This window comes from Bordetella bronchiseptica (assembly GCF_900636925.1).
GTDB classification, from domain to species: Bacteria; Pseudomonadota; Gammaproteobacteria; order Burkholderiales; family Burkholderiaceae_B; genus Bordetella; species Bordetella pertussis.
Genome location: NZ_LR134326.1, coordinates 1 through 114,243, shown reverse-complemented (window position 1 = coordinate 114,243; position 114,243 = coordinate 1). Strand labels below are relative to the sequence as shown.

The 114,243-nt window shown below is 67.9% G+C and carries 104 protein-coding genes, 1 tRNA gene and 1 riboswitch (1 of these 106 only partly in view); of the genes, 69 read left to right on the top strand and 36 right to left on the bottom strand.

Annotation, left to right across the window (positions count from 1 at the left end; genetic code table 11):
* Window positions 1–185, bottom strand: partial view of a reductase gene (locus EL288_RS00520; protein ID WP_010927231.1) — the beginning only. 733 nt of this gene lie to the left of the window's left edge; 185 of the gene's 918 nt are visible here — the first part of the coding sequence; its start codon is at window positions 183–185; its stop codon lies off the left edge, out of view.
* 126 nt (window positions 186–311) lie between these two features.
* Window positions 312–449 carry a hypothetical protein gene (locus EL288_RS24325; RefSeq protein WP_157965007.1) on the bottom strand — a complete coding sequence of 46 codons (138 nt, stop codon included), beginning with the start codon at window positions 447–449 and terminating at the stop codon, window positions 312–314.
* On the opposite strand from EL288_RS24325, the gene EL288_RS00515 reads away from it, so the two are divergent.
* The 16 genes from EL288_RS00515 (at window position 442) to EL288_RS00440 (ending at window position 13,303) form a co-directional block, all read left to right on the top strand.
* Window positions 442–1,419: a Bug family tripartite tricarboxylate transporter substrate binding protein gene (locus tag EL288_RS00515; RefSeq protein WP_003815845.1), complete on the top strand. Its 978-nt coding sequence runs from the start codon at window positions 442–444 to the stop codon at window positions 1,417–1,419. The two genes, EL288_RS24325 and EL288_RS00515, sit on opposite strands and share 8 nt — an antisense overlap.
* A 266-nt stretch (window positions 1,420–1,685) precedes the next feature.
* Window positions 1,686–2,495: a pertussis toxin ADP-ribosyltransferase subunit S1 gene (gene ptxA / locus EL288_RS00510; RefSeq protein ID WP_003815848.1), complete on the top strand. Its 810-nt coding sequence runs from the start codon at window positions 1,686–1,688 to the stop codon at window positions 2,493–2,495.
* Window positions 2,496–2,534: 39 nt separating this feature from the next.
* Window positions 2,535–3,215 carry a pertussis toxin binding subunit S2 gene (gene ptxB / locus EL288_RS00505; RefSeq protein WP_010927233.1) on the top strand — a complete coding sequence of 227 codons (681 nt, stop codon included), beginning with the start codon at window positions 2,535–2,537 and terminating at the stop codon, window positions 3,213–3,215.
* Window positions 3,209–3,667, top strand: a complete 459-nt coding sequence (gene ptxD, locus EL288_RS00500; protein ID WP_010927234.1) for a pertussis toxin binding subunit S4 — start codon at window positions 3,209–3,211, stop codon at window positions 3,665–3,667. Before ptxB ends, ptxD begins: the two co-directional genes overlap by 7 nt.
* Before the next feature lie 11 nt (window positions 3,668–3,678).
* Window positions 3,679–4,041, top strand: a complete 363-nt coding sequence (ptxE, locus tag EL288_RS00495; protein WP_010927235.1) for a pertussis toxin binding subunit S5 — start codon at window positions 3,679–3,681, stop codon at window positions 4,039–4,041.
* Between the two features lie 82 nt (window positions 4,042–4,123).
* A complete protein-coding gene (gene ptxC, locus EL288_RS00490) occupies window positions 4,124–4,807 on the top strand; it encodes a pertussis toxin binding subunit S3 (RefSeq protein WP_003815856.1) in 684 nt (227 codons plus the stop codon).
* A 55-nt stretch (window positions 4,808–4,862) separates the two neighbouring features.
* Window positions 4,863–5,171, top strand: a complete 309-nt coding sequence (gene ptlA, locus EL288_RS00485; protein WP_003815857.1) for a type IV secretion system protein PtlA — start codon at window positions 4,863–4,865, stop codon at window positions 5,169–5,171.
* Window positions 5,172–5,189: 18 nt separating this feature from the next.
* Window positions 5,190–5,504, top strand: a complete 315-nt coding sequence (ptlB, locus tag EL288_RS00480; protein ID WP_003815858.1) for a type IV secretion system protein PtlB — start codon at window positions 5,190–5,192, stop codon at window positions 5,502–5,504.
* Window positions 5,501–7,975, top strand: a complete 2,475-nt coding sequence (gene ptlC / locus EL288_RS00475) for a type IV secretion system protein PtlC (protein ID WP_003815859.1) — start codon at window positions 5,501–5,503, stop codon at window positions 7,973–7,975. The genes ptlB and ptlC overlap by 4 nt, the downstream gene beginning before the upstream one ends.
* 7 nt (window positions 7,976–7,982) lie before the next feature.
* Complete coding sequence (ptlD, locus tag EL288_RS00470; RefSeq protein ID WP_033473258.1) at window positions 7,983–9,374, top strand: type IV secretion system protein PtlD; 1,392 nt, start codon at window positions 7,983–7,985, stop codon at window positions 9,372–9,374.
* Window positions 9,371–9,556: a type IV secretion system protein PtlI gene (ptlI, locus tag EL288_RS00465; RefSeq protein WP_003815861.1), complete on the top strand. Its 186-nt coding sequence runs from the start codon at window positions 9,371–9,373 to the stop codon at window positions 9,554–9,556. The genes ptlD and ptlI overlap by 4 nt, the downstream gene beginning before the upstream one ends.
* The gene (ptlE, locus tag EL288_RS00460; protein WP_010927236.1) at window positions 9,535–10,236 is read left to right on the top strand and encodes a type IV secretion system peptidoglycanase PtlE; all 702 of its coding nucleotides are present in this window, start codon (window positions 9,535–9,537) and stop codon (window positions 10,234–10,236) included. Before ptlI ends, ptlE begins: the two co-directional genes overlap by 22 nt.
* Complete coding sequence (ptlF, locus tag EL288_RS00455; RefSeq protein ID WP_003815863.1) at window positions 10,233–11,054, top strand: type IV secretion system protein PtlF; 822 nt, start codon at window positions 10,233–10,235, stop codon at window positions 11,052–11,054. The genes ptlE and ptlF overlap by 4 nt, the downstream gene beginning before the upstream one ends.
* The gene (ptlG, locus tag EL288_RS00450; protein WP_033461403.1) at window positions 11,035–12,159 is read left to right on the top strand and encodes a VirB10 family type IV secretion system protein PtlG; all 1,125 of its coding nucleotides are present in this window, start codon (window positions 11,035–11,037) and stop codon (window positions 12,157–12,159) included. The genes ptlF and ptlG overlap by 20 nt, the downstream gene beginning before the upstream one ends.
* The gene (ptlH, locus tag EL288_RS00445) at window positions 12,152–13,171 is read left to right on the top strand and encodes a type IV secretion system protein PtlH (protein ID WP_033461401.1); all 1,020 of its coding nucleotides are present in this window, start codon (window positions 12,152–12,154) and stop codon (window positions 13,169–13,171) included. Before ptlG ends, ptlH begins: the two co-directional genes overlap by 8 nt.
* Before the next feature lie 56 nt (window positions 13,172–13,227).
* Window positions 13,228–13,303 (top strand) — tRNA-Asn (locus EL288_RS00440).
* 73 nt (window positions 13,304–13,376) lie between these two features.
* Here the strand turns inward: EL288_RS00440 and EL288_RS00435 are convergent.
* Window positions 13,377–14,267: a DMT family transporter gene (locus EL288_RS00435; RefSeq protein WP_010931656.1), complete on the bottom strand. Its 891-nt coding sequence runs from the start codon at window positions 14,265–14,267 to the stop codon at window positions 13,377–13,379.
* Window positions 14,268–14,409: 142 nt separating this feature from the next.
* Between EL288_RS00435 and EL288_RS00430 the strand changes: the two genes are divergently transcribed.
* The 8 genes from EL288_RS00430 to EL288_RS00395 all read left to right on the top strand — a co-directional run bounded on the left by EL288_RS00430 (window position 14,410) and on the right by EL288_RS00395 (window position 24,176).
* A complete protein-coding gene (locus EL288_RS00430) occupies window positions 14,410–15,303 on the top strand; it encodes an AraC family transcriptional regulator (RefSeq protein WP_033452591.1) in 894 nt (297 codons plus the stop codon).
* 82 nt (window positions 15,304–15,385) lie between these two features.
* Complete coding sequence (locus EL288_RS00425; RefSeq protein WP_003815873.1) at window positions 15,386–15,760, top strand: YkvA family protein; 375 nt, start codon at window positions 15,386–15,388, stop codon at window positions 15,758–15,760.
* Entirely contained in the window at window positions 15,738–17,147 is a 1,410-nt protein-coding gene (locus EL288_RS00420; RefSeq protein WP_003815874.1) for a DUF2868 domain-containing protein, read from the top strand. Before EL288_RS00425 ends, EL288_RS00420 begins: the two co-directional genes overlap by 23 nt.
* Window positions 17,140–18,522, top strand: a complete 1,383-nt coding sequence (locus tag EL288_RS00415; protein WP_003815876.1) for a GTPase/DUF3482 domain-containing protein — start codon at window positions 17,140–17,142, stop codon at window positions 18,520–18,522. Before EL288_RS00420 ends, EL288_RS00415 begins: the two co-directional genes overlap by 8 nt.
* Window positions 18,523–18,856: 334 nt before the next feature.
* Window positions 18,857–20,461, top strand: a complete 1,605-nt coding sequence (locus tag EL288_RS00410) for an ABC transporter substrate-binding protein (protein ID WP_003815878.1) — start codon at window positions 18,857–18,859, stop codon at window positions 20,459–20,461.
* A 77-nt stretch (window positions 20,462–20,538) separates the two neighbouring features.
* Window positions 20,539–21,510, top strand: a complete 972-nt coding sequence (locus EL288_RS00405; RefSeq protein ID WP_014906119.1) for an ABC transporter permease — start codon at window positions 20,539–20,541, stop codon at window positions 21,508–21,510.
* A gap of 10 nt (window positions 21,511–21,520) precedes the next feature.
* Window positions 21,521–22,447 carry an ABC transporter permease gene (locus tag EL288_RS00400; protein WP_003815883.1) on the top strand — a complete coding sequence of 309 codons (927 nt, stop codon included), beginning with the start codon at window positions 21,521–21,523 and terminating at the stop codon, window positions 22,445–22,447.
* A 7-nt stretch (window positions 22,448–22,454) separates the two neighbouring features.
* Window positions 22,455–24,176, top strand: coding sequence for a dipeptide ABC transporter ATP-binding protein (locus EL288_RS00395; protein WP_126621879.1), 1,722 nt, complete (start codon window positions 22,455–22,457; stop codon window positions 24,174–24,176).
* A 6-nt stretch (window positions 24,177–24,182) separates the two neighbouring features.
* Here the strand turns inward: EL288_RS00395 and EL288_RS00390 are convergent, their stop codons facing one another.
* Together EL288_RS00390 and EL288_RS00385 are read right to left on the bottom strand one after the other, a co-directional pair.
* On the bottom strand, window positions 24,183–25,097 hold the full coding sequence (locus EL288_RS00390; protein ID WP_003815887.1) for a TPM domain-containing protein: 915 nt from the start codon (window positions 25,095–25,097) through the stop codon (window positions 24,183–24,185).
* Window positions 25,075–25,704, bottom strand: coding sequence for a LemA family protein (locus EL288_RS00385; RefSeq protein ID WP_003815889.1), 630 nt, complete (start codon window positions 25,702–25,704; stop codon window positions 25,075–25,077). The genes EL288_RS00390 and EL288_RS00385 overlap by 23 nt, the downstream gene beginning before the upstream one ends.
* 282 nt (window positions 25,705–25,986) lie before the next feature.
* On the opposite strand from EL288_RS00385, the gene EL288_RS00380 reads away from it, so the two are divergent.
* From EL288_RS00380 to EL288_RS00365, 4 genes are read left to right on the top strand one after another with little or no spacing between them, the layout of a single operon-like run.
* Window positions 25,987–27,480, top strand: coding sequence for a DEAD/DEAH box helicase (locus EL288_RS00380; RefSeq protein ID WP_033448947.1), 1,494 nt, complete (start codon window positions 25,987–25,989; stop codon window positions 27,478–27,480).
* Window positions 27,481–27,513: 33 nt separating this feature from the next.
* Window positions 27,514–28,143: a LysE family transporter gene (locus EL288_RS00375; protein ID WP_003815892.1), complete on the top strand. Its 630-nt coding sequence runs from the start codon at window positions 27,514–27,516 to the stop codon at window positions 28,141–28,143.
* 48 nt (window positions 28,144–28,191) lie between these two features.
* Window positions 28,192–29,799: a peptide chain release factor 3 gene (locus EL288_RS00370; RefSeq protein ID WP_003815895.1), complete on the top strand. Its 1,608-nt coding sequence runs from the start codon at window positions 28,192–28,194 to the stop codon at window positions 29,797–29,799.
* Window positions 29,800–29,823: 24 nt separating this feature from the next.
* The gene (locus tag EL288_RS00365; RefSeq protein WP_003815897.1) at window positions 29,824–30,507 is read left to right on the top strand and encodes a hypothetical protein; all 684 of its coding nucleotides are present in this window, start codon (window positions 29,824–29,826) and stop codon (window positions 30,505–30,507) included.
* Between the two features lie 81 nt (window positions 30,508–30,588).
* Here the strand turns inward: EL288_RS00365 and bfr are convergent, their stop codons facing one another.
* Entirely contained in the window at window positions 30,589–31,065 is a 477-nt protein-coding gene (bfr, locus tag EL288_RS00360; RefSeq protein WP_003815898.1) for a bacterioferritin, read from the bottom strand.
* A 338-nt stretch (window positions 31,066–31,403) separates the two neighbouring features.
* The gene (locus EL288_RS00355; protein WP_010927239.1) at window positions 31,404–32,333 is read right to left on the bottom strand and encodes a DMT family transporter; all 930 of its coding nucleotides are present in this window, start codon (window positions 32,331–32,333) and stop codon (window positions 31,404–31,406) included.
* A gap of 107 nt (window positions 32,334–32,440) precedes the next feature.
* On the opposite strand from EL288_RS00355, the gene EL288_RS00350 reads away from it, so the two are divergent.
* The gene (locus tag EL288_RS00350) at window positions 32,441–33,319 is read left to right on the top strand and encodes a LysR substrate-binding domain-containing protein (RefSeq protein ID WP_003815902.1); all 879 of its coding nucleotides are present in this window, start codon (window positions 32,441–32,443) and stop codon (window positions 33,317–33,319) included.
* A 27-nt stretch (window positions 33,320–33,346) separates the two neighbouring features.
* On the opposite strand, the gene EL288_RS00345 is transcribed toward EL288_RS00350, so the two are convergent.
* Entirely contained in the window at window positions 33,347–33,649 is a 303-nt protein-coding gene (locus EL288_RS00345) for a (2Fe-2S)-binding protein (protein WP_003815905.1), read from the bottom strand.
* A 92-nt stretch (window positions 33,650–33,741) separates the two neighbouring features.
* Entirely contained in the window at window positions 33,742–35,163 is a 1,422-nt protein-coding gene (gene rpoN / locus EL288_RS00340) for an RNA polymerase factor sigma-54 (protein WP_439329922.1), read from the bottom strand.
* Window positions 35,164–35,179: 16 nt separating this feature from the next.
* Between rpoN and EL288_RS00335 the strand changes: the two genes are divergently transcribed.
* Both EL288_RS00335 and leuA read left to right on the top strand, forming a co-directional pair.
* A complete protein-coding gene (locus tag EL288_RS00335; RefSeq protein WP_003815907.1) occupies window positions 35,180–35,827 on the top strand; it encodes a hypothetical protein in 648 nt (215 codons plus the stop codon).
* Between the two features lie 426 nt (window positions 35,828–36,253).
* Window positions 36,254–37,960 carry a 2-isopropylmalate synthase gene (gene leuA / locus EL288_RS00330; protein ID WP_003815908.1) on the top strand — a complete coding sequence of 569 codons (1,707 nt, stop codon included), beginning with the start codon at window positions 36,254–36,256 and terminating at the stop codon, window positions 37,958–37,960.
* A 140-nt stretch (window positions 37,961–38,100) separates the two neighbouring features.
* Here leuA and EL288_RS00325 read toward each other — a convergent pair whose 3' ends face one another.
* Complete coding sequence (locus tag EL288_RS00325) at window positions 38,101–39,384, bottom strand: amidase (RefSeq protein WP_080707662.1); 1,284 nt, start codon at window positions 39,382–39,384, stop codon at window positions 38,101–38,103.
* Between the two features lie 267 nt (window positions 39,385–39,651).
* Between EL288_RS00325 and EL288_RS00320 the strand changes: the two genes are divergently transcribed.
* The 10 genes from EL288_RS00320 to EL288_RS00275 all read left to right on the top strand — a co-directional run bounded on the left by EL288_RS00320 (window position 39,652) and on the right by EL288_RS00275 (window position 49,346).
* Entirely contained in the window at window positions 39,652–40,689 is a 1,038-nt protein-coding gene (locus tag EL288_RS00320; RefSeq protein WP_003815913.1) for a substrate-binding domain-containing protein, read from the top strand.
* Window positions 40,686–41,696: an ABC transporter substrate-binding protein gene (locus EL288_RS00315; RefSeq protein WP_003815914.1), complete on the top strand. Its 1,011-nt coding sequence runs from the start codon at window positions 40,686–40,688 to the stop codon at window positions 41,694–41,696. The genes EL288_RS00320 and EL288_RS00315 overlap by 4 nt, the downstream gene beginning before the upstream one ends.
* A gap of 1 nt (window position 41,697) precedes the next feature.
* Window positions 41,698–42,513, top strand: a complete 816-nt coding sequence (locus EL288_RS00310; protein WP_003815917.1) for an ABC transporter permease — start codon at window positions 41,698–41,700, stop codon at window positions 42,511–42,513.
* An 11-nt stretch (window positions 42,514–42,524) separates the two neighbouring features.
* Window positions 42,525–43,358, top strand: coding sequence for an ABC transporter permease (locus tag EL288_RS00305; protein WP_003815918.1), 834 nt, complete (start codon window positions 42,525–42,527; stop codon window positions 43,356–43,358).
* On the top strand, window positions 43,355–44,338 hold the full coding sequence (locus EL288_RS00300; protein WP_003815920.1) for an ABC transporter ATP-binding protein: 984 nt from the start codon (window positions 43,355–43,357) through the stop codon (window positions 44,336–44,338). Before EL288_RS00305 ends, EL288_RS00300 begins: the two co-directional genes overlap by 4 nt.
* Before the next feature lie 22 nt (window positions 44,339–44,360).
* Complete coding sequence (locus EL288_RS00295) at window positions 44,361–45,182, top strand: phosphodiesterase (RefSeq protein WP_003815921.1); 822 nt, start codon at window positions 44,361–44,363, stop codon at window positions 45,180–45,182.
* Between the two features lie 105 nt (window positions 45,183–45,287).
* Window positions 45,288–46,328 carry an ABC transporter ATP-binding protein gene (locus EL288_RS00290; RefSeq protein ID WP_010929634.1) on the top strand — a complete coding sequence of 347 codons (1,041 nt, stop codon included), beginning with the start codon at window positions 45,288–45,290 and terminating at the stop codon, window positions 46,326–46,328.
* Window positions 46,329–46,370: 42 nt separating this feature from the next.
* Window positions 46,371–47,663 (top strand): ABC transporter substrate-binding protein, encoded by a 1,293-nt coding sequence (locus tag EL288_RS00285; protein WP_003815926.1) that lies wholly within the window; start codon window positions 46,371–46,373, stop codon window positions 47,661–47,663.
* A gap of 10 nt (window positions 47,664–47,673) precedes the next feature.
* Window positions 47,674–48,549 (top strand): carbohydrate ABC transporter permease, encoded by an 876-nt coding sequence (locus tag EL288_RS00280; protein WP_003815927.1) that lies wholly within the window; start codon window positions 47,674–47,676, stop codon window positions 48,547–48,549.
* Complete coding sequence (locus tag EL288_RS00275) at window positions 48,546–49,346, top strand: carbohydrate ABC transporter permease (protein WP_003815929.1); 801 nt, start codon at window positions 48,546–48,548, stop codon at window positions 49,344–49,346. The genes EL288_RS00280 and EL288_RS00275 overlap by 4 nt, the downstream gene beginning before the upstream one ends.
* A gap of 117 nt (window positions 49,347–49,463) precedes the next feature.
* Here the strand turns inward: EL288_RS00275 and EL288_RS00270 are convergent, their stop codons facing one another.
* Both EL288_RS00270 and EL288_RS00265 read right to left on the bottom strand, forming a co-directional pair.
* Complete coding sequence (locus tag EL288_RS00270) at window positions 49,464–49,781, bottom strand: hypothetical protein (protein WP_003815930.1); 318 nt, start codon at window positions 49,779–49,781, stop codon at window positions 49,464–49,466.
* Window positions 49,782–49,871: 90 nt separating this feature from the next.
* Window positions 49,872–50,219 carry a DUF1840 domain-containing protein gene (locus tag EL288_RS00265; RefSeq protein WP_003815933.1) on the bottom strand — a complete coding sequence of 116 codons (348 nt, stop codon included), beginning with the start codon at window positions 50,217–50,219 and terminating at the stop codon, window positions 49,872–49,874.
* Window positions 50,220–50,506: 287 nt separating this feature from the next.
* Between EL288_RS00265 and argS the strand changes: the two genes are divergently transcribed.
* The 3 genes from argS to EL288_RS00250 all read left to right on the top strand — a co-directional run bounded on the left by argS (window position 50,507) and on the right by EL288_RS00250 (window position 53,576).
* Window positions 50,507–52,192 carry an arginine--tRNA ligase gene (argS, locus tag EL288_RS00260; protein WP_003815935.1) on the top strand — a complete coding sequence of 562 codons (1,686 nt, stop codon included), beginning with the start codon at window positions 50,507–50,509 and terminating at the stop codon, window positions 52,190–52,192.
* A 9-nt stretch (window positions 52,193–52,201) separates the two neighbouring features.
* Entirely contained in the window at window positions 52,202–52,885 is a 684-nt protein-coding gene (locus tag EL288_RS00255) for an SPOR domain-containing protein (RefSeq protein WP_010927242.1), read from the top strand.
* Window positions 52,886–52,946: 61 nt separating this feature from the next.
* A complete protein-coding gene (locus tag EL288_RS00250) occupies window positions 52,947–53,576 on the top strand; it encodes a thiol:disulfide interchange protein DsbA/DsbL (protein ID WP_003815939.1) in 630 nt (209 codons plus the stop codon).
* 81 nt (window positions 53,577–53,657) lie between these two features.
* Here EL288_RS00250 and metC read toward each other — a convergent pair whose 3' ends face one another.
* A complete protein-coding gene (metC, locus tag EL288_RS00245) occupies window positions 53,658–54,851 on the bottom strand; it encodes a cystathionine beta-lyase (protein ID WP_003815941.1) in 1,194 nt (397 codons plus the stop codon).
* A gap of 173 nt (window positions 54,852–55,024) precedes the next feature.
* Between metC and EL288_RS00240 the strand changes: the two genes are divergently transcribed.
* Window positions 55,025–55,651: a LysE family translocator gene (locus tag EL288_RS00240; protein ID WP_033448965.1), complete on the top strand. Its 627-nt coding sequence runs from the start codon at window positions 55,025–55,027 to the stop codon at window positions 55,649–55,651.
* Between the two features lie 23 nt (window positions 55,652–55,674).
* On the opposite strand, the gene EL288_RS00235 is transcribed toward EL288_RS00240, so the two are convergent.
* A complete protein-coding gene (locus tag EL288_RS00235; RefSeq protein ID WP_003815946.1) occupies window positions 55,675–56,733 on the bottom strand; it encodes an MBL fold metallo-hydrolase in 1,059 nt (352 codons plus the stop codon).
* Between the two features lie 74 nt (window positions 56,734–56,807).
* Here EL288_RS00235 and EL288_RS00230 point away from each other — a divergent pair, with 74 nt between their 5' ends.
* The 6 genes from EL288_RS00230 (at window position 56,808) to EL288_RS00205 (ending at window position 65,458) form a co-directional block, all read left to right on the top strand.
* Window positions 56,808–57,182: a MerR family transcriptional regulator gene (locus tag EL288_RS00230; protein ID WP_003815949.1), complete on the top strand. Its 375-nt coding sequence runs from the start codon at window positions 56,808–56,810 to the stop codon at window positions 57,180–57,182.
* Between the two features lie 207 nt (window positions 57,183–57,389).
* Entirely contained in the window at window positions 57,390–58,568 is a 1,179-nt protein-coding gene (locus tag EL288_RS00225) for an isovaleryl-CoA dehydrogenase (protein WP_003815950.1), read from the top strand.
* A 38-nt stretch (window positions 58,569–58,606) separates the two neighbouring features.
* Complete coding sequence (aceK, locus tag EL288_RS00220; protein ID WP_003815951.1) at window positions 58,607–60,466, top strand: bifunctional isocitrate dehydrogenase kinase/phosphatase; 1,860 nt, start codon at window positions 58,607–58,609, stop codon at window positions 60,464–60,466.
* A gap of 34 nt (window positions 60,467–60,500) precedes the next feature.
* Window positions 60,501–61,682: an acetyl-CoA C-acetyltransferase gene (locus tag EL288_RS00215; RefSeq protein ID WP_003815952.1), complete on the top strand. Its 1,182-nt coding sequence runs from the start codon at window positions 60,501–60,503 to the stop codon at window positions 61,680–61,682.
* Window positions 61,683–61,782: 100 nt separating this feature from the next.
* Entirely contained in the window at window positions 61,783–63,390 is a 1,608-nt protein-coding gene (locus EL288_RS00210; protein WP_003815953.1) for a carboxyl transferase domain-containing protein, read from the top strand.
* Window positions 63,391–63,436: 46 nt separating this feature from the next.
* Complete coding sequence (locus tag EL288_RS00205; protein WP_003815954.1) at window positions 63,437–65,458, top strand: acetyl/propionyl/methylcrotonyl-CoA carboxylase subunit alpha; 2,022 nt, start codon at window positions 63,437–63,439, stop codon at window positions 65,456–65,458.
* 28 nt (window positions 65,459–65,486) lie between these two features.
* On the opposite strand, the gene EL288_RS00200 is transcribed toward EL288_RS00205, so the two are convergent.
* The gene (locus tag EL288_RS00200; protein ID WP_003815955.1) at window positions 65,487–65,732 is read right to left on the bottom strand and encodes a DUF1653 domain-containing protein; all 246 of its coding nucleotides are present in this window, start codon (window positions 65,730–65,732) and stop codon (window positions 65,487–65,489) included.
* A 13-nt stretch (window positions 65,733–65,745) separates the two neighbouring features.
* The gene (locus tag EL288_RS00195; RefSeq protein WP_003815956.1) at window positions 65,746–66,936 is read right to left on the bottom strand and encodes an acetylornithine transaminase; all 1,191 of its coding nucleotides are present in this window, start codon (window positions 66,934–66,936) and stop codon (window positions 65,746–65,748) included.
* 195 nt (window positions 66,937–67,131) lie between these two features.
* Between EL288_RS00195 and EL288_RS00190 the strand changes: the two genes are divergently transcribed.
* Window positions 67,132–68,097, top strand: coding sequence for a Bug family tripartite tricarboxylate transporter substrate binding protein (locus EL288_RS00190; protein ID WP_010927246.1), 966 nt, complete (start codon window positions 67,132–67,134; stop codon window positions 68,095–68,097).
* A gap of 22 nt (window positions 68,098–68,119) precedes the next feature.
* Here the strand turns inward: EL288_RS00190 and EL288_RS00185 are convergent, their stop codons facing one another.
* Window positions 68,120–69,133: a DSD1 family PLP-dependent enzyme gene (locus tag EL288_RS00185; protein ID WP_003815958.1), complete on the bottom strand. Its 1,014-nt coding sequence runs from the start codon at window positions 69,131–69,133 to the stop codon at window positions 68,120–68,122.
* 331 nt (window positions 69,134–69,464) lie between these two features.
* On the opposite strand from EL288_RS00185, the gene EL288_RS00180 reads away from it, so the two are divergent.
* The 5 genes from EL288_RS00180 (at window position 69,465) to gluQRS (ending at window position 76,728) form a co-directional block, all read left to right on the top strand.
* On the top strand, window positions 69,465–70,427 hold the full coding sequence (locus EL288_RS00180) for a TAXI family TRAP transporter solute-binding subunit (RefSeq protein ID WP_003815960.1): 963 nt from the start codon (window positions 69,465–69,467) through the stop codon (window positions 70,425–70,427).
* 123 nt (window positions 70,428–70,550) lie between these two features.
* Window positions 70,551–72,575: a TRAP transporter permease gene (locus EL288_RS00175; RefSeq protein WP_003815961.1), complete on the top strand. Its 2,025-nt coding sequence runs from the start codon at window positions 70,551–70,553 to the stop codon at window positions 72,573–72,575.
* A gap of 196 nt (window positions 72,576–72,771) precedes the next feature.
* On the top strand, window positions 72,772–75,015 hold the full coding sequence (locus EL288_RS00170) for a TonB-dependent hemoglobin/transferrin/lactoferrin family receptor (protein WP_003815963.1): 2,244 nt from the start codon (window positions 72,772–72,774) through the stop codon (window positions 75,013–75,015).
* 278 nt (window positions 75,016–75,293) lie between these two features.
* Complete coding sequence (locus EL288_RS00165) at window positions 75,294–75,752, top strand: DUF494 family protein (RefSeq protein ID WP_003815964.1); 459 nt, start codon at window positions 75,294–75,296, stop codon at window positions 75,750–75,752.
* A 16-nt stretch (window positions 75,753–75,768) separates the two neighbouring features.
* On the top strand, window positions 75,769–76,728 hold the full coding sequence (gene gluQRS, locus EL288_RS00160; protein ID WP_033448974.1) for a tRNA glutamyl-Q(34) synthetase GluQRS: 960 nt from the start codon (window positions 75,769–75,771) through the stop codon (window positions 76,726–76,728).
* On the opposite strand, the gene EL288_RS00155 is transcribed toward gluQRS, so the two are convergent.
* Window positions 76,715–79,336, bottom strand: coding sequence for a GDYXXLXY domain-containing protein (locus tag EL288_RS00155; RefSeq protein ID WP_003815968.1), 2,622 nt, complete (start codon window positions 79,334–79,336; stop codon window positions 76,715–76,717). The two genes, gluQRS and EL288_RS00155, sit on opposite strands and share 14 nt — an antisense overlap.
* A 63-nt stretch (window positions 79,337–79,399) precedes the next feature.
* Here EL288_RS00155 and EL288_RS00150 point away from each other — a divergent pair, with 63 nt between their 5' ends.
* The 7 genes from EL288_RS00150 to EL288_RS00120 all read left to right on the top strand — a co-directional run bounded on the left by EL288_RS00150 (window position 79,400) and on the right by EL288_RS00120 (window position 87,963).
* A complete protein-coding gene (locus EL288_RS00150) occupies window positions 79,400–82,027 on the top strand; it encodes a DNA topoisomerase III (protein ID WP_003815970.1) in 2,628 nt (875 codons plus the stop codon).
* A gap of 150 nt (window positions 82,028–82,177) precedes the next feature.
* Complete coding sequence (locus tag EL288_RS00145) at window positions 82,178–83,242, top strand: ABC transporter substrate-binding protein (protein WP_003815974.1); 1,065 nt, start codon at window positions 82,178–82,180, stop codon at window positions 83,240–83,242.
* Window positions 83,242–84,012 (top strand): ABC transporter ATP-binding protein, encoded by a 771-nt coding sequence (locus tag EL288_RS00140; RefSeq protein WP_020699616.1) that lies wholly within the window; start codon window positions 83,242–83,244, stop codon window positions 84,010–84,012. Before EL288_RS00145 ends, EL288_RS00140 begins: the two co-directional genes overlap by 1 nt.
* An 8-nt stretch (window positions 84,013–84,020) precedes the next feature.
* Entirely contained in the window at window positions 84,021–84,878 is an 858-nt protein-coding gene (locus EL288_RS00135) for an ABC transporter permease (protein WP_003815977.1), read from the top strand.
* 12 nt (window positions 84,879–84,890) lie between these two features.
* On the top strand, window positions 84,891–85,670 hold the full coding sequence (locus EL288_RS00130) for an SDR family oxidoreductase (protein ID WP_003815979.1): 780 nt from the start codon (window positions 84,891–84,893) through the stop codon (window positions 85,668–85,670).
* 73 nt (window positions 85,671–85,743) lie between these two features.
* Window positions 85,744–87,177 (top strand): aldehyde dehydrogenase family protein, encoded by a 1,434-nt coding sequence (locus tag EL288_RS00125; protein ID WP_033448980.1) that lies wholly within the window; start codon window positions 85,744–85,746, stop codon window positions 87,175–87,177.
* Window positions 87,178–87,204: 27 nt separating this feature from the next.
* Complete coding sequence (locus EL288_RS00120) at window positions 87,205–87,963, top strand: SDR family oxidoreductase (protein WP_003815983.1); 759 nt, start codon at window positions 87,205–87,207, stop codon at window positions 87,961–87,963.
* Between the two features lie 142 nt (window positions 87,964–88,105).
* Here the strand turns inward: EL288_RS00120 and ilvB are convergent, their stop codons facing one another.
* The gene (ilvB, locus tag EL288_RS00115) at window positions 88,106–89,956 is read right to left on the bottom strand and encodes a biosynthetic-type acetolactate synthase large subunit (RefSeq protein WP_003815985.1); all 1,851 of its coding nucleotides are present in this window, start codon (window positions 89,954–89,956) and stop codon (window positions 88,106–88,108) included.
* A 93-nt stretch (window positions 89,957–90,049) separates the two neighbouring features.
* Between ilvB and EL288_RS00110 the strand changes: the two genes are divergently transcribed.
* Window positions 90,050–90,526, top strand: a complete 477-nt coding sequence (locus EL288_RS00110) for an Lrp/AsnC family transcriptional regulator (protein WP_003815987.1) — start codon at window positions 90,050–90,052, stop codon at window positions 90,524–90,526.
* 16 nt (window positions 90,527–90,542) lie between these two features.
* On the opposite strand, the gene EL288_RS00105 is transcribed toward EL288_RS00110, so the two are convergent.
* The gene (locus EL288_RS00105) at window positions 90,543–91,463 is read right to left on the bottom strand and encodes a bestrophin family protein (protein ID WP_003815989.1); all 921 of its coding nucleotides are present in this window, start codon (window positions 91,461–91,463) and stop codon (window positions 90,543–90,545) included.
* 106 nt (window positions 91,464–91,569) lie between these two features.
* On the opposite strand from EL288_RS00105, the gene EL288_RS00100 reads away from it, so the two are divergent.
* Together EL288_RS00100 and ribB are read left to right on the top strand one after the other, a co-directional pair.
* Window positions 91,570–92,070, top strand: a complete 501-nt coding sequence (locus EL288_RS00100; protein WP_003815991.1) for an SET domain-containing protein — start codon at window positions 91,570–91,572, stop codon at window positions 92,068–92,070.
* A 109-nt stretch (window positions 92,071–92,179) separates the two neighbouring features.
* Window positions 92,180–92,333, top strand: a riboswitch (FMN riboswitch).
* 110 nt (window positions 92,334–92,443) lie between these two features.
* Window positions 92,444–93,136: a 3,4-dihydroxy-2-butanone-4-phosphate synthase gene (ribB, locus tag EL288_RS00095; protein ID WP_003815993.1), complete on the top strand. Its 693-nt coding sequence runs from the start codon at window positions 92,444–92,446 to the stop codon at window positions 93,134–93,136.
* A 13-nt stretch (window positions 93,137–93,149) separates the two neighbouring features.
* On the opposite strand, the gene EL288_RS00090 is transcribed toward ribB, so the two are convergent.
* The 9 genes from EL288_RS00090 to EL288_RS00050 form a co-directional block, all read right to left on the bottom strand.
* A complete protein-coding gene (locus EL288_RS00090; protein ID WP_003815996.1) occupies window positions 93,150–93,665 on the bottom strand; it encodes a nucleoside 2-deoxyribosyltransferase in 516 nt (171 codons plus the stop codon).
* A gap of 57 nt (window positions 93,666–93,722) precedes the next feature.
* Window positions 93,723–94,247: a nuclear transport factor 2 family protein gene (locus EL288_RS00085; protein ID WP_003815998.1), complete on the bottom strand. Its 525-nt coding sequence runs from the start codon at window positions 94,245–94,247 to the stop codon at window positions 93,723–93,725.
* A gap of 16 nt (window positions 94,248–94,263) precedes the next feature.
* On the bottom strand, window positions 94,264–94,875 hold the full coding sequence (locus EL288_RS00080) for an NAD(P)-dependent oxidoreductase (protein ID WP_003816000.1): 612 nt from the start codon (window positions 94,873–94,875) through the stop codon (window positions 94,264–94,266).
* Window positions 94,876–94,988: 113 nt separating this feature from the next.
* Window positions 94,989–95,918: a 2-dehydropantoate 2-reductase gene (panE, locus tag EL288_RS00075; protein WP_003816003.1), complete on the bottom strand. Its 930-nt coding sequence runs from the start codon at window positions 95,916–95,918 to the stop codon at window positions 94,989–94,991.
* A 46-nt stretch (window positions 95,919–95,964) separates the two neighbouring features.
* Window positions 95,965–96,906: a DedA family protein/thiosulfate sulfurtransferase GlpE gene (locus EL288_RS00070; RefSeq protein WP_010929546.1), complete on the bottom strand. Its 942-nt coding sequence runs from the start codon at window positions 96,904–96,906 to the stop codon at window positions 95,965–95,967.
* 123 nt (window positions 96,907–97,029) lie between these two features.
* Window positions 97,030–97,467, bottom strand: a complete 438-nt coding sequence (locus EL288_RS00065; protein WP_003816007.1) for an acetyltransferase — start codon at window positions 97,465–97,467, stop codon at window positions 97,030–97,032.
* A 20-nt stretch (window positions 97,468–97,487) separates the two neighbouring features.
* The gene (locus EL288_RS00060; RefSeq protein ID WP_080703019.1) at window positions 97,488–99,287 is read right to left on the bottom strand and encodes a M14 family metallopeptidase; all 1,800 of its coding nucleotides are present in this window, start codon (window positions 99,285–99,287) and stop codon (window positions 97,488–97,490) included.
* Window positions 99,288–99,320: 33 nt separating this feature from the next.
* A complete protein-coding gene (locus tag EL288_RS00055; protein ID WP_003816010.1) occupies window positions 99,321–100,166 on the bottom strand; it encodes an AraC family transcriptional regulator in 846 nt (281 codons plus the stop codon).
* Between the two features lie 87 nt (window positions 100,167–100,253).
* A complete protein-coding gene (locus EL288_RS00050) occupies window positions 100,254–101,417 on the bottom strand; it encodes an alpha-hydroxy acid oxidase (protein WP_003816013.1) in 1,164 nt (387 codons plus the stop codon).
* Window positions 101,418–101,571: 154 nt separating this feature from the next.
* Between EL288_RS00050 and EL288_RS00045 the strand changes: the two genes are divergently transcribed.
* A complete protein-coding gene (locus EL288_RS00045) occupies window positions 101,572–101,856 on the top strand; it encodes an acylphosphatase (protein WP_003816015.1) in 285 nt (94 codons plus the stop codon).
* Between the two features lie 13 nt (window positions 101,857–101,869).
* Here EL288_RS00045 and EL288_RS00040 read toward each other — a convergent pair whose 3' ends face one another.
* Together EL288_RS00040 and EL288_RS00035 are read right to left on the bottom strand one after the other, a co-directional pair.
* Window positions 101,870–102,841, bottom strand: coding sequence for a Bug family tripartite tricarboxylate transporter substrate binding protein (locus EL288_RS00040; RefSeq protein WP_033451357.1), 972 nt, complete (start codon window positions 102,839–102,841; stop codon window positions 101,870–101,872).
* A 38-nt stretch (window positions 102,842–102,879) separates the two neighbouring features.
* Complete coding sequence (locus tag EL288_RS00035; RefSeq protein WP_003816018.1) at window positions 102,880–104,307, bottom strand: amidase; 1,428 nt, start codon at window positions 104,305–104,307, stop codon at window positions 102,880–102,882.
* Between the two features lie 119 nt (window positions 104,308–104,426).
* Here EL288_RS00035 and EL288_RS00030 point away from each other — a divergent pair, with 119 nt between their 5' ends.
* Entirely contained in the window at window positions 104,427–105,218 is a 792-nt protein-coding gene (locus tag EL288_RS00030; RefSeq protein WP_003816019.1) for an IclR family transcriptional regulator, read from the top strand.
* 15 nt (window positions 105,219–105,233) lie between these two features.
* Here EL288_RS00030 and EL288_RS00025 read toward each other — a convergent pair whose 3' ends face one another.
* From EL288_RS00025 to dnaA, 5 genes are all read right to left on the bottom strand, one after another.
* Window positions 105,234–107,642: a caspase family protein gene (locus tag EL288_RS00025; RefSeq protein WP_003816020.1), complete on the bottom strand. Its 2,409-nt coding sequence runs from the start codon at window positions 107,640–107,642 to the stop codon at window positions 105,234–105,236.
* Between the two features lie 47 nt (window positions 107,643–107,689).
* Window positions 107,690–108,922 (bottom strand): WD40 repeat domain-containing protein, encoded by a 1,233-nt coding sequence (locus tag EL288_RS00020; protein ID WP_033448989.1) that lies wholly within the window; start codon window positions 108,920–108,922, stop codon window positions 107,690–107,692.
* A gap of 224 nt (window positions 108,923–109,146) precedes the next feature.
* The gene (gene gyrB / locus EL288_RS00015) at window positions 109,147–111,600 is read right to left on the bottom strand and encodes a DNA topoisomerase (ATP-hydrolyzing) subunit B (protein ID WP_003816022.1); all 2,454 of its coding nucleotides are present in this window, start codon (window positions 111,598–111,600) and stop codon (window positions 109,147–109,149) included.
* Window positions 111,601–111,694: 94 nt separating this feature from the next.
* The gene (gene dnaN / locus EL288_RS00010) at window positions 111,695–112,804 is read right to left on the bottom strand and encodes a DNA polymerase III subunit beta (RefSeq protein WP_010929839.1); all 1,110 of its coding nucleotides are present in this window, start codon (window positions 112,802–112,804) and stop codon (window positions 111,695–111,697) included.
* A gap of 2 nt (window positions 112,805–112,806) precedes the next feature.
* Window positions 112,807–114,243 carry a chromosomal replication initiator protein DnaA gene (gene dnaA / locus EL288_RS00005; protein WP_003816024.1) on the bottom strand — a complete coding sequence of 479 codons (1,437 nt, stop codon included), beginning with the start codon at window positions 114,241–114,243 and terminating at the stop codon, window positions 112,807–112,809.

The following is a 114,243-nucleotide window of genomic DNA, read 5'->3' as shown; positions in this document are numbered from 1 at the left end:
GTCGAAATCAGCGTGACACGGCATTCGGACAGCGGCTTGCCCAGCGGGGTGAACGGCACGTCGTCGTACTGCGCCCACTGATATGGTTTTTCGTATCCCTGGGACAGGTAGTAATCGCGGGTCTTGTCGATATAGCGAACGGGCGTTCCCATGCATGGCTCCTGGCAGTGAGCAGCCATGTTCACGATTGCCGCCGGACGGTGTCAAGACAGCGCCCGGCTAGCGTTCGCATACCAAATCCTTGCCGGCGCCAAGATTTCAGTATGAGAAAGATAGACGCCTATCCGCTGCCCGCCGTTGCGGACGCACGGTCAATGCCAGATACTGATTTCGACCGGATGCAGGCGGTCGACGGCGCACAATGCGGCGCGGACCGGCACCGGACCACAAGGCTCATGGCCATATAAAAGTTCGCGCAGGCGACGACCCGAGGAGACTTCCATGAACATGACCAGGCTGCTCGCCGTGATCGGCATTTTCATCGCCACGGCGGGCATCGCGGCGCCTGTCTCGGCCGACACCTATCCCGCCCGGCCAATCCAGATGATCGTGCCGTTCCCGCCCGGCGGCAGCACCGACGTGATGGCGCGCGTGCTGGCCCGCACGCTGCAGGATTCGCTGGGCCAACCCGTCGTGGTGCAGAACCGTGCCGGCGCCGGCGGCGTGATCGGCACCGACGCCACGGCGAAGTCGGCCGCCGACGGGTACACCCTGTTGCTGTCGTCGTCGGCGCCGCTGGCGGTGGGCCTGAGCCTGATGCCCAGCATCCCGTACAAGGTGCTCGAGGACCTCGTGCCGGTGTCGATGGTGGGCGACGTGCCCCTGGTGCTGGTCACCAACCCCAAGCTCAAGCTGGACAGCCTGGACGCGCTCATCGCCCAATGCAAGGCCAGGCCGGGCGAGGTCGCGTTCGCGCTCAACGCGCTGGGATCGCAGGCGCACCTGCTGACCGAACTGTTCCAATTGCGTACCGGCGCCGCCATCAACATGATTCCCTACAAGGGATCGGGCCCCGCGGTGGTGGACCTGCTGGGAGGCGTCGTGGCGGCCGACATCGAGAACATGCCCGCGGTGCTGGAACATATCCGCTCCGGCAGCCTGCGCGCGCTGGCCATCCTGTCGTCGGATCGCTCGACGCATTTCCCGGCCGTACCCACCATGGCGGAGCTGGGATATCCCGAATTCGTCGCCTCGCCCTGGTTCGCCGTCATGGCCCCCAAGGGAACCGACCCCAAGATAATCGTCCTGCTCAACCGCCACATCAACGAGGCGCTGCAGTCCAAGGCGGTCGTCGAGGCCTTTGCCGCCCAAGGCGCCACGCCGGTCATCGCCACGCCGGATCAGACCCGCGGCTTCATCGCAGACGAGATCCAGCGCTGGGCCGGCGTCGTGCGCGAAACCGGCGCCAAGCTGAAGTAGCAGCGCAGCCCTCCAACGCGCCATCCCTGTCCGGCCGGCACCATCCCGCATACGTGTTGGCAACCGCCAACGCGTATGCGCGCGGATGCGTCGCACAAAGCCCTCGATTCTTCCGCACATCCCGCTACTGCAATCCAACACGGCGCGAACGCTCCTTCGGCGCAAAGTCGCACGATGGTACCGGTCACCGTCCAGACTGTGCCGACCCCCCTGCCATGGTGTGATCCGCAAAATAGGCGCCACCGAAACGCAGAGGGGAAGACGGGATGCGTTGCACTCGGGCAATTCGCCAAACCGCAAGAACAGGCTGGCTGACGTGGCTGGCGATTCTTGCCGTCACGGCGCCCGTGACTTCGCCGGCATGGGCCGACGATCCTCCCGCCACCGTATACCGCTATGACTCCCGCCCGCCGGAGGACGTTTTCCAGAACGGATTCACGGCGTGGGGAAACAACGACAATGTGCTCGAACATCTGACCGGACGTTCCTGCCAGGTCGGCAGCAGCAACAGCGCTTTCGTCTCCACCAGCAGCAGCCGGCGCTATACCGAGGTCTATCTCGAACATCGCATGCAGGAAGCGGTCGAGGCCGAACGCGCCGGCAGGGGCACCGGCCACTTCATCGGCTACATCTACGAAGTCCGCGCCGACAACAATTTCTACGGCGCCGCCAGCTCGTACTTCGAATACGTCGACACTTATGGCGACAATGCCGGCCGTATCCTCGCCGGCGCGCTGGCCACCTACCAGAGCGAATATCTGGCACACCGGCGCATTCCGCCCGAAAACATCCGCCGGGTAACGCGGGTCTATCACAACGGCATCACCGGCGAGACCACGACCACGGAGTATCCCAACGCTCGCTACGTCAGCCAGCAGACTCGCGCCAATCCCAACCCCTACACATCGCGAAGGTCCGTAGCGTCGATCGTCGGCACATTGGTGCGCATGGCGCCGGTGACGGGCGCTTGCATGGCGCGGCAGGCCGAAAGCCCCGAGGCCATGGCAGCCTGGTCCGAGCGCGCCGGCGAGGCGATGGTTCTCGTGTACTACGAAAGCATCGCGTATTCGTTCTAGACCTGGCCCAGCCCCGCCCAACTCCGGTAATTGAACAGCATGCCGATCGACCGCAAGACGCTCTGCCATCTCCTGTCCGTTCTGCCGTTGGCCCTCCTCGGATCTCACGTGGCGCGGGCCTCCACGCCAGGCATCGTCATTCCGCCGCAGGAACAGATTACCCAGCACGGCGGCCCCTATGGACGCTGCGCGAACAAGACCCGTGCCCTGACCGTGGCGGAATTGCGCGGCAGCGGCGATCTGCAGGAGTACCTGCGTCATGTGACGCGCGGCTGGTCAATATTTGCGCTCTACGATGGCACCTATCTCGGCGGCGAATATGGCGGCGTGATCAAGGACGGAACACCCGGCGGCGCATTCGACCTGAAAACGACGTTCTGCATCATGACCACGCGCAATACGGGTCAACCCGCAACGGATCACTTCTACAGCAACGTCACCGCCACTCGCCTGCTCTCCAGCACCAACAGCAGGCTATGCGCGGTCTTCGTCAGAAGCGGGCAACCGGTCATTGGCGCCTGCACCAGCCCGTATGACGGCAAGTACTGGAGCATGTACAGCCGGCTGCGGAAAATGCTTTACCTGATCTACGTGGCCGGCATCTCCGTACGCGTCCATGTCAGCAAGGAAGAACAGTATTACGACTACGAAGACGCAACGTTCGAGACTTACGCCCTTACCGGCATCTCCATCTGCAATCCGGGATCATCCTTATGCTGAGACGCTTCCTCACTCGAACCACCGCCCCGGGACAGGGCGGCGCCCGCCGGCCGCGCGTGCGCGCCCTGGCGTGGTTGCTGGCATCCGGCACGATGATGCATCTTCACCCCGCCCAGGCCGACGTGCCTTATGTGCTGGTGAAGACCAATATGGTGGTCACCAGCGTGGCCATGAAGCCGTATGAAGTCAACCCGACGCGCATGCTGGTCTGCGGCATCGCCGCCAAGCTGGGCGCCGCGGCCAGCAGCCCGGACGCGCACGTGCCTTTCTGCTTCGGCAAGGATCTCAAGCGCTCCGGCAGCAGTCCCATGGAAGTCATGTTGCGCGCCGTCTTCATGCAACAACGGCCGCTGCGCATGTTCCTGGGTCCCAAGCAACTCACTTTCGAAGGCAAGCCCGCGCTCGAACTGATCCGGATGGTCGAGTGCAGCGGCAAGCAGGATTGCCCCTGAAGGCGAACCCCATGCATACCATCGCATCCATCCTGTTGTCCGTGCTCGGCATATACAGCCCGGCCGACGTCGCCGGCCCGCCGACCCATCTGTACAAGAACTTCACGGTCCAGGAGCTAACCTTGAAACTGAAGGACAAGAATCAGGAGCTCTGCCTGACCGCCTTCATGCCAGGCAGAAGCCTGGTCCGGGCGTGCCTGTCCGACGCGGAACGCACGCGCGGCACGTGGTTCGACACCATGCTTGGCTTTGCCATATCCGCGTATGCGCTCAAGAGCCGGATCGCGCTGACGGTGGAAGACTCACCGTATCCGGGCACTCCCGGCGATCTGCTCGAACTGCAGATCTGCCCGCTCAACGGATATTGCGAATGAACCCCTCCCGACGTCTCGACATTTCCGTGCGATCCGCCTGAGATGATCTCCCGCCCTGGTTCCACTTCGGGAACACCGCAACATGCTGATCAACAACAAGAAGCTGCTCCATCACATTCTGCCCATCCTGCTGCTCGCCCTGCTGGGCATGCGCACGGCCCGGGCCGTTGCGCCAAGCATCGTCATCCCGCCGAAGGCCCTGCTCACCAAACAGGGCGGCGCCTATGGGCGCTGCCCGAACGGAACCCGCGCCTTGACCGCGGCGGAACTGCGCGGCAGCGCCGAATTGCAGACGTATTTGCGACAGATAACGCCCGGCTGGTCCATATACGGTCTGTATGACGGTACGTACCTGGGCCAGTCGTACGGCGGCATCATCAAGGACGCGCCGCCCGGCGGCGGGTTCATTTATCACGAAACTTTCTGCATCACGACCATCTACTACACCGGACAGCCGGATACAGATCACTACTACAGCAAGGTCACGGCCACGCGCCTGCTGGCCAGCACCAACAGCGGGCTGTGCGCGGTCTTCGCCAGGGATGGAAAACCGCTCATCGGCGCCTGCACCCGCCCGTATCAAAGCTCGTACGGAGACATGTACGACGTGCTGCGGCGCTTGCTGTACATGGTCTATATGTCCGGTCTTGCCGTACGCGTCCACGTCAGCAAGGAAGAACAGTATTACGACTATGAAGACGCCACGTTCGAGACCTATGCCCTCACCGGTATCTCCATCTGCAACCCGGCGGCATCCATATGCTGAGTCGCGTCCTCCGCTCTGTTCGCCCACCGACATTTCCACTTCACGAATACTCCAAATGAACCGCTTGAAAGACTTGGGAACGCCACGGCCGCGCCTGGCCTTCATGGCAGCCTGCATCCTGTTGCTGGCCACGCTGCCCGACTTCGCCCAGGCGAGCGGCGGCCTGCAACGCGTCAACAGCTTCATGGCGGGGATCGTCACCGTGCTGCGCGGCGCATCGGTGGCCACGGTCACCATCGCCATCATATGGGCCGGCTACAAGCTGCTGTTCCGGCACGCCGATGTGCTGGACGTGGTGCGAGTGGTGCTGGCGGGACTGCTGATCGGCGCATCGGCCGAAATCGCCCGTTATCTGCTGACCTGAATCCTGGACGTATCGAACATGCGTGATCCGCTTTTCAAGGGCTGCACCCGTCCCGCGATGCTGATGGGCGTACCCGCCACGCCGCTGGCCGTGTGCAGCGGCACCATTGCCCTGCTGGGCATCTGGTTCAGCATCGCCTTTCTGGCCTTGTTTCCCGTGGCATTGCTGGCGATGCGGATCATGATCCGGCGCGATGACCAGCAGTTCCGCCTGATCTGGCTTTACCTGCGCATGCGTTGGCTGAGCCGGGACCGCACGCATGCGTTCTGGCAAAGTACCGTCTATGCGCCGCTGCGTTACGCCGAGCGCCGCCAGCGCCTGCGCAAGCCATGAACCGGCGCGGCGGCCAGACCGCATTTGCGGCCATTGCGCGCAACGAGCGCGCCATCGCTGCGTTCATCCCCTACAGCAGCCACCTGACGGACACGACGCTGATCACCCATGGCGCGGACCTGGTCCGCACCTGGCGCGTACAGGGGATCGCCTTCGAAAGCGCCGAGCCAGAGCTGGTTTCGCAGCGCCATGAACAGCTCAACGGCCTGTGGCGCGCCATCTCGTGCGAGCAGGTCGCGCTTTGGATCCATTGCATCCGGCGCAAGACGCAGGCCGGGTTGGATGCGCGGTACGAAAATCCGTTCTGCCGCGCGCTCGACGCCTCGTACAACGCCCGGCTGAACGCGCGGCAGGCAATGACGAACGAGTTCTACCTCACCCTGGTATATCGGCCTGGCCACGCCGCGCTCGGCAAGCGTGCGCATCACGGCCAGGCCGAGGTCCGCCGGCAACTGCTGGCCCATGTACGACGCATGGACGAAATCGGATCCCTGATCGAAACGACGCTGCGCAGCCATGGCGAGGACCACGAGCAGGCCATCACCGTGCTGGGCTGCGAGACGGACAGCGCCGGCCGGCGATACTCCCGGACGCTGACCCTGCTCGAATTCCTGCTCACCGGCCACTGGCAGCCGGTACGTGTGCCGGCCGGGCCGCTGGACGCGTATCTCGGTTCGAGCCGGATCCTTGCCGGCGCCGAAATGATGGAGTTGCGTTCTCCGACCTGCCGCCGCTACGCGCAGTTCATCGATTTCAAGGAATACGGCACGCACACCGAACCAGGGATGCTGAATGCCTTGCTGTACGAGGATTACGAATATGTGATCACGCATTCGTTCAGCGCGGTCGGCAAGCGACAGGCGCTGGCCTACCTGCAGCGGCAGCGCGCCCAGCTGGCCAACGTGCAGGACGCCGCGTACTCGCAGATCGACGACCTCGCGCATGCCGAAGACGCCCTGGTCAATGGCGATTTCGTGATCGGCGAGTATCACTTCTCGATGATGATCCTCGGCGCCGACCCCCGGCAACTGCGGCGCGATGTCAGTTCGGCCATGACGCGCATCCAGGAGCGCGGCTTTCTCGCCACGCCGGTGACGTTGGCCCTGGATGCCGCCTTCTATGCGCAATTGCCTGCCAACTGGGCATACCGGCCGCGCAAGGCCATGTTGACCAGCAGAAACTTCGCCGGACTGTGCAGCTTTCATAATTTCTACGGCGGCAAGCGCGATGGCAACCCCTGGGGCCCGGCCCTGAGCCTGCTGTCCACGCCTTCCGGCCAACCGTTCTACTTCAATTTCCATCACTCCGGGCTCGACGAGGATTGCCGCGGCCAGATGATGCTGGGCAACACGCGCATCATCGGCCAGTCCGGCAGCGGCAAGACCGTGCTGCTCAATTTCCTGCTTTGCCAGCTGCAGAAATTCCGATCCGCGGATGCCGATGGCCTGACGACGATTTTCTTCGACAAGGACCGGGGCGCGGAAATCTGCATCCGCGCCCTCGATGGCCAGTACTTGCGGATACGCGACGGCGAACCGACCGGCTTCAACCCCTTGCAGCTGCCATGCACCGACCGCAATGTCATGTTCCTGGACTCGCTTCTGGCGATGCTCGCGCGCGCTCATGACTCGCCGCTGACGTCGGCGCAGCACGCGACGCTGGCCACCGCTGTGCGCACGGTGCTGCGCATGCCGGCGTCGCTGCGGCGAATGTCCACGCTGCTGCAAAACATCACCCAGGCCACGTCCGAGCAGCGGGAACTGGTCAGACGCCTGGGGCGCTGGTGCCGCGACGACGGCGCCGGTGGCACGGGAATGCTGTGGTGGGTCTTCGACAATCCGAATGATTGCCTCGATTTTTCGCGGCCGGGCAACTACGGCATCGACGGCACCGCGTTCCTGGACAATGCCGAGACGCGCACGCCGATCTCGATGTACCTGTTGCATCGGATGAACGAGGCCATGGATGGACGGCGCTTCGTCTATCTCATGGACGAAGCCTGGAAGTGGATCGACGACCCGGCCTTCGCCGAGTTCGCAGGCGACCAGCAGCTGACCATACGCAAGAAGAACGGGCTGGGCGTCTTCTCCACGCAAATGCCAAGCAGCCTGCTCGGCGCGAGGGTCGCCGCATCGCTGGTACAGCAATGCGCAACCGAGATCTATCTGCCCAACCCCAGGGCCGATCGCGCCGAATACCTGGATGGTTTCAAATGCACCGAAACCGAGTACCAGTTGATCCGCTCCATGGCGGAGGACAGCCATCTTTTTCTCGTCAAACAGGGCAGGCAGGCAGTCGTCGCACAACTCGACCTCTCCGGCATGGATGACGAATTGGCCATCCTGTCCGGCAACGCCAGGAACCTGCGCTGTTTCGAGCAAGCGCTGGCACTGACGCGGGAGCGCGACCCAAACGACTGGATCGCGGTATTCCATCGGCTTCGACGCGAAGCCAGCGCCGGCCTCAGGTGAAACCAGCATGGCCGGCCTGTCACGAATCCTGCTGTCCTGCACGCTTGCATGCCTGCTCGCCGGGCAGGCCGCCCAGGCCTCCGTGGACGACCCCACCCGGGCTGGCGGCGACAATCGGGTACGGGCGCTGCGCGCCGACCAGGCGCGACGAGACGTCCTGCTCACCGCCTGCCGCGACGACCCCGGCCACCGGCGCGGTGAGCCGGATTGCGTCAACGCCGAGCGCGCCCAGGCGCTGCAGCAGTGGCAGGCCGCCGCCATGACCAGCGTGGATGCCGCCTTCTCCGATTTGGCTGGTACGCTGCGCAATGCGGCGCCGCGGCGGATGGAGGCCGCGATCGTACGGCTGACGCGCCAGCTCCAGCCGCTGGTCTATTCCATGATGACGCTGCTGGTACTGTTGACTGGCTATGCACTGCTGGCGCGACGCGACCGCCCGTTCGAATGGCATATCCGGCACGCCCTGCTGGTTGCGGTCGTGACCTCGCTGGCACTGTCTCCCGACCGCTACCTGTCCACCGTGGTGGCAGGCGTCCAGGACGTCGCGGGCTGGCTGAGCGGGCCCTGGACAGCGCCGGACGGCGCGGCGGGGCGCGGCGGACTCGCGCAACTGGACCAGTTCGCCGCCCAGGCCCAGGCCTGGGTCGCGCAACTGGCCGGCCAGGCCGCCAACGACGCCAACCCGGGCAGCGCCGTCAACTGGCTGCTCTGCGCCATGATCGTGGCCGCCAGCGCGGGAGGCTGGCTTTGCCTGGCGGCGTCCCTGCTGATCGTGCCGGGCCTGATAGTCACGCTGCTGCTGTCGTTGGGGCCGCTCTTTCTCGTGCTGCTGCTGTTTCCCGCGCTGCAGCGCTGGACCAACGCCTGGCTCGGCGCGCTGGTCCGCGCGCTCGTCTTCATGGCGCTGGGCACGCCGGCCGTCGGCCTGCTGTCCGATGTACTGGCTGGCGCCTTGCCGGCCGGCCTGCCGCAGCGGTTTGCCACCGACCCGCTGCGCTCGACCATGCTGGCGGCAACGCTATGCGCCACGGCGACACTCATGCTGCTGACCCTGGTCCCGCTGGCCAGCAGCGTCAACGCGGGCCTGCGGCGCCGCCTGTGGCCTAACGCGGCCCATCCCGGGCTCGCGCAGGCTCATCGGCAAGCCGCCGCGCGCCAGTACGCCCCCCGTCCGGCCGCGGCGGCCGCCGCCGCGGGACCGCACCAGGCCGGTACGTACGCAGCCTCGGCCACGCCGGCGCCGGCGCCGGCCCGCCCGGCCCCATCCTTCCCGGCGCACGCCTATAGGCAGTACGCCCTGGGCGGCGCGAGAAGGCCGCCGCCCAGGGTGCGACGCGACGACCGGCCCGCGCCGGCGCCGGACCGACGGGTTCTTCCCCGCAAACCCAACCTGCCATGATCCACGCACATTCCAACGCCAGATTATTGCGATGGGCCATCCTGGCCATCGCCCCCGCCACGCTCGGCGCCTGCGCCCCGAACGGGCCGCCCGGCTTGCCGTATCCCGATGGCAAGCCCCTGATTCCCATCAACACCGCCGCCCCGGAGCAAGGATCGTCATGCCAGACCCGCGCCCCTTGACGCCTGACCAGACGCATGGCCGCGGGCATGCCGAGGCCGCGGTGGACTGGGAAGCGTCCCGCCTGTACCGGCTGGCGCAGTCGGAACGCCGTGCATGGACGGTGGCGTGGGCGGCGCTCGCCGTGACCGCGCTGTCATTGATCGCCATCGCGACGATGCTTCCGCTCAAGACCACCATTCCTTACCTGATCGAGGTCGAAAAGAGCAGCGGCGCGGCCTCGGTCGTCACGCAATTCGAGCCCCGAGATTTCACCCCGGACACCTTGATGAACCAGTACTGGCTGACGCGCTATGTCGCGGCGCGCGAGCGCTACGATTGGCACACGATCCAGCACGATTACGACTACGTGCGCCTGCTGTCCGCGCCCGCCGTCAGGCACGATTACGAAACCAGCTACGAGGCGCCCGATGCGCCGGACCGCAAGTACGGCGCTGGCACGACCCTGGCCGTGAAAATTCTCAGCGCCATCGACCATGGCAAGGGCGTCGGCACGGTGCGCTTTGTCCGGACACGGCGCGACGCGGACGGGCAGGGCGCCGCCGAATCCTCGATATGGGTAGCGACCGTGGCATTCGCCTACGATCGGCCGCGCGCGCTGACCCAGGCCCAGCGCTGGCTCAATCCGCTGGGCTTTGCCGTCACCAGCTATCGCGTCGACGCGGAGGCTGGACAGCCATGATGGCGGCACGGATGATGGCGGCCGGCCTGGCGGCCACGGCGCTTTCGGCGCATGCGTTCCGGATACCCACGCCAGGGGAACAGGACGCCCGCATACAGACCGTGCCGTACCACCCGGAGGAGGTGGTGCTGGTGCGCGCCTGGAACGGCTACGTCACCCGGATCGTATTCGACGAGCAGGAGAAGATCATCGACGTCGCCGCGGGGTTCGCCGACGGCTGGCAATTCAGCCCGGAAGGCAATGTGCTGTATATCAAGGCCAAATCCTTCCCCGCGCAGGGCTCGCCCGCGCAGGCGCCGGAGCCGGGATTGTGGAACACCAATCTGCTCGTCAAAACCGACCGCCGGCTCTACGACTTCGACCTGGTGCTGGCCAGCGCGGACGCGGCGACACCGCAGGCGTTGCAGCGTTCGCGCATGGCCTATCGCCTGCAATTCCGCTACCCGGCCGCGCCGCAGGCGGCATCCCGCGCCAGCCCCGTCGGCCCGGCTGTTCCCGCCGGCGCATTGAACCGGCGCTACGCCATGCAGGTGGGCAACGGGTCGGACGGCATCGCACCCATCGCTGCGTACGACGACGGCCGGCATACCTGGCTCACGTTCAGACCGGGCCAGCCGTTTCCGGCCGTATTCGCGGTAGCGCCGGACGGAACGGAAACCCTGGTCAATCTGCATATCGACAACCAATCACTGGTCATACACCGGGTAGCGCCGGTCCTGATGCTGCGGTCCGGCGCCAGCGTCATCCGGATCGTCAACCAGAACGGCGATGCGTCCGCGTCCCCAGCCTTCGAATGCCATGCTGAACCGGCCCTCTAGTCCCGATGGCGGCGAAGCGCACGCTTGGCCGCCGGACCCCGAAATCCCTGTTTTCGCCAATGCCGAGCATGCGCATCGGCGTCCGCTGCGCTGGATGTTCGCCCTTGTCGCCGTGGCCCTGTCATGCCTGCTGGCAACGGGAATATGGCGCAGCCGCGCCGCGCCGCCGCACGCCGCGACGCAGACCGTCGCGCCGGCGGGGCAAGCCCTGCCGCCGGGGCGCATATTCACGGTCCACCCACGCGAACCCGAACCGGCGCCGCTTCCGGACATGCCGGCGGCTCCCGACCCGATCCTGCCGCAGCCGCGGCCGGCGCCACCCGTCCCGCCCCCGCCAATCCGCGCGCCGTACGACTACGATGAACCGGCGCCCCGGCGCGACAGCGCGGCGCTCAAGTCCGGCCCGGCCATGATGGTCGCCACGGCCGCGCGCCTTGGACAAACCGAGCGGGCGGGCATGGCGGACGACGGCGTGTCCGCGGATGCGGCCACCCTCATCGGCAGGAACGTCAGCCACGCAACCCGCTCCGGGGACCGCGATTACCGGCTGCTGCCCGGCACGTTTATCGATTGCATCCTGCAGACCCGGATCGTCACCAACGTCCCGGGGCTGACGACCTGCATCGTATCGCGGGATGTCTACAGCGCCAGCGGCAAGCGCGTCCTGGTGCCGCGTGGCACGACAGTGGTGGGCGAATACCGCGCCGACCTGGCGCAGGGCTCGCAACGCATCTACGTCGCATGGAGCCGGCTTTTCATGCCGTCCGGGCTCACGATAGAGCTGGCATCGCCGGCCGTGGACGGAACCGGCGCCGCGGGGCTGCCCGGCGTGGTGGACGACAAATTCGCGCAGCGTTTCGGCGGCGCCCTGCTGCTGAGCGTATTGGGCGATGCCACCTCGTACATGCTGGCGCGCGCCACCGATGCGCGCCACGGCGTGAACGTGAACCTTACCGCCGCGGGAACGATGAATTCGCTGGCCGCCAGCGCCCTGAACAACACGATCAACATCCCGCCCACGCTCTACAAGAACCACGGCGACCAGATCGGCATCCTGGTCGCCCGTCCATTGGACTTCTCCATACTCAGGGGGACGAATGAATGATGCCGCGCCGGATCGACAGGCATCGGTCGACTTCCACCTCCAAGCGCTGCATCCGTGGCTGAGCCGGCAGGATATAGCGGAAATCTGCGTGAACCGTCCGGGGCAGCTCTGGTATGAAGACCGCAACGGCTGGAACCGCCAGGAGTCGGGCGCGCTCACGCTTGATCATCTGCACGCCCTGGCTACCGCGACGGCCCGGTTCTGCGACCGCGACATTTGCCCGGAGCGTCCCTTGCTGGCGGCGTCCCTGCCTGGCGGCGAACGGGTGCAGATCGTCGTCCCTCCAGCCTGCGAACCGGGCACGCTGTCGCTGACCATCCGCAAGCCCGCCCGGCGCATCTGGCCACTATCGGAACTGTTGCGCGATGCGCTCGACCTGCCAGGCGTCCCGGGCGCCAGCCAAGCGCGGCCAGACCCCTTGCTCGACCCGTGGAGGCGCGGCGCATGGGACGACTTCCTGCGGCTGGCCGTGCAGGCGGGCAAGGCCATACTCGTCGCCGGCCAGACCGGTTCGGGCAAGACCACGTTGATGAACGCGTTGAGCGGGGAGATTCCGCCCCGCGAACGCATCGTCACGATCGAGGACGTGCGCGAGTTGCGGCTGGATCCGGCAACCAATCACGTACACCTGTTGTACGGCACTCCGACGGAAGGCAGGACGGCCGCCGTATCGGCCACCGAGCTGTTGCGCGCGGCGCTGCGCATGGCGCCCACGCGCATCCTGCTGGCGGAGCTGCGCGGGGGAGAAGCCTTCGACTTCCTCCAGGCATGCGCGTCCGGACACAGCGGCGGCATCAGCACCTGCCATGCCGCCAGCGCCGATATGGCGCTGCAGCGGCTGACGCTGATGTGCATGCAACACCCGAATTGCCAGATGCTTCCCTATGCGACGCTACGCGCGCTGGTCGAATCCGTGATCGATATCGTCGTGGTGGTGGAGCGCCGAGCCGGGCAGGGGGCCCGGCGGCGGGTCGTCGACATCTGGTACCGGGATGGCCTCCCGGCGCCATGACGCCTGCCGCCTGCACGCATTGCGATTTTCGTGCATAATTGCGCCCCTCTACCTTTTCCCCGATAGCTCAGTCGGTAGAGCGACGGACTGTTAATCCGCAGGTCGCTGGTTCGAGCCCAGCTCGGGGAGCCAGATTCCAGAAAGCCCGGTTCATGCGAACTGGGCTTTTTGCTGCCTGCCCGGACGCCGGCGCCCGATGCCCTTGTCAGGCCGCCCTGGCAGTCCGGGCGCGCCAGCGCGCGAACACCAGCACGTTGCCCAGCATGACCAGCGCCAGGCCCGCCAGCGCCTGCGGCGTCCAGCGATAACCCTCGACGAACGTGGAAATGGTCAGCGCCACCACCGGAAACAGCACCGTGCAATAGGCCGCGCGCGCCGGCCCCATGCGCCCGACCAGGGTCAGGTACGCGGTGAAACCGACGATGGAGCCCGGCACGGCCAGGAACAGCAGGGCGCCCACATAGGTGGGCGAGGGGTCGAACGCGAACGGCACGCCGGCCGCCAGCGTGCCCGCCAGCAGGATCAGCGCGCCATAGGTCATGCTGTAGGCGTTGCCGGTCAGCGGCCGGATGCCGGCGCGCTGCTGGGCGGCCGACAGCATGTTGCCGGTGGAAAAGCACAGCGTGCCCAGCAGGGCCAGCCCCAGCCCCTTGAGCGTGCCGGCCTCGGCGGCGTGGCTGGCCAGTTCGGGCCAGAACAGCAGCAGCAGGCCGGCCAGGCCGCAGGCGCCGCCCAGCATGACGCGTGGCGCGATCGGCGTGCCGAACCACAGGCGCGCGTTCACCGCATTCCAGATCGTGGCCGCGGAGAACACCACCGAGACCAGGCCGCTGGGAATCCATTGCGTGGCCGCGTAAAAGCACAGGAAGTTCAGGCAGAACAGGAACAGTCCCTGGCCCAGGCACAGCAGGTGGCCGCGCAGGTCCAGCTTCTGCAATTTGCGCAGCAGCGCCAGCGCCGCCATCATGATCAGCGCGGCCAGCGCGAAGCGGTAGAAGATGGAAACGGGGATGGCCACCACGCCAAGCTGCAGCTTGATGGCGATCCAGGTCGTGCCCCAGATGAGCACGGTGAGCAGGTACAGGGTCAGGTTCACGATAGTGGGCAGGACAGGGCGCCGCCGAAGCGGACGGCGCCCGCAAGTATGCGCCAGGCGCGGCCGGCGCGATTGCCGGATCTTGCGCTTCTTTGCCCCGGAGCGCGCGCCGGCGCCCGGACAATGGCGTAGCATAGGGCGCATGAGTCTCGCCGCATCCGATCCGGCCGGATTTTCGGTCTTTCGCACCCTGGCAGGCGCCGGCACGGCGCGGCTGGAGCGCGCCGCCACGCTGGGCGACGGCGTGGCGGCGGCCCAATGGCGCCGTGCCGGCCACGAAGTCGTCGACTACGACCATCCCGGCCATCACACCTTGTCGCTCTACCTGCATGGCGGCGAAAAATCGTTCCGGGTCGGCAACGACGGCTATGGCGGCGCGGGCAAGTTCTGCGTCCTGCCATCCGAGCACCGCTCGCGCTGGAACATGAACGACACCGTGCGCTTCCTGCACCTGTACATCGCGCCGCAGCGGCTGGCGCGCGAAGCCGTCTGGCGGCTGGACTGCGAGCCGCGCGAGCTGGCATTGCGCGACCGCACCTATATCCAGGATCCGGCGCTGGGCCAGGCCTGCCGCATCCTGCTGGACGCCGATTGGACCGATCCGTCGCAACGTCTGGCCGCCAGCGCCGCCTCCGAGACCGTGCTGCACCATCTGCTGGTCCAGGGCACCGGGCGACGCCCCGGCATGCCCGCGCGCGGCGGGCTGGCGCCGGTGGTGCGGCGGCGGATGCGCGACTACATCGAGGCCCATCTGCACGAGCCGCTGACGCTGGAGCGGCTGGCCGCCCAGGCCGCCCTGTCCACCTACCATTTCGCCCGCATGTTCCATGTTTCGTTCGGGGTTCCGCCCCACCTCTGGGTGCAGGCCCGGCGGCTGGCGCGGGCCCAGGCCCTGCTGCGCGCGCCCGGCCAGGCGGGGCTGGACGCGGTGGCGCAGGCCAGCGGGTTCGGCAGCGCCAGCCACTTGAGCAGGGTGTTCCGCCAGGCCACGGCCGCTACGCCGGGCCAGTACCGGGCCGGCGCGCGGGCCCATTGAACCCCTCGCCCGCGGGGCAGTCTAAAATGCAGACATCGCCCGTAGGCGCGGCCCGCCGCGCCCACCCTGTCCGGGAGACGACATGCCTATTGCCACCTCTGCTTACGAACACGCCTATTCCGACCGGCGCTTCTGGCGCAAACTGCGCGGCCATGCCGCCGGCGCGGGCCGCCAGGCGCTCGAAAAGGCGCTGTGGCTGTACTTCGCCGTGCAAAACCCCGCCACCCCCAAGTGGGCGCGCCGCGTCATATACGGCGCGCTGGGCTACTTCGTGCTGCCGCTGGACGCCATCCCCGACCTGGCGCCGCTGGTGGGGTACACCGACGACCTCGGCGTCATGACCGCCGCGCTGGCCACGGTCGCCTTTGCCATCACCGACGATGTCAAGGCGCAGGCGCGCGGCAAACTCGATCAATGGCTGGGCCCCGCCGCCAATGATGCCGCCGGCAACGGGTAGCACGCACCGGTCGGCCGTCTGGCTGGCCGAGACCGTCCGCCTGCGCGAAGAACACTGGGGCCCCCTCGAAGACGCCGACGCCGTGCGCCAGGCGCGCCAGCTGGCGCCCGATTTCACGCTGCGCATCCTGGCGCGGGCCCAGGCGCTGGGCCGCCGCGAAGGCTTGCAGGACCTGCTGGTCCACTGGCGCCAGGGCGCCGCGCTGACGTTCGTGGTGCTGGCCGTCGCCGCCCTGCTGGCCGGCGTCGGCGCCGCGCTGGGCGCGCTGGGCTCGGGCGCGCGACCGGTCAACGTGCTGTGGGCGCTGGGTGCGCTGCTGGGCCTGCATGCGCTGACCTTCGTCCTGTGGCTGGCCAGCTTCGCGTTGCGCCCCCGCGCGGCGGGGCTGGGCGGCATCTGGCTGTGGGCCACGCGCAAGCTGGCGCGCGGTCCCGACGCGGCCCTGATCCCGCAGGCGCTGCTCGATCTGCTGGCGCGCGCCGGCGCCCTGCGCTGGCTGCTGGGCGCGGTCAGCCACATCCTGTGGCTGGCCGCCTTGTGCGCGGCGCTGGCCACCTTGCTGATCGTGCTCTCGACCGCCAGCTACCGCTTCGTGTGGGCCACCACCCTGCTGCAGCCCGAGACCTTCGTGACCCTGACCCAGGCGCTGGGCTGGCTGCCGGGCCAGTTGGGGTTCGCGCTGCCCGATGCCGCGCTGGTGCGCGCCAGCGACGGAGCGCAGGTCCTGCCCGCCACCGCGCAGGTGCAATGGTCGATCTGGCTGCTGGGCGCCCTGGTCTGCTATGGCATCGCGCCGCGCCTGCTCGCCGCGCTGTACTGCCTGGCCATGGCCGCGCGCGCCCTGCGCGGGCTGCGCCTGGACACCAGCCTGCCCGGCTATGCCGTCCTGCGCGACCGCCTGCTTCCGCCGGCCGCATCGACCGGCATCGACCGGCCGGCCGATCCCCTGCATGCACCGCGCATGGTCGCCGCGCAGGTGCTGCCCGACCTGGCCAACCGGCCGGTGCTGGCCGCCCTGGAGCTGGCGCCCGACCAGCCATGGCCGCCGGCCGGCCTGCCTGCCAACGTATTCGACGCCGGCAATCTGGACACCCGCGAACAGCGCAGCGCCTTGCTCGACGCGCTGGCGCGCAGCGCCGCCTCGCGCCTGCTGATCGCCTGCGACGCGCGCCAGACGCCGGACCGCGGCACACTGGCCCTGCTGGCCGAACTCTCCGACAAGGCGGCGCAGACACGCGTATGGCTGCTGCAGGCCGGCGCGGCCGGCGCCGGGCAGGGACGCGGTTCGTTGTGGCAGGCGCGCCTGCTCGACGCCGGCCTGCCCGAGGCGGCCATCCTGCGCGACGCCGACCATCCCTTGCGATGGCTGGAGGCCGCGCATGACTGAAGCCGCGCTGCGCATCGCCGTCGTCGGCCACACCAACACCGGCAAGACCTCGCTGTTGCGCACGCTGACGCGCAACCCCGATTTCGGCGAAGTGGCGGATCAGCCCGGTACGACACGCCACGTCGAAGGCGCGCGCCTGGCCATCGACAATGCGGCCGCGATCGAATGGTTCGACACGCCCGGCATGGAAGACAGCATCGCCTTGCTGGAATACCTGGAGCGTCTGCAGGCGCCCGGCGAGCGGCTCGACGGACCGGCGCGCGTACGCCGCTTTCTCGAATCGCCCGAAGCGCACCGGCGTTTCGAGCAGGAGGCGCGCGTGCTGCGCAAACTGCTCGAATGCGACGCCGGCCTGTATGTCATCGACGCGCGCGACCCGGTGCTGGGCAAGCATCGCGACGAGCTTGCCATCCTGGCATCGTGCGCGCGGCCGCTGTTGCCGGTGCTGAATTTCGTCAACGCGCCCGAACACCGCGCCGACCAGTGGCGCGAAGCCATGGCCCGCCTGGGCCTGCACGCGGTGCTGGAGTTCGACACGGTCGCGCCGCCGCTGGATGGCGAAGCGCAACTCTATGCGCGGCTGGCGGCGCTGCTGGACCGCCACGCGGCGATGCTGCAACGCCTGGCCCAGGCCCTGGCGCAGCAGCGCGAGCAACGCCGCCAGGCCGCCTGCGTCCTGGTCGCCGACCTGCTGGTCGACGTCGCGGCGCTGCACGTGTCCAGCCCGGGCGACGAGGCCGCGCTGCAGGAAGCGGCCGCCACGCTGCGCGAGCAGGTCCGGCGGCGCGAGCAGGCCTGCGTCGACGCCTTGCTGGCGCTGTACAACTTCCATCGCGACGATTACGACGGCGCCGAGCTGCCGCTGCAAGGCGAACGCTGGGGCATGGACCTGTTCCACCCGCAGGCGCTCAAGGACATGGGCGTTCAGCTTGGCGTAGGCATGGCCGCCGGCGCCATGGCCGGCGCCGCGGTCGATCTGCTCAGCGCCGGCCTGAGCCTGGGCACCGGCATGCTGATCGGCGCGGCCGCCGGCGGCCTGTGGCAGGGCGTGGAACGGCTGGGCAAGCGCGTGGCGGGCAAGCTGCGCGGCTATCGCGAACTCAGCGTCGACGATCCCATCGTGCGCCTGCTGGCGTTGCGCCAGCGCCAGCTGATCCATGCCCTGGAGCGGCGCGGACACGCGGCGCGCACGCCGGTGCAGCTGCAGCGGCCCGACGACCGCGCCTGGCAAAGCGGCCCGCTGCCCGACGGCCTGAAAGAAGCGCGCAGCCGGCCGGAATGGTCCGCGCTGGGCGATCGCTACCAGGAAGACGAACGCCGCAAGCGCGTCGTCGCGCAGCTCGCGCGGCAACTGGCGCAAGCCGGCGACGCCTGATCCCGCCCGCCGCGCCACGCCGGCGCGCTACCGGGTGATAACCCCAATCCAAAAAGATTGACGCTTAAACGATGGCGTCTATAAGATTCGACTACGCCGCGTAAGGCGGCCGCTGCATCGACACCCCCTGGGAGCTGGTCCATCGTGAAGCCGAAGTCCCGCATTCTGATGTGCCTGCTTGCTTTGCGCACCGGCGTCCATCGCGCCGCGCCGCAATCTTCCCACCGCCTTTCGCCTCACTAAGCAGTACGCCTTACCCCGGCCGCCTTATCCAACGACCGGGGCCCTGTCACTTCCGGCGCACACCGCGCGCCGCACACGGAGCACGAGGGCTATGCGTATTTCTCCATTCATCAAGCACACGGCACTGGCGCTGGCCATCGCCGCGGCCGGCCTGTCGGCCACGGCGAACGCCAAGACTTTCCGCTGGTCGTACCAGGGCGACGCGACGTCGATGGACCCGATGGCGCTGAACGAAACCTTCACGCTCGGCTTCCAGGGCAATATCTACGAGACGCTGGCCGGCTACGACGGCGAACTGAAGCTGGTGCCGCTGCTGGCCGAAAGCTGGGAGAACACCGAGCCGACCAAATGGGTGTTCAAGCTGCGCAAGGGCGTCAAGTTCCACGACGGCTCGCCGTTCACGGCCGACGATGTGATCTTCTCGTGGAAGCGCAGCCTGACGCCGGGCTCCGACATGAAGGGCTACGGCGCCAAGGCCTCCGAGATCCGCAAGATCGACGACCACACCATCGAAGTCATCACGGCCACGCCCAACCCCATCCTGCCGCGCGAATGGGTGTTCCTGTACATCATGAGCAAGTCGTGGTCGGAAAAGAACAAGACCACCGAGGCGACCAACGTCAAGGGCGACAACCAGGGCAACTACGCCAACCTGCACACCAACGGCACCGGCCCCTTCATGGTCACCGAACGCCAGCCCGATGTGAAGACGGTGCTCAAGCGCTTCGACGGGTATTGGGACAAGAACATCAAGACCAATATCGACGAGGTGGTCTTCCAGCCGATCTCGCAGGAAGCCACCCGCGTGGCGGCCCTGATATCGGGCGAGATGGACCTGGTGCAGCCGGTGCCCGTGCAGGACTGGAAGCGCCTGGACGACGCGCCGGGCGTCAGGCCACTGACCGCGCCCGAGGCGCGCGCCATTTTCATCGGCATGGACCAGGCGCGCGACGAACTGCTGTTCTCGGACGTCAAGGGCAAGAATCCGTTCAAGGACGCCCGGGTACGCGAGGCTGTGGTGCTGGCGGTCGATACCAAGGCCATCAACGACAAGATCATGCGCGGCGCGGCCAAGCCGCTGGGCTCGCTGATCGCCACCGCCATCAACGGCTACGACGACTCGTTCGGCGCGCCCATCAAGCCGGACGTCGAGCGCGCCAAGAAGCTGCTGGCCGAGGCCGGCTATCCCAAGGGCTTCACGGTGACGCTGGATTGCCCCAACGACCGCTACGTCAACGACGAGAAGGTCTGCCAGGCGGTGGCCGGCATGCTGGCGCGCGTGGGCATCAAGATCAATCTGCTGGCGCAGACCAAGTCGAAGTACTTCGGCAAGATCCTGCTGCAGGCGGGCAACCAGACCAGCATGTACATGCTCGGCTGGACGCCGAGCTCGATCGACGCGCACAATGCGCTGCTCAACCTGGCGGCCTGCCGCGACGCCAAGACCGCCGCGGGGCAATTCAACCTGGGCGGCTATTGCAACAAGAAGGTCGACGAGCTGACCGCGCAGATCGGCGTGGAGACGGACCAGGCCAAGCGCAACGCCATGATCAAGGAAGCCTTCGAGATCGTGCGCAAGGAGTACGGCTACCTGCCGCTGCACCAGCAGCCGATGTCCTGGGGCGTCAAGGACAACATCAAACTGATCCAGCGCGCCGACGACGTGCTGGACCTGCGCAACGTCGTGATGCCGTAACGTGAGGACCGGCGCGGGCCATCGCGGCCCGCGCCATGGGCGACCCGCGCCGTACACGCCAAACCAGGGCACCCGATATGCTTGCTTTCATAGCGCGACGACTTTTTCAGTCGCTGCTGGTCATGCTGACCGTGGCATTGATCGCCTTTTCGATGTTCCGCTATGTGGGCGATCCGATCGCCAGCATGGTCGGGCAGGACACCACGCCGCAGCAGCGCGCGCAGCTGCGCGTCGACCTGGGGCTGGACGATCCGTTCGTGGTGCAGTTCGCGCGCTTTGTCGGCAACGCCGTGCAAGGCGATTTCGGCATTTCGTATCGCCAGCGCCGCCCGGTCGCGGAACTGCTGGAAGAACGCCTGCCCGCCACGCTCGAACTGTCGTTCGTCTCGGCCCTGATGGCGCTGGTCTTCGGCATTCCCATGGGCATCTATACGGCGCTGCGGCGCCACGGCGTGCTGTCCAAGACGTTCATGGCGCTCTCGCTGGCAGGCATCTCGCTGCCCACGTTCCTGATCGGCATCCTGCTGATACTGGTGTTCGGCGTGCAATTGCGCTGGCTGCCCAGCTTCGGGCGCGGCGAGGTCATCTCGCTTGGATGGTGGTCCACCGGGCTGCTCACGCGCTCGGGGCTGGCGGCGCTGATCATGCCGGCCATCACGCTGGCGCTGTTCCAGATGACGCTCATCATGCGCCTGGTGCGCGCCGAAATGCTGGAGGTGCTGCGCACCGACTTCATCAAGTTCGCGCGCGCCCGTGGCCTGCCCGAACGATTGATCAACTTCCGCCACGCGCTGAAGAACACGCTGGTGCCGGTGATCACGATCACCGGCCTGCAGCTGGGTTCCATCATCGCTTTCGCCATCATCACCGAAACGGTCTTCCAGTGGCCGGGCATGGGCCTGCTGTTCATCCAGGCCATCAGCATGGTGGACATCCCGGTCATGGCCGCCTACCTGGTGCTGATCGCCTTTTTCTTCGTCGTCATCAACCTGATCGTCGACATGCTTTATTTCGCCGTCGATCCGCGCCTGCGCGTGCAAAGCAAATGAAGGACGCGCCATGATTGCCCGTCTCGCTCCCTATTTCGCCCGCGCCAGCGACAGCGATCTCTGGCACAGCTTCAAGCGCTCGCCCGGGGCCATCATCTCGGCCGTCGTCACGCTGATCATCGTGCTGGGCGCGCTGGCCGCCCCCCTCGTGGCGCCGCACAATCCGTTCGACCTGGCGTCGCTGAACATCATGGACGCCAACACGCCGCCGGCCTGGGAAGCCGACGGCAACAGCGCCTTCGTGCTGGGCACCGACGACCAGGGCCGCGATATCCTGTCGGCCATCCTGTATGGCTCGCGCGTCTCGCTGCTGGTGGGCTTTGCCTCGGTGCTGTTCGCCATGGTCCTGGGCGTCACGCTCGGGCTGATCAGCGGCTATGCGGGCGGACGGGTCGACAGCATCATCATGCGCATCGCCGACGTGCAGCTCTCGTTTCCCGCCATCCTGGTGGCGCTGCTGATCGACGGCGTGGCGCGCGGCCTGCTGCCGCGTGACATGCACGACAAGCTGGCGCTGTACGTCCTGATCTTCGCGATCGGCATTTCGGGCTGGGTGCAGTACGCGCGCACGGTGCGCGGCTCGACACTGGTCGAACGCAACAAGGAATACGTGCAGGCCGCGCGCCTGATCGGCATCGGCCCCTTCACCATCCTGCGCCGCCACATCCTGCCCAACGTCATGGGCCCGGTGCTGGTGATCGCCACCATCCACCTGGCCATCGCCATCATTACCGAAGCCACGCTGTCGTTTCTCGGCGTGGGCGTGCCGCCCACCGCGCCGTCGCTGGGCACGCTGATACGCATCGGCAACAGCTACCTGTTCTCGGGCATGTGGTGGATTTCGATCTTCCCGGGCATCGCGCTGGTGGCGCTGGTGCTGTCGGTCAACCTGCTGGGCGACTGGCTGCGCGACGCCCTCAACCCCAAGCTGCGCTGAGACGCTCATGGCATTGTTGGACATCGACAGCATACGCATCGAATTCCCGAGCCGGCGCGGCACGCTGGTGGCCGTCGACGGCGTTTCGCTGTCGCTGGAGAAGGGCGAGATCCTCGGCGTGGTGGGCGAGTCCGGCGCCGGCAAATCGACCATCGGCAACGCCGTCATCGGCCTGCTGGAGGCGCCCGGCCGGCTGGCTGGCGGCGAGGTCCTGCTGGAAGGACGCCGCATCGACACCTTGAGCAACGCCGAGCAGCGCAAGGTGCGCGGCCGCCGCATCGGCATGATCTTCCAGGATCCGCTGACTTCGCTCGACCCCTTGCAGACGGTGGAAAGCCAGCTGGTGGAAACCATGCAGGTGCACCTGGACCTGAACCACGAACAAGCGCGCCAGCGCGCCGTCGAACTGCTGCGCCAGGTCGGCATCGACGAGCCGGAACTGCGGGTCAAGCAGTATCCGCACCAATTCTCGGGCGGCATGCGGCAACGGGTGGTGATCGCCCTGGCGCTGTCGTGCGGGCCGGAAGTCATCATCGCCGACGAGCCGACCACCGCGCTGGACGTGTCGATCCAGGCGCAGATCCTCGACCTGTTGCGCAAGCTGTGCAGGGAGAAACAGGTCGGGATGATCATCATCACGCACGACATGGGCGTGATCGCCGACGTCACCGACCGCGTGGCCGTACTGTACCGCGGCAAGCTGGTCGAACAGGGGCCCACCGCCAAGATACTCGGCAACCCGGACCACCCCTACACGCGCAGCCTGATCTCCGCCGTGCCGCGCCCCGACGTCAAGCTGCGGCGCTTCCCCGTGGTGACCTATATCGAGGACGTCAAGCGCCCGACCGTGGAACTGGACATCGCCACCCACTGGCTGGGCCAGCGGCGCGAGTTCGCCCGGCGCGCCGCAGGGCCGCTGGTGGAAGTGGAAGACCTGGGCATGCGCTTCGTGCTGCGCAACGCCTTCCTGGCGCGCAACCGGCGCACGCTGGACGCGGTCAAGCAGGTCAACCTGTCGATCAACGAGGGCGAAGTGTTCGGGCTGGTGGGGGAGTCGGGTTCGGGCAAATCCACCGTGGCCCGCCTGATCGCCGGCCTGTACACGCCCACGAACGGGCGCGTGCTCTTTAACGGCGTCGACCTGACCGGCCTGAAGGACGAGAAGCGGATGAACGCGTTCAGGCGCCAGATCCAGATGGTGTTCCAGGATCCCTATTCGTCGCTCAACCCGCGCATGCGGGTGCAGGAAATCGTGGCCGAGCCGATCCGCTTTCACCGCCTGGCTGAAGGCGAGGCGCAGACCCGCCGCGTGGTGGCCGACCTGCTCGACGTGGTCGGCCTGGGCGCATCCGCCGCGCAGCGCTATCCGCACGAATTCTCCGGCGGCCAGCGCCAGCGCATCTGCATCGCGCGCGCGCTGGCCACCCGGCCGCGCTTCCTGATCTGCGACGAACCGACCTCGGCGCTGGACGTGTCGATCCAGGCGCAGATCCTGAATCTGCTCAAGGATCTGCAGGAACAGCTGGGCCTGACCATGCTTTTCATCAGCCATGACTTGCCGGTCATCCGCCAGATGTGCGACCGGGTCGGCGTCATGCTGCACGGCCAACTGCTGGAAACGGCGGCCACCGAGACCCTGTTCACGCATCCGGAGCACGATTACACCCGGCACCTGCGCAGCCTGATGCCGCGGCTGCAGTCGCTGCAGCCGGTGCCGTCGGCCGGGTAGGCCGGCCTACCAGCGGCCCGAGGCGCCGCCTCCGCCGCTGCGCCCGCCGCCCCCGCCACGAAAGCCGCCGAAGCCGCCGCTGCCCGACCCGCCGCGCGAACCGCCGCGCCAGCCGCCGAAACCGCCCCCGCCGCTGCCGCCGCCTCCGCCACCTCCACCTCCACCGCCGCTGGGCAAGGCCTTGATGATGACCTTGATGCCCAGCACCAGCAGCGCCATAGCCAGGCCGGCGGAAATGCTCTGCATGTAGATCGCCACGCCCACGCCGGCCAGCGCCGCCGCGATCGGCCCCGGCAGGATGAGCAGCACCACCAGCGCCGCGATGCCGTTCTCGCCCAGCCAGCCGCGTATGCCGGCCAGCCGCGAGCCCTCGTCGCGCCCGCTGGCGGCGGGCGGCGGCAACTCCTCGCCTTCGATGCGCCGCTCGAGCGCCGTGACGCCGGCCTGCACCGCGCCGGGCCAGTCGCCGGCGCGCAGGCGCGGCACGATGTATTCATTGATGATGCGGCCGGCCGCGGAGTCCGGAATCGCGCCCTCCAGGCCGTAGCCCACCTCGATGCGCAGCGCGCGGTCGTCGCTGGCCATCAGCAACAGCACGCCGTCATCCACTTTGTCGCGGCCTATCTTCCACTTCTCGAAGGCGCGCGTGGCGTACTGCTCGATGGTTTCCGGGGCAGTGCTCGGCACGATCAGCACCGCCACCTGCGCGCCCTTGCGCTGTTCCAGCGCCGCCAGCTGGGCCTCCAGCCGTTGGCGCTGCGCCGCGTCCAGTACGCCCGATTGGTCGACGACGCGGGCGCCGAACTCCGGCACCGGCGCCAGCTGCTGCGCCTGCGCCAGCAGCGCCCAGCCCGCCAGCCACGCGCCCAGCCACAGCGTCCGCAGGAAGCGCCAGGCGTTACTGGGCCGGACGTGGGGCACTGCCGCCCTCGTTGCTGAACTTCACCTCCGGCGCGCGGGTGATCTCGGCCTCGTTGTCCACGCCGAAATTGGCCTTGGGCGCATAGCCGAAGACCTTGGCCGTGATCACTTCGGGGAACTGCCGCACCAGCACGTTATAGGCCTGCACCGAGCGCACATAGCGCTCGCGTTCGACCGCCAGCCGATTCTCGGTGCCGGCCAGCTCGGTCTGCAGATCGCGGAACAGGCCCTCGGCCTTGAGCTGCGGGTAGTTCTCGGTCACCACCAGCAGCCGCGACAGGGCCGAGGACAGCTCGCCCTGCGCCTGCTGGAAGCGCTGCACCGCGGCCGGATCGTCGAGCTGGTCGGCCGTCAGCTGCACGCGGCCCACCTTGGCGCGCGCCTCGGTCACTTCGACCAGCACCTGGCGTTCGTGCGTCATGTAGGCATCCACCACCTTGACCAGCCGCGGCACCAGGTCGGCGCGGCGCTGGTACTGGTTGAGCACCTGCGACCAGGACGCCTTGACCTGCTCGTCGGCGGCCTGGATGGCGTTGTATCCGCAGCCCGACAGCAACGTGGTCAGCAGCGCCAGCAGGCCGGCGCCCAGCCAACGGGTAATCGTCATGGCATGTCTTCCTGTAACAATGGATCGCCGGCATTACAACAGGTCGGAGCCGGCTTGCCTATGACTGGACGCGGCCGAGCTGTTACAGGTTATGGCCAAACAGGGCGCCTCCCGGGGCCGGCATGGGATACAATCATTCTCCGTGTGCATAGCCAATCGGCACACGTCTGCTGGCGCTTTCACCGCCATGCCCGTGAAAACGGGTTTCCTGTATCTCCTCACATTCGTCCGCCTGGATTGGAGTCTCTCAACTTTGAGCGACAGGCTGCCGCTGGAGTTGTTTTGACTACCTCTATTTCCTTTGCCGACCTCGGGCTGGCCGATTCCCTGTTGCGTGCGATCGCCGATACCGGCTATACGGCGCCCACCCCCATCCAGGCGCAAGCCATCCCGCTGGTGCTGCAAGGCGGCGACCTGCTGGCCGCCGCGCAAACCGGCACCGGCAAGACCGCGGGGTTCACCCTGCCCATCCTGCACCGGCTGATGCAGACCAAGCCCGCCGCGCGCAAGCCTGGCCGCCCGCGCTGCCTGATCCTCACCCCCACCCGCGAGCTCACCGCCCAGGTGGCCGAATCGGTGCAGACCTACGGCAAGTACGCCAGCCTGAGCTCCATGGTGATGTTCGGCGGCGTCAACATCAATCCGCAGATCAGCGCCCTGAAAAAGCCGCTCGACATCCTGGTGGCCACGCCCGGCCGCCTGCTCGACCATGCCGGCCAGAAAACGGTCGACCTCTCCGGCGTGGAAATCCTGGTGCTGGACGAAGCCGACCGCATGCTGGACATGGGCTTCATCCGCGACATCCGCAAGGTACTGGCGCTGCTGCCCAAGCAACGCCAGAACCTGCTGTTCTCCGCCACCTTCTCGGACGAAATCCGCTCGCTGGCGCGCGGCGTGCTCAACGATCCGGGCGAAGTCTCGGTCACGCCGCGCAACACCGCCACCGAACTGGTCACCCAGACGGTGCACCTGGTCGAACAGCACCACAAGCGCGACCTCGTCAGCCACCTGATCCGCGAAAGCGGCTGGCACCAGGTACTGGTGTTCACCCGCACCAAGCACGGCGCCAACCGGCTGGCCGAGAAGCTGGTCAAGGACGGCCTGAGCGCGGCCGCCATCCATGGCAACAAGAGCCAGTCGGCGCGTACCCGCGCCCTGTCGGGCTTCAAGGACGGCAGCGTGGCCGTGCTGGTTGCCACCGACATCGCCGCGCGCGGCCTGGACATCGACCAACTGCCGCAAGTGGTCAACTTCGAACTGCCCAACGTCCCCGAGGACTACGTGCACCGCATCGGCCGCACCGGCCGTGCCGGCGCCACCGGCGCGGCGGTCTCGCTGGTGGACGATAGCGAGATCAAGCTGCTCAAGGCCATCGAACGCCTGATCAAGAAGCCCATCGAACGCCGCGCCGTCGACGGCTGGACGCCGCCTGCCGGCGGCCCGACCGCCGAGGACCGCGCCGATCGCGAGCGCGAAATGCGCGACGACGATCGCGGCCGCGGCCGCCGCGGTGGCCGTGGCGGCGATCGCGGCCAACGCGCCGGCGGCGACAACCGCGCCCCCCAGGCGCGCGACGGCCAGCGCCGCGCCACGGGCGCCCATCCGCAAGGCAGCGCGCCGCGCAACGCCGCCGGTCCGCGCGCCGACGCCAAGCGCAACGACGCTGGCCGCCCCCAGGGGCGTGCCCCCGGCGAAACGGGTGCGGCCCGCGCGCCGGCCCCGGCGCGCAACCGGCCCGCCGGCAACGGCACGCGCGGCGTGTTGCTGGGCAAGTAATCCCGCTCACGCGGCATCGACAGGAGCCAGCGCATGACGCTCTCGACGTGGTTGACCTTTTTCGTCGCATCATGGGCGATCTCATTCTCGCCCGGGGCGGGCGCCATTTCGGCCATGTCCTCGGGCCTGAAGTACGGGTTCGCGCGCGGCTACTGGAACACGGCCGGGCTGATCCTCGGCATCCTGTTCCAGTTCCTGATCGTCGCCGTCGGGCTGGGCGCGGTGCTGGCCACCTCCGAGCTGGCCTTCACCCTCGTCAAGTACGCCGGCGTGGTCTACCTGATCTACCTGGGCATGCGCCAGATCCGCACCGACGCCGCGCCGGTGACGGTCGATGCCGGCGATCCGCATCGCGCCTCGATTCGCGAACTGGTGGGCCGCGGCTTCCTGATCAACACCATGAACCCCAAGGGCACGGTGTTCCTGCTGGCGGTCGTGCCGCAGTTCGTCGACCCCGCGCAGCCGCTGACCCAGCAATACCTGGCGCTGGCCGGCACGCTGGCCTTCACCGACCTGGTGGCCATGGGCGTGTATACGCTGCTGGCCGCCAAGGTGCTGCGGATGTTGCGCAAGGCGCACCACATCCGCTGGATGAACCGCGTCTTCGGTTCGCTGTTCATCCTGGCCGGCGTATTCCTGGCTACATTCCGTCGCCACTCGTAAAGACACCCCGCTGGCGCGCCCGCGGCGCGCCAGTACAATCCACCCGCCATGAACATTCCCCAAGAAGTCGCGCGGCGACGCACCTTCGCCATCATTTCCCACCCGGACGCCGGTAAAACGACGCTGACCGAAAAACTGCTGCTGTTCGCAGGAGCGATCCAGATCGCCGGCAGCGTGAAGGCGCGCAAGGCCTCGCGCCATGCGTCGTCGGACTGGATGGAAATCGAAAAGCAGCGCGGCATCTCGGTGGCATCGTCGGTCATGCAGATGGAGTACCGCGACTGCGTCATCAACCTGCTCGACACCCCGGGCCACCAGGACTTCTCGGAAGACACCTACCGGGTGCTGACGGCGGTGGACGCCGCGCTGATGGTCATCGACGCCGCCAATGGCGTCGAACCGCAGACGATCCGCCTGCTGCAGGTCTGCCGCGCGCGCAACACGCCCATCATCACCTTCATCAACAAACTCGACCGCGAAGTCCGCGAGCCGCTCGAGCTGCTGTCGGAAATCGAAGGCCACCTCGGCATGGACACCGTGCCGTTCTCGTGGCCGGTGGGCATGGGCAAGGCGTTTGGCGGCGTGTTCGACATCCGGCGCAACCGCATGCGCATTTTCCGCGCCGGGCAGGAGCGCCGCGGCGAGGACGACGAATTCATCGACGGCCTGGACAACCCCGAGATCCCGCGCCGCTTCGGCGCCGCCTTCGCGCAGGCCAGCGGCGAGATCGAGCTGATCAACGAAGCCGCGCCGGCGTTCGACCGCGAGGCCTTCCTGGCCGGCAAGCAAACGCCCGTGTTCTTCGGTTCGGCCATCAACAACTTCGGCGTGCAGGAAGTCCTGGACGCGCTGGTCGACCAGGCGCCGGCCCCCGGCCCGCGCCAGGCGCTGGAGCGCGAAGTCCGCCCCGACGAACCCAAGTTCACCGGCGTGGTCTTCAAGGTGCAGGCCAACATGGATCCGGCGCACCGCGACCGGGTCGCCTTCGTGCGCGTGAGCTCGGGCCGCTTCGAACGCGGCATGCGCCTGAAGGTCGCGCGCACCGGCAAGGAAATGCGGCCCAACAACGTGGTGTCGTTCCTGTCACAGCGCCGCGAGCTGCTCGACGAAGCCTATGCCGGCGACGTCATCGGCATTCCCAACCACGGCGTGCTGCAGCTGGGCGACGTGCTGACCGAAGGCGAGAGCCTGCGCTTTACCGGACTGCCGTTCTTCGCCCCGGAACTGTTCCAGGCGGTGGAAGTCAAAGATCCATTGCGTACCAAGCAATTGCGCGTGGGCCTGACGCAGCTGGGCGAGGAGGGCGCCATCCAGGTGTTCCGCCCCGAGGCCGCCGGCGGCGCGCTGCTGCTGGGCGCGGTGGGCCAGCTGCAGTTCGAAGTGGTCGCGCACCGGCTCAAGACCGAGTACGGCGTGGACGCCCGGATGATGCCTTCGCGCTACACCAGCGCGCGCTGGATCACCTCCGACGACCCGCGCGCGCTGCGCAAGTTCATGGATGCCAATGCAGCCCATATCGCCTATGATGTGGTCGATGCGGCGGCGTTCCTTATCACTTCGCCCGCGCAATTGCGCGTGGCCGAAGACCTGTATCCGAATGTGAAATTCCACGCCTTGCGCGAGCATGGCGGCAAAGTCTTCGGAGACAAGGCGTAAGCCGGGTCGGAGACCGCACGGCAGATGAGGGTAGCAATGTCTTGGCGTTTATTGATCGCAACGCTTCTGGTCGCCCTGGGCGCAGCCGCCTGGGGCGGTATTCAACTGGGTGACTGGCTGGTGGCGCATGCCCCGCAGGCCGCGCCCGCGCCTGGCCAGGAAGGCGACGCATCGCAGCAACCCGTCCTCGACGCCAATGGCCGGCCGTATGTCGCGCAGCCTCCCCAGCCGCGCGTCGACGGCACGCTGGGCGTGCCGGACCAACCCGCCAGCCGCGACTGGGCGGTGAACACCGTCTCGCTGTTCGACACCACCGGCGACCCGGCGGTACAGATCTCCCGCGACAGCATCACCATGGACCGCGCGCGCGAGATCGCCGCCAATTCCGATGTGCCGCTGCCTTCGGGCAACTCCGACATCACCACGCTGGACTTGCAGGCGCTGGGCGGCCAGGCGCCGATCGTGCCGCAGGAAGCCATCCCCGCGTCCGGCATGCAGCAGAATCCCGCCGCGGTCGCGCAGGTCGCGCCGCAAACCAACCGCGCCGGCGGCGGCAACTGGCAGGACGCGCTGCGCCGCGAACTGGCCCACTGCGCCACGCAGGGCTTTTTCGAGCGCCCCAGTTGCTCCTGGGCGGCACGCAACAAGTACTGTGCGCCCAACCGCGCATGGGGCACCATGGCCGAGTGCCCGCGCCGTCCTGATTAACCGCACCCAGCCGCAATGCAAAGGGCGCACCGCATGGTGCGCCCTTTTTCATGCCATGGCCGCCGAAGCGGCCACGATGCCTCAGCCGTCGACTTCCATCTGGCTTTGCAGGTAGTTCTGCAGCCCCACCTGGTCGACCAGGCCGATTTGCGTTTCGAGGTAATCGATATGCTCTTCGGTGTCGTCCAGGATGTCCTGGAACAGATCGCGCGACACATAGTCGCGCACCGATTCACAGTGCGCGATGGCTTCCTTGACGGTCGCCTGCGCGGCCTGTTCCAGCTTCAGGTCACAGGCCAGCAGTTCCGGCACGTCCTCGCCGATCAGCAGCTTGTGCAGGTCTTGCAGGTTGGGCAGGCCATCGAGCATGAAAATGCGTTCGATGAGACGGTCGGCGTGCTTCATCTCGCCGATGGACTCTTCGTATTCATGCTTGCCCAGTTTGTTGAAGCCCCAGTGGCGCAGCATGCGGGCATGCAGGAAATATTGGTTGATTGCCGTCAGTTCGTTGGTGAGTTGCTTGTTGAGGAACTGGATGACGGTTTTATCGCCTTTCATGATGTACTCCTGGCAGACAGGCGCGTAAAGCTGGCGCGCAGTGACGCGCATGCGCCCAGCACATGCGCAACCCCGGCAGACTACCATCGCTTGCGCCTTGACTGCTAGCCCAAGAGCGCATTTGATGAACAGCGATGCAAGCGCAATCTGAAAGCGTCAAGACAATGAGAATGAGTATGCGTATTCGACAGGCCGCATGCATGCGCCATGCCTGATGCGGCTTGCGGCGCCATGCGCGCCGCGAATTGCGCCGTGGCGCGCGCCGCGGGCCCGCCCGAATGCGGTGCCCGCGCATGGCGCACGATCGCTCGCGCGCGCCGTTGGCGCGCGGCCACAAATCAGCCCGTGGCCCGCCCGCGCCGTGTCGCAAGCCAGATCCCCAGCGCAATCGGCACGATACCCAGCAGGTCCAGGCGCGAGACCGGCTCGCCCAGCAAGGCCCAGCCGAACAGCAGGCCCAGGGGCGGCATCAGGAAATGCAGGGCGCTGGCCGACGTGGCGCTGGCGCGGCCGAGGATCAGGAACCACAGGTAGTAACCGCCCATCGACACCGCCACGACCATGTAGGCCATGCTGCCGACCAGGCCCGCCGTCAGGCGCACGTCCGCCACGCTTTCCAGGCTCAGCGCCACTGGCAGCAGCGCCAGCCCGCCTGCCAGCGACTGCACGCCGGTTGCCGTCCACAGGCCGGCGGCTGGCGCCATGCGCTTGTACAGCAGCGTTCCGGCGACCAGCGCGAGCAGCGCGCCGCCGGCCAGCAGGGTGCCGTGCAGGTCTTCGTGCATGCCGGACAGGCGCGAACGCAACACCAGCGCCACGCCCAGCAGCCCCAGGCACAGGCCCGCCAGCTTGCGCCAGCCAAGCCGCTCGCCCAGCACCGGTCCGGCCAGAATGCCGATCAACAAGGGATTGGTGCTGATCAGCACCGCCATGAAGGCCGATGACACGGTGGTCAAGCCCGTCCAGCTCAACCCCAGGTAGAGCGCATTGTTGAGCACGCCCAGCAGTGCCAGCACGGCCAGCTCGCGCGGCGCGGGCGGGCGCCATCCCGCGCCCAGGCGCGCCACCGCCAGCAGCAGCACGCCGGCAAGCAGGAAGCGCGCGCTCAGCAACACCAGTGGCGGGCCATCGTGCACGGCGATCTTGGCCGCGGCAAAGGCCGAACTCCACAAGAGGCAGAACACGGCGATGGCGCCCCAGGGCGTGGCCGCGCGGTCCGGCGCGCCGCGCCAGGCGCCTGCCGCTGCCGCGGCCGATGTGGTCTTCATGATGGCTTCCCGTTGCCGGCCGCCAGCGGCGACCCTAGCCTGCATTCTGCGAGCGGCCCGATCCATTGACAAATTCTTTATTTGGATCAAAAGTATTTGAAAAACCGATGCATTTTCCGGAGCGAACCGCCGTGGACCTGGACCTGCTGCACAGCTTTGTTTCCGTCGTCGACGCCGGCGGCTTCACCCGTGCGGGCGAACGCGTGCACCGCACCCAATCGACCGTCAGCCAGCAGATCCGCAAGCTGGAAGACGCGCTGGGATGTGCGCTGTTCATCCGCGAAGGGCGCGGCGTGCGGCTGACCGAGGACGGCGAGCGGCTGCTGGGCTATGCGCGGCGCATGCTGGCGCTTTCCAACGAAATCCGCGAGGTGGTCAGCGGCGAGCGGCGGCTGGAGGTCGTGCGGCTGGGCCTGCCCGACGACCTGGCGGTCACCCGGCTGACGCACATGGTGGCCGACTTCGCCCGCCGGCATCCGCAGGTACGGCTGTCGATGCGCTGCGATCTCAGCGCCAACCTGCACCGGGCCCAGGCCCGCGGCGAACTGGACCTGGTCCTGCTCAAGCGCGAGCCCGGCGCCGGCCCGAGCCTGGCGGCGTGGCCCGAGCGCCTGCACTGGCTGTGCGCGGCCGGCGGCCCCGCCACGCTGCCCGACCCGATTGCCCTGGTCGCGTTCCCGCAGGGCTGCCAGTACCGCAACCGCGCCATCCATGCGCTGGAGAGCGCCGGCCGGCGCTGGCGCATCGCATACGAAAGTCCCAACCTGTCAGGGCTGCAGGCGGCGGTGGAGGGCGGATTGGGCGTGGCCTTGCTGGAGCAGCGCTGTCAGACACCCGCGATGGCGCGCTGCGACGCCTTGCTGCCGCGCCCGGCGCCCAGCGAGCTGGCGCTGTGCATGAGCGATACGGGCTCGCGGGCGGTGCACGAACTGGCCCGCCTGATCATGGACTTCTGTGGGGACGATAAATTGCGCCAGGCGGCATGAGCCGGCTGGCGCAAGGCGCCGCGTCGCTCAGGCGACGGCGACGAGGGGAATCGGAAAGCCGTTGGCCGCCGGTTGGGGCGTGCCTACGGGCTCGAGCGCCGCGGGCGGGTTGACCGGAACGGCGACCGACCGCACTTCGCACACGCTCGAGGCCCGCCCGCCGGGCAGGTACTCGGTGGCGGTTGCCGCGCAGCAGCCGCAGCACGTGGCCACGCCCAGTTCGAACTGGAGATCGCCCAGCGTAGCCGCGCCCGCGTCCACGCAGGCGCGGACTTGGCGTTCGGTAACGGCATTACATATGCAAATGTACATGAGAACAATTATCGGCAATTATTCTGTCACGCGCAAGCTGCTCCGAGCGGCAAATTTGCAACGAATCCCGCAGCTAACTACCTGAAATCAGGGACAAATTAGGAGGCGTCCTAACGACCCGCGGCGTGGGCCTTGCGCAGCGTCGCTGGCGCAATCCGCAGCGCCTCGCGGTACTTGGCCACCGTGCGGCGGGCAATGACGATGCCCTGGTCGGCCAGGCGCTGCATGATCTGGCTGTCCGACAAGGGCTTGGCGCGATCCTCGTCGGCCACCATCTGGCGGATCACCGCCTGCACCGCGGTGGCCGAGGTGGCGTCTCCGCCATCGGTGGACACGCCCGCGCCAAAGAAGCGCTTGAGCTCCAGCGTACCGAACGGTGTGAGCATGTACTTCTGCGTCGTCGCGCGCGAAATGGTCGATTCGTGCAGATCCAGTTCGCCGGCGATGTCCTTGAGGATCAGCGGCCGCATGGCCGCCGGCCCCTGGGTGAAGAACGCCTGCTGATGCGCCACGATCGCCTGCGCCACGCGCAGGATGGTGTCGAAGCGCTGCTCCACGTTGCGTATCATCCAGCGCGCCTGTTGCAGCTGCGCCTGCAGGCCGGCGTTGCCGCCCTGGCGCTGGCCGCCCAGCACTTGCGCATAGACGGCATTGACATGCAGCCGCGGCACGACGGCGCTGTTGAGCACCGCCTGCCAGCCCTGGCGGGTACGGCGCACGATCACGTCGGGAATGGCGTAATCGGCCGCCGGCACCGTCCAGGCGCGGCCCGGCCGCGGTTCCAGGCGCAGGATCAGCGCATGCGCGGCGCGCACGACCGCCTCGTCGCATTGCACGGCCTCGCGCACACGGGCCACGTTGCCGGTGGCCAGCAAGGGCAGATGCTGCGCGCAGATGCGCCGCGCACAGGCCAGCACCTCGGCATCGGCCGCCTCGGGCAGGCGCGCCGGATCGGGCTGGCGCAACTGCAGCTGCAGGCATTCGGCCATGTCGCGCGCGCCGATGCCTGCCGGATCGAACGACTGCAGCAATGCCAGCGCCGCGCGCAGCTCGTCCAGGTCGGCCTGCGCCTCGGCCGGCAGCCAGGTCAGGATCTCTTCCAGGGGCGAATCCAGGTAGCCGTTCTCGTCCAGTTCGTCGATCAGCAGACCGCACAGCGCCGCATCGCGCGGCGCGGCGCGCGTCAGCGCCAGCTGCCCCAGCAGGTGTTCGCGCAGGGTATCCGGGCGCGCCGCCTGCGGCAGGTCGCTGTCGTCGTCGGGAAGAACGCCGCCCGAACCGGGCATCTCGTCCAGGCGCAGTTCGGTATCCGGCGCCTCGTCGGCCTCGACCGAGGCCTCGCGCTCGGGGTCGGCCTGCTCCTCGCGCGCCGGATCTTCGTCGCGTTCCAGCAACGGATTCTCGGCCAGCGCCTGCGACAGTTCGGCCTCCAGCTCCAGCGACGACAGCTGCAACAGCCGGATCGACTGTTGCAGTTGAGGGGTCAACGTCAAATGTTGACCAGGACGAAGTTCTAGCGCGGGACGAGTCATAGGTACAATATTTTGCATGATGAATCCCACTTCGCCCGAACGCATCCGCCAGGACGGCCGCCTGATCGGCCAGGCCTTGTTGAAACTGGCGCTCCCCCGCCTGATATTCCGGGTCGTGGTGGTCGCCATCGCCGCCGTCATCTGGCTGCTCGTGGCCGCCTGGCTGCTGGCCTTCGGCAAGTCGCTGTCGTTCGAGGGCATGCATGCCCTGGGCCAGCAAACCGTCGACATGCTGACCCGCGTCAACCCCTACTTCTGGTGGGGCGTGGTGGCGATCTGGTCGCTGATCGTGTTTTTCTCCATACGCGCCTGGCTGGGATCCAGCATCGCCGCCGGCCGCGCCGCCGTGGTCCCCACCGACGTGCTGTCCGACCTGGCGCCGCGGCTCTCGCCGGAGGTCCTGGACGTGCTGCGCTGGGTGTGGGGCGAGCGCGAAGAACCGCTCACCGTGGGCGATCTGCAACGCGCCCACACCGAACTGCGGCATAACCGCATCGGCAAGATCGCGCTGGTGCGCGAGCAATCCGGCATCCTGGATGCGCCGGCGCACCGGCCGGGCCCCGACGAGCGCCCCGGCGCGGCACGCCATGCCGAGCCGCGGATTACCGAACCGCGCGCGGTCGAGCCCAGGCTCGCCGAGCCGCATATCGGGCCGGCGCGCTGAGCGCCTGGGCGCATCCCGGACCGGCCTGACGGCGCGCCCTGGCGCGCCGTTTACATTTGCGCTGCGCCGGGAAATGTGTTTGACTATAGGTTATGGCCGCCCAACGCACCTTCCTCGCGATTGCCTACGACCGCTCCAATGCGGCCGTGGCCGGCCTGCGTCTCGCGGTGTCCCCCACCGCCCTATCGCTACTACGCCTACCGATCGGTTGCCGGGCCTAGTGCCCCGTGGTAGCTCGGCAGCCGTACGCTCGCCACACGCGTTTTCCCCCGTTTTATTAAACTGAATCCGGCCGATTTACGGCCAAACTGCCCGCGAAACGACCAACGCAATGCAGTGGGCCAGCCCCATGCGCGGCCGTCACCATGGCCGACGCCATTACCGCTGGCTCTACGGGATTCACAAGAAACCGATCGAGGTGTACTGATGATGCTCGCCAACCCCGCCACCAAATACGTACCGTTCCAACCCTTTGCGCGCGACTTCGCCGAGCGCACCTGGCCCAGCCGCCGCATCACCCAGCCGCCCATCTGGATGAGCACCGACTTGCGCGACGGCAACCAGTCGCTGATCGAGCCCATGAGCGTCGAACGCAAGGTGCGTTTTTTCGAGCAGCTGGTGAAGATCGGCTTCAAGGAAATCGAAGTGGGCTTCCCTTCGGCGTCGCAAACCGACTTCGACTTCGTGCGCAAGCTGATCGATGAAAAGCGCATCCCGGACGACGTCACCATCATCGTCCTGACCCAGTCGCGCGAAGATCTCATCAGCCGCACCGTCGAGGCCGCCGCCGGCGCCAGGCAGGCCATGATCCACCTGTACAACGCCTGCGCTCCGGCTTTCCGCAAGATCGTGTTCAACATGAGCCGCGACGAAATCAAGAACATCGCGGTCACCGGCACGCGCATGGTCAAGCAGTACATGGCGAAGTACCCGCAAACGCAATGGCGCTACGAGTACTCGCCCGAAGTCTTCAGCACCACCGAGCCCGAATTCGCGCTCGACGTCTCCAACGCGGTGGCCGACGAATGGGACGCCACGCCCCAGCGCAAGATGGTGCTCAACCTGCCGGCCACCATCGAGGCGACTTCGCCCAACATGTACGCCGACCAGATCGAGTGGATGCACAAGAACCTCGCGCGCCGCGACAGCATCGTGTTGAGCGTGCACCCGCACAATGACCGCGGCACCGCCGTGGCGGCCGCCGAATTCGCCGTGATGGCCGGCGCCGACCGCATCGAGGGCTGCCTGTTCGGCAGCGGCGAGCGCACCGGCAACGTCGACCTGGTCACGCTGGCGCTCAACCTCTATACGCAGGGCGTGCACCCCGGCCTGGACTTCTCCGACATCGACGAAGTGCGCCGCTGCGCCGAGTACTGCAACCAGTTGCCGGTCCATCCGCGCCATCCGTACGCGGGCGACCTGGTCTTCACGGCATTCTCCGGCTCGCACCAGGACGCCATCAAGAAGGGCTTCGCGCAACAGCAGGCCGACGCTCCCTGGGAAGTGCCTTACCTGCCGATCGACCCTGCCGACCTGGGCCGCAGCTATGACGCCGTCATCCGCGTCAACAGCCAATCGGGCAAGGGCGGGGTGTCCTACCTGCTCGAACAGGAGCACGGCCTGGTCTTGCCGCGCCGCCTGCAGATCGAATTCAGCCGCGCCATCCAGCGCGTTACCGACGAAACCGGCCGCGAGGTATCCTCGGACGACGTCTACACGATCTTCGACAGCGAATACCTGGCGCAGCAGCAGCCCTGGCAGCTGGTCCGCCACCGTATCGACGGCGATCCGTCGGCCGGCGAGGGCAAGCACTTCAGCATCGAGGCCGAACTCAGCTTCAACGGCGAGCGCCGCATCGTGAAGGGTAGCGGCGACGGCGCGATCTCGGCCTTCGTGGCGGCGCTGGACGTGCCTGTGCGCATCATGGACTACCACGAGCACGCCATCGGCACCGGCACCGACACCCGCGCCGCCTGCTACGTGGAAGTGCGCGTTGGCGATTCGCCCACCGGCTTCGGCGTAGGCATCGACCGCGACATCGTCACTGCCTCCTTCAAGGCTGTGCTGGGCGCCGTCAACCGCCATCACGTCGCCGCCACGCAAGCCACCGAAACCGAAGCCGTCGCCGCGTAACCCCTCGGGTGCCCGTCCCCGCCGGGACAGGCACTCCTGCCGCATGGCGTACAGCAGTGTGCCTGTCCCGGCGGGGACAGGCACCCTTGCCGCAGGAGTCGCTCCCCGTGCGGGGACCGGCACCCTCTACCCCGGCAGCGTCAATCCGCCGCCAGCACGCCATTCATCCAGCGCGCGATCGCCAGCAGGCGCTGGTCGTCGCGAAACCCTCCCACGACCTGCAGCCCCACCGGCAAGCCTTGCGGCCCTTGCGCGAACGGCAGGTGCACGCACGGTACGCCGAACAAGGTCCAGGCCCGGCAGAACAGCGGATCGCCGGTGCCCTGGTCGTAGAACGGCGCCTCGCCGGTAGCGCTGGGCGCCAGCAGCACGTCGTAGCGCTGCAGCCATTCGGCCACTTTCGCGCGCGCCTGCCCCGCCTGCGCCAGGTGGGCCAGGTATTGCTCGGCGGTCAGCGCGGCGCCGGCCTCCAGCATCGCCGCCAGCTTGGTGCTCAGTTGCGATGGGTAGTGGATGCGTTCGAAAGCCAGCGCCTGCGCGGCCTCGTAGGCCATCACATCGCTATGCAGCTGCGCCAGCCCGCAATCCTCGTTGGGCGGCGGCGCCAGCTCCTCCACGACGGCGCCCGCCTGCGAAAGCGCGCGCGCGGCGCGCTCGAACGCTGCACGCGTTTCGGGCAGGGTATGGCGCCATTGCGGGCTGCGGAACATGGCCACGCGCGGGGTGCCGTCATAGCGCAATTCGCGCAGCCGCGCATCGCGCATCAAGACCGAGGCCAGCAAGGCCACGTCGTCGACGCTGCGCGCGAACATGCCGACGGTATCGAGCGTTTCGGCCAGCGATTTCAGGCCGGCGCGCGAAATGCGTCCGAAACTGGGCTTGTAGCCCACCACGCCGCAGTACGCGGCCGGCCGTATCACCGAGCCGGCAGTTTGCGTGCCCAGCGCCAGCGGCACCATGTCGTCGGCCACGGCCGCGGCCGACCCGCTGGACGAGCCGCCCGGCGTATAGGCCGTGTTGCGCGGATTGCGCGTGGGGCCGGGGTGGTAGGTGGCGAACTCGGTGGTGGCGGTCTTGCCCAGCACCAACGCGCCCGCGTCGCGGCACAGCGCGACCGCGGCGGCGTCGGCGCGCGGCTGATGCGATTGGTAGATGCCGGACCCATAGGCGGTGGGCAGATCGGCTGTGTCGAACATATCCTTCACGCCCAGCGGCAGGCCGTGCAGCACGCCGCGTATCGGGCCACGGTCGAGTTCGCGCGCGGCGGCCAGCACGGCGTCCGGACGCAGCGCGGTCCAGGCCTGGACATCCGGCTCGCGCTGCTCGATGCGAGCCAGACAGGCCCGCGCCAATTGCTCGGCCGTCAGGTCGCGCCGATTCAGCAGGCGCGCGGCCTCGGACGCGCTGATGCGATTCAGGTTCATCGCTTTCCCCATTCCCCAATGATGTCTTTATGCACGACTCGGATTGCAATATGCGCGGCGCCGCAATATTTGTTTTCGGAACGCGCGCGCCGCGCTTCGAGTGTAGAAGCAACCCGGCGCATGGCGCAAAACTTGCGGCACTGCACGATGCAATGTCGTTGGCGCTTTGGGAAATTTCGACTAAGGTGGCGCCGTGACACATCGTTGTCATGCTGCATGCCTAGAATGAAATCGTTTTCATCGTGACAATTCCTCGCGAGGCACGCTGTGAGCCGCAAGCCGCCAGGCCGACCATCCATCATCGAGATCGCCCGCAAGGCGGGCGTATCTCCCGCCACGGTATCGCGCGCCTTCAACCAGCCCGCGCTGCTCAAGCCCGATACGCTCGCGCATATCGAAGCGGTCGCGCAACGCAGCGGCTTTCGGCCCAACCGCGTGGGCCGCAGCCTGCGCGCCGGCCGCTCGCGCACCATCGGCCTGCTGCTGCCCACGCTGACCAACCCGGTATTCGCCGATTGCTTCGAGGGCGCCGAACAGTATGCACGCCGCGCCGGCTACAGCGTCATGATGGCGACGACCAACTACCAGCCCGCGATCGAGGCCGACGCCGTGCAGGCGCTGATCGACCACCAGATCGACGGCCTGATCCTGACCGTCGGCAACCCTGCCCGCAATGCCACGCTGCAAGCCCTCGAACAGGCGCAGGTGCCGCATGTGCTGGCCTATAACGAATCGGGGTCGCACCCTTTTGTGTCGGTCGACAACCGCGCCGCCGCGCGCGACATGGTGCAACGCCTGGCCGATCTGGGACACCGCCGCATCGCGCTGGTGACCGGGCCGCTGGCCGCCTCGGACCGGGCGCGGCGCCGCCTCGAAGGCGCGCGCGCCGCGGCCCGCACGCTGGGGCTGGAACCTGTGGCGCACCTGGCCATGCCCACGCACACCGCCTCGAACCTGTCCACCCTGCAGCAGGCCGTGCAGGCCGCCCATGCCCCTACCGCGCTGTTCTGCTCCAACGATCTGCTGGCCACGGCCGTCATCGCGCATCTGGTCGAACTGGGCCTGCGCGTGCCGCGCGACATCTCGGTGTGCGGCTTCGACGGCGTGGCGATCGGCGCATTGATGGTGCCCACGCTGTGCACCGTCGCGCAACCGAGCCGCGACATCGGCGCGGCCGCGTGCGCCCGCCTGCTGGCCCACATGGAACAGGGCGTGCCGATCGAATCGGCGCGCCTGCCCTATCGCATCTTCCCTGGCGGCACCGTCGCCGCCGCCCCACGCCCCGAAGAGGAACCCTCACCATGAAACGCATCATCCAGGCCGCGTTGCGCGGCACGCTGCTGGCGTTGGCGATCGGCGCCGGCGCCGCCCAGGCGCAGAACGCCATCTGCTACAACTGTCCGCCCGAATGGGCCGACTGGGCCACCCAGCTCAAGGCCATCAAGGAGGCCACCGGCATTACGGTGCCCGGCGACAACAAGAACTCGGGGCAGGCATTGGCGTCGATCGCCGCCGAAAAGGCCAACCCGGTGGCCGACGTGGTGTACTACGGCGTCACGTTCGGCATCCAGGCCGACAAGGACGGGCTGGTGCAAAGCTACAAGCCGGCGCATTGGGACGCAATCCCCGACGGCATGAAGGATCCCGACGGCAAATGGTTCGCCATCCACTCCGGCACGCTGGGCTTCATGGTCAATGTCGACGCCTTGCGCGGCAAGCCGGTGCCCAAGTCGTGGGCCGACCTGCAAAAGCCCGAGTACCGCGGCATGGTGGGCTACCTGGATCCGGCCTCGGCCTTCGTCGGCTATGTCGGCGCCGTGGCGCTGAACCGCGCGCTGGGCGGCACGCTGGACAACTTCGATCCCGCCATCGACTGGTTCAAGAAGATGCGCGCCAACCGGCCCATCGTGCCCAAGCAGACCGCCTATGCGCGCGTGCTGTCGGGCGAAATCCCGATCCTGATCGACTATGACTTCAACGCCTATCGCGCCAAGTACAAGGACGAGGCCAACGTCGACTTCGTCATCCCGGCCGAAGGAACCATCGCCGTCCCGTACGTGATGAGCCTGGTGGCCAACGCGCCGCATGCGGACAACGGCCGCAAGGTGCTGGATTTCACGCTGTCCGAACGCGGACAGGCCATCTGGGCCAATGCCTTCCTGCGCCCGGTCCGTGCCGAGGCGATCTCGGCCGAGGCGCAGAAGAAGTTCCTGCCCGCCAGCGAATACGCGCGCGCCGGTACGGTGGACTACGTGAAGATGTCGGCGGCCCAGCGCGGCTTCTCCGAACGCTACGCCAAAGAGGTGAATTGATATGCAGCGCCGCGGATGGCTGTTGTTCGCTGCGCCGGCCGCGGCGCTGTTCCTGGCCTTCTGGCTGCTGCCCATGGCCAGCCTGGCGCTGACCGGCGCCACCGTCGAGGAAGGCCACTCGGCGTATTACATCGTGGTCACCAGCCCGCAGTACTGGCGCAGCCTGTTCAATACCGTGGCGCTGTCGCTGGTCGCCACGCTGGCCACGCTGTTGCTGTCGCTGCCGATCGGCCGCTTCCTGGCCTGGCACCGCGAGTTCCCCGGACGCCGCGCGCTGGTCGCGCTGCTGATGTTCCCGCTGGCGTTTCCCGGCGTGGTGGTGGGTTTCCTGATCATCCTGCTGGCCGGCCGCCAGGGCGTCATCGGCTCGCTGACCGAATGGATGACCGGCGAGCCCATGGTGTTCGCCTACGGCATGGGCGGGCTGTTCCTGGGCTACCTGTATTTTTCGCTGCCGCGCACCATCGGCATGATTTCCGCGGCGGCGCAGCAGATCGACGTCAGCCTGCTGGAGGCGGCCCGCACGCTGGGCGCGCGGCCGTGGCGCCGCTTCGTCGATATCGAGCTGCCCGCGCTCACGCCCGCGCTGCTGGGCGCCGGCGCCATGAGCTTCGCCACCAGCATGGGGGCCTTCGGCACGGCGTTCACGCTGGCCACGCAGATCGACGTGCTGCCTTTGACGATCTATAACGAATTCACCAACTACGCCAATATTCCGGTGGCGGCGGCGCTGTCCATCGTGCTGGGCCTGGCAACCTGGGCGGTGCTGTATGCCGCACACAGCCTGGCCGGCGCGCGCGCCGGCGCGGGCGCTTGAGGGAGGCCGGCATGTCCGCGATGTATTCCAAGACCGACGCCCGCCTGGGCCTGACCGTCACGCTGGCGGTGGCCGCGTTCCTGATCGGCCCGGTGGTGCTGTCCGTGCTGGCCGGCCTGACGCGCAACTACTTCGTGGGCCTGGAAAGCGGCCTGACCCTGCGCTGGGTGATCGAAGTCTGGGATCTGTACGCCGATACGATCTGGCGCTCGTTCGCCGTGGCGCTGCTGACCCTGTTGGTCTGTACGCTGACCGGGGTGCCGGCGGCCTGGGTCCTGACGCTGCACCACGGCCGGATGGCGCGCGCGCTCGAGGAACTGCTGACCCTGCCGGTGGCCGTGCCGGGGCTGGCCTCGGCGCTGGCGCTGATCGTGTCCTGGGGCACGGTCAGCGGCCTGCGCGGCAGCATCTGGTTCATCGTGATCGGCCACGTGCTTTTCACGCTGCCCTTCATGGTGCGGGCCACCCGCGCCAGCATGGCCGGCGCCGATCTCGCCACGCTGGACGAGGCAGCCGCCACGCTCGGCGCGTCGCGGCTGCGCCGCTTCCTGACCGTGGTCGTGCCCAACGCGGCGCCAGGTATCGTGACCGGCGCGCTGACCGTGCTGACGCTGTCGATCGGCGAATTCAATCTCACCTGGCTGTTGCACACGCCGTTGACCAAGACGCTGCCGGTCGGCCTGGCCGACAGCTATGCGTCCATGCGGCTGGAGATCGCCTCGGCTTATACCCTGGTGTTCCTGCTGATGCTGATGCCGCTGCTGGTCGGCCTGCAATGGCTGGCCGCCCGCGGCGAACGCAATGCCGCCAATGCTCCCATTACCAACGAGAAGACCGCAACATGAGCGCCTCTGTATCGATCACGCTGGAAAACTGCGCCAAGACCTGGCCGGACGGCTCGCGCGCGCTGCAGGCGCTGGACCTGCACATTCCGGGCGGCGAGATTCTCGCACTGCTGGGGCCCTCGGGCTGTGGCAAGACCACGCTGCTGCGGCTGATCTGCGGCCTGGAGCAGCCCGACGCCGGCACCCGCATCCTCTATGGCGACGAAGACGTCACCGCGCTCGCCCCGGAAGCGCGGGGAGTTGGCGTGGTGTTCCAGAGCTATGCGCTGTTTCCCAACATGACGGTGGCCGACAACGTCGGCTATGGCCTGCGCGTACGCGGCATGGCCGAGGCGGCGCGCACGGCGCGCGTGCGGCAGATGCTGGAACTGGTACAGCTGCAGGCCCTGGCCGGACGCCGCATCTCGCAGCTTTCCGGCGGCCAGCGCCAGCGCGTGGCGCTGGCGCGCGCGCTGGCCATCGAGCCGCGCGTGCTGCTGCTGGACGAACCCCTGACCGCGCTGGACGCCAAGCTGCGCGAGCACCTGCGCGTCGAACTGGCGCAGATGCTGCGCGGCCTGGACATCACCACCATCATCGTCACGCATGACCAGGACGAGGCCATGATGCTGGGCGATCGCATCGCGGTCATGTCGGCGGGCCGGCTGGAACAGATCGGCCATGCCGAAACGCTGTACCGCGAGCCCGCCACCGACTTCGTCGGCGAGTTCCTGGGCACGCTGTGCCGCGTCCGCGCGGCCACGCGCGACGGCCTGCTGGTTGCCGGCGACGAACCGCTGGCATTCCGCCCGCATCACGCCCGCCTGCAGGCGCCGTGCGACGGAGCGCTGCACGCTCGCGTGCTGGCCCGCTTCTTCCTGGGCGGCTCGGTACGCTACGAAATCGGCCTCGACGACGGCCAGCAGTTCGCCGCCATCGCGGCGCCCGACAGCACCTATCAGACCGGCCAGTCCGTCAGCGTGGTGCTGGCGGCCCATTGAATTTCCTGGAACATCGAACGCCATGCTTATCGCCCAAATCAGCGACCTGCACATCCGCATGCCGGGCCAGAAGGCCTATCGCGTGGTCGAGACCGACCGCTACCTGCCGCCGGCCGTGGCGGCGCTCAACCGCCTGGAGCCGGCGCCGGACCTGGTCATCGTCAGCGGCGACCTGACCGACTTCGGGCGCCCGCAGGAATACGCGCACCTCAAGCAGATGCTCGACGCGCTGCGCGCGCCTTACCATGTACTGCCCGGCAATCATGACGACCGCGTCCAGCTTGCCGCCACCTTCGCCGATCACCCTTACTTGCGCGAGGCCGGCGAGTTCGTGCAATACACCATCGAGGACCAGCCGCTGCGCTTCATCGTGCTCGACACGGTGGTGCCGCAGCAAAGCCACGGCGCATTGTGCGAACGCCGCCTGCAATGGCTGGCGCAACGGCTGGCCGAACAACCCGGCCGTCCGACCGTCATCGTGATGCATCATCCGCCGTTTCGCACCGGCATCGCCCACATGGATGCCATCGGCCTGCTGGCCGGCGCGCCCGAGCTGGAGGCCCTGGTCGCACGCCATTCCAACGTCGAACGCATCATGTGCGGCCATTTGCACCGCACCATTTTCCAGCGTTTCGGCGGCACGATCGCTTCCACCTGCCCCAGCCCGGCCCACCAGGTCGCGCTGGATCTGCGGCCCGACGGCCCGTCGGCGTTCGTCATGGAACCGCCCGGCTTTCACCTGCACGAATGGCGCGATGGCGCGCTCGTGACGCACCATGCCTATATCGAGAGCTATCCGGGGCCGTATCCGTTCCACGAGGGCGGGGAACTGATCGACGAGTGAAACAAGCGCCGCCGCTGACATGGCGGCGTCATGTTTGCACCGCAGAATGAAAAGGATTTCATTTGCGGCCAGAATTGAGCTTCCGCGCAACAAACAAGAAATGGCATGTCTCATCTCGTTCTGGACGACCTTACCAAGCAATACGGCGAAGCCGCGGCGATCTCCGGCGTCAGCTTCACGGCGCCGGCCGGCAGCTTCACGGTTCTGCTCGGTCCCTCGGGATGCGGCAAGTCGACCACGCTGCGCATGATCGCCGGGCTGGATACGCCCACCTCCGGCCGGATCCGCATCGGCGACCGTGACGTCACCGACCTGCCGCCAGCCAAGCGGCGCATCTCGATGGTGTTCCAGTCGTACGCATTGTTCCCGCACCTGAGCGTGCGCGAGAACATCCTGTTCGGCCTGAAGGTGCGCAAGGAGCCCGCGCGCGACTACGAACGGCGGCTTGCGCGCGTGGCCGGGCTGCTGGGCCTGCAAGCCTTGCTGGACCGCAAGCCGGCCCAGTTGTCGGGCGGCCAGCAGCAGCGCGTGGCGCTGGGGCGCGCGGTAATCTCGGAGGCGCCGGTATGCCTGATGGACGAGCCCCTGTCGAACCTGGACGCACAGCTGCGCCATGACATGCGGCGCGAAATCCGCGCGCTGCAGCAGGAGCTTGGCATCACCATGGTCTACGTCACCCACGACCAGACCGAGGCCATGAGCATGGCCGACCAGGTGGTGCTGATGCGCGGCGGGCGCATCGAGCAGCTCGATACGCCGGATGGCCTGTACGCGCGGCCGGCCACCGAATTCGCGGCGCGCTTCATCGGTACGCCCCCCATGAACCTGATCGCCCTGGACACGCACGACGGCCGGCCCGTCGTCGCCGGCACCCAGGGGCCGGCCCTGGCGAACGCGCCGGCCGGCGCCGTCACGCTGGGCCTGCGGCCCGAACACATCCGCATCGATGCCGACGGCATGCCGGCCGTCATCGAAAGCGTGGAATATTTCGGCGCCGATTCGGTGGCGGTATGCCGCCTGGGTTCGTGCGGCGGCGTGGCGGTGCGGGTCAATGGCCACCTGCGCAGCGCGCCGGGCACGGCGGTCGGCCTGGCCTGGCCCGACGAACGACAGCATTTCTTCGCCGCCGACGCGGCGGTTCTGTGAACCACCGGACGCACAGCGCGCCGATTTTTTAGGAAAGCCCCCATGCGACGCATTGTTCTCAAAACCCTCGCCGCCGGCCTGGCCGGTGCCTTCCTGGCGCTGCCGGCGCAGGCGCAACAGCCCGTCGAAGTCGAGTTCTACTATCCGGTGGCCGTGGGCGGCCCCATCACCAAGATCGTCGACGACATGGTGGCGGATTTCCACAAGGAAAATCCCGATATCCGCATCAAGCCGATCTACGCCGGCACCTACCAGGATTCGATCGCCAAGGCGTTGACCGCGTTGAAGGGCGGCACGCCGCCGCAGCTGGCCGTGCTGCTGTCGACCGACATGTTCACGCTGATCGACGAAGACGCCATCGTGCCCGTCGACGGCCTGGCCAAGAGCGATGCCGACAAGAAATGGCTGGGCGGCTTCTACGACGCCTTCATGCAGAACAGCCGCACCGGCGGCCACGTGTGGGGCGTGCCGTTCCAGCGCTCGACCATCGTCATGTACTACAACAAGGACCTGTTCAAGGAGGCCGGCCTGGATCCCGAGCGCGCGCCGGCCACCTGGGACGAACTGGTCGAGTACGGCAAGAAGCTGACCAAGAAGGACGCCAACGGCAACGTCTCGCAGTGGGGCATCAAGATCCCGTCGGGCGGCGCCTTCGCCTATTGGCTGTTCCAGGCGCTGACCACGCCCAACGACGCCATCCTCATGAACGAGGAAGGCAGCCAGGTGTACCTGGACAAGCCGGCCGTGGTCGAGGCGGCGCAGTTCTGGCAGGATCTGTCGGTCAAGCACGGCGTCATGCCCAAGGGCACCATCGACTGGGGCACCACGCCCAAGGACTTCCTCGAGAAGAAAGCCGCCATCGTCTGGACCACCACGGGCAATCTCACCAACATCCGCAAGAACGCCGACTTCCCGTTCGGCGTGGCGATGATGCCCAAGAAAAAACGCGGCGGCAGCCCCACCGGCGGCGGCAACTTCTACATCTTCAAGAGCGGCACGCCGGCGCAGCAGCAGGCCGCGCTGAAGTTCGCCCAATGGGCCACCACGCCCGAGCGCGCCGCCGACTGGAGCATCGCCACCGGTTACGTGGCGGTGACGCCCGCCGCCTGGCAGACCGAGCGCATGAAGAAGTACGCCCAGGAAGTGCCGGCAGCCACGGTGGCGCGCGACCAACTGGAGGTCAGCGTGGCCGAGTTCTCCACCCACGAGAACCAGCGCGTGACCAAGGTGCTCAACGATGCGCTGCAGGCCGCGCTGACCGGCTCCAAGACGCCGCAGCAGGCCCTGACGGACGCGCAGCGCGAAGCCGATCGCGTGCTGCGCTCGTACAAGTGATGCGCAGCGCATGAGCCGCACGACGCAAGCGGTGTACGGCTGGCTGCTGTTGCTGCCAGCCGTCGTCCTGCTGGCCGCCTTCACCCACTACCCGGCGCTGGCCACGCTGTGGCACAGCTTCTTCTCCACTCCCAAGGGCAGCCGGCCGGCGCGCTTCGTGGGGCTGGAGAACTACGCGCTGCTGCGCGACGACCCGGTCTTCTGGCAGTCGCTGTGGAACAACCTGTGGTTCGCGCTGGGTACGATCCCGACCTCGATCGCCATCGCGCTGGCCATGGCGCTGTGGGTCAACGGCAAGCTGCACGGTCGCGGCTTCCTGCGCATGGCGTACTTCACCCCCACCGTGCTGCCCATGGTGGCGGTGGCCAATATCTGGCTGTTCTTCTACACGCCGCAGTACGGACTGATTGCGCAAGTCATGCAGTGGTTCGGCCTGGCCGGCCCCAACTGGCTGGGCAGCCGCGACACCGCCTTGCCGGCGTTGATGATGGTGACCGTGTGGAAGGAGTCGGGCTTTTTCATGATCTTCTACCTGGCCGCCCTGCAGACGGTGTCGCCCTCGCTGCGCGAGGCCGCCATGCTCGAAGGCGCCTCGCGCTGGCAGTATTTCCGGCGCGTGCTGTGGCCGCTGCTGATGCCCACGACGCTGTTCGTGCTGGTCAACGCCCTGATCAATGCGTTCCGGCTGGTCGACCACGTCGTGGTCATGACACGCGGCGGCCCCGATAATGCCAGCACGCTGCTGCTGTTCTACATCTATCAGGTCGGTTTCAGCTTCTGGGACACCGCCTACGCGGCCACGCTGACCGTGGTGCTGCTTGCCGTGCTGGCGGCCACCGCGCTCATCAAGTTCCGCTGGCTGGACCGCAGGACACACTATCAATGAACCGCACGCTGGATACGCTCGGGGCCTGGCTGCTGGGCCTGCTGTGGATACTGCCGCTGGCCTACGCGGCCTGGGCGGCGTTTCATCCGCCGGCCTACGCCACGCGCTTCGACCTGCTGGCCCCGCTGACGCTGGAGAACTTCGCGCGCGCCTGGAACGCCGCGCCGTTTCCGCGCTATTTTCTCAACACCTTCCTGCTGGTCACCATGGTGCTGGCCGCGCAGCTGGTGCTGTCCACGTTGGCGGGCTACGCCTTCGCGCGCTTCGAGTTCCGCGGCCGCGACTTCGTGTTCATGCTGGTGCTGCTGCAGCTGATGGTGATGCCGGACGTGCTGCTGGTGGAGAACTACCGCTCGATGAGCCTGCTGGGGGTGCGCGATACGGTGTTCGCGGTCGGCTTGCCGTACTTCGCCTCGGCCTTCGGCATCTTCCTGCTGCGCCAGACCTTCAAGACCGTGCCGCGCGAACTGGAGGAAGCGGCGCGGGTCGAGGGCGCCAGCCCCTGGCAAGTGCTCATGAAAGTCTATGTGCCGCTGGCGCGTCCCATCTACGTGGCCTACGGCCTGGTATCGGTCAGCCACCACTGGAACAACTTCCTGTGGCCGCTGATCATCACCAACTCGGTCGAATCGCGCCCGCTCACCGTCGGCCTGCAGGTGTTCTCGTCGACCGACCAGGGCATCGACTGGTCGGTCATCACCGCCGCCACGCTGCTGTCGGCCGCGCCGCTGCTGGTCGGCTTCCTGCTGTTCCAGCGCCAGTTCGTGCAATCGTTCATGCGCGCGGGGATACGCTGAAGGAGGACGGGTGCCTGTCCCCGGATGGAGCATGGGTGCCTGTCCCCGGAAGGGGGACAGGCACTCATGCAATCCGCGGGAGCCAGTCCCCCTGCGGGGACAGGCTCCCGGGTATGGTTAATGGCCTACCATCAGCCCGGGCAGATCCACCACGATGCGGGCCTTGCCCAGGGCCAGCGCGGCCTGTTCGGCGAACTCGCGGCTTTCCTTGGCGTCGCCCGACAGGGTGTCGTAGCCCAGCGCATCGGCCACGCCCAGGATCTTGTCCAGCAACAGCACCTTGCCGCTGGGGCGCAGCGGCTCGCAGCCGAGCATTTCCCAGGCGCTGTCGAACCAGTCGCGCGCGGCGGCGGCCGCCTGCACCGAGGGTTCGACGTCGACGCTCAGGTCGACGGTGCGGCGGGCATCGAAAACAACGGTCACTTCGCTGCGCATCGACGGATCTCCTGGTGGTGGCGCGGGGGCATCCCTGCGCACAGTATGCGCAAGAACCCGCGCGGAAAATGTCAGGCTTGCGACATTGCGCTACCAGCCGCGCGAGACTTCCCAGGTCAGGTCGGCCCCGGCCGCGGCAGTCTTCCTCATCATGTCCAGCAGCGGAAAGGCGCGCTGGTGCAGGCCCACGGCGAGCTCGATCGGATGCACCGGCTCCTTGTCGGGATGAGGCTCGTCATCGTCGGGCGGGCTGCGATCGGCGGCGGCAATGGCGCGCTCCAGCCCGGTGATGGCCGATTGCAGCTGGTCCGCGGTGAACACGCCGCGCTCCGGAATGGCGTCGCGAAAGCTCTTGCCGGCGGCGCGCAGCAGGGGCGCAGCATCGTCGGTGCGCATGAGAACCTCGGCCGCGACCTTGGAATGGAATGTAATGAGCATGTTGCGGACTCCCATACGGATAATTTCATACACTACCGCAAGCTGCGCGGACTGCCAACTGCACGGCCCGACACCCCGATGCGGTCCCGGACGGCCGGATTGCAGCCCAATTCAGCTATGATCTAGGCATCTTCCATGACCGTCATGACTGCCGGTACGTCCCGCGTCGCCGACCGTCCCGCTTGCGCGGACACCTCCGCCAGACGCCAGGGCGGCCGCCCGGCGGGTCCGCCCGCCCCGCGGCGCGCCAGACCTGCCGCCGCCACTTACCATTCTGCCGATTGCCCATGCTCCTCGAGCAACAAAAACAACTGATTTCCCTGATCCAGGCCGCCGTCGCGCAATGCCTGCCCGAGGCGCAAGCCCAAGTCCAGCTCGAGCGCCCCAAGGTCGCGGCGCACGGCGATATCGCCACCAACGTGGCCATGCAGCTGGCCAAGCCGGCGCGCCGCAACCCGCGCGAGCTGGCCCAGGGCATCGTCGATGCGCTGATGGCGCAGCCGCAGGCGCGCGAACTGATCCAGGATGCCGAGATCGCCGGCCCGGGCTTCATCAATTTCCGCCTCACCCCAGCTGCCCGGCAGGCGGTGGTACAGGCAGTGGCCAGCCAGGCCGACGCCTACGGCCGCGCGCCGCGCAATGGCGAGAAAGTACTGGTCGAGTTCGTCTCGGCCAACCCGACCGGCCCGCTGCACGTCGGCCATGCCCGCCAGGCAGCGCTGGGCGATGCCATCTGCCGCCTGTATGACGCCAGCGGCTGGGACGTCACTCGCGAGTTCTACTACAACGATGCCGGCAACCAGATCGACAACCTGGCCATCAGCGTGCAGGCGCGCGGCCGCGGCATCGCGCCGGACGCGCCGGACTACCCCGCCGACGGCTACAAGGGCGACTACATCGTCGAAATCGCGCGCGATTTCGCGGCGCGCAAGTCGGTGCAGGCCTCCGACGGACAGCCGGTCACGGCCACCGGCGATCTCGACAGCCTGGACGATATCCGCGCCTTCGCCGTCGCTTACCTGCGCCGCGAGCAGGACCTGGACCTGCAGGCTTTCGGCCTGGCCTTCGACAACTACTTCCTGGAAAGCAGCCTGTACGCCTCGGGCCGCGTCCAGGAAACGGTCGACACGCTGGTCGCCAAGGGCCACACCTACGAGGAAGGCGGCGCGCTGTGGCTGCGCACCACCGAGCTGGGCACCGGCGACGACAAAGACCGCGTGATGCGCAAGAGCGAGGGCGGCTATACCTACTTCGTGCCCGACGTGGCCTATCACAAGGTCAAGTGGGAGCGCGGCTTTCACCACGCGGTCAATATCCAGGGCAGCGACCACCACGGCACCGTGGCGCGCGTGCGCGCCGGCCTGCAGGGGCTGGAAGCCGGCATCCCCAAGGATTTCCCGGCCTACGTGCTGCACAAGATGGTCAAGGTGATGCGCGGCGGCGAGGAGGTCAAGATTTCCAAGCGCGCCGGCAGCTACGTCACCATGCGCGACCTGATCGACTGGGTCGGCCGCGACGCGGTGCGCTATTTCCTGATCCAGCGCCGCGCCGATACGGAGTTCGTGTTCGACATCGACCTGGCCCTGTCCAAGAGCGACGAGAATCCGGTCTACTACATCCAGTACGCGCACGCCCGCATCTGCACCATGATCGGCAATTCGGGCGCGAGCGCCGCAGAGATCGCGCAGGCCGACACGGCGCTGCTGACCGCGCCGTCCGAATACGCGCTGCTGCAGCGCCTGGCCGAGTTTCCCCAGGTGGTGGCGCTGGCCGCGCAAGAGCTGGCGCCGCACCACGTGGCGTTCTGGCTGCGCGATTGCGCCTCCGACTTCCACGCCTGGTACAACGCCGAACGGGTGCTGGTCGACGAACCAGCCCTGAAGCTGGCGCGCCTGCGGCTGGCCGCGACCACGCGCCAGGTGCTGGCCAACGGCCTGGCCCTGCTGGGCGTCTCGGCCCCGGACCGGATGTAACCCCCGCACATGGCCACCAAGCGTAAATCGACCCGGCGCTCCAAGGAGCGCGGCAGCACCATGTACGGTGTGCTGGCCGGCCTGCTGATCGGCCTGATCGTCGCCGCCGCTGTCGCGTTCTACGTGACCAAGGCGCCCATGCCGTTCGTCGACCGGGCCACCCGCCAGCCCGACCAGGGCAAGCTGCCCGATCCGCGCAACGCGCCCGACCCCAACCAGGGGTTGTACGGACGGGACGGGGCAGCCGGCACGCCGCCCACCGGACCGACCGCCACCGCGCCGTCGCCGCTGCCTGGCGTAACGCCCGGCGCGCCGTCCAGGCAACCGGACGACCTGGGTGCGCTGATCGCCACCCTGCCCAACCTGGACCGCGCTCCCGCCCCCGCCGCCACGCCCGCCCCGGCGGCCAAGTCCGCCAAGCCGGCCGCCCCCGCGGCCAGCGCAACGCCGGCCGCGCCGGCATCCGGCACCTATTTCCTGCAGGCCGGCGCCTATCGGGTGCTCGAAGACGCCGAAGCCCTGCGGGCGCGCATCATCCTGCTGGGATTGCCGGTGGTCATGCAGCGCGCCGAAGTCAACGGCGTACAGGTCAACCGGGTGCGCGTCGGTCCATTCGGACGCCTGGACGACATGAATCGCGCCCGCAGCAGGCTGGGCGAGAACGACATCAAATCCGCGGTGGTGCGACAATGAATCGCCATGGAACTTCCCCGCGGCATCCGCAGTCTGTAACGCTTTAACTCAGGAATTCGAGATGCAGTCGACCACGTTTACCCGTCTCCTGGCCGCCGCCGCCCTGGCCGCGACGACCCTGTTCGCGCCCGCCACCCAGGCCCAGGGCGCGCAGCAGTACGTGAACATCAACCCGCCGATGCCGTCCGACACCCCGGGCAAGATCGAAGTCCTGGAGTTCTTCGCCTACACCTGCCCGCACTGCGCCGCCATCGAACCCATGGTCGAGGACTGGGCCAAGACCGCGCCCCAGGACGTGGTGCTCAAGCAGGTGCCCATCGCCTTCAACGCCGGCATGAAGCCGCTGCAGCAGCTCTACTACACGCTGCAGGCGCTCGAGCGCCCCGACCTGCACCCCAAGGTCTTTACCGCCATCCACACCGAGCGCAAGCGCCTGTTCGACAAGAAAGCCATGGGCGAATGGGCCGCCAGCCAGGGCGTGGACCGCGCCAAGTTCGATTCGGTATTCGATTCGTTCAGCGTGCAGACGCAAGTGCAGCGCGCCTCCCAGCTGGCCGAGGCCGCCCATATCGATGGCACCCCGGCTTTTGCCGTGGGCGGCCGCTACATGACTTCGCCCGTGCTGGCCGGCAACGACTACGCCGGCGCCCTGAAGGTGGTGGACCAGCTCATCGTCCAGTCCCGCAAGTAGGCAGGGCGGCCCCGGCCGCCCCCGACGCCACAAAGCCTCCGTCCATGCGGAGGCTTTGTCGTTGATGGGGCCGCGCCGTTCTCAGGCCGAGGCTGCGCGCGCCAGCGCCTGGGTCAGGTCGGCAATGACATCCTCGGGCGACTCCAGCCCGATATGCAGCCGCACCAGCGCATTGCCGCCGCCCTGCCAATAGCGGTGGCGGGCCAGCTCCCCGGGCGTGACCAGCTGCACCAGGCTTTCGAAGCCGCCCCACGAGAAGCCGATGCCGAACAGCTGCAGCGACTCGACGAACACGCGCGCCGCGGGCTGCGACAGGCGCAGCTCGACCGCCAGCATGCCGTTGGAGCCGGAGCAGTCGCGCAGCCACAGCGCGTGGCCGGGGTCCTGAGGCCAGGCCGGATGGTAGATGCGCGCGACCTCGGGACGGCCCTGCAGGAACTCGCACACGCGCTGGGCGTGGCGCGCGTGCTGGGCCATGCGTATCGGCAGCGTACGCACGCCGCGCAACGCCAGCCAGGCATCGTCGGCGCTGACCGAGTAGCCCATGGCGTACTGCGTGCGGTTCAGGCGCTGCGCCACGGCCTCGTCATTGGTAACCACCGCGCCCAGCATCAGGTCGGAGTGGCCGCCCACGTACTTGGTGCCGGCGATCACCGAAACCTGCGCGCCCAGTTCCAGCGGGCGATAGATGTAGCCCGAGCCCCAGGTGTTGTCGGTGGCCAGCACCAGCTGGTTGCGGCGCGCGAACTCGGCCAGCGCGGGCAGATCCAGCATCTGGAACAGCAGCGACCCCGGCGACTCGACATACAGCAGACGGGTGTTGGGACGCACCAGCGCCTGCAGGTCGTCGCCGGGCGCGAAGAAGGTCAGCTCGATACCCATGCGCTTGAGCACCGCGTTGTCCAGTTCGTAGACCGGGCCATAGACGCAATCGGCCACCAGCGCATGCTCGCCGGCCGACAGCAGCGACAGAAACGCCATCGTGACGGCGCCCATGCCCGAAGACGCCAGGTAGCAGTGCGTGCCGGCTTCCAGCTCCTTGAACACGTGTTCCAGCGCCGCATGCGTATCCATGCCCATCCGGCCATAGGTCACGGCCCGGTCGCCGCCGGCCTTGCGGCGCTGCGCCTGTTCCAGCGCGGCCAGGTCACGAAAGCGCACCGTGCTGGCGCGCATCGACGGCAGGTTGACCGGGGCGGCGCCGGTATCGGGGTCGAAGGGCGCAGTGCCCAGGTGCTGGAGCAGGGTGTCGATGTGGCGGGATTCGTCGGTCATGTTCGGGTAGGCAAGTAGCGGGCGGGACGAGGGCGGCGGCGGCCGGCCTTTGAATGCGAAGCGTACCGCACCCCGTCATTACCGCGGGCAATCAGCTCATGCGGCAGCGGGTTTGCCCGTATGATGCCAGTGACGGCCCGCCACGGGCGGGCGCTTGCCCTCGAGCCGCCACCATGCTGCCTTTCGACACCTTGACCGCGTTTTTCGGCATCGCCGTCCTGCTGGCGCTGACGCCCGGCCCGGACAATCTGTTCGTGCTGATGCAATCGGCCATCTGGGGCCGGGCCGCGGGGCTGTTCGTCGTGCTGGGGCTATGCACCGGCCTGCTGGGCCACACCGCCGCGGTGGCGGTCGGGCTGGCCGCCGTATTCGCCGCCTCGCCGGCCGCCTTCACGGCGCTGAAGCTGGCGGGGGCCGCCTACCTGGCCTACCTCGCCTGGCAGGTATTGCGCGCGCCCGCGGGCGGCGGCGGCGGACAGCGGCCCGAGCCGCTGGCGCGCGGCGCGCTGTACCGGCGCGGCATCATCATGAACCTCACCAATCCCAAGGTGCTGTTGTTCTTCTTCGCGTTCCTGCCCCAGTTCACGCGGCCCGAGGCCGGGCCCATGGGCTGGCAGATCGTCGAGCTGGGTGCGGTCTTCATGCTGGCCACGCTGCTGGTGTTCGGCGCGATCGCCGTGTTCTCGGGCGGCTTCGGCCGCTTGCTGCAGCGCTCGGCGCGCGCCCAGCGCTGGCTCAACCGCCTGGCCGGGCTGGTATTCATCGGCCTGGCGCTGCGGCTGGCAACCGCCAGCCGCTAGCCTGCCCGCAGCAGGCGCGCCCGCTACGCCGCCTGGAAACGCACGATGCCGTCGGCATCGGTGCGGCGCTTGAGCTTGCCTTCGAAATACAGCGCGTGCAGGTGCGCCAGTGCCTCGCCCATGGCGAAGGTCAGCTGATGCAGGTCCAGCTTGCGCTTGAACAGTACCGGGACGATATCGGCCGTCGACTGCGGCGTCGCACAGGCCTGCAGGACTTCAGCCAGGCGCTCGTCGTGGTGCGCGTGCTGCTGGGCGATGCGTTCGTGCAGCCCGACGAACGGACGGCCATGCGAAGGCAGCACCACGGTATCGGCCGGCAGATCGTCGTAGCGATCGAGCGAGCGCAAGTACAGCGGCAGCGGATTGGCGTCCGGCTCGTGGTCGAACACGCTGACGTTGGTCGAAATGCGCGGCAGCACCATGTCGCCCGAGATCAGCACCTTGTGCGCGGGGCTGAACAGGGACACATGCTCGGGCGCATGCCCATAACCCACGATGACGCGCCAGGGGTGTCCGCCGATGGCGACCTCGTCGCCATGCAGCAGGCGCGTGTAGCGCGACGGCACGGCGGGCACCAGGTTGGGGTAATAGCCGGCGCGCTGGCGGATCTGCTCCTGCGCATCCGTGTCGGTCAGCCCGTGGCGGGCAAAGTGCTCGACCGCGGCCTGGCCGCCCGAGGCGCCGCCATCGGTACGCCGCGACCACAGGCTGGCCACCATGAAATCGGTCATGCTGATCCACAGCGGCGCATTCCAGCGCTCGCACAGCCAGTGCGCCAGCCCGATGTGGTCGGGGTGCATGTGGGTCACCAGCACGCGCAGCACCGGCAGGCCTTCCAGTTCGTTCTCGAACACCTGCTCCCAGATCGTCTTCACTTCGTCGCGCGCGATGCCGCAATCGACGATGGTCCAGCCCTGGCGGCCGTCGATCTCGTCACGCAGCAGCCACAGGTTGATGTGGTCCAGGGCGAACGGCAGCGGCATCCGTATCCACTTCACCCCTTCGGCCACCACGAGGGCCACGCCGGGCTCGGGTTGTGTCTGGTCCCACGGATACTGCAGTTTCTGCTCGTTCGGATTCATTGCCTCTCCCTGTATTGGCTTGACGCCTGCTTCAACTCATCATAATTTACGTTTACGTAAACTGCCAAACGCTCATGTCTACCTGGACCATCTCCGAACTCGCACGCGAGTTCGACATTACGCCACGCACGATTCGTTTCTACGAAGACCAGGGCATCGTCAGCCCTTTGCGCGATGGCCGCAACCGCGTCTACAGCACGCGCGACCGCGCGCGCCTGAAGCTGGCCCTGCGCGGCAAGCGGCTGGGCCTGTTGCTGTCGGAGATCCGCAGCCTGATCGACATGTACGATGGCCCGGGCGACACCGCCCCGCAACTGCGCCACTACCTGACCATACTCGCCCAGCACCGCGCCACCCTGGAGCAGCAGCAGCGCGACATCGAAGATACCCTGGCCGAAATCGCCCAGCAGGAATTGCAATGCCAGCGCCTGCTGGCGCAGAAACAGTAAGTCCGCACGGCCGTGCCCATGGCGGTGCCCGCGCATGAAATTGCTAGGGAAAACCCGACTCAACTTTACGTTTACGTAAACGTAATATTTGCGCTGCATCATTGCCCGGGCCCACGCGGCGGCGCATGATGTGGCTAGCTGCAATCCCGATCCGGGGTGCACCCGGCCCCGCTAAAGGCGTAAGTGCTCACTATCACGGAGACACCCATGGACATTCCCGGTCTTAATTTCAATCTGGGCGAAGACCTGGATATGCTGCGCGACGCGGTGCGCACTTTCGCCAACGCCGAGATCGCGCCCCGCGCGGCCGAGATCGACCGCAGCGATCAGTTCCCCATGGACCTGTGGCGCAAATTCGGCGACCTGGGCGTGCTGGGCATGACGGTCAGCGACGAATACGGCGGAACCGGGCTGGGCTATCTGGCCCACATGGTGGTCATGGAGGAAATCTCGCGCGCCAGCGCCTCGGTGGCGCTGTCCTACGGCGCGCACTCCAACCTGTGCGTCAACCAGATTTTCCGCAACGGCAGCGAGGCCCAGAAGGCCCGCTACCTGCCCAAGCTGGTCAGCGGCGAACACGTGGGCGCGCTGGCCATGAGCGAGCCGGGCGCGGGGTCCGATGTGGTCAGCATGCGCCTGCGCGCCGACAGGAAGGGCGACCGCTACGTGCTCAACGGCACCAAGATGTGGATCACCAACGGCCCCGACGCCGATACGCTGGTGGTCTACGCCAAGACCGATCCCGAAGCGCACCAGCGCGGCATCACCGCCTTCCTGGTCGAAAAGGGCTTCAAGGGTTTCTCCGTGGCGCAGAAGCTGGACAAGCTGGGCATGCGCGGCAGCCACACCGGCGAGCTGGTGTTCGAAGACTGCGAGGTGCCGGAAGAAAACGTCCTGGGCCAGGTCAATGGCGGCGTGCGCGTGCTGATGAGCGGGCTGGACTACGAACGCGCCGTGCTGTCGGGCGGGCCGCTGGGCATCATGCAGGGCGTGATGGACGTGGTGGTGCCCTATATCCACGACCGCAAGCAATTCGGCCAGGCCATCGGCGAGTTCCAGCTCATCCAGGGCAAGATCGCCGACATGTACAGCGTGCTGCAGGCCAGCCGCGCCTTCTGCTACGCGGTCGGCCGCAACCTCGACCAGCTCGGCGCCGGCCACGTGCGCCAGGTGCGCAAGGACTGCGCGGCCCTGATCCTGTACACGGCCGAGAAGGCCACCTGGATGGCCGGCGAGGGCGTGCAGATCCTGGGCGGCAACGGCTATATCAATGAATATCCGGTCGGACGCATGTGGCGCGACGCCAAGCTGTACGAGATCGGCGCCGGCACCAGCGAGATCCGCCGCATGCTGATCGGCCGGGAACTCTACGCGGAAACCGCATGACCGACCGCCATGCCCGCAAGCAATAGCACGAGCCAGCCATGATCTACAGCGGCGATGTCCAACGCATCGAACCGGCGCCGGTCGCGGGACCCGCTCCGCTGGATGTCGCGCACCTGATCCTGGCCGGCTTCGATCGCCACTATGCGCTGTTTCGCTACAGCGCGCAGCGCGCCAAGTCGCTGTTCGAATCGGGCGACTGGCATGGCATGCAACGCCTGTCGCGCGAACGCATCGAGTACTACGACATGCGCGTGCGCGAATGCGCCACGCAACTCGACAGCGCGCTGCGCGGCTCCGACGCGCGCACGGCCGATGGCTCGCGCGCCAATGGCAGCGCGGCGCTGAGCGAAGCGCAGACGGCGTTCTGGCAGGCGGTCAAGCAGGAGTTCGTGGGGCTGCTGGCCGACCATCGCCAGCCCGAATGCGCCGAGACGTTCTTCAATTCGGTCTCGTGCCGCATCCTGCACCGCGACTACTTCCACAACGATTTCCTGTTCGTGCGGCCAGCCATCGCGACCGATTACCTGGACAGCCGCATCCCGTCGTACCGGGTCTACTATCCGGTGGCCGAAGGCCTGCACAAGAGCCTGATCCGCATGGTCGCGGACTTCGGCCTGGCCGTGCCGTACGCCGACCTGCCGCGCGACGCGCGCCTGCTGGCGCGCGCGGCGGTGCGCCAGTTGCGCGGCCAGCTGCCGCGCCACGCCGGCCCGCGGCTGGCCTCGGACTGCCAGATCCAGGTGCTGGGCTCGCTGTTCTTCCGCAATACCGGCGCCTACATCGTCGGCCGCCTCATCAACCAGGGCACGGTCTACCCGTTCGCTGTCGCCCTGCGCCGCAACCCGGCCGGGCAGGTGTGCCTGGATGCGCTGCTGCTGGGCGCCGACGACCTCAGTACGCTGTTCAGCTTCACGCGGGCGTATTTCCTGGTGGACATGGAAACGCCGGCAGCCGTGGTCAATTTCCTGGCCAGCCTGCTGCCGCGCAAGCCCAAGGCCGAGCTCTACACCATGCTCGGCCTGCAGAAGCAGGGCAAGACCCTGTTCTACCGCGACTTCCTGCACCACCTGACGCATTCGCGCGACGCCTTCGACATCGCCCCGGGCATCCGCGGCATGGTGATGTGCGTGTTCACGTTGCCGTCCTATCCGTACGTCTTCAAGCTGATCAAGGACCGCATCGACAAGGACGGCATGGACCACGCCACGGTGCGGCGCAAGTATCAGATGGTCAAGCTGCACGATCGCGTCGGACGCATGGCCGATACCTGGGAATATTCTCAGGTCGCACTGCCGCGCAGCCGCTTCGCCCCCCGGTTGCTGGAAGAACTGCGCCGGCTGGTCCCCAGCCTGATCGAGGAAAACGGCGATACGGTGGTGATCCGCCATGTCTACATCGAGCGGCGCATGATGCCGCTGAACCTCTACCTGCGCCACGCCAGCGACCCGCTGCTCGAGGTCGCCGTGCGCGAGTACGGCGACGCCATCCGCCAGCTCGCCACGGCCAATATCTTCCCGGGCGACATGCTGTACAAGAACTTCGGCGTCACCCGCCTGGGCCGGGTCGTGTTCTACGACTACGACGAAATCCAGCGCATGACGGAGATGAATTTCCGCGCCATTCCGCCGGCGCCCAACGAAGAAGCCGAGCTTTCCAGCGAACCGTGGTACGCGGTGGGCCCCAATGATGTCTTTCCCGAGGAGTTCGGCCGCTTCCTGCTGGGCGATCCGCGCGTGCGCCAGGCCTTCCTGCGACATCACGCCGATCTGCTGGCGCCCCAGTGGTGGCAGGCCTGCCGCGCGCGCGTGGCGCAAGGCCGGATTGAAGAGTTTTTCCCTTACGATACCGACAGGCGGTTGCACCCCCAGGCCGCGCCACCTCCGCGCACGGCCGCATAGCGCCACACCCTGTCCCGATTTCTAGGAGCAAGTCATGTCCGATCCCATTGTTATCGTTTCCGTCGCCCGCACGCCCATGGGCGGCATGCTGGGCAGCCTGTCCGGCCTGGCCGCCCACGAGCTGGGCTCGGCCGCCATCAAGGCGGCCATCGAGCGCGCCGGCATCAAGCCCGAACAGGTCGATGAAGTCATCATGGGCAACGTGCTGCAGGCCGGCCAGGGCCAGGCGCCCGCCCGCCAGGCCGCGCTCGGCGCCGGCCTGCCGCTGGGCGTGGGCTGCACCACGATCCACAAGGTGTGCGGCTCGGGCCTGAAGGCCGCCATGTTCGGCCACGACCTGCTGACCGCGGGCTCGGTCGACGTCGTGGTCGCCGGCGGCCAGGAAAGCATGAGCAACGCGCCCTACCTGCTGCTCAAGGGCCGCCAGGGCTACCGCTACGGCCACAACACGGTGTACGACCACATGGCCCTGGACGGCCTGGAAGACGCCTATGACCGCGGCAAGGCGATGGGCGTATTCGCCGAGGACTGCGCCACCAAGTACAGCTTCACGCGCGAGCAGCAGGACGCCTTCTCGCTCGAATCGCTGCGCCGCGCGCGCGCCGCCAGCGAGGATGGCAGCTTCAAGTGGGAGATCGCGCCGGTAACCGTGGCCGGCCGCAAGGGCGATACGGTGATCGATACCGACGAGGCGCCCACCAAGGCCATGCCCGAGAAGATCCCGACGCTCAAGCCGGCTTTCAAGAAGGATGGCACCGTCACCGCTGCCAACTCGTCGTCGATCTCCGACGGCGCCGCGGCCATGGTGCTGATGCGCGCCTCCACCGCCGAGAAACTGGGCGTCAAGCCGCTGGCCCGCATCGTCGCCCATGCCCAGCATGCGCAGGAGCCGAACTGGTTCACCACCGCCCCGGTCGGCGCGCTGAAGAACCTGTTCAAGAAAACCGGCTGGCAAGCCAGCGACGTGGATCTGTACGAGATCAACGAAGCCTTCGCCGTGGTCACCATGGCGGCCATGAAGGACTTCGACCTGCCGCACGACAAGGTCAACGTGCATGGCGGCGCGACCGCGCTGGGCCACCCCATCGGCGCATCGGGTGCGCGCCTGATGGCCACGCTGGTCGGCGCGCTGCGCAAGACCGGCGGCAAGCGCGGCGTGGCCACGCTGTGCATCGGCGGCGGCGAAGCCGTCGCGATGGCCATCGAAATGCTGTAAACCGCCCCCGGGCCTGCCGGTTCGCCGGCAGGCCGGCGGGGCCGCGGCCTCGCCCACGGCAAGAATCCGCCGCCTCCATCAACGCCCCACGGGTACGCCCATGCCTATCATCGAATCCCGCATCGATACGCGGTCGCAGGACTACGCCGACAATGCGCGCGCCATGCAGGCGCAGCTCGACGACCTGAACCAGAAGCTGGCCCGGACGGCGCAAGGCGGCAGCGAAACCGCGCGCGCCAAGCACGTGGGACGCGGCAAATTGCTGCCGCGCGAACGCGTCGAACAACTGGTCGACCCGGGCAGCCCGTTCCTGGAGCTCTCGCCCATGGCCGCGCACGGCATGTATGGCGACGAAGCGCCAGGCGCCGGCATGATCACGGGCGTCGGCCGCATCGCCGGCACCGAATGCGTCATCGTGTGCAACGACGCCACCGTCAAGGGCGGCACGTACTACCCGATGACGGTCAAGAAGCATTTGCGCGCCCAGGAGATCGCCGCGCAGAACCGGCTGCCGTGCGTCTACCTGGTCGATTCGGGCGGCGCCAACCTGCCGCGCCAGGACGAGGTGTTCCCCGACCGCGATCACTTCGGCCGCATCTTCTACAACCAGGCCGTCATGTCGTCGCAGGGCATCGCGCAGATCGCGGTGGTGATGGGATCGTGCACCGCCGGCGGCGCGTACGTGCCCGCCATGTGCGACGAATCCATCATCGTGCGCGACCAAGGCACCATTTTCCTGGGCGGACCGCCCCTGGTGAAAGCGGCCACGGGCGAGGAGGTCAGCGCCGAAGACCTCGGCGGCGGCGACGTGCACACGCGCCTGTCCGGCGTGGCCGATCACCTCGCCGCCAACGACATGCACGCGCTGCAGCTGGCGCGCAACGCCGTGGCCCGCCTGAACCGCGCCAAGCCGGCTGCGCTGGCGCTGGCGCCGGTGCGCGAACCGCGCTACGACGCCAGCGAACTCAACGGCATCATTCCGGCCGACACGCGCAAGCCCTACGACGTGCGCGAAGTCATCGCGCGCATCGTCGACGGCTCGGAATTCGACGAATTCAAGGCGCGCTACGGCACCACCCTGGTCACCGGCTTTGCCCATATCCATGGCATGCCGGTGGGCATCGTCGCCAACAACGGCATTCTGTTCTCGGAATCGGCGCAAAAGGGCGCGCACTTCATCGAGCTGTGCGCGCAGCGCAAGATCCCCCTGGTCTTCCTGCAGAACATCACCGGCTTCATGGTGGGCCGCAAGTACGAAAACGAAGGCATCGCGCGCCACGGCGCCAAGATGGTGACCGCCGTGGCCACCGCCGCCGTTCCCAAGTTCACGATACTCATCGGCGGCTCGTTCGGGGCCGGCAACTACGGCATGTGCGGGCGCGCCTATTCACCGCGCATGCTGTTCATGTGGCCCAACGCGCGCATATCCGTGATGGGCGGCGAACAGGCCGCCAGCGTGCTGGCCACCGTCAAGCGCGACGGCATCGAGGCGCGCGGCGCGCAATGGAGCGGCGCCGAGGAAGACGCCTTCAAGCAGCCGATCCGCGAGCAGTACGAGCGCGAGGGCCATCCCTACTATGCCACCGCGCGGCTTTGGGACGACGGCATCATCGCGCCGGCCGATACCCGCCGCGTGCTGGGCCTGGCGCTGTCGGCGGCCCTGAACGCGCCGATCGAAGACACGCGCTTCGGCGTTTTCCGCATGTAATCCGCCGCGGCGCCACGCCACGGCGCCGCGCCACCAAGGAGCCATCGTGTTCTCCACCCTGCTGATTGCCAACCGCGGCGAAATCGCCTGCCGCGTCGCCGCCACCGCCCGCCGCATGGGCCTTCGCACCGTCGCCGTCTATTCGGATGCCGACGCCAACGCGCGCCATGTGGCCGCCTGCGATGTCGCCGTGCATATCGGCGGCGCCGAGCCGCGCGCCAGCTACCTGCGCGCCGATGCCATCCTGCAGGCCGCGCGCGACACCGGCGCGCAAGCCATCCACCCCGGCTACGGCTTCCTGTCCGAAAACGAAGGCTTTGCCGAAGCCGTGGCGCAGGCCGGCATGGTGTTCGTCGGCCCGCCGGCCGGCGCGATCGCCGCCATGGGCAGCAAATCGGCCGCCAAGGCGCTGATGGAGCGCGCCGGCGTGCCGCTGGTGCCCGGCTACCATGGCGAGGACCAGGATCCGCAGTTCCTCCGGCAGCAGGCCGACGCCATCGGCTACCCGGTACTGATCAAGGCCAGCGCCGGCGGCGGCGGCAAGGGCATGCGCGTGGTCGAGGAGAGCGCCGCCTTCGCCGACGCGCTGGCCTCGTGCCAGCGTGAAGCCAGCGCCAGCTTCGGCGATGACCGCGTGCTCATCGAGCGCTACCTGCAGAAGCCTCGCCACATCGAAATCCAGGTGTTCGCCGACAGCCACGGCAATTGCGTCTACCTGTTCGAACGCGACTGTTCCGTGCAGCGGCGCCACCAGAAAGTCATCGAGGAAGCGCCCGCGCCGGGCATGACGCCGGAACGCCGCCGCGCCATGGGCGAGGCGGCGGTGGCGGCGGCGCGCGCGGTGGGCTACGTAGGCGCGGGCACCGTCGAGTTCATCGCCGAACCCGACGGCCGCTTCTACTTCATGGAAATGAATACACGGCTGCAGGTGGAGCACCCGGTCACCGAAATGATCACCGGCCATGACCTGGTCGAATGGCAATTGCGCGTGGCCGCCGGCCAGCCGCTGCCGGCCGCCCAGGACGAACTGCGCCTGGACGGCCACGCCATCGAGGCGCGCATCTACGCCGAGAACCCGGAAAAGGGCTTCCTGCCGTCGATCGGCACGCTGGCCTACCTGGGCCTGCCCGCGCACACGGCCTTCGCCAACGGCGAGGTGCGCGTCGACGGCGGCGTGCGCATGGGCGACACGATCACGCCCTATTACGACCCCATGATCGCCAAGCTGATCGTCCATGGCGCCGACCGCGAGCAGGCGCGCGCGCGCATGATCCAGGCGCTGGCGCACACCCAGGCCGTCGGCGTGCAGACAAACGCCGCCTTCCTGGGCCGCCTGATGCGCGACGAGGCCTTCGCCACGGCCGACCTCGATACCGGCCTGATCGAACGCCGCCGCGCCACGCTGCTGCCCGAACCGCAACCGGCCGGCGCCGACGTGCTGGCCCTGGCCAGCGCCGCCGTGCTGGTGCGCCAGGGCCTGGCCCAGCCGCAAGGCGAGGCCGGCAAGGCGGCCGACCCCTGGGACGCGCGCGACGGCTGGCGGCTGGGCGGCCGCTACCGGCAGACCCTGTGCTGGGTCGACAACGGCGAACGGCGCGACATCGAGATCACGCGCGAGGGCGGGCAATGGCGCATCGGCGCCGCGCCCGCGGCCGGCCAGGCCTTCTCCTGGCGTGCCCAGCCCAGCGCCAACCCCCAGCTCAGCTACGGCCTGCGCATCACGCTGGATGGCCGGGAAAGCGCCGGCACCGTGGTCCTGCATGCCGGCAAGGCCTATGTGTTCCACGACGGCGCCACCCATATCCTGGACCTGTACGATGCCCTGGCGCATGCCCAGGACGATGCCGAGGGCCATGGCGGCGGCCTGACCGCACCCATGCCCGGCAAGATCATCTCGATCGCGGTCGCCGTGGGCGACAAGGTCGAGAAGGGCCAGGCGCTGCTGGTGATGGAGGCCATGAAAATGGAGCACACCATCACGGCGCCGGCCGCCGGCGAAGTCGCCGGCCTGTTCTATGCCGTGGGCGACCAGGTCGGCGAAGGCGCCGCGCTGATCGAAGTGAAGTGAATGACGCCGGGCGCGGCCCGGCGTCGGGTCAGCCTTGCTCCGGCGTGACGTGGCCCACGTAGGCAAAGCGCGGCTGCGGGCCGGCGCCGGTGTCCACGGTCTCGTTCCAGATGCGCAGCAGGCGCGTGCTCATCGGCAGGCCGGCGCGCGCGTACAGCCGGGTGTACACCACCACCACCTCGTCCGTTTCGTCGGCGCGCGCCAGCCCCAGGGCCAGGTAATGATCGCCCTTGTAGTGGCGGTAGACGCCGGGACGGAAGTCCTGCATCGCCATGCCGGTCCCGTCCTTACTTGCGCACGGCGGCGATCACGCCGTCGAGCTGCTCGAGCATGCGGGCCATGTCGGCTTCGGTCACGTTCAGCGCCGGCATGAAGCGCAGCAGATTGCCGCGCGGCGCGTTCAGCAGCAGGCCCTCCGGCGCCAGCATGCGCGCGGCCTCGACGATGGCCGGGGCGTCGTCGCGGTCCAGCACCAGGGCGCGCAGCAGACCCATGCCGCGCTCGCCGCGCAGGCCGCGCTTGGCCGACAGCGCCAGCAGGCCTTCGGACAACTGGCGCGTGCGCGCCTGCGCCGCCTCCATGAAGCCCGGCGCGGTGATGGTGTCGAACACCGCCACGCCGACCGCCGCGCACAAAGGGTTGCCGTTGTAGGTGCCGCCCTGGTCGCCGTGCGCGAACACGCAGACCTCCTCGCGCGCCAGCAGGGCGGCCAGCGGAATGCCGCCGCCGATGCCCTTGGCCAGCGTCATGATGTCGGGGATCACGTCGAATTGCTGGTACGCGAACAGCGAGCCGGTGCGGCCCATGCCGGTCTGCACTTCGTCGACGATGAACAGGATGCCGTGCTCGTCGGCCAGCTTGCGCAGGCCCTGCATGAACTCGCGCGTGGCCGGAATCACGCCGGCCTCGCCCTGCACGGGCTCGAGCATCACGGCCACCGTCTGCGCGTCGATCAGGGCGCGCACCGAGTCGAGATCATTGATCTCGGCCTTGGGAAAGCCCTCCACCTGCGGCGCGAACATCGTGTCCCAGCCCGGCTTGCCCGAGGCCGACATGGTGGCCAGCGTGCGGCCATGGAAACCGTGGTTCATGGTGATGATCTTGTAGGCGCCGTTACGGTTCACGCGCCCCCATTTGCGCGCCAGCTTGATGGCGCCTTCGTTGGCCTCCGCGCCGCTGTTGGCGAAGAACACGCGGTCGAAACACGATGCCGAGGTCAGGCGCTGCGCCAGTTCGATCGACGGCAGGTTGTAGAACGCCGGCGACGGGTTCATCAGCTTGTCGGCCTGCTCGGCCAGCGCGCGCTTCATCTCGGGCGCGCAATGGCCCAGCGTGTTGACGGCCCAGCCTTGCACGAAATCGAGATATCGCTTGCCGGCATGGTCCTCCAGCCAGGAACCCTGACCTCGCACGAACACCAGGTCCGGGCGGGCGGTGATCTCCATGAGGGCGTTGACTTTGAACTGGCTGAATTCCATGGCGGTTCCTGCTGGTAAGAAAAAACAGGGAAGAAGGGAGGGCGAAACCCGAAATTTAGCACCGACCGGACAATGCTATCGTGACGGCAACCCCTTCCTCGGCTTCGGGACGGCCCAAAAGGCCCGCCCCGCATGCCGGCCGGCGGGCTCCGACCCTTGCGCCCGCCCCGTTCAACCGTCTTTCGAGCAGTCAACATGAATCGCGTTTTCGCCGGCCTGTGCGCCGGTCTTGCCCTGGCCGCCGCCAGCTTCGCCGCCCACGCCGACTATCCCGAGCGTCCGATCCGCATGCTCGTGCCGTTCCCGCCCGGCCAGGCCACCGACATCTTCGCCCGCGCGCTGGCCGAGAAACTGGGCGCCGACCTCAAACAGCCCATCGTGGTCGAGAACCGCGCCGGCGCCGGCAGCAATATCGGCATGGGCGAGGCCGCCCGCGCCACCCCGGATGGCTACACCCTGGTCGTTGCCGGCAGCGCCGCAGCGGTCAACCAGACGCTGTACAAGAACATCAACTACAGCCTCACCAAGGACTTCGCGCCAGTCTCGGGCGTGTTCTCCGTGCCGCTGGTATTCCTGGCCACGCCCGCCTCGGGCATCGACAGCCTGCAGAAACTGGTGACGCAAGCCCGCGCGCATCCCGGCGAACTGGCCTACGCCAGCGCCGGCATCGGCGGCACCCAGCACCTGTCGGCCGAGATGTTCAAGGCCGCCGCGGACATCGACATCCGCCATATCCCGTACAAGGGCAGCGGCCCGGCGCAGGCCGATTTCCTGGGCCACCAGGTGCCGTTGATGGTGGATTCGGTCACCGCCGGCCTGCCGCACATCAAGACCGGCAAGGCCGTGCCGCTGGCGGTCACCACCGCCAGCCGGCTGGCGCAGCTGCCCGACGTGCCGACGGTGGCCGAATCGGGCTATCCGGGCTTCGAAGCCATCGGATGGGCCGCCGTGCTGGCCCCGGCGGGCACGCCGCCGGCCGTCACCGAGCTGCTCAGCCGCCATATCGGCCAGGCGCTGGGCAGCGCCGAACTCGCCAGGTTCCTGCGCGAGCGCGGCGCCGAACCCATGCCGACCACCCCGCAGGCGACCAGCCAGTTCATCGCCGCCGAAGTCCAGAAATGGGGCGACGCGGTACGCCGCTCGGGCGCGCAGGTCGACTGACCGGAAGCGGCGCGGCCTGTGCCTAACGGCTCAGGCCGCGTGCGGCGATCGGCCAGAGGTCGACCACGACATCGTCACGAAACACCACCAGGCTGTCGTGCAGATTGAAGGTCGGATCCACGTGCGACGGCACCAGCCGCACCATCTCGCCCAGCGCCGGCGCGGACGCGCCGGGCTCCACCCGCGCCACGCCGTGCTCGTCGTTGGCGGCGAGATAAGTCAGGCCGGCACGGCCCGCCACCCGCGGCGGGCCGCATTCCGCGGTGCTGGACTTCAGCCCCGCGTCGAGCACGACGCGGCCGGCAGCCGGCGTGCTCATCACCGTGCTCAATACATACAGGCTTGGTTCGAAGCGCAGCGTCTCGGCCCATTCGTTGTCGCCATAGTCGGCGTCCATGAACGGGTATGAGCCCGCCTGCAACTCCGTGAATACGCCGCTGGCGGCATCGAACTGCGCGCTGCCCGTGCCCGAGCCCGTGATGGTCGGACACGCGAGGCCGGCGGCGCGCAGGGCGTCGGCATGCGCCGCCGCGGCGCGCGCCACCTCGGCACAGACCGCGGCGCGATCGGCCTGCGTACGCATGTGCTGCACCGAGCCGTGATACGCCTGCAGGCCGCCAAAGCGCAAGCCCGCCGCCGCGTCGGCGCGCCGCGCCAGCGCCAGCACCACCTGCGGGTCGGTCACCCCGCAGCGTCCCTGGCCCACGTCCACCTCGACCAGCACCGTCACCCGCGCCCCCGCGCGCTCCATGGCTTGCGCCAGCGCCTCCAGGTTGTCGGGATGGTCCACGCATACGCTGATGTCGGCCTGGCGCGCCAGCTCGCCCAGCAAGGCCAGCTTCGCGGGGCCGACCACCTCGTTGCTGATGTGGATATCGCGCACGCCAGCCGCGACGAACGGCAGCGCCTCGCTCACCTTCTGGCAGCAGATGCCGCGCGCGCCCAGCGCAAGCTGGCGCAAGGCTACCTCCGGGCACTTGTGCGCCTTGGCGTGGGGCCGCAGCGCCACGCCATGGCGCTCGGCCCAATCCTGCATGACGCGCAGATTGCGCTCGAACGCCGCAAGATCCAGCGCCAGGCTGGGCGTATCGACATCGCGCAGGGCCTGCCCGGCGCGGGCGGCCGGCGGCAGTATTGGAGCCACGGAAGCATTCACAGCGAGTTTCCTTGTTCGTATTCGTTTCGACGGCTGCGCCGCGCACGGCAAGTCATAACCTGGGCAGGGGTAGCCATAACCCGAGGCCGGGTTTACCCCCAGGTAAACGATACCCCTCCGGACATTGGCTAACGCTTTTGTGCATGACAAAATCCCGAACCTATAAAGGGTTGTACCGCAAGGCTCGCCCTTTTTCACTGGAGAAGCCCTCATGTCTATGAAAAGCTGGATCAAAACCCTGACCCTCGCCTTGGCTGTCGCCGGCGCCGCTACCTCGGCCAACGCGCAACAGTTCTTCCGTATCGGCACCGGCGGCACCGCCGGCACGTACTATCCCGTCGGCGGCATGATCGCCAACTCGATCTCCCAGCCCGGCAAGCTGATCGCCACCGCCGTCGCGTCCAACGGTTCGGTTGCCAACATCAACGGCATCCTGGGCGGCTCGCTCGAAGCGGGCTTCACGCAATCCGACGTGGCCTATTGGGCTTACAGCGGCACCGGCACCTTCGACGGCAAGCCCAAGGCCCAGGACCTGCGCCTGATCGCCACGCTGTATCCCGAAAGCATTCACCTGGTGGCGCGCAAGGGCTCCGGCATCAAGACGGTGGCCGACCTGCGCGGCAAGCGCGTCTCGATGGACGAACCCGGCTCGGGCACGCTGGTCGACGTGCGCCTGATCCTCGGCGCCTTCGGCATGACCGACAAGGACATCAAGGCCGAATACCTCAAGCCCAACCAGGCCGGCGACAAGCTGAAGGATGGCGGCCTGGACGCGTTCTTCTTCGTGGGCGGCGCGCCGGCCGGCGCGATTTCCGAACTGGCCTCCAGCGGCGCCGGCATCGAGCTGGTGCCCATCGTCGGCCCGGAAATCGACAAGCTGCGCAGCCAGCAGGAGTTCTTCACGCCCGACACCATCGCCGCCAACACCTACCAGAACGTGGGCGAGGTCAAGACCATCTCGGTCAACGCGCAACTGGTCACCTCGGCCAAGCTGCCCGAGCAGACCGTCTATGACATCGTCAAGGCGCTCTACAGCGACGCCACCCGCAAGACGCTGGACAATGGCCATGCCAAGGGCAAGCTGATCACCAAGGAAAACGCCGTCAAGGGCGCCGGCATCCCCTTCCACGCGGGCGCCGAGAAGTACTACAAAGAAGTCGGCCTGCTGAAGTAATGGACTGGACGCGCCGTGCCTGCATCGCGCGTCCCGACTCCAATGCGCCAATCGCGCTGCCTTTCCGCCAGGGCTGCCTCAGGGCAGCCCTGGTCGCGCAATACCCTATAGAAGTTGCAGCTTATGCAAATAGATCACGATAAAACCCAGCAGCTAACGGAAAAGTACGACTCGGAAATCCGTTTCCGGCCGCTGGATAAAACAGCCACCTGGATCGTATCGATCCTGCTGGTCACGCTGTCCATCTTCCACTACTACACGGCCGGTTTCGGCCTGCTGCGCGAAGCCACGCACCGCGGCGTGCACCTGGCCTTCGTGCTCAGCCTCATCTTCCTGGTGTTCGGCTTCAGCAAGGCGCACTACCAGCGCGAGCCGAAATCGACGCTGCTGCGCCCGGGCGGCGTGCCGCTGTACGACTGGGCCATCGCCATCGTGCTGGCGCTCAGCGTCCTGTACATCCCGTACATCTTCGAAGACCTGGCGTTCCGCGTCGGCAATCCGCTGCCGATGGACGTGGCCATGGGCACCATCCTGATCGTCGGCCTGCTTGAAGGCACGCGCCGCGCCATGGGCTGGCCCCTGCCCATCATCGCCATGGTGTTCCTGGCCTATGCGGCCTTCGGCCCCTACTTCCCGGGCCTGCTGCAGCATGCCGGCAACAACTGGCCGCAGATCGTCAACCACATGTACCTCACCAGCCAGGGCATCTATGGCGTGGCGGTGGGCGTGGTGGCGACCTACGTGTTCCACTTCGTGCTGTTCGGCGTGCTGGCCACCCGCATCGGCCTGGGCCAGCTGTTCCTGGACGTGGCCTCCACCATTGCCGGCCGCTACGCGGGCGGCCCGGCCAAGGTCTCGGTATTCGGCTCGGCCATGTTCGGCATGCTGTCGGGCTCGTCGGTGGCCAACGCGGTGACGGTCGGCTCGCTCACCATCCCTGCGATGATCCGCATCGGCTATCCGCGCCATTTCGCCGCCGGCGTGGAGGCGGCCTCCAGCACGGGCGGACAGATCACGCCGCCCATCATGGGCGCGGCCGCCTTCCTGATGATCGAATTCCTGGGCATCCCGTACCAGCAGATCGCCATCGCGGGCATCTTCCCGGCCTTCCTGTACTTCTTCGGCATGTTCATGCAGGTGCATTTCGAGGCCAAGCGCGAGGGCCTGCGCGGCCTGACCGAGGAAGAAATGCCGGCCCTCAAGGCTTCGTTCAAGAAGCGCTGGCCGACGCTGCTGCCCCTGATCATGCTGATCGGCGTGCTGGCCAGCGGCCGCACGCCGTACCTGGCGGCGTTTGCCGGCATCACGGGCTGCATCGTGGTGGGCCTGCTCAACCCCATGCAGCGGCTGCGCCTGCGCGACCTCTACGAAGCCTTCGAGACCGGCGCCAAGTACGCGCTGGCGGTGGGTGCGGCAGCGGGCACCGTGGGCCTGGTGATCGGTGTGGTCACGCTGACCGGCGTAGGCTTCAAGATCTCGTACATCGTGATCTCGGCCGCCCAGGCCATCGCGGGCGGCGTCGGCACGATCATCCCCGACGTGGTCGCCAACACGCAGACCCTGACGCTGATCGCCGCGCTGGTCATGACCGGCATCGTGTGCATCCTGATGGGCTGCGGCATTCCCACCACGGCCAACTACATCATCATGGTGGCCGTGGCCGCCCCCACGCTGGTGCAACTGGGCGTGCAACCGATCGCGGCGCACTTCTTCGTGTTCTATTTCGGCATCCTGGCCGACATCACGCCGCCTGTGGCGCTGGCGGCCTACGCGGCGGCGGGCATGGCGGGCAGCGATCCGTTCAAGACCGGCAACACGGCATTCCGCCTGGGCATCACCAAGCTGATCGTGCCCTTCGTGTTCGTGTTCTCGCCATCGCTGCTGATCTCGGTGCAGGGCTTCACCTGGTACGACTTCTTCACCACCCTGGTGGGCTGCATGGTCGGCCTGGTGCTGCTGTCGGCCGCCTTCTCGCGCTACATGCTGGTCGAGATGAAAAGCTGGGAGCGCTGGGTATGCACGCTGGGCGCCCTGTTGACCATCCTGCCCGGCCTGACCAGCGGGCTGGTCGGCCTGGCCATCTGCATTCCGGTATTCCTGCGCCAGCTCGCGCAGCTCAAGCTGGAGAACGGCGCCAAGGCAGCCTGACCCCAGGCCGCGTCCCTCCGGGCGCCGACGCAATGCACAACCCACCGCAAGGTGGGTTGTGCATTCTGGACGCGGCCGCGCGCTTTCCTGCCACAAATGCGGACCGCGCAACGCCGCATCGAGGACTTGTGTACTGAGAACCATTATTATCCATGCCTAGAATCGAGCGGATTTCCACCTGCCTGCGATTCCTGTCATGTCTTCCCCGCGTCCCCCCGCACCTTGGCGCGCACCGCTCGCGCTTGCCGGCCTGTCGCTTGGTTGCGCTGCCGGCGCATACGGCGCGCCCGCGCCGGCACAAACCGTCGTCACCCTGCCCGCGCAAGAGGTCATAGGCGACAGCGTCGCGGCGGCCCGGTCCGTGCTGCGCCTGCCGGAGATCGAGCGCGCGCAGGCCGACAACTTCGCCTCCCTGGTCGATCAGCTGCCGGGCATCTCGATGGCCGGCTCGCCGCGCCCCGGCGGGCAAAGCCTGAACATCTGGGGCATGGGCGATACCGAAGACGTGAAAATCGTCCTCGATGGCGCGCCCAAGGGTTTCGAGAAGTACCGCCAGGGCTCGGTCTTCATCGAACCCGAACTGATCCGGCGCATCGAGGTCGACAAGGGGCCGCACAACCTGGTCGACGGCAATGGCGGGTTCGGCGGCACCGTCAAGATCGATACCAAGGATGCGGCCGACCTGTTGCCGCCGGGCGCGCGCTTCGGCGCGCTGGCCAAGTACGGCCGCCATTCGAACGACGGCCAGGACATCTACAGCGTGGCGCTGTACGGCCGCACCCGCGCCGACGGGGCCGACGGCCTGCTGTATGCCAACCGCCGCGACGGCGGCGACCTGCGCCGCCCCGACGGCACCCGCTTCGCATACTCGCGCAACAACCAGCGCTCGCTGCTCGCCAAGGTCAACCTCTATCCGGACGACGCCCAGACCATCACCCTGTCGGCCATGCGTTCGAATGCGGCGGGTTGGCAACCCTTCGCGGCCAAGCGCGACGATCTTCCCGCGCCTTCGCAGGCCGATATCGACCGCTACGGCCTGACCGAAGCATGGCGGCGCAAGCTGGTCCATCGCGATCAGCTCGACCAGAACTACAGCGCGAAATGGAACATCGCCCCATCGGCCCATCCCTGGGTGAACCTCACGCTGGCCTATGCCCGCTCGGACACCCGGCAGCGCGACCGGCGCTCGTCCCGGGCGTCGCAGTCGGCCTTTCTCGGCACGCTGGGCAACAAGAGCTGGGTCGACTACCGCGACGACCGGTTCGATCTCAGCAACGAAAGCCACGTGGCCCTGGGCACGGCCGAGCATGTCCTGCTGGCGGGCCTGCGCTGGCACCGGCATCGCCGCGACACGCTCATGTACTACCCGCCCGGCCGCGGCAAGCCCGATTACAACCACGGGTACTTCCAGCCGCACTACATGCCTTCGGGCACGCAGACCGTGCGCAGCCTGTACCTGCAGGACGCCGTCACCGTCGGCGGCCTTACCGTCACGCCCGGCGTGCGGTACGACCATGTCGCCAATACCGGCAGGCCGAACGACGCGCCCCGCTACAACAACCCCGCCCCCGTGGCCGGGCATGACTACCGCCGCGTCTCGTACGCGGGCTGGACCCCGCACCTGGGCGTGGTCTGGAAGGCGGCGCGAAGCGTGGCGCTGTTCGCCGACGCCAGCCGCACCTGGCGCGCACCCGTCATCGACGAGCAGTACGAAGTGCAATATGCGAAGTCCAATGTGTCGGGCAGCAGCCGGGCGCTGCGGCCCGAGCGCATCGTGGGCCTGCGCGCCGGCGCCGTACTGGATTTCAACGATATCGCGGCGCGCGGCGACAGCGTGCAGATACGGACCACACTGTTTCGCAATCGCGGCAAGCACGAGATCTTCCAGCGCCGTGGCGTGGCATGCCGCGGGCAGGCCGAGGGCGGCGCCGCCTCGGACTGCCCCAAGCCCTTGTCCAACTACCGCAACCTGCCCGGCTACACCATCGAAGGGCTGGAACTGGAGACTTACTACGACAGCCCGGCGATGTTCGCCAGCCTGTCGCTTTCGGCCATGCGCGGGCACCGCGACGCCTCGCCGCGCGATCCATGGGGACCGCGCACCTGGATCGCCGAGATCCCGCCGGTCTCGGCGCGCGCGATGCTGGGCGTGAAACTGCCGCGCCTGGACATGGTCCTGGGATGGCGCGGCGAATTCGTGCGCCGCCAGGACCGCTCGCCGACCGACGGCGACCCGCTGGCCGGCTACTGGGCCTTGCCCAAGACCGCCGGCTACGCGCTGCACGGCCTGTTCGCAAGCTGGCAACCCCGGCATGTCAAAGGCCTGGACGTGCGCCTGGCCGCCGACAACCTCTTCAACCGGCCTTATCATCCCTACCTGGGCGAAGCGGTATCGGGCACGGGCCGCAACATCAAGCTGAGCATCGCCCAGCGCTTCTAGGAATGCCTGCGCGCGGCTTGCGGCGTGCTCCTCGCGCAACATCAGTGAAAACGTGAAGACCGCGCGCAGCGCACCGTCCCCTTTTACAGAGCCGCGCGCAGTTGCGGCCAACTTGCAGCGGTCTGGCGCGTACGGCGCCGAAATGCACCGCAACTCGTCCTTAAGGTGTCGTGCGGGCGGCGAGTTGCCCAGGGTGACAATTCAGCGTAAAGTAAAATCACGTTTGCTGGTCTGCCGATTTGCGGGCCGACTGTGCAACGGGCACCTTGAAGCGCCATATGTTCGATATCCTGGTTTATCTGTTCGAGAATTACTACACGCCGCAAGCCTGTCCTGCCGCCGACGTGCTGGCAAAGCGGCTGGCCGCCGCCGGCTTCGAGCATGAAGACATCGACGACGCGCTGGGCTGGCTGTACGGACTGGCCGAAACCACCGAACGCTGCGTCGAGCTTGCCCACGCGCCGGCCACCGGCATCCGCATCTACACCGACGCCGAATACCAGCAGTTGGGTACCGAGTCGATCGGCTTCATCACCTTCCTCGAATCGGCCGGCGTACTGCCGGCGCCGCTGCGCGAAATCGTCATCGACCGCGCGCTGGCTTCGCCCGAAACGCCGATCTCCCTGTCCAAGATCAAGATCATCGCCCTGATGGTGCTCTGGAGCCAGGAAGCCGAGATCGACAACCTGGTCCTCGAAGAATTGCTCGACGACGAAGGCTCCCGCCGGCTGCATTGATGCGGCCGCGCCAGACATGGCGCGCCGGCCCGTGCTGGCGCGCCATCGCATTGATTTCCGGAACCGCGTGAATTACATCGGCCGCTTCGCCCCCAGCCCCAGCGGGCCGCTGCATGCCGGCTCGCTAGTCGCGGCGCTGGCCAGCTGGCTGGACGCCCGCGCCCATCATGGCCTGTGGCGCCTGCGCATCGAGGACGTCGACACGCCGCGCACCGTGCCTGGCGCGGCCGGCATCATCATGGATCAGCTGCGGGCCCTGCACTTGCATTGGGACGGCGAGATCATGTGGCAGTCGCGGCGCGGCGCGGCTTACCAGCAGGCATTCGACGCCCTGGCCGCGCGCGGCCTGATCTACGGCTGCGGCTGCACGCGGCGCGAGATCGCCGACTCGGCGCTGCGCGGCACGGCTGGCGTCGATGGCGAACGCCCGTATCCCGGCACGTGCCGCGAGGGCCTGCCCGCGGGCCGCCAGGCGCGTGCCTGGCGGGTGCGCGTGCCGCCCGGCGTCGAGACCTTCGTCGATCGCTGGCTGGGGCCACAGCAACAGGACGTGGCGGCCGCGGTCGGCGATTTCGCCCTGCGCCGCGCCGACGGCCTGTGGGCCTACCAATTGGCGGTGGTGGTGGACGATGCCGACCAGGGCGTCACCGACGTGGTGCGCGGCGCCGACCTGCTGGGCTCGACCGCACGCCAGCGCGTGCTGGGACGATTGCTGGGCCTGGCCCCGCCGCGCGTCATGCATGTGCCTCTGATCGTCGACCCGGCCACGGGCCTGAAACTATCGAAGCAGAATGGCGCGCCGGCGCTCGATTGCAGCCAGCCGCTGCGCATGCTGCAGCAAGCCTGGAGCGGCCTGGGCTTCGCGCCCCTGGCGGCAGCCACGCCCGAGGCATTCCTGCAGGCGGCCGCCGCGCAATGGGCGCAACGTTTCGGCATGCGCCACGCCGCCGTGCCAGCCGGCCCTAAAGCGGATTGAGATCCTCGCCCAGCATGCGCACCAGCAGGCCGGTCCCGCCGTCGTCCACGCGCATCTCGCCGTAGCGCGCGCGCTGGTAGCGCTGCTGCTCGCCTTCCGGAAAGAAATAGGCGTTGGTCACCAGGCGCACGCCACTGGCGCGCAGGCGATAACGCAGCACGATCTCATTGCCGTCGCGCGGCGCGGCCTGCTCCTGGATGCGCACCGGGCGCGCCACGCCGCGCTCGTCGGGAGCCAGTACGACGTAGCCATCGATGTGGGCGAACGCGGCGGCGTCCTGCCCATCGGCCGGCCTGTCGTTGCGCCAGCGTTCGATATCCTCGCCCGCGGCAAATCGCAGCGCCATGTAGTCGCCCTGCATGAGCGAACGCGGATCGACCGGGGCCAGCTCCAGGATCGCCACCCGGCCCTTGGCCAGCAAGGCTTCGCGCTGCCAGATGTTGCCGTTGACGACGGCCAGGGTCACGGCCAGCCCGGCCAGCACCAGGGCCACCCGCCAGCGCAGGGCGCGCGACGGCGGCCCCATGGGCGCGCGCGTCGCCGGGGCAGCAGTGCGCATCCATTGCGGCACCAGCCACACCAGCAGCCGGCACAGGAACAGCAGCAGGGCGCCGCCGGCCAGCCACAACGCCTTGTCCAGCAGCGGGATCTGCAACTGGTAGTAGTAGATCATCAGGTAGGCCAGCAGGCTGATCACGCCCAGCATGGTCAGGCGCGGCTTGTGCAGGCCGAAACCCAGCAGCAGCCAGGCCAGCGCGAAGGCCACGCCCGGGCTGGGCAACCAGAACAGCGCCAGTACCAGCAAGGCCAGCGGAACGCCCCAGAGCATGCCGGCGGTCAGCTGGCGGCGGCGCGGCCACAGCACCGACAGCGCGACCGCCACGGGCAGCAGGGCGCCGGCGACCGTCAACACGGCGGTGGAGGGGTGCAGCGCCCAGAGGGCCCGCAACTGCATGGCCGTCACGCCGCCCGCCAGCCACACCATCGATTGCACCGCCAGCGCCAGCGCCCAGCCCAGCGGGTCGAGCTGCTGCGGCCGGATGCGCGACCATCGATGGCCCAGGCTGAACGCGACCGCCGCGCCCCAGGCGCCGACCACGGCCACGGGCAGCCATACGAATGCGGCGCGCAGCGCGTCGAACTCCAGCAGCAGGCCCAGCAGTTGCTTGTCGCCCATGCCGGGGGTGAGCCCGCGCCAGATCAGCCCGGCGCCGGCCAGGGCGATCATCCAGCCGCTCAGAAAGCGCAGCAGGAGATCCGGCGTGAGGGCATAGACCACCGCGCCCAGGGCCAGAATGAAGAAGCACGCGCTGGCGAACGAGGCGCTGTCCCATAGCCCCACCATCACCAGGATCTGGCCCGCAAAGCCCATCGCCGTGGCGCACTGGCGCCAGAACGGGCCCGAGTCGGTGCGCAGCACCGCCACCGCCACGATACACAGGCCCAGGCCGGCCACCAGCGCCCCTTCCTTGCTGGCGACGATGCCCGACGCGGCCACGAACAGCAGCAGCAGCCAGGTGGCCAGCCAGGCGCTCAGTCCCAGCAGGCCATGCACGTACCAGGGCGTCTCGGCCGCGCCGCGGGCGTCCTCCGGCGCCAGCTCCAGCACCGGAGCGCCGGCTTCGGTCGGGTCGAGCGCATTGCCGGCCGAGGCGCCCGCGGGCTCGGCGTCGACCGCGGCCCGGGTGGACTGCTCGCCCAGCCGGCGCAGCCAACGCACCGCCCAGACCGCCTCGGCCATCAGCAGCCCGGCCAGCGGCAGCGCCGCCCACACGCCCGGCTCCAGTTCCAGCAGCCAGGCGCCGACCACCCGCAGCGATACGCAGATCATGGCCGCCGCCAGCAAGGCCAGGATGACCAGGTCGCGCCGCACCTGCTGATAGTAGAAACCCATGCCCAGCGTCGTGGCGATCCAGGCGATTCCGGTGGCCGAGGCCAGGTCGGCCAGGGCGCCGAAATCGAACAGCAGGGCCGCCACCAGCACGCCTTGCGCCAGCAGCGCCAGTACGCGCGGGCCGACCCGCGTGCTGACGTGGCGGTGATGCGCCACCCATTCCCAGCAGGCCAGCATGGCCAGGTTCAGCGCCGCCAGCACCAGCGCGGGAAATCCCGCCCCGGACAGCGACCACCACCATGATAGTAAGCGCTCACCTAGCCAGAGCGCCACGGCTACATTGAGTATCAGCGCCCAAAGCAGCCAGAGTGCCTGGCTGGCGCCGGCCAGCGCCCATGGCAGCAGCAACAGCGCCCACCAGGCGAACAGTTCCCAGGTATCGGCGCCAGTCTGGTAAGTTTGACCCAGCAAGGCCAGCAACGCCCCCAGGAACAGGCCTGCCAGCACCAGCAATGCGCCGACGCCATGGCGGCGTACCCCGGTGGCCTCTCGCAGGCGCCAGGCCACCCAGGCGGCGATCACGGCCGACAGCGCCAGCAAGCCCTGCGCCCCCGCGAATCGCTGGATCTTGGTCATGGCCGGCCAGTTGGCCGCCACCCAGCAAACCACCGCGCTGCCCAGCAGCACGACCCCCAGCCACAGGGTCGCGCGCCCCAGGAACTGACGCCATGCGTACAGCTCCGAACCCGCCTGTTGGTGAGTATCGACTTGCATGCCCCGATTCTCCGCTCTTATCATCCGCGCTAACTGCGGCGGGACTGCCGCCACTGGATACACATGAACAAAACGTTGATTATTGCCGAGAAACCCTCGGTGGCCCTGGATATATCACGCGCCTTGGGAGGCTTTGCGCGCGAGGGCGACTATTTTGAAAGCGATCGTTACGTGCTGGCTTCCAGTATCGGACATTTGCTCAGTCTGGTGGCGCCCAACGACCCGGTCAAGGGCAAATGGAGCTTCACGCACCTGCCGGTGATCCCGCCCGCCTTCGAACTGGGACCGACCGACAAGAAATCGGCCGAGCGCCTCAAGCTGCTGGTACGGCTGGCCAAGCGCAAGGATGTCGACGCCATCATCAACGCCTGCGACGCCGGGCGCGAAGGCGAACTGATCTTCCGCTACATCGTCCAGTTCGCCGGCGTGAAAAAGCCGATCCAGCGCCTGTGGCTGCAATCGATGACGCAGCAGGCGATCCGCGACGCCTTCGCCAACCTGCGCGACGACGAACAGCTCAAGCCGCTGGAGGCCGCCGCGCGCTCGCGCGCCGAGGCCGACTGGCTGGTGGGGATCAACGGCACGCGCGCCATGACCGCCTTCAACAGCAAGGACGGCGGCTTTTTCAAGACGCCGGTCGGCCGGGTGCAGACGCCCACGCTGGCCATCGTCAATGAACGCGAAAACCGCATCCGTTCGTTCGTCTCGCGCGACTACTGGGAAGTGCACGCCACCTTCGTGGCGGCCGCCGGCCTGTACGAAGGCCGCTGGATCGACCCCGCATTCAAGAAAGACGAGCGCGATCCGGAAAAGCGCGAGTCGCGCCTGTGGTCGCTGGCCGCCGCGCAAAGCGTGGTGGCGGCCTGCCGCGCCCAGAGCGGCAGCGTCACCGAGGAATCCAAGCCCTCGACGCAGATGTCGCCGGCGCTGTACGACCTCACCTCGCTGCAGCGCGAGGCCAACGGCCGCTTCGGCTTCTCGGCCAAGACCACCCTGGCGCTGGCGCAGACGCTGTACGAGCGGCACAAGGCGCTGACCTACCCGCGTACCGATTCGCGCTATCTGCCCGAGGACTACATCAACACCGTGCGCCAGACCATGCAGGTCCTGGCGCAGGGCGACTCCAACGCCGTCGGCGCCCTGTCGCGCCATGCCGATACGGTACTCGCGCAAAACTGGGTCAAGCCCAACCGGCGCATCTTCGACAACAAGAAGGTGTCCGATCACTTCGCCATCATCCCCACGCTGCAGGTGCCGCGCGACCTGAGCGAAGCCGAAGGCAAGCTGTACGACCTGGTGCTCAAGCGCTTCCTGGCGGTGTTCTTCCCGGCCGCCGAGTACCGCGTCACCACGCGCCTGACCGAAGTGCAGGGCCACCGTTTCAAGACCGAGGGCAAAGTGCTGGTCACCCCCGGCTGGCTGGCCGTCTACGGCAAGGAGGCCCAGGGCGAGGACGCCAACCTGGTGCCGGTGGCCGACGGCGAGACCGTGCGCGCCGAGGACGTCGAAGCGGTCGGCCTGGCGACCAAGCCGCCGGCGCGCTACAACGAAGCCACGCTGCTGTCGGCGATGGAAGGCGCCGGCAAGCTGGTCGACGACGAAGAGCTGCGCGAGGCCATGTCCGAGCGCGGCCTGGGTACGCCGGCCACCCGCGCGGCCATCATCGAAGGCCTGCTCAACGAGGCGTACCTGCGCCGCGACGGGCGCGACCTGGTCCCCACGGCCAAGGCGCGCCAGCTGATGACGCTGCTTTCGGGGCTGGACGTCTCCGAACTCACCTCGCCCGAACTCACCGGCGAGTGGGAGCACAAGCTCAAGCAGATCGAGCAGGGCGCGCTGGACCGCGCTGCCTTCATGCGCGAGATTGCCCAGATGACCCAGGTCATCGTCAAGCGCGCCAAGGAGTACGAACGCGACACCGTGCCGGGCGATTACGCCACGCTGCAAACGCCTTGTCCCAAGTGCGGCGGCGTGGTCAAGGAAAACTATCGCCGCTTCGCCTGCACCCAGTGCGATTTCTCGATCGGCAAGCATCCGGGCGGGCGCACCTTCGAACTGCCCGAGGTCGAAGAATTGCTGGCCAAGCGCGAGATCGGCCCGCTGCAGGGGTTCATCAGCAAGATGGGCCGCCCGTTCGCCGCCATCCTGCGCATCAGCGGCGAGTACAAGCTGGAGTTCGACTTCGGCCAGAACGACGAGGAAGACAACGAAGCCGTCGACTTCTCCGGCCACACGTCCGTGGGCGCCTGCCCGAAATGCAGCGCGCGCGTCTTCGAGCACGGCATGAGCTACGTGTGCGAGAAATCGGTCGGCCCGCAGAAAAGCTGCGACTTCCGCTCGGGCAAGGTGATCCTGCAACAGGAGATCTCGCGCGAGCAGATGGAAAAGCTGTTGACCGCCGGCCGCACCGACTTGCTCGACGGCTTCGTCTCCAGCCGGACCAACCGCAAGTTCAAGGCCTTCCTGGTGCGCCAACCCGACGGCAAGGTAGGCTTCGAATTCGAGCCGCGCGGCGACAAGCCTGGCCGCCCCGGCGCGGCGGCCAAGAAGGCGGCAGGCAAGACCGCCACCAAGACGGCGGCCAAGGCGCCTGCCAAGACCGCGGCCAAGAAGGCCGTCAAGAAAGCTGCCCCCAAGAAGGCGGCCACCAAGACCGCCGCCAGGAAGGCCGCCAAGAAATCGGCTGCCTGAGCGCACAGCCCCGCGTCATCGCGCACCCCGCGCGATGGCGCGCCGCATCCTGCCCGTACCCGCGCCGCGCGGTCCACGCGACCGACGCGGCCAGTTGCGTTATCGTTGCCGCAATCCACTGGCAAAACCGCCCCCCCATTCGAGGATGACATGACTGCACTCCGTTCCCCCCGCGGCGCCACGCGGCGGCGCTTCCTGGCCGGCAGCGGCGCCCTGATGGCCGTGGGCCTGGCGGGCTCGCGCCTGTCCTGGGCGCAGCCGGCGCTGGGCCGCGTTGCCTACGGCCAGGGCAGCATCGATCCGTTCTTCGCCGCGGGATACGTGGCGCTGAAGCAGGGCTATTTCGCCGCAGACGGGCTGGAGGTGGAATACCTGAACTCGCAAAGCGGCCCGCGCACCAACCAATTGCTGGCCGCCGGGCAGATCGTGTTCGGCGCCACCGCGGCCACCGCCGCGCCGGCGCTGACGCTGGCCGGCAAGCCGGCCGCCCTGGTATTCGGGTTCGACCGCAAGCTGACCTACGCCAACATCATCGTGCGCCGGGCCGACTACGAAAGCGGCAAGATCCGCACGCTTGCCGACCTGGCCGGCAAGCGCGTGGGCGCGACGCAGCCGCAATCGAGCACCTGGCTGATGGCGCTGTACCTGATGCAGAAGGCCGGCGTGGCCGACAAGGTCGATATCCGCCCGCTGGGCGACCTGGCCACCATGCTGGGCGCGCTGAAGACCGGTTCGGTATCCGCCTCGATGGCGACGCTGTCGATGATGGAACAGGCCGTCCAGGAAGGCTGGGGCATGCCCATCTTCGACGCCACCACGGAAGCCTCGTGGCAGGAGTTCATGGGTGGCGACGTGCCCGGCATCGCCGCGCTGACGCTGCAGGACACCATCCAGAAACGCCCGGAAGTGGTGCAGGCCTTCGTCGGCGCCCTGGTCAAGGCGCAGGATTTCATCAGCGCCAACAGCGCGGCCGCCGTCACCGATCTGATCTACGACGACTACCTCAACGCCTACGCGCGGCCGGCCATCGAGAAGACCATTGGGCTGTACCAGCAAACGGTCTTCCTGCGCGACAACATCATCACCGAGGATGCCTACGCGCGCATGACCGCCATCATGGGCGACGGCCGCCAGTTCTCCAACGAGGAGCTGAAGAAGGTGCCGTACAGCGCCTGCGTGGACATGCGATTCGTGCGCAAGGCCCGGGGCCTGTGATGATCGAGCTCGAGCACGTCGGCAAGGTCTACCAGGCCCGCAATGCCACCGTGCACGCCGTAGGCGAGGTCAGCCTGCGCATCGACGACGGCGAGTTCGTCGCCATCGTCGGCCCGTCCGGCTGCGGCAAGAGCACGCTGCTGAACATGATCGCGGGCTTCCTGCCGCCCACCACCGGCACGGTCCGCGTCGCCGGCGCGCCGGTGGCCGGCCAGGTTCCGCCGGCGCTGGGCTACATCTTCCAGAAAGACACCCTGCTGCCCTGGTTCAATGTGCGCAAGAACGTGGCGCTGGGCCTGCGGTTCCAGGGCGTGGACAGCGCGCGCATCGCCCGGCGCGTGGACGAACTGCTGGAACTGGGACACCTGAGCGGTTTTGCCAACGCCTATCCGCACCAGTTGTCCGGCGGCATGCGCCGCCGCGTGGCGCTGCTGATGAGCCTGGCCGTCGAGCCGCGCATCCTGTTGCTGGACGAACCCTTCGGCGCGCTCGACACCCACACCAAGACCCATCTGCATCGCGAGCTGGGCGAGATCTGGCGCAAGCTGGGCCAGACCATCGTCATGGTCACGCACGACCTGGACGAGGCGATCACGCTGGCCGACCGGGTCGTCGTCCTGTCGGGCCCGCCCAGCCGCGTGCTGCTCGACGAGCGCATCGCCATCGCCCACCCGCGCGACGTCTTCACGCTGCGCGACACGCCGCAGTTCACCGCGCATATGCGCAGCCTGTGGGCCGTCCTGGGCCAGCAGTTCCGCAACGCCGCCTGAGCCCGCCGATGTCCTCCGATTCCCCGCTCCCGGACGCGCTGCGCGATGGCCTGCGGCAAGACCGCGAACACGGCGCGCGGCGCCGCCTGCGCGTCACGGCATGGCAGCTGCTCATCCTGGCGCTCATCCTGGGCGCCTGGGAAGGCCTGACGCGCGTTCCCTGGTTCGTGCAGAACACGATCTTCGATCCCTTCTTCATCAGCCAGCCCTCGCGCGTGGCGCAGCGCCTGTGGCAATGGATGCAACCCGGACCGCGATCGGTCTGGCCGCACCTGTGGCTGACGCTGCAGGCCACGCTGCTCGGCCTGGCGGTTGGCGTGGGCAGCGGCTTCGTGGTCGGCCTGGCGCTGTCGCGCAGCCGCATGCTGGCCGATGTGTTCAACCCGTTCATCGTGGCCTTCAATTCGATGCCGCGCATCGCCTTCGTTCCGCTGATCACGATGTTCTTCGGGCTGGGCATGGCCTCCAAGGTCGTGACTTCGTGGTTCGTGGTGTTTTTCCTGGTGTTCTTCAATACCTACAAGGGCGGCCGCAGCGTCGAACGCGAGCTGGTGGACTTCTGCCGCACCCTGGGCGGCTCGCCGCGCCAGATCCTGTGGCGCGTGCGCATCCCGACCGCCGCGGCCTGGACCTTCGCGGCGCTGCCCAACGCCATCAGCTTCGCGCTCATCGGCGTGGTGCTGGCCGAATTCGTCGGCTCGACCACCGGCATGGGCTACCTGATGATCACCGCGCTGGCCACGCTGAACGCCACCGACATGTTCGCGGCCGTAACGCTGCTCTCCGTCGTCGGTATCGTCCTGGTGTACTGTGTAACGTGGCTCGAGCGTAGACTATTGCACTGGGCCCCGGAATTCCGTGACTGACCGTCCGTAGACATGATCTCCCTACCGTATCTGCAACGCTTCGCCCTGTCCGGCCAGGTGGCCCTGGTCACCGGCTCGGCTCGCGGCCTGGGGCTGCGCATCGCGCAGGCACTGGCCGGCAGCGGCGCCCATGTACTGCTCAACGGCCGCGACGCGCACGCCGTCGAGGCCGCCGTGTCGGACCTGCGCCAGCAGGGCCTGCGCGCCAGCGCGCTGCCGTTCGACGTATCCGACGAGCAGGCCACGGAGCAGGCCTTCGCGCGCATCGACGCCGAACACGGCCGGCTCGACATCCTGGTCAACAATGTCGGGGCTCGCAACCGCAAGCCGCTGGCCGAGACCAGCCCGGCCGAAATCCGCGCCATGATGGACACCAACCTGGTCGCCGGCATCCTGCTGGCGCGGCTGGCGGCCCAACGCATGGTGCGCCAGCGCTATGGCCGCCTCATCGCGATCACCTCGGTGGCGGGCGAACTGGCGCGCGCCAACGACGCCGTCTATCCGGCCGCCAAGCAGGGCCTGACCGGCATGATGCGCGCCCTGGCCGTGGAGTTCGGCCGCCACGGCATCACCAGCAACGCCATCGCGCCCGGCGCGTTCGCCACCGAGACCAACGCGGCGATGGCCAACGATCCGCAGGCAGGCGCGGCCATGGCGGCGCGCAACCCTACCGGCCGCTGGGGCGATCCCGAAGAGATCGCCGGCGCGGCCGTCTTCCTGGCATCGCCGGCGGCCTCGTATGTCAACGGTCACGTGCTGGTGGTCGACGGAGGGCTGTCGGTCCAGTTCTGATTCTGTCCGACCCGCGAGGCTGCGCACCGCTTCCGTGCAGGACTTCCCCAACATTCTTCAGAGGTGGTACAGCATGAAGCAGCACTTTATCGACAACGCCTCCGTACCCGGATCGTCGGGCGAACGCATTCCGGTCATCGACCCGTCCACCGGACAGGAGTTCGACAGCATCGCGCGCGGCAACGCCGCCGACATCGACCTCGCGGTGCAGGCCGCGCGGCGCGCCTACGAGGGCGCCTGGGGCCGCCTCAGCGCCGCCGAGCGCGGCCGGCTCATGCTGGCGCTCTCGCTCAAGGTGCTGGAGCACCGCGACGAACTGACCGCGCTGGAATCGCGCGATTGCGGCAAGCCGCTCAAGCAGGCCCGCGCCGACGTCCTCGCCATCGCCCGCTATTTCGAATACTACGGCGGCGCGGCCGACAAGCTGCACGGCGAGACCATCCCCTACCAGCAGGGCTACACCGTACTGACGCTGCGCGAGCCGCACGGCGTCACCGGCCACGTGGTGCCCTGGAACTACCCCCTGCAGATCTTCGGCCGCAGCGTCGGGGCCGCGCTGGCGGCCGGCAACGCCTGCGTGGTCAAGCCCGCCGAGGATGCCTGCCTGTCGCTGCTGCGCGTGGCCGAACTGGCCGCCGAAACCGGCTTTCCCGCTGGCGCGCTCAATATCGTCACCGGCTATGGCCATGAGGCCGGCGACGCCCTGACGCGCCACCCGGGCATCGACCACATCTCGTTCACCGGCTCGCCGCGCGTGGGCGTGCTGGTCACCCAGACTGCGGCCGAGCGCCATGTCCCGGTCACGCTGGAGCTGGGCGGCAAATCGCCGCAGATCGTCTTCGCCGACGCCGATCTCGACGCCCTGGTGCCGGTGGCCGTCAACGCCATCGTGCAGAACGCCGGCCAGACCTGCTCGGCCGGCAGCCGCCTGCTGGTCGAGCGCGGCGCCTACGAGCGCGTGCTGGAGCGCCTGGGCGCGGCCTTCGCGGCCCTGCGCGCCGGCCCCGCGCAAAGCGACCTGGATTGCGGCCCGCTGATCCGCAAGACCCAGCAGGAGCGCGTGCGCGGCTTCCTGGACCTGGCGCGCGGCGATGGCATCGCCACGGTGGCGCAAGGCCGCATCGTCCCCGAGGCGCCGGCCGAGGGCTACTACCAGGCGCCCACGCTGCTGCGCGACGTGCCGGTGGACCACCCGCTGGCGCAGGAAGAAGTCTTCGGTCCCGTGCTGGCGGCCATTCCGTTCGACGACGAGGCCGACGCGGTGCGCATCGCCAACGCCACCGAGTATGGCCTGGCGGCCAGCGTATGGACCCGCGACGGCGGCCGCCAGCTGCGCATCGCGCGCAAAGTGCGCAGCGGCCAGGTCTTCATCAACAACTACGGCGCGGGCGGCGGCATCGAACTGCCCTTCGGCGGCGTGAAGGCCAGCGGCCATGGACGCGAGAAGGGCTTCGAGGCGCTCTACGGCTTCACGGTGCTCAAGACCATCTCGATCAAGCACGACTGACCCATACCGACAACGAGGAGACACAGGATGCGATTGAATGGCAAAACGGCCATCGTCACCGGCGCGGGCTCGGGCTTTGGCGAAGGCATCGCCGCGACCTTCGCGCGCGAAGGCGCCAAGGTGGTGGTCGCCGATATCAACGAAGCCGGCGGCCAGCGCGTGGCGGCGGCGATCAACGCAGCCGGCGGCCAGGCCGTCTTCGTGCGCGCCGACGTCTCGGACAACGCCGCGGTGGCCAACCTGCTGGCCGCCACGCTGAAGGCATTCGGCGGCCTGGACATCGTCGTCAACAACGCCGGCACCACGCACCGCAACCGGCCCATGCTGGAGGTCGAGGAAGACGAGTTCGACCGCATCTACGCGATCAACGTCAAGAGCATCTACCTGACCGCCAGGCACATGGTGCCGCACTTCCGCGCCCATGGCGGCGGCTCGTTCATCAATATCGCCTCCACGGCCGCGATACGTCCGCGTCCGGGGCTCACCTGGTACAACGGCAGCAAGGGCGCGGTGGTCACCACCAGCAAATCGATGGCCGCCGAGCTGGGGCCGGACAACATCCGCGTCAATTGCGTCAACCCCGTGATCGGCGCCACCGGCCTGCTGGCGGACTTCATGGGCGTGCCCGACACGCCCGAGAACCGCAAGCGCTTTCTCGCCACCATCCCGCTGGGCCGCTTCTCCACGCCGCAGGACATCGCCAACGCCTGCCTGTACCTGGCCAGCGACGAAGCCGCCTTCATCACCGGCGCCTGCCTGGAGGTGGATGGCGGCCGCTGCGTGTAGGCGCGCGCCGACCTGCCGGGGCGCCTGTCCCCGCGAGACTCCGGGTGCCTGTCCCCGCCGGGACAGGCACCCCGTCATACGCCATCTACGCTAGCTGCCCGCCAAGACGGTATCTGTCCCCGTGGGGGACAGGCGCCCGGGATCATGCCTGCGGGCCCGGAGACTCCGGCAAGGGCGGCTCCTCGTACCACTGGCCTTCGGCCAGCATCATGCGATGGTGGCCATGGCCGGCCGGCATCATGGGAAAGCAGTTCTCCTGCTCGGCCACCGCCACGTCGAGGAAGTAGGGACCAGGGTGTTCGAGGCAGGCCGCCAGCGCGGCGTCCAGGTCCTGCGGCCGCTCCACGCGCGCCGCGCCCCAGCCGAAGGCGCGCGCCAGCGCCACGAAATCCGGTAGCGACGCGTTGTAGCTGTGGCTGTAGCGCCCGCCATGGATCAACTCCTGCCACTGGCGCACCATGCCCATGTAGCCGTTGTTGCACAGCACGATCTTGACCGGCACGTCATGCTGCATGGCGGTGGACAACTCCTGGATGTTCATCAGCACCGACGCGTCGCCGCTGACGCACACCACGGTCTTGCCGGGATGCGCGATCTGCGCGCCGATCGCCGCCGGCACGCCGTAGCCCATGGTGCCCGCGCCGCCCGAGGTCAGCCAGCGGTTGGGACGGTCGAAGCGCAGGTACTGCGCGGCCCACATCTGGTGCTGGCCCACATCGGTCGACACGATGGCGTCGCGTCCGTCCAGCGCCGCGCCCAGGCGGTGCATGAGATGCTGCGGCAGGATCTCGTCGGCCGCCGGCGTGTACGCCAGGCAGTCCCGGGCGCGCCAGGTGTCGATACGCTGCCACCAGGGCCCCAGCCGCTGCGCCGGCAGCGGGCTTGCCGCCAGTTCGTCGCGCAGCGCCTGCACCAGCGGCAGGCAGTCGCCCACCAGGGCGACGTCCACGCGCACGACCTTGTTGATCGACGCCGGATCGATGTCGATGTGGATCTTGCGCGCATGCGGACAGAACTCGGACAGCTTGCCGGTAATGCGATCGTCGAAGCGCGCGCCGATGCACACGACCAGATCGGCGTTGTGCATGGCCAGGTTGGCCTCCAGAGTGCCGTGCATGCCCAGCATGCCCACGAACTGCGGATCCGAGGCGGGAAACGCGCCCAGTCCCATCAGGGTCAGCGTGCAGGGCGCGCCGCTCTGGCGCACCAGCTCGGTGAACGCGGCGCAAGCCTGTGGCCCCGAATTGACCAGACCGCCGCCGCCGTAGAAAACCGGCCGGCGCGCCTGCGCCAGCAGCGCCGCGGCGCGCCGTACCGCACCCTGCGGCACCCGTGTGGCGGCCTTGCCGCCCTGGCGCCGTGCGCGCAGCGCCGCCAACTGCCTGCGCGCCGGATCGGCCTCGCCCTGCGGCGCGTCCGCCGGGCTGGCCAGCTGGATGTCTTTCGGAAAATCCACCAGCACCGGACCGGGACGTCCCTGGCGCGTCAGGTCGAAGGCGCGGCCCACCACCTCGGCCACGTCCTGGACCGCGCGAATCTGCGTATTCCACTTGGTGACCGACCGCGAAATGCCGATGGCGTCGCATTCCTGGAACGCGTCGGTGCCGATCGCCGCGGTCGAGACCTGGCCGCTGATGCACAGCACAGGCACCGAATCGCACATGGCGTCCAGCAAACCCGAAGTGGTGTTGGCCATGCCCGGCCCCGAGGTGACGAACACCACGCCCGGCCTGCCGGTGGTGCGCGCGTAGCCTTCCGCCGCGTGCACCGCGGCCTGTTCATGGCGCACCAGCACATGCCGCAAGCGCGGCTCGGCGTACAAAGCGTCGTATAGCGGCAACACGGCGCCGCCCGGATAGCCGAACACCGTGTCGACGCCACGCTCGATCAGGGTGTGCAGGAGAATCTTCGCGCCATTGACGGCGGCCGCGTGTTCGGCTTGCTGAAGGGCGGAAAGCGTGGAGGTATGCAGACGGTCGTTCATGCTGACCATCTTATGGGGTTCTAGGAAGAATATTTATCTTCTTTTCCAACAAATACCCCAAATCGCAGTAAATTAGCCCATGTTTATCATCCGATTTAGAAAATGAAACTGGACAAGTTCGATCTGGCGATTTTGAAGGCCCTGCAGGACAACGCGCGCGCCAGCCTCAACGATATCGGCGCGGCGGTCGGCTTGTCGTCCACCCCGTGCTGGAATCGCATCAAGCGCATGGAAGGCGCCGGCATCATACGCGGCTATACGGTCGACATCGACCCCGCCAGCATCGGCTTTACCGATACCGTCATCGTGCATGTCACGCTGGAAAGCCACAGCGAGGAAACGCTCTACGAGTTCGGGCGCGCGCTGGCGCAGATCCCCGAAGTGCTGGAAGCCTTCCTGGTCTCGGGCGATTACGATTACTACATACGCATCGCGGTACGCGATACGCGCGATTACGAGCGGCTGCTGCGCGAACGTCTCTATCGCATTCCGGGCATCCGGCACAGCAAGTCCTGCTTCGTGCTGCGCAGCCTGAAGGAAACCCGGCTGCCGCTCACGCCGCCGCCCGAGCAGGCATGACGCCGCGCCTGGCCGTTCAGGTCAGCACATAGCCGCGCGGCAACAAGGGCGCGGGCAGGGGATGGGCACCCAGGCCCTCGAGCAGGTCGATTTCGAGATCGCGCGCCAGCGCGGCCAGCGGCAGGTCGTTCTCGGCCAGGCCGAACGGCTCCTCCAGCTCATCGCCCAAGGCATCCAGGCCGAAGAACGTGTAGGCGACGAACGCCACCGCCAACGGTGTCAGCGGCCCCAGCGTGCCCACCAGGCCGAACGGCAGCAGCAGGCAGAACAGCCAGGCCGTCCGATGCAGCAGCAGCGAATACGCGAACGGCGTGGGCGTGGTCTTGATGCGCTCGCAGGCCGCCTGCACTTGCGCGCAGGCCAGCACGCGTTGCTGCAACCCCTGGTACACCACCTCGCCATAGCGGCGCTGCGGCCCGCCTTCGTGCAGGTCGCCGGTCACGGCGCGCAGGATGGCATCGGGCACGTTGCGGTGGCCGGCCAGCGCCATGCTTTCGTCGTCCGGCAGCCAGGGGCGCGCGGCGGTCAAGGGATCGCCGCCGCGCAGGCGCGCGACCAGCGCATGATTGAAGCCGATCAGGCGGCGCACGATACGCGCCTGGCGCGGCGCGTCGGCCGCGCCGGACAACACGGCCGCAGTCTCGCGCGCGAGGCTGCGGCACTGCGCGCTCAATTCGGCCCATTGCTTGCGGGCCTCCCACCAGCGGTCGTAGCAGACGTTGTTGCGAAAACCCAGGAACACCGACAGGGCCAGGCCGAACAGCGAAAAGGGCACGGCATTGAGGTGGCCGGGCGCGAACCACTGGCGCGCGTGCAGCCACGCAACGACACAGGACAACGCAACGATGACGGCAACCTTGGCGGCAATGTGCGGAATGACGGAGCCGCGCAAAATGAACAGCAGGCCCCAGGCGGTAGGGCGCGGACGGACAATCATGACAATCTGGCTACAACGGAACTTCGGCAACCACAACTATAGCCTGTGAAGCGCGCGGCGCCGTCGATATAATGGCCCGCTTGCCCGCCCACGCCTTTTGCATCCTATGACCGAGATCATCAAACCCTGGCACTCCGTGCGCCGCTCCAGGCTGCACGGCAACGGCGTCTTCGCGACGCGCAAGATCCCGGCCGGCACCCGCATCATCGAATACGGCGGCAAGCGCATCAGCGCCGCAGAAGCCGATCGCCGGCACCCCACCAATCCGGACGATCCGTTCCATACCTTCTTCTTCTCGCTGAGTTCCGGCCGCGTCATCGACGGCGGCGACGAAGGCAACGACGCGCGCTGGATCAACCACTCGTGCGACCCCAACTGCGAAGCGCAGGAAGGCCGCCACGGCAAGCGCGTCTATATCGTGGCGCTGCGCGATATCGCGCGCGGCGAAGAGCTGTTCTACGACTATGGCCTGGTGCTCGACGGCAGGATCACCAGGAAGCTGAAAGAAGGCTACCGCTGCCTGTGCGGCACGACGCCGTGCCGCGGCACCATGCTGGCCCTGCCCGAGAAGAAAAAGACCAAGGCCAGGAGCGCCGAAAAGGCCTAAGGCCGACAGGGTCTGTCGGGCGCCGCATCGCAATCGGCGTACAATGGGCCGGCCGCAGCAATGCGGTACAGGGCCGGCGGCGCCGCAAAGCACCGTCCGTCCCCAAGCAGTACGTCTTCAGGGCGGGGTGCAATTCCCCACCGGCGGTATGCCACGCAATGTGGCGAGCCCGCGAGCGCCCTGCGTTGGCAACAGCGCAGGGGTCAGCAGACCTGGTGAGATGCCAGGGCCGACGGTCATAGTCCGGATGAGAGAAGATGTGCCGGCACTTTCCCGCCAGACGGGCGCTTGCGCGCCTGCGCGGTATTGCGTTTGGCTGTCGATTTAGCCCTGAAACGTTTTTCGCCATTTCCTTTTTTGCGAGAGCGTTTCAATGTCCAACGTCGTTCCCACCCCTGTTTCCCCCCTGTTCGCCCAGCCGTTCGCCACGCGCCTGGAGCGCGCCCTGCAGCACCTGCGCATCGGCCGCCCCGTCATCCTGATGGACGATTTCGATCGCGAGAACGAAGCCGACCTGATCGTCGCGGCCGACAAGCTGACCGTGCCCGTCATGGCGCAACTGATCCGCGACGGCAGCGGCATCGTGTGCCTGTGCCTGCCGGGCGAAACCCTCGACCGCCTGGAGCTGCCGCCCATGGTCGACAGCAACCGCAGCCGGTACTCGACGGCCTTTACGGTGTCCATCGAGGCACGCGAAGGCGTGACCACCGGCGTGTCGGCGGTCGATCGCGTCACCACCATCCGCGCCGCCATCGCGCCGGGCGCGCGCAGCGGCGACGTGGTCAGCCCCGGACACGTATTCCCGCTGCGCGCGCAGCCAGGCGGTGTGCTGACGCGGCGCGGCCACACCGAAGGCTCGGTGGACCTGGCGGCCCTGGCGGGCCTGCGCCCGGCCGGCGTGCTGTGCGAACTGATGAATGCCGACGGCACGATGATGCGCGGCGCGTCGCTCGAGCGCTACGCCGCCAAAGAAGGCCTGGTCGCCCTGGCCATCGACGAACTGGCGGCGCATCTGCAAGCGCGTGGCGCCACCGGCGCGCCGGCCGAACTGGCCGTCGCCGCCTGAGGCGCGCGAGCCGTCAAGACGTCGACGCACGTGCCTGCGCCGCCATGGCGGCCAGGCACTGCACAGCGTCGCCGGCCACCACGCGGGCGGTGCACGCCAGCATCAGATTGAGATTCAGGCCGAAGTCCTCGACCGTGTAGCCCTGCGCGTCCACGTGACGCGACGGGTCGTGCGGCGCGCGTCTTGCGCCAAGCTGCTCGACCAGGCTGGCCGCCTGTGCCGTATAGGCCCATACCGGTTTGCCCAGCGCCACCGCGTAGCCCACCTCGAACGCGGTGCCGGAGTCCGGCTCGTAGCCACGAAACGGATTCAGGTTCGCCATGACCAGGTCCGCCCGGTCGATCAGCGCCAGGTTCTGCCGCAGGATCCATTCGGCCAGCGCACGGCCGGCCAGGCTCCCGGGCGCCTGGTTGTCCAGCGGATAGCAGCCTTCGAAGCCGTACTCGCGGCACAGCGCCTTGAGCCGTTCGCCGTGCGCCAGCGCATCGGCGCGAAACACATCGAAGCCTGCCAGGTATACGCGCCGCATGATCGGTCTCCCCTGTCCGCCGCGGCCTCGCCCGCGCGAGGCCATCGTCATGGCCGCTCAGAACATGCCGTTCTTGTTGGCCGGGTTCTCGGGAATCTCCTGGCTGACATCCCAATGCTCCACGATCTTGCCGTTTTGCACGCGAAAGATGTCGACGACGGCCTGGCCGCGGTCGCCCGGGGATTCCTTCCACAGATTGTGGACCACGACCAGCTCGCCTTCGGCGATGACGCGCTTGATCTCGACGCTGGCCTCGGGGTTCTGCTCGAAATACGGCAGGAAGAAATCGACCAGCGGCGACACGCCGTCGGCCATGTACGGATTGTGCTGCACGTAGGCGGGGCTCAGGTAGCGGCGCGCCGCCTCCTCGACGTCGCGGTCCTGGAACATCATGCGAAAAAATGCCAGCACCAGGTCCTTGTTTTCCTGGGTGGACTGCGAGTAGGCGGGCGCGGCCGACATCAGGCACGCCACGGTCGCCATGCTCAGGACAAGGGTATGAAGTGTTTTTCGCATCATGGGCCGGGGGTAAACGAACATCCAGTTTACCGAGAAAGGCCCCGGCCGGGCATGGTCCGCCACGCCCGGCGCCGCTGGCTCAATAACCGACCGTGAACCGGCGGCGCGCATGGCGCGGCGTCTCCAGCTCGTCGACCAGCGCAATCGCGTAGTCTTCCATCGAAATCCAGCTCTTGCCCTCGTCGTCGGCCAGCAACAGATCTGCGCCGAGGCGAAACTCGCCCGTGCGCTCGCCAGGCTCGAACAGCGCCGAAGGCGACAGGAAGGTCCATTCCACCTCCTGTTCGCGCCGCAGCGTGTCCAGGAACACCACGCCCGCGCGGGCCTCGGGCTTGTATGCGTCGGGAAACTCCGGCGTATCGATCAACGCCACGCCCGGCGCCACCTGCAGGCTGCCGGCCCCGCCCACCACCAGCAGGCGCGGCACGCCGGCCTGGCGGATCGCCGCCAGCAGTGGCTTGGCGTCCAGCGACACGAAGCGCGCGGCGCTGATCACGGCGTCATGGCCGGCCAGGATGGGCGCCAGGTCCTCGGGCACGGCGGCGTCGCCCTGCCTGGCCGTCAGGTTCGGCTGCGGCCGTACCGAGGCCGGATCGCGGGCAATGCCGGTCACGTGGTGGCCGCGCCGCAGGAGTTCGTCGGCCAGCCGCGAGCCGACGCGGCCGGTAATGCCTATGAGGGCGATCTTCATGTTGTTTGCTCCGCAAGCGGGCGGCGCACCGTTTGCGCCTTGCCCTGGAGCTTTCATGCTAGTCCCGCCGCCGCCGGCCGCCTATCCCCTGTGGCCGGACAGACTATTGCAATCTACGCATCAATGGCGCGTTGCGCCTGATACGCCTGCAGATGGATGCAGGCCACCCGCAGGTTGGGCGTATCCACGCCCAGCAGGCTGCCGCGGCGCGCCATGTCGCCCACGATATGGTCGGCTTCCACGGGCCGGCCCTGGCGCAGGTCGCGGAACATCGACGCCGTCATGGGCTGGGCCGGGTCGGTCAGCACCTTGAGCGCCGACGCATCGGCGGCGGGCCGCACCGGATGGCCGGATGCCGCCGCGACCTGCTGCGACTCGCGCAGCAGCGCGCGCATGAAGTCGACTCCGTCGCCGGTCGAACAGATCTGGCCCACGGTGGCGCGCATCAGGCAGGTGGCGGCAGCCAGCGAGGTCAGGAAGACGAACTTCTCCCAGACGTCCTGGTGGATGTCCTCGCTCAGCCGGCAGTCGAACGCCGCGTCGGCCAGCGCCTGCCGCAGCGCCACGCAGCGCGCGCTGTCGGCCTGGCCGGCGCGTTCGCCGAACACCAGGCTGGCATGCTGGCCCATGTGCACGATTTCGCCCTCGGGGCCCAGCGAGGCGTTGATCTGGCACAGCCCGCCAAGCACGCGATGCGCGCCGAATTCGCGCTCCAGCACGTCATACTGCAAGACCCCGTTCATGATGGGCAGCACTGCCGTGTGCTCACCCATGGCAGGCCGGATGGCCTCGATGGCGCTGTCCAGGTCATAGGCCTTGCAGCTCAGCACCACCACGTCGTAGCCGTCGGACGGCGTGGCCGCCGTGACCAGGCGCGGCGCAAGCGTCGCATCGCCGCGCGGGCTCTTGATCCGCAGGCCCTGCTCGCGCAGCCGGGCGGCGCGCGCCTCGCGAACCAGGAACGTCACGTCCGCCCCGGCCTGCGCGGCCCGCCCGCCGAAATATCCACCGGTACCGCCGGCGCCCAACACCAGAATGCGCATGCTCTGTCTCCGAATTGCGGCGCGCCTTGCGCGCGCGAAACTTCGATTATGACCCGGCCTGTTCGTCGCCAGGGCAGTTCCCCGCGTGGCGCCGCCAGGCCTCGTACCCGCCGCGCAATGCGAAGGTGTTGCGATAGCCGGCGGCGCGCAGCTTCTTGGCCAACTGGGCCGCCGACACTTCGTTGGGGCAGGCGCAATAGACCACGATGTCGCCTGCCTCCGGGTCGAACTGCAGGTCCTGCAGCGGCGCGCGCAGGTCCATGGCGATGGCGCCCGGAATGCGCTGTTCGTCGCGCTGCGCCTCGGGCCGTACATCGACCACCACGGGGGTGCGGCCATCGGCGCGCCAGCGCACCAGCTCGTCGATGGTGATGCGCGGAATGACGCGCAGGCTGCGCACCAGCACCCAGCGGCGCAGGCCCAGCACCACGATATAGAGCGCCAGCAGCGCGCCCAGCAGGGCCAGCCCCATCCCGCCGTAGCGATCCAGCAGGTCCAGCACGTCGCCCACCAGCTCGTGGAACAGCGCGCCCAGCAGCAACCCCGAGCCCGTCCACAGCAGCGAACCGGCCAGGTCATAGGCAACGAAACGCCGGTAGGGCGTACCGGTCAGGCCCGCCATCACCGTGGACAGCGCTCCCGCGCCGGGCAGGAACTTGGATACCAGCAGGGCGCGCACGCCCACCCGCAGGTACAGCCGCTGGGTCTGGCGGATGCACGAGTCCTGCGACAGCGAAACCTTGCACACCATGCCCAGCAAGCGGCCGCCATAGCGCCGCCCGGCCAGATACCAGGCGCTGTCGGCCAGCACGCAGGCCAGGGTGGCGGCCAGCCAGGCCAGCAACCACGCGCCGAGGCCGCCAGACAGCGCGCCGGCGGCGATCAGCAGCGGATAGGCCGGAATCGGCAGGCCTGCCTGTTCGATCAATACATTGGCAAACACCAGCCAGTCGCCATACTGCAACAGCAGGGTGTGGATATCTTGCATGCGAAGCGCGCGCCGCGTTGACCGGGCGCCGCCGGAAATCATCGATAAGGAATTCTAGTGCCGTCGGCGCGACGCGGCCACCGCGCCCCCGGCCCATCCGCGCAACAGCGTGTCTCGCGCCCTCTAGCCGTCCAGCCGCATATGGATGATGGGAAAGGGCCGCCCGGCGTCATCGGTGTCCGAGCGGCCGGTTTCCACGAAACCGGAGTGCAGGTAAAACCCCACGGCCTGCGCGTTCTGCTCGTTCACATCGACGCGCAGGCTGTCGTGCAGCGACCGCGCGAAGTTCAGCAGGCGGCGGCCGGCGCCGCGCCCGCGCTTGTCGGCGTCGACGAACAGCATTTCGATCTTGTTGCCGCTCATGCCCATGAAGCCGGCGATGCCGCCCTGGCCATCCTCGCACACCCACACCCGCACCGACGGCAGGTAGCTCTTGAGCACCTGCGGATACATGGCCTGGATCTGCGCCTCGCTCAGGAACGTATGGGTGGCGCGCACCGAGCGCAGCCATATGTCGGCGAGCACGAAATCGTCGCCGTAATTGCGTTCGCGTATGTTCATCAAGCGATCCTTGGACGCGGCTATACGCCGGCCCGGTACAGTTCGGTAGCGGCCAGCACGGTTTCCATCTGCACCGTGTGGGCGAACACATAGCGCTCGCCGTAGACAGTCTGGTCCGGGAACTCGGAGATCAGGGTCAGCGGCAGGTCTTCCTGGGTCGATTCGGCAATCTGCACTCCGATTCCGTTCATGAGCGCAAGGCCCGGGTCCTGTGCGTGAACGCGAAACAGCGCCAGCTGGCGTGCATTGAATTCGACCAGCGCCGGCAGGCGTTGCGCCAACCGCGCCGTCACGCCCTCCATCAGCAGGCGGGCCTGCACGGCGCGGCCGGGGTGGTGCCGCAGCACCAGGAAGAACCCCCTGGGGATGGTCCACAGCTCGAAGTGGCGCGGCAGGTAGCCCGACAGCGGCCGAGTCCACTCATGCGCCGGATAGCCATGCAGATTGATGTGCAGCTGCGCGCCGCTGATGGCGCGCGCCTGATGGCGTCCCTCGCGCTCGAAGAACGGCGCGCGTTCGCGATAGGCAATGTCGTCGCCCAGCGCGCTGTAGCGCGACGCATGATGCATGTGGCGCGGGTGCTCGGCGCGCAGGCGTGCGTGCAGCGCGTAGCCGTCGGGGTTCTCGGCGGCGATCAGGGCGAAATGTGCCTGGCCGCCCGCGACCAGCGCTTGCGCCGCGCGCAGCGCCCCGACCACGCCCGAGCTTTCGTTGGCATGCTGCGCCCCCGAAATGAACACGGCCGGCCCCGGCCCCGCGACATAGGCGCCCAGCACGGGGCGGCCCTGGCGCGATACCGCCTGGAAAGGCACGCCACCCAGCTGCGCCATCTGGCCGGCGATCTGGCCCGCGTCCAGCGGCGCCGTCGTCTGCGCCAACGGCCCGGCAAGCGCGGCCGGCCCGACCGGTTCGAGCGGCTCGAACGGCTCGATCGACATGCGCACGCGCGCCAGGCCATCGGTGCGCCGTACCAGCGGAATGATCTGCCCGGGCTGCAGGCCTCGATCGCCGGACGGCCGGTTGGCGTAACCCTGGAAAAACTCCAGCAGCGAGAAGTAGATATCCTCGTGCATGGCCTCGTACGTGCTGAGGAGCTCTTCATCGACACCCAGGTCGAATTCCATGCCCGGAATATCCACCCGGATCTCCAGGCGCTCGAAGTACGGCTCGCGCATGCCCCAGGCATGCGCGCGGACCGTGTCGACGATGGTGCGCAACGCAGCCTGGAACTCGGTGTTCTGCGCCGCGTCCAGCCGCGGCTCGCCCGCGGCATCGCACACGCGCAGCCAGCCGCACGGCGAGAGCCCGTCCACGCCATCGGCGCCGGGCGCCGGCCGGTTGGGCGCATGGACGCATTCGTGGTGCTCGCGTCCATCGGCATAGCGCAGCGTCACATCGTAGTGCAGGGCAGCGGAACCCGCCTCGAACCGCAGGTCCACGCCCGCCAGCAGCGCCGCCAGCGGATAGGCCTCCAGCGTGAAGCGGTTGGGCTGCGCCAGCGGATGCACCGGGTAGCGCACGTGCACGGCCACCAGCCCCTCGCGGTCCGCCTCTTCCAGGAAATAGTGCAGCAGCGGCTTGTACGCGCTGCGAAACCGTGCCCGCACGCCGGCCTGCGCCAGCCGCGCTTCGGCGGCACGGCGCGCCTGCGGTCCTTCGAACAGCCAGCCGTGCACCGTCGCACCGCGCCAGGCCGGATCGTGGTAGGTGTGCAACCACGCATCCAGGGTACGGTCGAAAGTCTTTTCCAGCAGAATCATGAATAGGTTCCCACAGCCTTCCGGACCGGGCGCATCGCGCCCGGTCCGGACTACGGCCATAGTAACCGGGCCGGCCCGGGCGGGCCTGCAACGCTAGGCCAGGGGCAGATAGATGCGCGTCTTCAGCTGGGCCGCGGGCGTCGTCTTGGGATCGTTGAGGTATTCCTCGAACATGGGAAAATCGCCCGGCTCCTGGCCGCTGGCCGGCAGCCATTGCGAGAACAGCCAGTTGTAGGGCGCCTCGATCTCGCTGTACGGACCGGTGTACTCGAGCACGGCGCAACGCATCGCCGGGATATCCAGCGGTTCGAACGGCGCCGGCGCCGCCGTGCCCGGCGGCAGCGATACACCGGCGCGCGAGCGCAACGCGTCGCGCGCCACCTGGGCGGGATCATCGTAGTACACGCCGATGTAGCGTGGCGGCGGCTGCATGCCGTCACGCACCAGGTCCTGGGTGGCAGCCAGCAGCGCCAGGCGGTCGAACGTATTGCCTATCTCCTGGTAGTCGCCCTGGTGCGCCAGGGTGGCCAGGGACAGGCCGGGAAAGTCTTCCATCGTCAGGGGGTACATGCGCAGCTCCTCGGGGTTGAAAGGGCTGGAGCGTTTCGCACGATAGCGGCCGGGCGGCAGGCCGTACTGCGCGCTGAACGCCCGGCTGAACGCGGCTTCCGATGCATAGCCGGCCCGATCCGCCACCTGCCGCAGCGAACCCTTGCCCTGCGCCAGCGCCACCGATGCCCGCGCCAGCCGCATCCGTTGCACGGTGGCGTGCACGGTCTCGCCCATCAGGGCGCGGTATACGCGGTGGAAGTGATAGGGCGACAGGCAGGCCAGCTCGGCCAGCCGGTGCAGGTCGGCGTCGGCATCGGGGCGCGCCGCCAGCCAGGCCAGCACGGGCTCGAGGCGCTCGGCGTAGTAAAGACGGGTCTTGGGCTTCATGCGATCTCCAGTGAACGCAATGTAGCCAGGCCCGCTTTGCAGATTTTGCGGTTTTGCGCGGACGGCGAAGCGCCCGCGCCGGCCGGCTTACTGCGGATAGGTGCCCGGCATCAGGATGCCGCGGTCTATCTGGCTGATGTGCTTGTGGCCGCACAGCGCCATGGTGACGTCCATTTCCTTGTAGAGGATCTCGAGCGCCCGCGTCACGCCGGCCTGGCCGTAGGCGCCCAGGCCATAGAGGAATGCCCGCCCGATCATGGTGCCGCGCGCGCCCAGCGCCACCGCCTTGAGCACATCCTGGCCGGAGCGGATGCCGCCGTCCATCCACACTTCGATACGCGAGCCGACCGCCTCCGCGATGGCCGGCAGGGCGTTGATGGAGGAAATCGCGCCATCGAGCTGGCGGCCGCCATGGTTGCTGACGATCAGGGCGTCGGCACCGCTCTCGGCCGCGAGACGGGCGTCCTCGGCATCCAGGATGCCCTTGAGGATCAGCTTGCCGCCCCAGCGCCGCTTGATCCATTCGACATCGTCCCAGCTCAGGCGCGGGTCGAACTGCTCGGCCGTCCAGGACGACAGCGACGACAGGTCGGTCACGCCCTTGGCGTGGCCGACGATGTTGCCGAAGGTGCGTCGCCGCGTGCCCAGCATGCCCAGGCACCAGCGCGGCTTGAACGCCAGGTCGATCAGGTTGCGCAGCGTCGGCTTGGGCGGCGCGGACAAGCCGTTCTTGATGTCCTTGTGGCGCTGGCCGAGGATCTGCAGGTCCAGCGTCAGCACCAGCGCCGAGCACCCCGCCGCCTTGGCCCGATCGATCAGGTCGCCGACGAACTCGCGGTCGCGCATGACGTAGAGCTGGAACCAGAAGGGCTTGCCGCTGCCCTGGGCGACGTCCTCGATCGAGCAGATGCTCATGGTCGACAAGGTGAACGGCACGCCGAACTCGGCGGCGGCGCGCGCGGCCAGGATCTCGCCGTCGGCGTGCTGCATGCCGGTCAGGCCGGTGGGCGCGATGGCCACCGGCATCACGGCGTCGCTGCCCGCCATGGTGGTGCGCAGCGAACGGCCTTCCATATCGACGGCGACGCGCTGGCGCAGCTTGATGCGCTGGAAGTCGCTTTCGTTGGCGCGATAGGTGCTTTCCGTCCAGGCGCCTGAATCGGCGTAGTCGTAGAACATGCGCGGCACGCGCTTTTGCGCGATGACGCGCAGATCTTCGATGCAGGTGATCGTAGAAAGGTTCTGGGTCATGGTCGATGAAGGTCAGGAAAGCGGCACGGCGATGGCCGGCCTTCGCGCGGCGAGAGCCAGTATACGCCGCCCCTCGCGCACGCCTGCAGGATTCATCCGATAATCCACGTATCGCGCCACGGCGCGGCCGTTATACGAAGCACAAGGATCCGACATGTCTGACGCCCACATGGAAACCGTACACGTCATCGTCAAAGGCAAGGTGCAAGGCGTGGGCTACCGCCACGCCGCCGTGCGCCGGGCCCACATGCTGGGTGTGACCGGATGGGTGCAGAACCTGCCCGACGGCACGGTCGAGGCCGTGGTGCAGGGCACCGCCGACCAGGTCGACCACATGCTGGAATGGCTGCGTCGCGGGCCGCCGGCCGCGCAAGTGCGCGAGCTGGCCAGCGAGCGCAGCTTCGAAGAAAAGCGCTACAAGCACTTCGCGCAGCTGTAGCGCCGCGCCACGGCTATTCGATGCGAATGCCGGCCGCCTTGATCACGCCCGCATTGCGGGCCATTTCCTGCTCGACGCGGGCGCGAAAGCCCGCCGCGTCCACATATTCCGGCTCGAAGCCCAGCTCGCGCATCCTGGCCTGGGTACCCGGCTCGGCCAGCATGGTCTGCAGCGCCTGCGCCATGCGCTGCACCACCGCCTGCGGCGTGCCATGCGGCGCGACGATGCCAAACCAGGTCTGGAAGTCATAAGGCGCCACGCCGCTTTCGGCGACGGTGGGCAGTTCGGGCAGCAAGGGCGAGCGCGCGCTGCTGGTCAGCGCCACCGCGCGCACCTTGCCGGCGCGGATCTGCGGCAAGGCCGCCACCAGCGTGTCGATCGAAAGCGGGATCTGGTTGCCGATCAAATCGGTCATGGCCGGCGCGCTGCCCCGGTACGGCACGTGCAGCAGCTTGGCGCCGCCGTGCTGCGCCAGATACTCGCCGGCCAGGTGCGGCGTGGAGGCCGTGCCGAACGAACCGAAGCTGAGCGGCTGGCTGGCCGACTTGCGCACGATGTCCTGCACCGTGGCGATGCCGGTCTGCGGGTTGGTCAGGATCACGAACGGCGCGCTCGCCGCGATGGCGACATACTCGTAGCTCTTGATCGGGTCGTAGTTCAGGTTGGCGTACAGCAGGGAATTGGTCGTGTACGTCGGCGCGCCGCTGATCATGAAGGTATAGCCGTCGGCCGGCGCGCGCGCCACCGCAGTCGCGCCGATGCCCGTGTTGGCGCCCGGCCGGTTCTCCACCACGATGGACTGGCCCAGCAGCTCGCCCAGGCGTGCGCCGAAGTAACGGCCGATCACGTCGGTCGAGCCGCCCGGCGGGAACGGCACCACCAGGGTCACCGGCCTGGCCGGCCAGTCCGCTTGCGCCGCCGGCGCGGCCATGGGCAATACGGCCAGCGCGCACAGCGCCAGCGCTTTCAGGCTTGCTTTGAACATCTGCTGCTTCCCTTTCCGAATGAAAAAATTGCGCGGCCTCAGGCGGCCGGCGCGCGCAGCGCCGGCGCCTGGCGCCAGCACTGGGTCAGTTGCTCGAACGCGTGCGCCAGTTGCAGTACGCCGCGTTCGTCGCGATAGCGGCCCACGATCTGTATCCCTATCGGCAGGCCCGTCTCGGTGAACCCGCAGGGCACCGAAATCGCCGGATGACCGGTCAACGACAGGTAGTAGCCCGAACGCATCCAGTCGATGTAGTTGCGCATCTCCACGTCGCCGATGCGCTGGATGTACGCCTGGTCGGCGGAGAAAGGCGGCACCTGGCTGACCGGCCCGATCAGGAATTCGTACTGCTGCATGAAGTCGTGCATGCGCTCGAACAGCTGCGCGCGGTCGCGCTCGGCCTGCGCCAGCACGGCGCCGCTCTGGTTCAGGCCCAGTTCCGTGTTCCAGATCACGGTGTCCTTGACGCGGTCGCGATGCCGCCGCACGGTCTCGCCTTGATTGATGGCAAAGGCCAGGCCGCGCAAGGCATGGAACGACGAATCCGCCTGGCCGAAGTCCGGACATGCCTGGTCGACCCGGCAACCCAGCTCTTCCCAGCGCGGCAGTTGCGCCTGCAGCACGCGGCCGACGGCCGGATCGACCGGCAGGCCGCCCCAGTCCGGTGCGTACGCCACGCGCGTGCCGGCGAAATCGCGTTCCAGCGCCCCCAGGAACAGGCCAGGGTCGGCATCGATGGTCAGCGGATCGCGCGCGTCGGGGCCGGCCAGCGCCGCCAGCATGAGGGCGGCGTCGGCCACGGTGCGCGCCATCGGACCAGCCACGCTCAGGGTGTTGTACGGCGCGGCCGTCGGCCACATCGGCACCCGGCCCGGCGAAGGACGCAGGCCCACCACATTGCAGAAGCTGGCCGGATTGCGCAGCGACCCGCCCATATCGGTGCCATCGGCCAGGGGCACCATGCGGCACGCCAGCGCGGCGGCCGCGCCGCCGCTGCTGCCGCCGGCCGTCATGGCCGGGTCATAGGGATTGCGGGTGGGGCCGAACACCGCGTTGAAAGTTTGCGAACCGGCGCCGAACTCCGGCAGGTTGGTCTTGCCCAGCGTAATGGCGCCGGCAGCCTGCTGGCGCGTCACCACCAGGCTGCTGCGCTCGGGCACGAAATCGGCGAATACGGGCGAACCATGGGTCGTCCGCATGCCGGCGGTCAGGAAACTGTCCTTGTGCGCCACGGGCAGGCCATGCAGCAACCCCAGCGGCTCGCCGCGCGCCTGCGCCTGGTCGGCCGCCGCGGCGCGCCGGCGCGCGCCTTCGACATCCAGCGTGACAATGGCGTTGACCGTGGGGTTCCAATGTTCGATGGCCTCCAGATGCGCCTGCAGGATCTCGCGCGCGCTCAGATGGCCGGCCGCCAGTTCGGCCCGCAGTTGCAGCGCGGTCATTGCGCAAATCGATTCCCAGCCCATGGTTTGCTCCGCTCAAGTATTGCTATACAATACAAAGTACTGAATATACGTATTTATACGGCGGCTGCCTGCCTGTGCACAATGCGGGTAAACAAGTAGCCGCGCCTCTGGAGACGCCCATGCCCGCTGCCGCCGCCGCTTTGCTTGCCGAGCGTGCCGACCACCCCCTGTATGTCGCTTCCGTGGAAAAAGGCATGCGCGTGCTGGAGGCTTTCGATGCCGCGCGCGACTCGCTCAGCCTCACCGACATCGTGCAGCTCACCGGCATGGGCAAAAGCGCCGCGCAGCGCTTTACCCACACCTGGGAAGCGCTGGGCTACCTGGCCAAGGATCCGCAATCGCGCCGCTATCGCCTCGGTCCCAAGGTGGTGGAACTGAGCTATTACTTCCTGCGCAGCGACCACCTGGTATCGCTGGCCGCGCCGCATCTGGTCGCCTTGCGCGAGCATTGCGGGCTGGCGGTCAACATGAGCGTGCTGAGCGGCGACGACATGATCTACCTGCTGCGGCTGCCGAGCCGCCAGTTGACGCTGGTGGAGATGTTGCCGGGCCGGCGCATGCCGGCCTGGAGCAACAGCGCGGGCCGCATGCTGCTGTCGCAGCGCGACGATGCCAGCGTGCGCGACCTGCTGGCACGCGCCGCGCCGCAGCCCTACACGCCGCGCACGCAGACCGACCCCCAGGCGCTGCTGGCCGAGATCCGCCAGGCCCGCGAGGACGGCTACGCCATCACGCAGGACCAGGTGCTGCTCAACCAGATGGGCGTGGCCACCCTGCTGCGCGACGAACGGCGCCAGCCGCTGGCGGCCATCAGCGTCACGGCGGCGGCCGACGAATATCCGCGCGCGCGCCTGGTAGCGGAAATCGTGCCGCAGATGCTCAAGGCCGCCTACGCCATCTGCGGCGCCTGAAGCGCGCGGCCGCGCTCAGCGGCCGGCCACCACGGGAAAAGGCTGGCCCGTGGCATACACGGCGGGGTTCTGCTCGCGCTGCAGGCGCCGCGCCAGCGCCGGAACCTCGCGCGCGACGTAGCGCGCCAGATCGGCGGTAAGCACGACATTGCCTTTGCCGCCGCCGGCCTTGCCACGGAATGCCTGCAACACGACCCAGGTGAACGTGCCGTGTTCCTGGTAGCCCTCATAAGACATCTCGAGCGGCGCCGAAGCCGCCAGGGTCGTGCTGCCGATCGCCGTGGCCAGCACATTGACGGCGCCGTTCTCGGCCACGCCGCGTTCGACGGCGGGCTGGTACAGCGCTTCGCCCAGCGCGCCCGCGAAGCAGGTGTCGAACAGCAGCAGCTTCTTGCCGGCCGGGATGGAGGAAAACAGGCGCTTGAGTTCGTGCTGGCTGATGGCGTCATGCGCAAAGACCGGGCTCTTGGCGTTGCTGGGAATCAGGAAATACTCCTGGTCCACCGGCTTGTCGCCCATGACCGCGCCATGCGTGGACACATAGAACATGAATACATCCCCGGCATCGAGCTGCTGGTAGCGCCGCAGGCTTTCGATCAGCGATGCGCGCGAGGTCTGCTGCGGCGTGGTCAGCAGCTCGATCCGCACGTCGCGGTACAGGCCGCGCGTGCGCTCGCGCAGTTCCCTGGCGATGGCGTTGGCGTCGTTGACGGCGTATTGCAGGTTCAACGAGGCCTCGCCGAACTCGTTGATGCCGACGATCATGGCGTGCAATACCGGTTTTTCCGGCTGCGTCGCCCGCACATCCAGCGTCAGGCGCAGCGGCTTGCTGCTCAGGCTGTTCTCGGCGTTGAAGGCGATGACCTTGATTTCGTTGCGGCCCGCTGCCAGCTTGACCGGAATGCTGCGGCGCTGGCTGCCCGCGGCGGCCTGCGCGTCCGCCGCGTGGTTTGCGACGGCCACGTCGTTGCGCAGCACCCGTACATCGCCGATCCCGCCTCCCTGGTCGGTCAGTTGCAGCACCAGCGTGTAGGTGTCGGCCGCCAGCGACGCCGGCACCGGATCGGCCCGCACCTGCGGCGGCGGACGCGTGTCGGCCAACGTCCGCTGCGGCCGCACCGACCGGCCCTGCAGCGCCGCGCTCAGGATATCCGGCCGGTAATAACGCTCGCGGAAGTTGTCGATGCCATAGACATCCGAACCAATCCGCACATTGATGGCCGCCTCGGCCGGCAGGCCGGACGAGTGGAAATAACCCGCCGGCGTCATGGAAACCCAGCCGGTCTCGCCCAGCCCCACCAGCCGTACCGCTTCCTGGCCCGTCGCGGTCTCGCGCACCCGGATGCTGCCATCTCGTCCAGACGAGACGAGGAAGCGGCCGGCGCTCGCGAAAGCCAGCTGCTCAATGGCGCCCGCGTGTTTGCCTTCCAGCGCCGCGCCGGCCGGCTTGCGGGCGTCCCACAGCTCGACGCGGCCCTGGTTGTCGGCCACCGCGAAACGCCGGGAGCCGGCCTCCCAGGCCGACGCCGTGACTTCGCCCAGCGCCGAACGCAGCGCCGACCTGGCCGGCGCCGGCTGGTCCAGCCGATACAGGGTCAGGGCGCCCGGGCGGTCGGCGGTAAGCAGCACGCGCCGATCGGGCGACAGGCTGGTCGCCACGCCGCGCAGCGGGATATCCTGGCTGCCCAGCAAGGCGGCCGGCGCGGCGCGGCGCGGATCGAACCGCTGGATATAGCCCGTTGCATGGTGCACGACCACGGTCCCGTCATAGGCAAAAGCCATGAACAGGATGTCGTGCGTCGGCACCGCGTGCGATTTCGACGCAATACTGCCCAGCTCGAAATTGCCCAGTGATTTTCCGCCCTCGAGGTCGTACACCGTCACGCGCTGCTTGTCCTGCCCGACCGCCAGGTAGCGTCCGTCGGCCGAGGCCGCGGCCTGGCGCGGCGCGGCCGGCAACTCGAACACGCCGCGCGCCTTGCCGCTGGAAGCCTCCCACACCGCCGCCAGCCGGCCGGCATACAGCGCCACCAGCACGTCGTCGCCGGCAAAGCGCAAGCCATCCACGCCGGAGCGCGGCGCCTTGATCTCGCGCACCGCGCGGCCGGTCGCGGCATCTCGCACCACAATGACGGGATCCTTGTAGCCACGCGTGGCGGCCAGCCACCGCCCGTCTGGCGAAACCGCCACCGGTTCCAGCTGCATGTCGCCACGGGCGTTCGGCGCGCGCGGCCGCGCCTGCCACGCGGGCCGGCTGCCGTCGACCAGGCTCCACAACCCCGTGCCATCCTCGGTGACGGCAACCAGCCCGGCCGGCGTGGCGGCAATCGTATCGATGACTTCCGGACGCGGATTGGCGCAGACCGACTGCGCCGCCAATGCGAGCGCGAACGCGCGGACAAACCAGCGAAGAATGCTTGCCATGATCCCGGCCTTTGTGAACAGTGAAGTGACCTGCGAGATGCCGCGGCTCAGTTGGGCCCTATGACCCGCTGCTCCTTGACGCTCCAGACCTTCATCGTGCCGTCGTCGGCGCCGCCCACGACCACCATGGACCCGGAAGGCGAAATCCAGGTGCGGAAGTCCGCGCTGGGCTGCACCGCGAAAGTGCCCAGCTTGCGGCTGATCGCCAGATCGGCGACCTCCGCCTGGCACGCCGTATGATCCGGGTTGCACAGCACGTACGATGCCGTGGCGCCCCACACGTCGATGGACCCGGGGTCGGCGTCCGGCGGCAACCGGTGCAGCCGCCTGGTCTGCAAGTCGTAGATGCCGGGCGCCGCGCGGCGCGTCGATGCATCGGGCTCGTCCGGCGCAAGAACCAGGAAGCGCGTGCCGGCGACGAAGCGATAGGGCTGGAACTTGCCCGACCCTGTCCAGCGCGGCAGCGTCGACAGGCTGCGGCTGGAGAAATCGAAGGCCAGGATGCGCTGCTTGCCGTCGGCCTCGACAAACACCGCGCGCCTGGCGTCCGCGGCGTAGCTCGCGATCCTGAACCCCGGCTCGCGGGCCAGCATGCGGCCGCTCGCGATGTCCATGATGGCCAGCTCGTCATCGGCGCCATCGACGCCGGCAAGCAGCAGGCGGCCCTGGTCCATCACCGCGGACTTTCGAAACGCCACGCTGTTGACCAGCGCGGGCAGCGGGGTTTCGGCGGCGCGCGGCTGTCCGGCCGGCACGGCAAGCAGATAGGCCTTGCGCGCATGGCCGCCGATCCAGCCATGCGAAACAAACTCGAGCGTGCCGTCATCGCGGTACACCAGCGACCGGCCACGGCGCGACTCTCCCTGCGGCAGGCGCGGCGCGGGCAATGCCCGCGCAGGCTGGCCATTGTCGGTGTCGTAGAGCTCGATCTCGCCTTTGCCCTCTTCGTTCCACACGGCCAGGGCGCGGCCGTCCGGCGAAAGGTCGAAATCGAAATCCCGGTTCGCAACGCTGACCGAACTGCGCACGCGCAGTGTCTTCAAGTCCCACAGATGCACGACGTTGCCCCAGTGCGTCGTGGCCATGGTTCGCTCATCGGCCGAAAATTGCACGAACTCCAATCCGTCCACGACGCCGCGCGACGCCACGCCGATCTCGATCTCGACCGCTCGCGCGGCCGCGGCCGCCTGCAAGGCCAGCGCCGCCGTCAATACGCACCGCGCCAGCATCGCGCCCATGCGCGGCGCCCCCGCGGCTTTACGCTGGAACTCTGGACACATGATTCGATTCTTCCGCTGTCGATTTATCTCATGCCCCGCCACGCCTTTCGCGCCGGCGGTGCGCCCCCACGCAAGCGCGAGAATACTCCACCGGCGTATCAAAATGTAGTCAGGCGCCGCCCGGGAAAATCCTCATAGCCACCGGCATGAAGCGCTGCCACGCCCCCAAGCAAAAGAGGCTGCCTCACGGCAGCCCCTTTCGGCATACGACGGCAGCAAGCGCGTCAGGCGTCGATGTTGCCCGCCGACAGCGCATGCGTTTCGATGAACGCGCGGCGCGGCTCGACGTCGTCGCCCATCAGCGTGGTGAAGACCTCGTCCGCCGCGATGGCATCTTCGATCTGCACCCGCAGCAGGCGGCGCACCTTCGGGTCCATCGTGGTTTCCCACAACTGCTCCGGGTTCATTTCGCCCAGGCCCTTGTAGCGCTGCTTGCTCAGGCCGCGCTCGGCTTCGCCGCGCAACCATTGCATGGCCTCGCGGAAATCGGACACGAACTGTTCCTTGCGCTTGTCGCCTTCGCCACGCGCCACGATGGCGCCGGCGCCGACCAGGCCCAGGAACGTCTTGGCCGACTTGGCCAGCACCGCGTAGTCGGCGCCGCGCACGAAGTCCGCATCCAGCACGCTGACACGCACGTTGCCGTGGTGCATGCGGCGCACCGCCAGGCGGTGCTTTTCGGCCACGTCGTCGTACTCGGCCACCACTTCCACGCCATTGGCGGGGCTGGCCGCGTGCAACGCGTCGGACAGGCGCTGCGCCGATGCCTTGGTGCGTTCGGCGTCCTCGAGGTCGATCTCGACGCCTTCGGCCAGCGCCGACAGCGCGGCCACGTCGAACACGCGCGACAGGCGGGAAATGACCGCGTCGGCCAGCACGTACTGGCGCGCCAGTTCGTTGAGCGCCTCGCCACGGATCGGGGCGGCGCCCTGGCTGGGAATCAGCTCGGCGTCCTTGAGCGCCAGTTGCAGCATGAATTGCGCTTCTTCCTGGTCATCCTTCAGGTAGCGCTCGTCGCGGCCGACCTTGACCTTGTACAGCGGCGGCTGCGCGATATAGACGTGGCCGCGCGCCACCAGCTCGGGCATCTGGCGATACAGCAGCGTCAGCAGCAGCGTGCGGATGTGCGCGCCGTCCACGTCCGCGTCGGTCATGATGATCAGGCGGTGGTAGCGCAGCTTGTCGATATTGAAATCGGGGCCGATGCTGGTGCCCAGGGCCGTGATCAGCGTGGCGATCTGCTCGCTGGCGATGAGGCGGTCAAAACGCGCCTTCTCGACGTTGAGCACCTTGCCGCGCAGGGGCAGGATGGCCTGGAACTTGCGGTCGCGGCCCTGCTTGGCCGAACCGCCTGCCGAATCGCCCTCGACGATGTACAGCTCGCACAGCGCCGGGTCCTTTTCCTGACAGTCGGCCAGCTTGCCGGGCAGGCCGGCGCCTTCCAGCACGCTCTTGCGGCGCGTCATCTCGCGCGCCTTGCGCGCCGCCTCGCGCGCACGCGCGGCCTCGACGATCTTGCCGCACAGCGCCTTGGCGTCGTTGGGGTGCTCCAGCAGCCAGGTTTCCAGCGTGCGCGCCACCGCGTCCTCGACGGCCGGACGCACTTCGCTGGAGACCAGCTTGTCCTTGGTCTGGCTGCTGAACTTGGGCTCGGGCACCTTCACCGACAGCACGCAGGCCAGGCCTTCGCGCATGTCGTCGCCGGTGGTCTCGACCTTGGCCTTCTTGGCCAGCTCGTTGTCGGCGATGTACTTGTTGAGCACGCGCGTCATGGCCGCGCGCAGGCCCGTCAGGTGCGTGCCGCCGTCGCGCTGCGGAATGTTGTTGGTGAAACACAGCACGCTTTCGCTGTAGCTGTCGTTCCACTGCATGGCCACTTCCACGCCCACCAGCACGCCGCCGGCCGACGATTCGGCGCTGACCGCGAACACGTTGGGATGCAGCACCGACTTGCTGCGGTTGATGTACTCGACAAACCCTTTCACGCCGCCGGAGAACGCAAAGTTCTCCTCCTTGCCCTGGCGCTGGTCGACCAGGCGGACCTTCACGCCATTGTTCAGGAACGACAGCTCGCGCAGGCGCTTCGAGAGAATCTCGTAGTGGTACTCGATGTTGGTGAAGATGGCCGGATCGGCCAGGAAACGCACTTCCGTGCCGCGCTTGTCGGTCGGGCCGGTCGCCGTCAGGGGCGCGACGCGCTGCCCCTGGCGGAATTCCATCTGATGCACCTGGCCGTTGCGGCGGATCGTCAGGCGCAGCCACTCGGACAGGGCGTTCACGCAGGATACGCCCACGCCGTGCAGGCCGCCCGACACCTTGTACGAGTTCTGGTCGAACTTGCCGCCCGCGTGCAGCTCGGTCATCACGATTTCGGCGGCGCTGCGGCCGAACTCGTCATCCTTGTGGATGTCGGTCGGGATGCCGCGGCCGTTGTCGGTGACGGAGATCGAGTTGTCGGTATGGATGGTGACGACGATGTCGTCGCAATGGCCCGCCAGCGCCTCGTCGATCGCGTTGTCGACCACTTCGAACACCATGTGGTGCAAGCCCGTGCCATCGGAGGTATCGCCGATGTACATGCCTGGGCGCTTGCGCACGGCCTCCAGCCCCTTGAGCATCTTGATCGAATCGGCGCCATAGCCGGTGTTCTCGGGAGTGGTGTTCTGTTGATCTGACATGTCGATTCTTTAACGCCTTAAAAAACAGCCTCACGGCCACACCGTTCGCGCGCGCAAGCGCGCGCAAACGGCACAAACCCATCTGTGTCGCGGATCAGATCCGCATGGGCATGACGACGTATTTGAACTGCTCGTCGTCGGGCAGGGTGATGAGCGCCGACGCGTTGGCGTCGGGCATGACGGACCACTGCACGTTCTCGGCCTTGATGTTGCTCAGCACGTCCAGCAGGTAGCTGACGTTGAAGCCCACATCCAGCGGCTCGAAGCTGTAGTCGATATCGATTTCTTCCTGCGCCTCTTCCTGCTCGGCGTTGGAGGACGAAATCTTCATCTGGTGCTGCGCCAGCTGCAGGCGCACGCCCTTGAACTTGTCGGTGGTCAGGATGGCGGCGCGCTGCAGGCTGCCTTGCAGGGCTTCGCGGCTGACCGAGAACTGGCGCGTGTAGTTGGTGGGAATCACGCGCGTGAAATCCGGAAACTTGCCTTCGACCAGCTTGGACACCAGCTCGACGTCGCCGAAACGGAAACGGATCTGGCCCGGCGCCACGTCCAGCGCCACCGGCTCGTCGGAGTCCTCGAGCAGGCGCTGCATTTCCAGCACCGTCTTGCGCGGCACGATGACCTCATGGCGCTCGGCGATGCCGTCGGCCTCGGTGGCGCAGTGCGCCAGGCGGTGGCCGTCGGTGGCCACGGCGCGCACACGGCCCGGCTCGAACACCAGCAGCATGCCATTGAGGTAGTAGCGGATATCCTGCTGGGCCATGGCGAAGTGCACCATGTTGAACAGGTGGCGCAGCATGCGCTGCGGCATGCTCAACGACACGTCCCACTGTTCGGGCTGGGCCACGGTCGGGAACTCGCTGGCCGCCAGCGTCTGCAATGCGAAGCGGCTCTTGGCCGACTGCACCGACAGCTTGTTGCTGGCCAGGCCCAGCTTGACCTCGCCGGTGTCCGGCAGGGCCTTCAGGATGTCGAGCAGCTTGCGCGCCGCCACCGTGGTGGACTCGTTCTCCGGGCCGACGCCGAAGTCGGCATGCGTGGTGATCTGGACCTCGAGGTCGGTGGCGATGAAAGCCACCTTGTTGCCCTCTTTGCGCATCAGGATGTTCGCCAGGATGGGCAGGGTATGGCGTCTTTCGACGATGCCCGCCACAGTCGACAGCGGTTTCAGCAATGCATCGCGTGTGGTTTGTACGAGTTGCATGGTCATCCTTTTAGAGTTTGTTCCAACACGTGCAGGGTATGGTTAAGCTCGGCTTGTTTGGCGCGGGCATCGGAGATCTTGCGCACAGCGTGCAGGACGGTGGTGTGGTCTCGTCCACCGAACAGGTCGCCGATCTCCGGCAAGCTCTTCTGAGTCAACTCCTTGGCCAGGTACATCGCCACCTGGCGCGGCAGGGCGATATTGGCCGGCCGGCGTTTCGAGTACATGTCGGCCACCTTGATCTTGTAGAAATCGGCAACCGTCTTCTGGATGTTCTCGACCGTGATCTGGCCGTTGGACACCGAAAGCAGGTCCTTCAGGGCCTCCTTGCAGACATCCACCGTCAGCACGTCGCGGCCATGGAAACGCGCGTAGGCCAGCACCTTGCGCAAGGCGCCTTCCAGCTCGCGTACGTTGCTGCGCAGGTGCTTGGCGATGAAGAACGCCACTTCCTCGGGCATCGGCACGCCTTCGGACTCGGCCTTGCGCAGCAGGATCGCCACGCGCATCTCGAGTTCGGGCGGCTCGATGGCCACGGTCAGCCCGGAGTCGAACCGCGAAATCAACCGGCTGTCGATACCCGAGAGCTCCTTCGGGTACGTATCGCTGGTGATGATGATCTGCTTGCGCTGCGCCACCATCGCCTCGAACGCATAGAAGAACTCCTCCTGCGTGCGATTCTTGCCGGAAAAGAACTGGATATCGTCGATCAGCAGCAGATCGAGCGAATGGTAGTAGCGCTTGAAATCGTCGAACGCCTTGCGCTGGTAGGCCTTGACCACGTCAGAGACGTATTGGTCCGCATGCACGTAGCGCACCCGCACGCCGGTCCCCGCGGCCACCATGGCATTGCCGATGGCGTGGATCAGGTGGGTCTTGCCCAGCCCCACGCCGCCGTACAGGAACAGCGGGTTGTAGGACGTGCCGGGATTCTCCGCCACCTGCAGCGCCGCGGCGCGCGCCAGCTGGTTGGCCTTGCCGGTCACGAAATTCTCGAAGGTGAGATCCGTGTTCAGGCGCGACCGCTCGTAAACGATGTTCGCGGCGTCGGCGCTTGCCGGCGCCGGAGCAGGCGCGGCCGGCGCCGGCGCCGGCGGAGCAGGCTCCGATGCTTGCTGCACCGCAGCAACGACGGCCGGCACCGAGACCGCCACCGGGCGCGGCACGGCCATCGGTATGCGTGGCGCGGAGCTGGTGCCGGGCAGCTCGAACGTCACCTGCACCGGGCGCTGGTACCACTCGGCGGCCAGCGCCTCGATCTGATGGGAAAAGTTCTTCCGCACCCAATCCAGCTTGAAGCGGTTGGGCGCGGCCACGCGCAGAACCGCTTGCGCTTCGTCATACGCAAGCGGGACCAGCGGTCGGATCCACGCGCTGATTTGTTGGGGGGGGAGTTCCTGCTCAAGACGACTGACGCAGGTCTGCCAGAATTCTTTCAT

Bases quoted from the DNA above. Each gene is read 5' to 3' on its own strand.
- EL288_RS00515 (WP_003815845.1), top strand. From the start codon at position 442: ATGAACATGACCAGGCTGCTCGCCGTGATCGGCATTTTCATCGCCACG.
- EL288_RS24325 (WP_157965007.1), bottom strand. From the start codon at position 449: ATGTTCATGGAAGTCTCCTCGGGTCGTCGCCTGCGCGAACTTTTATAT.
- ptxA (WP_003815848.1), top strand. From the start codon at position 1,686: ATGCGTTGCACTCGGGCAATTCGCCAAACCGCAAGAACAGGCTGGCTG.
- ptxB (WP_010927233.1), top strand. From the start codon at position 2,535: ATGCCGATCGACCGCAAGACGCTCTGCCATCTCCTGTCCGTTCTGCCG.
- ptxD (WP_010927234.1), top strand. From the start codon at position 3,209: ATGCTGAGACGCTTCCTCACTCGAACCACCGCCCCGGGACAGGGCGGC.
- ptxE (WP_010927235.1), top strand. From the start codon at position 3,679: ATGCATACCATCGCATCCATCCTGTTGTCCGTGCTCGGCATATACAGC.
- ptxC (WP_003815856.1), top strand. From the start codon at position 4,124: ATGCTGATCAACAACAAGAAGCTGCTCCATCACATTCTGCCCATCCTG.
- ptlA (WP_003815857.1), top strand. From the start codon at position 4,863: ATGAACCGCTTGAAAGACTTGGGAACGCCACGGCCGCGCCTGGCCTTC.
- ptlB (WP_003815858.1), top strand. From the start codon at position 5,190: ATGCGTGATCCGCTTTTCAAGGGCTGCACCCGTCCCGCGATGCTGATG.
- ptlC (WP_003815859.1), top strand. From the start codon at position 5,501: ATGAACCGGCGCGGCGGCCAGACCGCATTTGCGGCCATTGCGCGCAAC.
- ptlD (WP_033473258.1), top strand. From the start codon at position 7,983: ATGGCCGGCCTGTCACGAATCCTGCTGTCCTGCACGCTTGCATGCCTG.
- ptlI (WP_003815861.1), top strand. From the start codon at position 9,371: ATGATCCACGCACATTCCAACGCCAGATTATTGCGATGGGCCATCCTG.
- ptlE (WP_010927236.1), top strand. From the start codon at position 9,535: ATGCCAGACCCGCGCCCCTTGACGCCTGACCAGACGCATGGCCGCGGG.
- ptlF (WP_003815863.1), top strand. From the start codon at position 10,233: ATGATGGCGGCACGGATGATGGCGGCCGGCCTGGCGGCCACGGCGCTT.
- ptlG (WP_033461403.1), top strand. From the start codon at position 11,035: ATGCTGAACCGGCCCTCTAGTCCCGATGGCGGCGAAGCGCACGCTTGG.
- ptlH (WP_033461401.1), top strand. From the start codon at position 12,152: ATGAATGATGCCGCGCCGGATCGACAGGCATCGGTCGACTTCCACCTC.
- EL288_RS00430 (WP_033452591.1), top strand. From the start codon at position 14,410: ATGAGTCTCGCCGCATCCGATCCGGCCGGATTTTCGGTCTTTCGCACC.
- EL288_RS00425 (WP_003815873.1), top strand. From the start codon at position 15,386: ATGCCTATTGCCACCTCTGCTTACGAACACGCCTATTCCGACCGGCGC.
- EL288_RS00420 (WP_003815874.1), top strand. From the start codon at position 15,738: ATGATGCCGCCGGCAACGGGTAGCACGCACCGGTCGGCCGTCTGGCTG.
- EL288_RS00415 (WP_003815876.1), top strand. From the start codon at position 17,140: ATGACTGAAGCCGCGCTGCGCATCGCCGTCGTCGGCCACACCAACACC.
- EL288_RS00410 (WP_003815878.1), top strand. From the start codon at position 18,857: ATGCGTATTTCTCCATTCATCAAGCACACGGCACTGGCGCTGGCCATC.
- EL288_RS00405 (WP_014906119.1), top strand. From the start codon at position 20,539: ATGCTTGCTTTCATAGCGCGACGACTTTTTCAGTCGCTGCTGGTCATG.
- EL288_RS00400 (WP_003815883.1), top strand. From the start codon at position 21,521: ATGATTGCCCGTCTCGCTCCCTATTTCGCCCGCGCCAGCGACAGCGAT.
- EL288_RS00395 (WP_126621879.1), top strand. From the start codon at position 22,455: ATGGCATTGTTGGACATCGACAGCATACGCATCGAATTCCCGAGCCGG.
- EL288_RS00385 (WP_003815889.1), bottom strand. From the start codon at position 25,704: ATGACGATTACCCGTTGGCTGGGCGCCGGCCTGCTGGCGCTGCTGACC.
- EL288_RS00375 (WP_003815892.1), top strand. From the start codon at position 27,514: ATGACGCTCTCGACGTGGTTGACCTTTTTCGTCGCATCATGGGCGATC.
- EL288_RS00370 (WP_003815895.1), top strand. From the start codon at position 28,192: ATGAACATTCCCCAAGAAGTCGCGCGGCGACGCACCTTCGCCATCATT.
- EL288_RS00365 (WP_003815897.1), top strand. From the start codon at position 29,824: ATGAGGGTAGCAATGTCTTGGCGTTTATTGATCGCAACGCTTCTGGTC.
- bfr (WP_003815898.1), bottom strand. From the start codon at position 31,065: ATGAAAGGCGATAAAACCGTCATCCAGTTCCTCAACAAGCAACTCACC.
- EL288_RS00355 (WP_010927239.1), bottom strand. From the start codon at position 32,333: ATGAAGACCACATCGGCCGCGGCAGCGGCAGGCGCCTGGCGCGGCGCG.
- EL288_RS00350 (WP_003815902.1), top strand. From the start codon at position 32,441: ATGCATTTTCCGGAGCGAACCGCCGTGGACCTGGACCTGCTGCACAGC.
- rpoN (WP_439329922.1), bottom strand. From the start codon at position 35,163: ATGACTCGTCCCGCGCTAGAACTTCGTCCTGGTCAACATTTGACGTTG.
- EL288_RS00335 (WP_003815907.1), top strand. From the start codon at position 35,180: ATGATGAATCCCACTTCGCCCGAACGCATCCGCCAGGACGGCCGCCTG.
- leuA (WP_003815908.1), top strand. From the start codon at position 36,254: ATGATGCTCGCCAACCCCGCCACCAAATACGTACCGTTCCAACCCTTT.
- EL288_RS00325 (WP_080707662.1), bottom strand. From the start codon at position 39,384: ATGAACCTGAATCGCATCAGCGCGTCCGAGGCCGCGCGCCTGCTGAAT.
- EL288_RS00315 (WP_003815914.1), top strand. From the start codon at position 40,686: ATGAAACGCATCATCCAGGCCGCGTTGCGCGGCACGCTGCTGGCGTTG.
- EL288_RS00310 (WP_003815917.1), top strand. From the start codon at position 41,698: ATGCAGCGCCGCGGATGGCTGTTGTTCGCTGCGCCGGCCGCGGCGCTG.
- EL288_RS00305 (WP_003815918.1), top strand. From the start codon at position 42,525: ATGTCCGCGATGTATTCCAAGACCGACGCCCGCCTGGGCCTGACCGTC.
- EL288_RS00300 (WP_003815920.1), top strand. From the start codon at position 43,355: ATGAGCGCCTCTGTATCGATCACGCTGGAAAACTGCGCCAAGACCTGG.
- EL288_RS00295 (WP_003815921.1), top strand. From the start codon at position 44,361: ATGCTTATCGCCCAAATCAGCGACCTGCACATCCGCATGCCGGGCCAG.
- EL288_RS00290 (WP_010929634.1), top strand. From the start codon at position 45,288: ATGTCTCATCTCGTTCTGGACGACCTTACCAAGCAATACGGCGAAGCC.
- EL288_RS00285 (WP_003815926.1), top strand. From the start codon at position 46,371: ATGCGACGCATTGTTCTCAAAACCCTCGCCGCCGGCCTGGCCGGTGCC.
- EL288_RS00280 (WP_003815927.1), top strand. From the start codon at position 47,674: ATGAGCCGCACGACGCAAGCGGTGTACGGCTGGCTGCTGTTGCTGCCA.
- EL288_RS00275 (WP_003815929.1), top strand. From the start codon at position 48,546: ATGAACCGCACGCTGGATACGCTCGGGGCCTGGCTGCTGGGCCTGCTG.
- EL288_RS00270 (WP_003815930.1), bottom strand. From the start codon at position 49,781: ATGCGCAGCGAAGTGACCGTTGTTTTCGATGCCCGCCGCACCGTCGAC.
- EL288_RS00265 (WP_003815933.1), bottom strand. From the start codon at position 50,219: ATGCTCATTACATTCCATTCCAAGGTCGCGGCCGAGGTTCTCATGCGC.
- argS (WP_003815935.1), top strand. From the start codon at position 50,507: ATGCTCCTCGAGCAACAAAAACAACTGATTTCCCTGATCCAGGCCGCC.
- EL288_RS00255 (WP_010927242.1), top strand. From the start codon at position 52,202: ATGGCCACCAAGCGTAAATCGACCCGGCGCTCCAAGGAGCGCGGCAGC.
- EL288_RS00250 (WP_003815939.1), top strand. From the start codon at position 52,947: ATGCAGTCGACCACGTTTACCCGTCTCCTGGCCGCCGCCGCCCTGGCC.
- metC (WP_003815941.1), bottom strand. From the start codon at position 54,851: ATGACCGACGAATCCCGCCACATCGACACCCTGCTCCAGCACCTGGGC.
- EL288_RS00240 (WP_033448965.1), top strand. From the start codon at position 55,025: ATGCTGCCTTTCGACACCTTGACCGCGTTTTTCGGCATCGCCGTCCTG.
- EL288_RS00235 (WP_003815946.1), bottom strand. From the start codon at position 56,733: ATGAATCCGAACGAGCAGAAACTGCAGTATCCGTGGGACCAGACACAA.
- EL288_RS00230 (WP_003815949.1), top strand. From the start codon at position 56,808: ATGTCTACCTGGACCATCTCCGAACTCGCACGCGAGTTCGACATTACG.
- EL288_RS00225 (WP_003815950.1), top strand. From the start codon at position 57,390: ATGGACATTCCCGGTCTTAATTTCAATCTGGGCGAAGACCTGGATATG.
- aceK (WP_003815951.1), top strand. From the start codon at position 58,607: ATGATCTACAGCGGCGATGTCCAACGCATCGAACCGGCGCCGGTCGCG.
- EL288_RS00215 (WP_003815952.1), top strand. From the start codon at position 60,501: ATGTCCGATCCCATTGTTATCGTTTCCGTCGCCCGCACGCCCATGGGC.
- EL288_RS00210 (WP_003815953.1), top strand. From the start codon at position 61,783: ATGCCTATCATCGAATCCCGCATCGATACGCGGTCGCAGGACTACGCC.
- EL288_RS00200 (WP_003815955.1), bottom strand. From the start codon at position 65,732: ATGGCGATGCAGGACTTCCGTCCCGGCGTCTACCGCCACTACAAGGGC.
- EL288_RS00195 (WP_003815956.1), bottom strand. From the start codon at position 66,936: ATGGAATTCAGCCAGTTCAAAGTCAACGCCCTCATGGAGATCACCGCC.
- EL288_RS00190 (WP_010927246.1), top strand. From the start codon at position 67,132: ATGAATCGCGTTTTCGCCGGCCTGTGCGCCGGTCTTGCCCTGGCCGCC.
- EL288_RS00185 (WP_003815958.1), bottom strand. From the start codon at position 69,133: ATGCAGGATTGGGCCGAGCGCCATGGCGTGGCGCTGCGGCCCCACGCC.
- EL288_RS00180 (WP_003815960.1), top strand. From the start codon at position 69,465: ATGTCTATGAAAAGCTGGATCAAAACCCTGACCCTCGCCTTGGCTGTC.
- EL288_RS00175 (WP_003815961.1), top strand. From the start codon at position 70,551: ATGCAAATAGATCACGATAAAACCCAGCAGCTAACGGAAAAGTACGAC.
- EL288_RS00170 (WP_003815963.1), top strand. From the start codon at position 72,772: ATGTCTTCCCCGCGTCCCCCCGCACCTTGGCGCGCACCGCTCGCGCTT.
- EL288_RS00165 (WP_003815964.1), top strand. From the start codon at position 75,294: ATGTTCGATATCCTGGTTTATCTGTTCGAGAATTACTACACGCCGCAA.
- gluQRS (WP_033448974.1), top strand. From the start codon at position 75,769: ATGGCGCGCCGGCCCGTGCTGGCGCGCCATCGCATTGATTTCCGGAAC.
- EL288_RS00155 (WP_003815968.1), bottom strand. From the start codon at position 79,336: ATGCAAGTCGATACTCACCAACAGGCGGGTTCGGAGCTGTACGCATGG.
- EL288_RS00150 (WP_003815970.1), top strand. From the start codon at position 79,400: ATGAACAAAACGTTGATTATTGCCGAGAAACCCTCGGTGGCCCTGGAT.
- EL288_RS00145 (WP_003815974.1), top strand. From the start codon at position 82,178: ATGACTGCACTCCGTTCCCCCCGCGGCGCCACGCGGCGGCGCTTCCTG.
- EL288_RS00140 (WP_020699616.1), top strand. From the start codon at position 83,242: ATGATCGAGCTCGAGCACGTCGGCAAGGTCTACCAGGCCCGCAATGCC.
- EL288_RS00135 (WP_003815977.1), top strand. From the start codon at position 84,021: ATGTCCTCCGATTCCCCGCTCCCGGACGCGCTGCGCGATGGCCTGCGG.
- EL288_RS00130 (WP_003815979.1), top strand. From the start codon at position 84,891: ATGATCTCCCTACCGTATCTGCAACGCTTCGCCCTGTCCGGCCAGGTG.
- EL288_RS00125 (WP_033448980.1), top strand. From the start codon at position 85,744: ATGAAGCAGCACTTTATCGACAACGCCTCCGTACCCGGATCGTCGGGC.
- EL288_RS00120 (WP_003815983.1), top strand. From the start codon at position 87,205: ATGCGATTGAATGGCAAAACGGCCATCGTCACCGGCGCGGGCTCGGGC.
- ilvB (WP_003815985.1), bottom strand. From the start codon at position 89,956: ATGGTCAGCATGAACGACCGTCTGCATACCTCCACGCTTTCCGCCCTT.
- EL288_RS00110 (WP_003815987.1), top strand. From the start codon at position 90,050: ATGAAACTGGACAAGTTCGATCTGGCGATTTTGAAGGCCCTGCAGGAC.
- EL288_RS00105 (WP_003815989.1), bottom strand. From the start codon at position 91,463: ATGATTGTCCGTCCGCGCCCTACCGCCTGGGGCCTGCTGTTCATTTTG.
- EL288_RS00100 (WP_003815991.1), top strand. From the start codon at position 91,570: ATGACCGAGATCATCAAACCCTGGCACTCCGTGCGCCGCTCCAGGCTG.
- ribB (WP_003815993.1), top strand. From the start codon at position 92,444: ATGTCCAACGTCGTTCCCACCCCTGTTTCCCCCCTGTTCGCCCAGCCG.
- EL288_RS00090 (WP_003815996.1), bottom strand. From the start codon at position 93,665: ATGCGGCGCGTATACCTGGCAGGCTTCGATGTGTTTCGCGCCGATGCG.
- EL288_RS00080 (WP_003816000.1), bottom strand. From the start codon at position 94,875: ATGAAGATCGCCCTCATAGGCATTACCGGCCGCGTCGGCTCGCGGCTG.
- panE (WP_003816003.1), bottom strand. From the start codon at position 95,918: ATGCGCATTCTGGTGTTGGGCGCCGGCGGTACCGGTGGATATTTCGGC.
- EL288_RS00070 (WP_010929546.1), bottom strand. From the start codon at position 96,906: ATGCAAGATATCCACACCCTGCTGTTGCAGTATGGCGACTGGCTGGTG.
- EL288_RS00065 (WP_003816007.1), bottom strand. From the start codon at position 97,467: ATGAACATACGCGAACGCAATTACGGCGACGATTTCGTGCTCGCCGAC.
- EL288_RS00060 (WP_080703019.1), bottom strand. From the start codon at position 99,287: ATGGCCGTAGTCCGGACCGGGCGCGATGCGCCCGGTCCGGAAGGCTGT.
- EL288_RS00055 (WP_003816010.1), bottom strand. From the start codon at position 100,166: ATGAAGCCCAAGACCCGTCTTTACTACGCCGAGCGCCTCGAGCCCGTG.
- EL288_RS00050 (WP_003816013.1), bottom strand. From the start codon at position 101,417: ATGACCCAGAACCTTTCTACGATCACCTGCATCGAAGATCTGCGCGTC.
- EL288_RS00045 (WP_003816015.1), top strand. From the start codon at position 101,572: ATGTCTGACGCCCACATGGAAACCGTACACGTCATCGTCAAAGGCAAG.
- EL288_RS00040 (WP_033451357.1), bottom strand. From the start codon at position 102,841: ATGTTCAAAGCAAGCCTGAAAGCGCTGGCGCTGTGCGCGCTGGCCGTA.
- EL288_RS00035 (WP_003816018.1), bottom strand. From the start codon at position 104,307: ATGGGCTGGGAATCGATTTGCGCAATGACCGCGCTGCAACTGCGGGCC.
- EL288_RS00030 (WP_003816019.1), top strand. From the start codon at position 104,427: ATGCCCGCTGCCGCCGCCGCTTTGCTTGCCGAGCGTGCCGACCACCCC.
- EL288_RS00025 (WP_003816020.1), bottom strand. From the start codon at position 107,642: ATGGCAAGCATTCTTCGCTGGTTTGTCCGCGCGTTCGCGCTCGCATTG.
- EL288_RS00020 (WP_033448989.1), bottom strand. From the start codon at position 108,922: ATGTGTCCAGAGTTCCAGCGTAAAGCCGCGGGGGCGCCGCGCATGGGC.
- gyrB (WP_003816022.1), bottom strand. From the start codon at position 111,600: ATGTCAGATCAACAGAACACCACTCCCGAGAACACCGGCTATGGCGCC.
- dnaN (WP_010929839.1), bottom strand. From the start codon at position 112,804: ATGCAACTCGTACAAACCACACGCGATGCATTGCTGAAACCGCTGTCG.
- dnaA (WP_003816024.1), bottom strand. From the start codon at position 114,243: ATGAAAGAATTCTGGCAGACCTGCGTCAGTCGTCTTGAGCAGGAACTC.